This is a genomic window from Sphingobacterium sp. MYb382 (assembly GCF_037572665.1).
Lineage (GTDB): Bacteria > Bacteroidota > Bacteroidia > Sphingobacteriales > Sphingobacteriaceae > Sphingobacterium.
Window position 1 is genome coordinate 1 of the sequence record NZ_JBBGZT010000011.1, and the last position, 115,343, is coordinate 115,343.

At 39.2% G+C, this 115,343-nt stretch carries 98 protein-coding genes, 2 tRNA genes and 1 riboswitch (1 of these 101 running past the window's edge); of the genes, 56 read left to right on the plus strand and 44 right to left on the minus strand.

Translation table 11 applies throughout. The features are described 5' to 3' along the window. Window positions 1-207: 207 nt before the first annotated feature. Window positions 208-474 carry a transposase gene (locus WH223_RS04295; RefSeq protein WP_340046301.1) on the minus strand — a complete coding sequence of 89 codons (267 nt, stop codon included), beginning with the start codon at window positions 472-474 and terminating at the stop codon, window positions 208-210. Window positions 475-771: 297 nt separating this feature from the next. Between WH223_RS04295 and WH223_RS04300 the strand changes: the two genes are divergently transcribed. Continuing rightward, window positions 772-2,166 carry a hypothetical protein gene (locus WH223_RS04300; protein ID WP_340046302.1) on the plus strand — a complete coding sequence of 465 codons (1,395 nt, stop codon included), beginning with the start codon at window positions 772-774 and terminating at the stop codon, window positions 2,164-2,166. A gap of 698 nt (window positions 2,167-2,864) precedes the next feature. Here WH223_RS04300 and WH223_RS04305 read toward each other — a convergent pair. Then, window positions 2,865-3,770 (minus strand): helix-turn-helix domain-containing protein, encoded by a 906-nt coding sequence (locus tag WH223_RS04305; protein WP_340046303.1) that lies wholly within the window; start codon window positions 3,768-3,770, stop codon window positions 2,865-2,867. 54 nt (window positions 3,771-3,824) lie between these two features. Then, the gene (locus tag WH223_RS04310; protein WP_340046304.1) at window positions 3,825-4,862 is read right to left on the minus strand and encodes an NAD(P)-dependent alcohol dehydrogenase; all 1,038 of its coding nucleotides are present in this window, start codon (window positions 4,860-4,862) and stop codon (window positions 3,825-3,827) included. 359 nt (window positions 4,863-5,221) lie between these two features. Here WH223_RS04310 and WH223_RS04315 point away from each other — a divergent pair, with 359 nt between their 5' ends. The 20 genes from WH223_RS04315 to WH223_RS04410 all read left to right on the plus strand — a co-directional run bounded on the left by WH223_RS04315 (window position 5,222) and on the right by WH223_RS04410 (window position 39,253). After that, on the plus strand, window positions 5,222-5,698 hold the full coding sequence (locus tag WH223_RS04315; protein ID WP_340046305.1) for an RNA polymerase sigma factor: 477 nt from the start codon (window positions 5,222-5,224) through the stop codon (window positions 5,696-5,698). Between the two features lies 1 nt (window position 5,699). Next, the gene (locus WH223_RS04320; protein WP_340046306.1) at window positions 5,700-6,299 is read left to right on the plus strand and encodes a hypothetical protein; all 600 of its coding nucleotides are present in this window, start codon (window positions 5,700-5,702) and stop codon (window positions 6,297-6,299) included. A gap of 245 nt (window positions 6,300-6,544) precedes the next feature. Continuing rightward, window positions 6,545-9,100: a kelch repeat-containing protein gene (locus WH223_RS04325; RefSeq protein WP_340046307.1), complete on the plus strand. Its 2,556-nt coding sequence runs from the start codon at window positions 6,545-6,547 to the stop codon at window positions 9,098-9,100. 154 nt (window positions 9,101-9,254) lie between these two features. Continuing rightward, a complete protein-coding gene (locus tag WH223_RS04330) occupies window positions 9,255-10,097 on the plus strand; it encodes a hypothetical protein (protein WP_340046308.1) in 843 nt (280 codons plus the stop codon). Between the two features lie 897 nt (window positions 10,098-10,994). Next, the gene (locus WH223_RS04335; protein ID WP_340046309.1) at window positions 10,995-14,240 is read left to right on the plus strand and encodes a SusC/RagA family TonB-linked outer membrane protein; all 3,246 of its coding nucleotides are present in this window, start codon (window positions 10,995-10,997) and stop codon (window positions 14,238-14,240) included. Window positions 14,241-14,257: 17 nt separating this feature from the next. After that, complete coding sequence (locus WH223_RS04340) at window positions 14,258-16,225, plus strand: RagB/SusD family nutrient uptake outer membrane protein (protein ID WP_340046310.1); 1,968 nt, start codon at window positions 14,258-14,260, stop codon at window positions 16,223-16,225. Window positions 16,226-16,235: 10 nt separating this feature from the next. Then, the gene (locus WH223_RS04345; protein WP_340046311.1) at window positions 16,236-16,970 is read left to right on the plus strand and encodes a DUF3823 domain-containing protein; all 735 of its coding nucleotides are present in this window, start codon (window positions 16,236-16,238) and stop codon (window positions 16,968-16,970) included. 125 nt (window positions 16,971-17,095) lie between these two features. Next, window positions 17,096-18,367, plus strand: a complete 1,272-nt coding sequence (locus WH223_RS04350; RefSeq protein WP_340046312.1) for a glycoside hydrolase family 71/99-like protein — start codon at window positions 17,096-17,098, stop codon at window positions 18,365-18,367. Between the two features lie 394 nt (window positions 18,368-18,761). Beyond that, window positions 18,762-20,066 carry a glycoside hydrolase family 71/99-like protein gene (locus WH223_RS04355; RefSeq protein ID WP_340046313.1) on the plus strand — a complete coding sequence of 435 codons (1,305 nt, stop codon included), beginning with the start codon at window positions 18,762-18,764 and terminating at the stop codon, window positions 20,064-20,066. Between the two features lie 33 nt (window positions 20,067-20,099). Next, window positions 20,100-21,113 carry a family 43 glycosylhydrolase gene (locus WH223_RS04360; RefSeq protein ID WP_340046314.1) on the plus strand — a complete coding sequence of 338 codons (1,014 nt, stop codon included), beginning with the start codon at window positions 20,100-20,102 and terminating at the stop codon, window positions 21,111-21,113. Between the two features lie 398 nt (window positions 21,114-21,511). After that, the gene (locus WH223_RS04365) at window positions 21,512-24,013 is read left to right on the plus strand and encodes a glycoside hydrolase family 95 protein (protein WP_340046315.1); all 2,502 of its coding nucleotides are present in this window, start codon (window positions 21,512-21,514) and stop codon (window positions 24,011-24,013) included. Window positions 24,014-24,172: 159 nt separating this feature from the next. After that, window positions 24,173-26,434 (plus strand): GH92 family glycosyl hydrolase, encoded by a 2,262-nt coding sequence (locus WH223_RS04370; RefSeq protein WP_340046316.1) that lies wholly within the window; start codon window positions 24,173-24,175, stop codon window positions 26,432-26,434. Between the two features lie 66 nt (window positions 26,435-26,500). Further along, on the plus strand, window positions 26,501-27,457 hold the full coding sequence (locus tag WH223_RS04375; protein WP_340046317.1) for an alpha/beta hydrolase: 957 nt from the start codon (window positions 26,501-26,503) through the stop codon (window positions 27,455-27,457). 584 nt (window positions 27,458-28,041) lie between these two features. Beyond that, on the plus strand, window positions 28,042-28,983 hold the full coding sequence (locus WH223_RS04380) for a hypothetical protein (RefSeq protein WP_340046318.1): 942 nt from the start codon (window positions 28,042-28,044) through the stop codon (window positions 28,981-28,983). Between the two features lie 538 nt (window positions 28,984-29,521). Beyond that, window positions 29,522-29,947 (plus strand): VOC family protein, encoded by a 426-nt coding sequence (locus WH223_RS04385; RefSeq protein WP_340046319.1) that lies wholly within the window; start codon window positions 29,522-29,524, stop codon window positions 29,945-29,947. A 1,074-nt stretch (window positions 29,948-31,021) separates the two neighbouring features. Next, window positions 31,022-33,391, plus strand: a complete 2,370-nt coding sequence (locus tag WH223_RS04390; protein WP_340046320.1) for a TonB-dependent receptor — start codon at window positions 31,022-31,024, stop codon at window positions 33,389-33,391. A 32-nt stretch (window positions 33,392-33,423) separates the two neighbouring features. Continuing rightward, on the plus strand, window positions 33,424-34,635 hold the full coding sequence (locus tag WH223_RS04395) for a DUF4374 domain-containing protein (RefSeq protein ID WP_340046321.1): 1,212 nt from the start codon (window positions 33,424-33,426) through the stop codon (window positions 34,633-34,635). A gap of 434 nt (window positions 34,636-35,069) precedes the next feature. Continuing rightward, window positions 35,070-36,398, plus strand: a complete 1,329-nt coding sequence (locus WH223_RS04400) for an amidohydrolase (protein ID WP_340046322.1) — start codon at window positions 35,070-35,072, stop codon at window positions 36,396-36,398. 883 nt (window positions 36,399-37,281) lie between these two features. Then, window positions 37,282-38,763, plus strand: a complete 1,482-nt coding sequence (locus WH223_RS04405) for a phage tail sheath family protein (RefSeq protein ID WP_340046323.1) — start codon at window positions 37,282-37,284, stop codon at window positions 38,761-38,763. Between the two features lie 28 nt (window positions 38,764-38,791). Next, the gene (locus tag WH223_RS04410; RefSeq protein WP_340046324.1) at window positions 38,792-39,253 is read left to right on the plus strand and encodes a phage tail protein; all 462 of its coding nucleotides are present in this window, start codon (window positions 38,792-38,794) and stop codon (window positions 39,251-39,253) included. Between the two features lie 205 nt (window positions 39,254-39,458). Here WH223_RS04410 and WH223_RS04415 read toward each other — a convergent pair whose 3' ends face one another. After that, window positions 39,459-40,388, minus strand: coding sequence for an alpha/beta hydrolase fold domain-containing protein (locus WH223_RS04415; protein ID WP_340046325.1), 930 nt, complete (start codon window positions 40,386-40,388; stop codon window positions 39,459-39,461). A gap of 232 nt (window positions 40,389-40,620) precedes the next feature. Here WH223_RS04415 and WH223_RS04420 point away from each other — a divergent pair, with 232 nt between their 5' ends. The 3 genes from WH223_RS04420 to WH223_RS04430 all read left to right on the plus strand — a co-directional run bounded on the left by WH223_RS04420 (window position 40,621) and on the right by WH223_RS04430 (window position 42,289). Next, window positions 40,621-41,115, plus strand: a complete 495-nt coding sequence (locus WH223_RS04420) for a YybH family protein (protein ID WP_340046326.1) — start codon at window positions 40,621-40,623, stop codon at window positions 41,113-41,115. 224 nt (window positions 41,116-41,339) lie between these two features. Then, on the plus strand, window positions 41,340-41,897 hold the full coding sequence (locus WH223_RS04425) for a Crp/Fnr family transcriptional regulator (protein WP_340046327.1): 558 nt from the start codon (window positions 41,340-41,342) through the stop codon (window positions 41,895-41,897). Window positions 41,898-41,971: 74 nt separating this feature from the next. Beyond that, window positions 41,972-42,289 (plus strand): DMT family transporter, encoded by a 318-nt coding sequence (locus WH223_RS04430; protein ID WP_340046328.1) that lies wholly within the window; start codon window positions 41,972-41,974, stop codon window positions 42,287-42,289. A 189-nt stretch (window positions 42,290-42,478) separates the two neighbouring features. Here the strand turns inward: WH223_RS04430 and WH223_RS04435 are convergent, their stop codons facing one another. Then, window positions 42,479-43,036, minus strand: coding sequence for a hypothetical protein (locus WH223_RS04435; protein ID WP_340046329.1), 558 nt, complete (start codon window positions 43,034-43,036; stop codon window positions 42,479-42,481). A 479-nt stretch (window positions 43,037-43,515) separates the two neighbouring features. Further along, window positions 43,516-44,367, minus strand: a complete 852-nt coding sequence (locus tag WH223_RS04440; RefSeq protein WP_340046330.1) for an AraC family transcriptional regulator — start codon at window positions 44,365-44,367, stop codon at window positions 43,516-43,518. 260 nt (window positions 44,368-44,627) lie between these two features. On the opposite strand from WH223_RS04440, the gene WH223_RS04445 reads away from it, so the two are divergent. Next, complete coding sequence (locus WH223_RS04445; RefSeq protein WP_340046331.1) at window positions 44,628-45,608, plus strand: zinc-dependent alcohol dehydrogenase family protein; 981 nt, start codon at window positions 44,628-44,630, stop codon at window positions 45,606-45,608. Window positions 45,609-46,156: 548 nt separating this feature from the next. Here WH223_RS04445 and WH223_RS04450 read toward each other — a convergent pair. Then, entirely contained in the window at window positions 46,157-46,633 is a 477-nt protein-coding gene (locus WH223_RS04450) for a hypothetical protein (RefSeq protein WP_340046332.1), read from the minus strand. Between the two features lie 199 nt (window positions 46,634-46,832). Further along, window positions 46,833-47,312, minus strand: a complete 480-nt coding sequence (locus WH223_RS04455) for a hypothetical protein (RefSeq protein WP_340046333.1) — start codon at window positions 47,310-47,312, stop codon at window positions 46,833-46,835. Between the two features lie 165 nt (window positions 47,313-47,477). On the opposite strand from WH223_RS04455, the gene WH223_RS04460 reads away from it, so the two are divergent. From WH223_RS04460 to WH223_RS04470, 3 genes are all read left to right on the plus strand, one after another. Beyond that, window positions 47,478-49,439, plus strand: a complete 1,962-nt coding sequence (locus tag WH223_RS04460) for a tetratricopeptide repeat-containing sensor histidine kinase (protein ID WP_340046334.1) — start codon at window positions 47,478-47,480, stop codon at window positions 49,437-49,439. After that, a complete protein-coding gene (locus WH223_RS04465) occupies window positions 49,432-50,067 on the plus strand; it encodes a response regulator transcription factor (protein WP_340046335.1) in 636 nt (211 codons plus the stop codon). Before WH223_RS04460 ends, WH223_RS04465 begins: the two co-directional genes overlap by 8 nt. Window positions 50,068-50,346: 279 nt before the next feature. Next, entirely contained in the window at window positions 50,347-50,700 is a 354-nt protein-coding gene (locus WH223_RS04470; RefSeq protein ID WP_340046336.1) for an antibiotic biosynthesis monooxygenase family protein, read from the plus strand. Window positions 50,701-50,774: 74 nt separating this feature from the next. On the opposite strand, the gene WH223_RS04475 is transcribed toward WH223_RS04470, so the two are convergent. Beyond that, window positions 50,775-51,608 carry a helix-turn-helix domain-containing protein gene (locus WH223_RS04475; protein ID WP_340046337.1) on the minus strand — a complete coding sequence of 278 codons (834 nt, stop codon included), beginning with the start codon at window positions 51,606-51,608 and terminating at the stop codon, window positions 50,775-50,777. Between the two features lie 177 nt (window positions 51,609-51,785). On the opposite strand from WH223_RS04475, the gene hemL reads away from it, so the two are divergent. From hemL to WH223_RS04490, 3 genes are all read left to right on the plus strand, one after another. Further along, window positions 51,786-53,120, plus strand: a complete 1,335-nt coding sequence (gene hemL / locus WH223_RS04480) for a glutamate-1-semialdehyde 2,1-aminomutase (protein WP_340046338.1) — start codon at window positions 51,786-51,788, stop codon at window positions 53,118-53,120. A gap of 47 nt (window positions 53,121-53,167) precedes the next feature. Beyond that, window positions 53,168-53,698 carry an LOG family protein gene (locus WH223_RS04485; RefSeq protein ID WP_340046339.1) on the plus strand — a complete coding sequence of 177 codons (531 nt, stop codon included), beginning with the start codon at window positions 53,168-53,170 and terminating at the stop codon, window positions 53,696-53,698. Window positions 53,699-54,057: 359 nt separating this feature from the next. After that, window positions 54,058-54,960, plus strand: a complete 903-nt coding sequence (locus tag WH223_RS04490; protein ID WP_340046340.1) for a hypothetical protein — start codon at window positions 54,058-54,060, stop codon at window positions 54,958-54,960. Between the two features lie 38 nt (window positions 54,961-54,998). On the opposite strand, the gene WH223_RS04495 is transcribed toward WH223_RS04490, so the two are convergent. After that, window positions 54,999-57,404 (minus strand): ABC transporter permease, encoded by a 2,406-nt coding sequence (locus WH223_RS04495; RefSeq protein ID WP_340046341.1) that lies wholly within the window; start codon window positions 57,402-57,404, stop codon window positions 54,999-55,001. A gap of 369 nt (window positions 57,405-57,773) precedes the next feature. Here WH223_RS04495 and WH223_RS04500 point away from each other — a divergent pair, with 369 nt between their 5' ends. Further along, window positions 57,774-58,271, plus strand: a complete 498-nt coding sequence (locus WH223_RS04500; RefSeq protein ID WP_340046342.1) for a GNAT family N-acetyltransferase — start codon at window positions 57,774-57,776, stop codon at window positions 58,269-58,271. Window positions 58,272-58,365: 94 nt separating this feature from the next. Here the strand turns inward: WH223_RS04500 and WH223_RS04505 are convergent, their stop codons facing one another. Continuing rightward, window positions 58,366-59,241 carry a sensor histidine kinase gene (locus WH223_RS04505; protein WP_340046343.1) on the minus strand — a complete coding sequence of 292 codons (876 nt, stop codon included), beginning with the start codon at window positions 59,239-59,241 and terminating at the stop codon, window positions 58,366-58,368. A gap of 219 nt (window positions 59,242-59,460) precedes the next feature. Between WH223_RS04505 and WH223_RS04510 the strand changes: the two genes are divergently transcribed. From WH223_RS04510 to obgE, 4 genes are all read left to right on the plus strand, one after another. Continuing rightward, entirely contained in the window at window positions 59,461-59,877 is a 417-nt protein-coding gene (locus WH223_RS04510) for a RidA family protein (protein ID WP_340046344.1), read from the plus strand. A gap of 147 nt (window positions 59,878-60,024) precedes the next feature. Beyond that, a tRNA-Arg gene (locus WH223_RS04515) sits at window positions 60,025-60,098 on the plus strand. Between the two features lie 72 nt (window positions 60,099-60,170). Then, the gene (locus tag WH223_RS04520; protein WP_340046345.1) at window positions 60,171-60,740 is read left to right on the plus strand and encodes an adenylate kinase; all 570 of its coding nucleotides are present in this window, start codon (window positions 60,171-60,173) and stop codon (window positions 60,738-60,740) included. Between the two features lie 26 nt (window positions 60,741-60,766). Beyond that, window positions 60,767-61,765, plus strand: a complete 999-nt coding sequence (gene obgE, locus WH223_RS04525) for a GTPase ObgE (protein ID WP_340046346.1) — start codon at window positions 60,767-60,769, stop codon at window positions 61,763-61,765. Window positions 61,766-61,835: 70 nt separating this feature from the next. Here the strand turns inward: obgE and WH223_RS04530 are convergent, their stop codons facing one another. From WH223_RS04530 to WH223_RS04550, 5 genes are all read right to left on the minus strand, one after another. Next, entirely contained in the window at window positions 61,836-62,429 is a 594-nt protein-coding gene (locus WH223_RS04530; RefSeq protein ID WP_340046347.1) for a hypothetical protein, read from the minus strand. Between the two features lie 9 nt (window positions 62,430-62,438). Then, a complete protein-coding gene (locus WH223_RS04535) occupies window positions 62,439-63,191 on the minus strand; it encodes a hypothetical protein (protein ID WP_340046348.1) in 753 nt (250 codons plus the stop codon). 110 nt (window positions 63,192-63,301) lie between these two features. Next, window positions 63,302-64,138, minus strand: a complete 837-nt coding sequence (gene pyrF, locus WH223_RS04540) for an orotidine-5'-phosphate decarboxylase (RefSeq protein WP_340046349.1) — start codon at window positions 64,136-64,138, stop codon at window positions 63,302-63,304. Further along, the gene (locus WH223_RS04545; RefSeq protein WP_340046350.1) at window positions 64,138-64,746 is read right to left on the minus strand and encodes a TlpA family protein disulfide reductase; all 609 of its coding nucleotides are present in this window, start codon (window positions 64,744-64,746) and stop codon (window positions 64,138-64,140) included. The genes pyrF and WH223_RS04545 overlap by 1 nt, the downstream gene beginning before the upstream one ends. 15 nt (window positions 64,747-64,761) lie before the next feature. Continuing rightward, a complete protein-coding gene (locus WH223_RS04550) occupies window positions 64,762-65,505 on the minus strand; it encodes an RluA family pseudouridine synthase (RefSeq protein WP_340046351.1) in 744 nt (247 codons plus the stop codon). A 93-nt stretch (window positions 65,506-65,598) separates the two neighbouring features. On the opposite strand from WH223_RS04550, the gene panB reads away from it, so the two are divergent. Both panB and WH223_RS04560 read left to right on the plus strand, forming a co-directional pair. Beyond that, window positions 65,599-66,414 carry a 3-methyl-2-oxobutanoate hydroxymethyltransferase gene (gene panB, locus WH223_RS04555; RefSeq protein WP_340046352.1) on the plus strand — a complete coding sequence of 272 codons (816 nt, stop codon included), beginning with the start codon at window positions 65,599-65,601 and terminating at the stop codon, window positions 66,412-66,414. Between the two features lie 15 nt (window positions 66,415-66,429). Continuing rightward, the gene (locus tag WH223_RS04560) at window positions 66,430-67,041 is read left to right on the plus strand and encodes a hypothetical protein (RefSeq protein ID WP_340046353.1); all 612 of its coding nucleotides are present in this window, start codon (window positions 66,430-66,432) and stop codon (window positions 67,039-67,041) included. An 84-nt stretch (window positions 67,042-67,125) separates the two neighbouring features. Here WH223_RS04560 and WH223_RS04565 read toward each other — a convergent pair whose 3' ends face one another. Together WH223_RS04565 and WH223_RS04570 are read right to left on the minus strand one after the other, a co-directional pair. Continuing rightward, the gene (locus tag WH223_RS04565; protein WP_340046354.1) at window positions 67,126-67,758 is read right to left on the minus strand and encodes a nitroreductase family protein; all 633 of its coding nucleotides are present in this window, start codon (window positions 67,756-67,758) and stop codon (window positions 67,126-67,128) included. A 1-nt stretch (window position 67,759) separates the two neighbouring features. Beyond that, window positions 67,760-68,365 (minus strand): TetR/AcrR family transcriptional regulator, encoded by a 606-nt coding sequence (locus tag WH223_RS04570; RefSeq protein ID WP_340046355.1) that lies wholly within the window; start codon window positions 68,363-68,365, stop codon window positions 67,760-67,762. A gap of 310 nt (window positions 68,366-68,675) precedes the next feature. On the opposite strand from WH223_RS04570, the gene WH223_RS04575 reads away from it, so the two are divergent. Beyond that, window positions 68,676-69,488 carry a patatin-like phospholipase family protein gene (locus WH223_RS04575; RefSeq protein WP_340046356.1) on the plus strand — a complete coding sequence of 271 codons (813 nt, stop codon included), beginning with the start codon at window positions 68,676-68,678 and terminating at the stop codon, window positions 69,486-69,488. On the opposite strand, the gene ygiD is transcribed toward WH223_RS04575, so the two are convergent. Next, on the minus strand, window positions 69,485-70,348 hold the full coding sequence (gene ygiD / locus WH223_RS04580; protein ID WP_340046357.1) for a 4,5-DOPA dioxygenase extradiol: 864 nt from the start codon (window positions 70,346-70,348) through the stop codon (window positions 69,485-69,487). The two genes, WH223_RS04575 and ygiD, sit on opposite strands and share 4 nt — an antisense overlap. Before the next feature lie 179 nt (window positions 70,349-70,527). Between ygiD and dinB the strand changes: the two genes are divergently transcribed. Both dinB and dnaE read left to right on the plus strand, forming a co-directional pair. After that, a complete protein-coding gene (gene dinB / locus WH223_RS04585; protein ID WP_340046358.1) occupies window positions 70,528-71,700 on the plus strand; it encodes a DNA polymerase IV in 1,173 nt (390 codons plus the stop codon). Beyond that, complete coding sequence (dnaE, locus tag WH223_RS04590; protein WP_340046359.1) at window positions 71,690-74,626, plus strand: DNA polymerase III subunit alpha; 2,937 nt, start codon at window positions 71,690-71,692, stop codon at window positions 74,624-74,626. Before dinB ends, dnaE begins: the two co-directional genes overlap by 11 nt. A gap of 5 nt (window positions 74,627-74,631) precedes the next feature. Here dnaE and WH223_RS04595 read toward each other — a convergent pair whose 3' ends face one another. The 9 genes from WH223_RS04595 to WH223_RS04635 form a co-directional block, all read right to left on the minus strand. Further along, window positions 74,632-75,345: a HesA/MoeB/ThiF family protein gene (locus tag WH223_RS04595; protein WP_340046360.1), complete on the minus strand. Its 714-nt coding sequence runs from the start codon at window positions 75,343-75,345 to the stop codon at window positions 74,632-74,634. Then, the gene (gene thiH / locus WH223_RS04600; RefSeq protein ID WP_340046361.1) at window positions 75,332-76,477 is read right to left on the minus strand and encodes a 2-iminoacetate synthase ThiH; all 1,146 of its coding nucleotides are present in this window, start codon (window positions 76,475-76,477) and stop codon (window positions 75,332-75,334) included. The genes WH223_RS04595 and thiH overlap by 14 nt, the downstream gene beginning before the upstream one ends. Continuing rightward, a complete protein-coding gene (locus WH223_RS04605; RefSeq protein WP_340046362.1) occupies window positions 76,470-77,255 on the minus strand; it encodes a thiazole synthase in 786 nt (261 codons plus the stop codon). Before WH223_RS04605 ends, thiH begins: the two co-directional genes overlap by 8 nt. Next, a complete protein-coding gene (gene thiE, locus WH223_RS04610; protein ID WP_340046363.1) occupies window positions 77,230-77,871 on the minus strand; it encodes a thiamine phosphate synthase in 642 nt (213 codons plus the stop codon). The genes WH223_RS04605 and thiE overlap by 26 nt, the downstream gene beginning before the upstream one ends. Continuing rightward, on the minus strand, window positions 77,861-78,616 hold the full coding sequence (locus WH223_RS04615; protein ID WP_340046364.1) for a hydroxymethylpyrimidine/phosphomethylpyrimidine kinase: 756 nt from the start codon (window positions 78,614-78,616) through the stop codon (window positions 77,861-77,863). Before WH223_RS04615 ends, thiE begins: the two co-directional genes overlap by 11 nt. Further along, window positions 78,589-79,176: a thiamine phosphate synthase gene (locus tag WH223_RS04620; RefSeq protein WP_340046365.1), complete on the minus strand. Its 588-nt coding sequence runs from the start codon at window positions 79,174-79,176 to the stop codon at window positions 78,589-78,591. Before WH223_RS04620 ends, WH223_RS04615 begins: the two co-directional genes overlap by 28 nt. A gap of 1 nt (window position 79,177) precedes the next feature. Beyond that, entirely contained in the window at window positions 79,178-80,989 is a 1,812-nt protein-coding gene (gene thiC / locus WH223_RS04625) for a phosphomethylpyrimidine synthase ThiC (protein ID WP_340046366.1), read from the minus strand. Between the two features lie 11 nt (window positions 80,990-81,000). After that, window positions 81,001-81,213 (minus strand): sulfur carrier protein ThiS, encoded by a 213-nt coding sequence (gene thiS / locus WH223_RS04630; RefSeq protein ID WP_340046367.1) that lies wholly within the window; start codon window positions 81,211-81,213, stop codon window positions 81,001-81,003. A gap of 79 nt (window positions 81,214-81,292) precedes the next feature. After that, window positions 81,293-81,393: riboswitch (TPP riboswitch) on the minus strand. A 2,830-nt stretch (window positions 81,394-84,223) separates the two neighbouring features. After that, window positions 84,224-85,417 carry a proline dehydrogenase family protein gene (locus tag WH223_RS04635; protein ID WP_340046368.1) on the minus strand — a complete coding sequence of 398 codons (1,194 nt, stop codon included), beginning with the start codon at window positions 85,415-85,417 and terminating at the stop codon, window positions 84,224-84,226. 91 nt (window positions 85,418-85,508) lie between these two features. Here WH223_RS04635 and WH223_RS04640 point away from each other — a divergent pair, with 91 nt between their 5' ends. Both WH223_RS04640 and aroB read left to right on the plus strand, forming a co-directional pair. Beyond that, a complete protein-coding gene (locus WH223_RS04640; protein ID WP_340046369.1) occupies window positions 85,509-85,715 on the plus strand; it encodes an RNA-binding S4 domain-containing protein in 207 nt (68 codons plus the stop codon). 15 nt (window positions 85,716-85,730) lie between these two features. After that, window positions 85,731-86,801, plus strand: a complete 1,071-nt coding sequence (gene aroB, locus WH223_RS04645; RefSeq protein WP_340046478.1) for a 3-dehydroquinate synthase — start codon at window positions 85,731-85,733, stop codon at window positions 86,799-86,801. Window positions 86,802-86,921: 120 nt separating this feature from the next. Here aroB and WH223_RS04650 read toward each other — a convergent pair whose 3' ends face one another. The 5 genes from WH223_RS04650 to WH223_RS04670 are packed head-to-tail and all read right to left on the minus strand — an operon-like array spanning window position 86,922 to window position 91,368. Next, a complete protein-coding gene (locus WH223_RS04650; protein WP_340046370.1) occupies window positions 86,922-88,109 on the minus strand; it encodes a class I SAM-dependent methyltransferase in 1,188 nt (395 codons plus the stop codon). Next, window positions 88,110-89,372 (minus strand): aspartate kinase, encoded by a 1,263-nt coding sequence (locus tag WH223_RS04655; protein ID WP_340046371.1) that lies wholly within the window; start codon window positions 89,370-89,372, stop codon window positions 88,110-88,112. A gap of 22 nt (window positions 89,373-89,394) precedes the next feature. After that, on the minus strand, window positions 89,395-90,228 hold the full coding sequence (locus WH223_RS04660) for a DUF3298 and DUF4163 domain-containing protein (RefSeq protein ID WP_340046372.1): 834 nt from the start codon (window positions 90,226-90,228) through the stop codon (window positions 89,395-89,397). Beyond that, window positions 90,228-90,680: a GNAT family N-acetyltransferase gene (locus WH223_RS04665; protein WP_340046373.1), complete on the minus strand. Its 453-nt coding sequence runs from the start codon at window positions 90,678-90,680 to the stop codon at window positions 90,228-90,230. Before WH223_RS04665 ends, WH223_RS04660 begins: the two co-directional genes overlap by 1 nt. After that, window positions 90,658-91,368 carry a YggS family pyridoxal phosphate-dependent enzyme gene (locus tag WH223_RS04670; protein ID WP_340046374.1) on the minus strand — a complete coding sequence of 237 codons (711 nt, stop codon included), beginning with the start codon at window positions 91,366-91,368 and terminating at the stop codon, window positions 90,658-90,660. Before WH223_RS04670 ends, WH223_RS04665 begins: the two co-directional genes overlap by 23 nt. A 79-nt stretch (window positions 91,369-91,447) precedes the next feature. Between WH223_RS04670 and WH223_RS04675 the strand changes: the two genes are divergently transcribed. Genes WH223_RS04675 through WH223_RS04685 form a run of 3 tightly spaced genes read left to right on the plus strand, consistent with a single transcriptional unit; the run spans window position 91,448 to window position 95,169 of the window. After that, window positions 91,448-92,080 (plus strand): DUF4296 domain-containing protein, encoded by a 633-nt coding sequence (locus WH223_RS04675; protein ID WP_340046375.1) that lies wholly within the window; start codon window positions 91,448-91,450, stop codon window positions 92,078-92,080. A 33-nt stretch (window positions 92,081-92,113) separates the two neighbouring features. Continuing rightward, on the plus strand, window positions 92,114-94,495 hold the full coding sequence (locus WH223_RS04680) for an endonuclease MutS2 (RefSeq protein WP_340046376.1): 2,382 nt from the start codon (window positions 92,114-92,116) through the stop codon (window positions 94,493-94,495). A gap of 14 nt (window positions 94,496-94,509) precedes the next feature. Beyond that, window positions 94,510-95,169 carry an MgtC/SapB family protein gene (locus WH223_RS04685; RefSeq protein ID WP_340046377.1) on the plus strand — a complete coding sequence of 220 codons (660 nt, stop codon included), beginning with the start codon at window positions 94,510-94,512 and terminating at the stop codon, window positions 95,167-95,169. A 168-nt stretch (window positions 95,170-95,337) separates the two neighbouring features. Here the strand turns inward: WH223_RS04685 and WH223_RS04690 are convergent, their stop codons facing one another. Next, on the minus strand, window positions 95,338-96,969 hold the full coding sequence (locus WH223_RS04690; RefSeq protein ID WP_340046378.1) for an ABC-F family ATP-binding cassette domain-containing protein: 1,632 nt from the start codon (window positions 96,967-96,969) through the stop codon (window positions 95,338-95,340). A 384-nt stretch (window positions 96,970-97,353) separates the two neighbouring features. Here WH223_RS04690 and WH223_RS04695 point away from each other — a divergent pair, with 384 nt between their 5' ends. Together WH223_RS04695 and WH223_RS04700 are read left to right on the plus strand one after the other, a co-directional pair. After that, window positions 97,354-97,566 carry a hypothetical protein gene (locus WH223_RS04695; RefSeq protein ID WP_340046379.1) on the plus strand — a complete coding sequence of 71 codons (213 nt, stop codon included), beginning with the start codon at window positions 97,354-97,356 and terminating at the stop codon, window positions 97,564-97,566. A gap of 744 nt (window positions 97,567-98,310) precedes the next feature. Continuing rightward, window positions 98,311-98,835 (plus strand): hypothetical protein, encoded by a 525-nt coding sequence (locus WH223_RS04700; RefSeq protein WP_340046380.1) that lies wholly within the window; start codon window positions 98,311-98,313, stop codon window positions 98,833-98,835. Window positions 98,836-98,912: 77 nt separating this feature from the next. Here the strand turns inward: WH223_RS04700 and WH223_RS04705 are convergent, their stop codons facing one another. After that, entirely contained in the window at window positions 98,913-100,118 is a 1,206-nt protein-coding gene (locus WH223_RS04705) for an NAD(P)/FAD-dependent oxidoreductase (RefSeq protein WP_340046381.1), read from the minus strand. A 237-nt stretch (window positions 100,119-100,355) separates the two neighbouring features. Here WH223_RS04705 and WH223_RS04710 point away from each other — a divergent pair, with 237 nt between their 5' ends. Continuing rightward, a complete protein-coding gene (locus tag WH223_RS04710; protein WP_340046382.1) occupies window positions 100,356-100,820 on the plus strand; it encodes a DsrE family protein in 465 nt (154 codons plus the stop codon). 160 nt (window positions 100,821-100,980) lie between these two features. Next, window positions 100,981-101,814: a phosphatase PAP2 family protein gene (locus tag WH223_RS04715; RefSeq protein ID WP_340046383.1), complete on the plus strand. Its 834-nt coding sequence runs from the start codon at window positions 100,981-100,983 to the stop codon at window positions 101,812-101,814. Window position 101,815: 1 nt separating this feature from the next. Here the strand turns inward: WH223_RS04715 and WH223_RS04720 are convergent, their stop codons facing one another. The 3 genes from WH223_RS04720 to ychF form a co-directional block, all read right to left on the minus strand. Next, complete coding sequence (locus WH223_RS04720; RefSeq protein WP_340046384.1) at window positions 101,816-102,547, minus strand: LytR/AlgR family response regulator transcription factor; 732 nt, start codon at window positions 102,545-102,547, stop codon at window positions 101,816-101,818. Continuing rightward, entirely contained in the window at window positions 102,544-103,605 is a 1,062-nt protein-coding gene (locus WH223_RS04725; protein ID WP_340046385.1) for a sensor histidine kinase, read from the minus strand. The genes WH223_RS04720 and WH223_RS04725 overlap by 4 nt, the downstream gene beginning before the upstream one ends. Window positions 103,606-103,714: 109 nt before the next feature. Then, window positions 103,715-104,815, minus strand: a complete 1,101-nt coding sequence (ychF, locus tag WH223_RS04730) for a redox-regulated ATPase YchF (RefSeq protein WP_340046386.1) — start codon at window positions 104,813-104,815, stop codon at window positions 103,715-103,717. A gap of 415 nt (window positions 104,816-105,230) precedes the next feature. Here ychF and WH223_RS04735 point away from each other — a divergent pair, with 415 nt between their 5' ends. After that, the gene (locus WH223_RS04735; protein ID WP_340046387.1) at window positions 105,231-106,205 is read left to right on the plus strand and encodes a polysaccharide deacetylase family protein; all 975 of its coding nucleotides are present in this window, start codon (window positions 105,231-105,233) and stop codon (window positions 106,203-106,205) included. Between the two features lie 95 nt (window positions 106,206-106,300). On the opposite strand, the gene WH223_RS04740 is transcribed toward WH223_RS04735, so the two are convergent. Continuing rightward, the gene (locus WH223_RS04740; protein WP_340046388.1) at window positions 106,301-107,254 is read right to left on the minus strand and encodes an acetyl-CoA carboxylase carboxyltransferase subunit alpha; all 954 of its coding nucleotides are present in this window, start codon (window positions 107,252-107,254) and stop codon (window positions 106,301-106,303) included. A 302-nt stretch (window positions 107,255-107,556) separates the two neighbouring features. On the opposite strand from WH223_RS04740, the gene WH223_RS04745 reads away from it, so the two are divergent. Then, the gene (locus WH223_RS04745; protein ID WP_340046389.1) at window positions 107,557-108,444 is read left to right on the plus strand and encodes a mechanosensitive ion channel family protein; all 888 of its coding nucleotides are present in this window, start codon (window positions 107,557-107,559) and stop codon (window positions 108,442-108,444) included. Here WH223_RS04745 and coaA read toward each other — a convergent pair. The 5 genes from coaA to WH223_RS04770 are packed head-to-tail and all read right to left on the minus strand — an operon-like array spanning window position 108,431 to window position 112,536. Beyond that, window positions 108,431-109,378, minus strand: a complete 948-nt coding sequence (gene coaA, locus WH223_RS04750) for a type I pantothenate kinase (RefSeq protein ID WP_340046390.1) — start codon at window positions 109,376-109,378, stop codon at window positions 108,431-108,433. The two genes, WH223_RS04745 and coaA, sit on opposite strands and share 14 nt — an antisense overlap. Before the next feature lie 49 nt (window positions 109,379-109,427). Continuing rightward, on the minus strand, window positions 109,428-109,829 hold the full coding sequence (locus WH223_RS04755) for an OsmC family protein (RefSeq protein WP_340046391.1): 402 nt from the start codon (window positions 109,827-109,829) through the stop codon (window positions 109,428-109,430). Window positions 109,830-109,838: 9 nt separating this feature from the next. After that, a complete protein-coding gene (locus tag WH223_RS04760; protein ID WP_340046392.1) occupies window positions 109,839-110,204 on the minus strand; it encodes a methylglyoxal synthase in 366 nt (121 codons plus the stop codon). A 16-nt stretch (window positions 110,205-110,220) separates the two neighbouring features. Then, on the minus strand, window positions 110,221-111,450 hold the full coding sequence (locus WH223_RS04765) for a nucleoside recognition domain-containing protein (RefSeq protein WP_340046393.1): 1,230 nt from the start codon (window positions 111,448-111,450) through the stop codon (window positions 110,221-110,223). Window positions 111,451-111,486: 36 nt separating this feature from the next. Beyond that, a complete protein-coding gene (locus WH223_RS04770; protein ID WP_340046394.1) occupies window positions 111,487-112,536 on the minus strand; it encodes a patatin-like phospholipase family protein in 1,050 nt (349 codons plus the stop codon). Window positions 112,537-112,717: 181 nt separating this feature from the next. Here WH223_RS04770 and WH223_RS04775 point away from each other — a divergent pair. The 4 genes from WH223_RS04775 to WH223_RS04790 all read left to right on the plus strand — a co-directional run. Then, window positions 112,718-112,805 (plus strand) — tRNA-Ser (locus WH223_RS04775). 149 nt (window positions 112,806-112,954) lie between these two features. Continuing rightward, window positions 112,955-113,839, plus strand: coding sequence for a sce7726 family protein (locus tag WH223_RS04780; RefSeq protein WP_340046395.1), 885 nt, complete (start codon window positions 112,955-112,957; stop codon window positions 113,837-113,839). A 10-nt stretch (window positions 113,840-113,849) separates the two neighbouring features. Further along, entirely contained in the window at window positions 113,850-114,788 is a 939-nt protein-coding gene (locus WH223_RS04785) for a sce7725 family protein (protein ID WP_340046397.1), read from the plus strand. Between the two features lie 158 nt (window positions 114,789-114,946). Next, on the plus strand, window positions 114,947-115,343 hold the beginning of the coding sequence (locus WH223_RS04790) for an RES family NAD+ phosphorylase (protein ID WP_340046398.1). It continues 512 nt past the right edge of the window; the window shows 397 of its 909 coding nt (coding positions 1-397); its start codon is at window positions 114,947-114,949; its stop codon lies beyond the right edge, outside the window.

Here is a 115,343-nt window from a genome sequence, read left to right on the forward strand (position 1 = left end):
GCCGTATCTTACCAAAATAGGTTTCAAATCCTCTTGTGGGATATCTGGAGGCCAGATCCATTAATTTTGAAATAACTATTTGATCGTCCTTTCTGTGGTCATAGTAGTACATACTCCGACTCATACAGACAATCTTGCATGCTCTATGAATACTGATTCCTTGCTCATCTATAGCACCGTTCACCAGCTCTTTACGTTCACAAAGCTTTAGAGCTTTTTTTCAATTATATCTTTTAAGATACGGTGATCAAGACTTAAATCTGCAAACATCCGCTTTAGACGGGCGTTCTCTTCTTGAAGAGCCTTCAGCTCTTTAAGGTGCTGAGCATCCATACCTCCGTACTTTTGCTTCCATTGATAGAAGGTAGCTGCTGAGATCCCGTGCTCTCTGCAGATATCCTTTGTGGCCTTTCCTGACTCATATTCCTTGAGAATATTGACAATCTGATATTCGGAAAACTTGCTCTTTTTCATAATATATAACAAACTAATTTAACATTTTTAATTTGTCTGAAAAACAGGTAAGTCTACCATCGCTGCTATGCTTAGCGAGGACAATCCCTTGAATAATTCTCTGTCTATAAGCGCTAAAACCTGGCTAAAATTGTTTACTTTTATCATAGTGGTGTCTGAAATTTTGCTATTCAAATATTGTAACTTTGCTATATCAAAACAACGCCATTTTTTCTAAGGTTTAGGACGCGTCTGAGTCTGATTAATAACCATTGAAGGACAAGCATTTTTTGCTGAATTACTAAAATTATCTCTTTTATGAAGAAAATCATTTTTTCCAGTGTATTCATTTTATCTTTTACTGTTTTATTCGCCCAATCTATCAAAGGAACAATTGAAATCAATATGAAAGAGGGATTGTTTAACTGCAATTTTAACCTTTATAACATTCCACAAAATAAAAACTATAAAATTCTCCTGAACAAAGGGATGAATATTAAGTATTTTAAAGATTCGAATGGAATTTTAGTGAAATATGATGGGCACTATGATGGTCAAACAAAAGGAGAAGCAATCGAATATGCTTTACTGGATGAAGAAGGTAAAACGCTTCCAATACCAACCTCTTTTCAAGTAAACTATAAAGGAGCATTCCCAATATATTTCGAGAATAACGAGGACTATGGACCTTTCGATTACAAGGGAATTATTGCTTTCAACGGTAAAACACTTCGTGCTTCAGACCAGTCAAAATGGTACCCTGTTCTTTTTGATGTGGACAATGACAAATTGATCGATCAATATCCCTATGATCTGACAATTAAGGTTACAAATTCGGAGAATAATAGCATATTTATCAATGGCAATGTTCCTCAAAAGACATTGACAGATAATTTTATATCTACCAAACCGTCTTCCTTATTTCTTTTTATAGGGAATTACGATTTTATTTCACAGCCTGCTGGATATATCCTCAATTTAGATGCTGATAATAAAAGTGTTGCAGATATTTTTAAGAACATTGAGGCAGTAAAAGAAAAACTTGCGAATAATCTGAGTTCAAAATTCACAGATAAAATTTATATCATCAACCACAAAGCTGTAAATAGGAGAAAGCCAGGAAGCAGTTGGGCTTTTAATGACTACCCGTCAATTGCGTTTACTGATTTAGATCCCGCCAAAATGCTAAACGGCAAAGGTCAGTTTGAACCATGGTACACTAAATTCCTGGGACATGAACTTGCCCATAATTATTTTGGAACACATATGCTCTCCGGCAAGCTTTCCTGGTTCTGGCTTGAATCTTTTGCCGAATATCTATCCTTCAATGTGACAGAAGATTTTGGTTTTAATGCATTTTTAAAAGAGTCATTGCTCTCTGGTGCAAAAAATGTGGAAAGTCAGAGTTTTATACCGCTGTCTGAAATTACAGAAATGGCCCAAATTAATGAATCTTACCGCTATATACTGGCCCCCCTCATGTTGAAGTGTTTTGAGGATACCTTCGGAAGAGAAAAAACAAATCTGGTCCTTCAATCATTACTAGAATATGCTAAAAAGGGGACATTAACCCTTGAGCATTTTGACAAGGCAGTTATTGCAAGTGGAATAAAAGCAATAGATTATCAAAGATTTAAACAGACATATATCACGAGCAAGGACTTTAAACAAAATATTATTGCTCAAATAAGAAAAATATATGGTGATGCCTAATTGAGAAATCTTTATCTTCTATAAGCTCTAATTCATTTATAATCTGAAATTATTTTTTGCTGTATTTTGGTATAATGAAAATGGGGCATGGACAATCCATCGATAAAGTCAAGAAGGCTTGATATCTAATTCTTTGGCCAGCGATCACAAATCATTTCTGGTATTACTTAGTTCAACGCTCATCAGCTTGAATTCTTTGGGGGACGTTTTTTCTATTGAGATAAGGCTTTTAGGTTATTAAATTCACTTAACTTATTTTCTGTTCAAATGTAGCATCTCCAAAGTGAAGCCAATAAACACTAAAAAAAGCGACTCTTTTGAAGTCGCTTTTTTTAATACTCCGTAGGGGAATATATCCTATTGGGGTTTAGTTTCTTTATCAGTTGTTTACAAGTGTTTGTTTTTCGAACTCATCGAATAACGCACTGGTATGATGTATGTTTTAGCTGTAATTGTACGCTATTATACATAGTTTTTTTTGAGACCTTTACTAAGCTCAATCAAGGCATAAACATTCAAGTCAAACAGATAATTTTCTTGCATAAAAGACGGAATCAGCTATTTGATTTTTTGACTGCTGCGTCTGTTTATGAGAGACATGGGGATAGTCTGATTGAAGCGTTGGTCGGCATTCTTCCCTAATAACAGGGAAAGGATTACCAGGAGATACGTAAAAGAGATTGGAAACAATTTTATTTTCAATTAAATGATTGCCTAAACTCCAAAGGCGAAATATCGGTTTTCTTTTTGAAAAGCTTGTTAAATGATTGCGGATATTGGAAACCCAACTGATAAGCAATTTCACTTACAGATAACTTGGTTGTAGTTAATAATTCTTTGGCTTTGTCAATAAGTTTGTTGTGTATGTGTTGTTGTGTAGTTTGGCCCGTAATGCTTCGCAGCATATCGCTTAAATAATTAGGAGAAACATTTAGTTGTTCTGAGACAAACTGCACCGTAGGGAATCCTAAACCCAATGATTTTTCATTCATAAAATAATTCGTTAAAAGATTTTCCAACCGAATTAAAATTTCATCGTTGTCGGCTTTCCGTGTAATGAATTGGCGATTATAAAAGCGGTTGCAGTACTGTAAAAGCAATTCGATTTGCGCAATAATGACATCTTGACTGAAGTGGTCGGTATTGAATTTATACTCCTGCTCGATGTTCAGTAGGATGTTTTCTATAATGGTTTCTTCTTGTTCCGAAAGGTGTAATGCTTCATTTAATTCGTAAGAAAAAAAGCCGAATTTTTTTATGCTTTTTGCTAATGGATAGCCCGACAGAAAGTCCGGATGAAAATTTAGAGCAATACCACCACCTATAGTTTCAGGTTCGCCCTCTTCGTGTGTTAATACTTGATTTGGTGAGAAGAAAAACATAGAGCCAGAATCATAGTCGTAATATCTTTGTCCGTATTTGAATTTTCCAACACCCCTTTTTATGGCGATACAATATAAATTTATAACCATACTGCCTACATATTTTGGTGCTTTTGTGAATTGGAAAACGGTAACCAAAGGATGCTTAGGTTTTGGTAAGCCTAAGATTTGGTTCAAATGGGAAACAGATTTTACGGTTATGGGGGTATTTTCTTTTTTCATTAATACAAATTAATAAAAAAGAAGAAGTTATTAGCTTCTTCCTTTTGTTTTTAACTATAATGTGGCCATATCAATCACAAAGCGATAACGGACATCGCCTCTTTCTAATCTTTCCAATGCTTCGTTGATATTTTTAATGTCAATTATTTCAATATCAGAAACAATATTGTTTTCTGCACAAAAATCAAGCATTTCTTGTGCCTCATCCAGGCCACCGTGTCCCGAACCTGTAATCACTTTGTTGCCTACAACTACTGAAAAGGATGAAATTTCCCAAGGTTTTGAAGGCAATCCTACATTGATATAAACTCCGTTAGTTCGTAATATTTCGATGTAAGGATTGATATTGTGGTTAGCTGAAACGGTGTCTATTATAAAGTCAAAAGAATGGAAAACGGATTTCATTTGCTCTTGATCCTTGGAGGCTATAAAATGATGTGCCCCAATTTTTTTTGCATCAGCTTCTTTCTCTGGAGAAGTACTAAAAACAGTTACTTCTGCACCCAATGCAACTCCGAATTTAACTGCAATATGTCCTAAGCCACCTAAACCAATCACGCCTAGTTTATGTCCTTTTCCAACTTTCCATTTGCGCAAGGGCGAATAAGTTGTAACTCCTGCACAAAGTAACGGTGCCGTTGCAGCAAGGTTTAGTTTTTCAGAAATACGAAGTGTATAATCTTCATCTACTACAATGTAATTGGAATAACCTCCATAAGTGGGAAGTCCATTTTTGTCTCTACTGTTATAGGTCTGTACATTTTGTAGACAAAATACTTCATGTCCGTTTTTGCAATCTTCACACTCTCTGCAAGAGTCTACATAAGTTCCAACACCAACAATATCACCAATTTTAAACTTCTTGGCATTGTCACCTACTTTTACTACTCGTCCTACAATTTCATGTCCCGGAATCATTGGGAAAATCCCTGGAAACCATTCGTTTTTTATATTGTGGATGTCTGTGTGGCAAACACCACAATATAAAATTTCAATTTGCACATCGTGATTACCTACTTCTCTTCTTTCAAAATTCCACGGTGCTAATTTTTCGTTGGTATTTAGTGCCGCATATCCTTTCGTTGCTGTCATATTTTTTTGTATAGTGCAAAATTGACCAAAAAAGCATAGGTGAAAGTATCCAAATCTCTGAAATGAGTATCCAAAAAAACAAAATTTTCCATTGCTGTAATTTTTCGCTGCCTTTCTTTACTAACTGTATAAATTAACATATTCAACATGAGTAAGACACAAAAAAAACAAATCAAAACCAGTATCTTAATGATCCTAGGGATGCTCTGTTTAATAATTGGCCAGAGTAAGGTTCCATATTTTATTAAAAACTCGGCATTACTTTTATCGCTTGCATCATTTCTTTTCTTGATTTTTTGTTTTGTTAAAAGTGCAAAAAATCAGATTATTGCATCTAAGGGGAAAACATCAATTAACGAATGACAGAAAAATCCTATCTCAGAAAAATTGAAGAGCATAAAGGTATTATCCTAAAAGTGGTAAACCTTTATGCTGATGATTTGGAAGACAGAAAAGATTTATATCAAGAAATTATACTGCAGAGTTGGAGCGCTTACCCTCGATTTGAAGGAAACTCCAAGTTTTCCACCTGGCTATACAAGATAAGTTTAAACGTCGCTCTTACTTTCTTGAACAAACGAAAGAAGGTTGATAAAATAAAGGAAGGTCCTCATACGGATATTGTATTTGAACCTCAGGAACTATCCGAGAGAGCAGATTTCCTTTATCAGGCTATTAAACAACTAGCAGCAACAGATCGAAGTATAATCATGTTACACCTTGATGGTTTCAGCAATACGGAAATCAGTGAGATAATTGGTATTTCTAAAGGAAATGCGAATGTAAAACTGCATCGCATTAGACAACAATTAACAACTATTCTAAATCGAAAATAAAATGGACTTACAAAAGGAATGGCAAAATATGTCAGTAGAGATGCTGAGCGCAAAGCAAAGTGAAGAAATTTCCATGTTTACGTTTGATGCCCAATCGAAAGACATTTTGCAAAATCTGATTTATAAATTGAAATGGAAATTTAGATGGATAAGGATTATCGACCTTTCTATCTTGGCTATAGCCTTGTTTTCTGAAACAGATTTGAAGATACTACTCGTCACTGTTTTTGCCCTCTACGAGTTGTTTTATTGGATTGGCAAAAAGGAATTTAATAAACTAAGTACTAGCGTTGATTATGCTTCGAATACAAAAGATGTTTTGGATAATAACCTGCAAGCAATTTCTAAAATACTTTACTTGGAGAATGTTTGGAGCTATTTAATAGCCCCTTTAGCAGCTCCCATTGGTTTTCTGTGTTATAAACTATATATACATAAAAGTTTTGAAGCAGTGTTCGCACTCCCTAATATCTATTTACATTTGATGATTTTGATTCCGTTAGGTGTCTTGGTAATTGTTTTAGGAAATATGATGAATCGACGTATTTTTAAAAAACAGATAGAAAGTTTGAACGAGAAAATCACAGAACTTGCTAGCTAAGTTTGTTTATGATTACCGATGGTAGGTATTACTCATTTAAAAATTAAAGGGATCATAGATCCCTTTTTTGTTCGTTTTTTTGGAGTAGAGTTGATGATAAATTGAATAAATTCTACGAAGGATTTCTAAGGAAAAAAACAAAATAGACCTTCGATATAGCATAATTTACTTTAACTTAGGAAACTGATTTCTGAAAGTCACAGGAATTGGTGCCAATTGATATCCTAACATGTTTTATTAAACCAATGAAAAGAAAGTTTTTTCAGCATTGTTTTTTGTTTTTATTGTTTACGTTATTCCTTGTATCTGTTAAGGCACAATCTTATGGATTGGTGTTTGGCGGTAACGAGGTGGTACAAGACAAGCGTACCGGGCTTGATTTAAGTGCGAACGAGCCGCTTTGTTTTGATGGGGATTTTGAGCTTAAATTTGATCTTTCGTTTTTTAAAAGTAAAGCCAATTACTTCGGATATATCTTTCGGATGATTGATCAGAACAAGCGAAATATCGACTTGATATATGATGAGCGCACAATTGATAATAAGCATTTTAAGCTAATCGTTGGTGACAAAATTTCGGATATCACGTTTAACATTGATTTAGAACAGTTGTACCGCAATTGGTATACGATGAGTTTGAGTTTTAATGTTGAAAAGAAGGAAATAACATTAACCGTAGACGGACAGGTCTATACGCATAAAAATGCGGAGATTGGCAATTGCTACAAAATACTCTTTGGCGCCAATAACTATAAAGAATTTAAGGTGACTGATGTTCCTCCGATCAAAATCAAGGATATTGAAATCTATGAGCGGAATAAGAAAAAGTATCAATGGCGGTTGTATGGCAGTTCGGGCACACAAGCCGAAGAAAATGTTAGCAAGACACATGGCCTTATTCATAATCCGGTTTGGATAAGAACCAAACATCATGATTGGGAGTTGCTCCAAACGTTTCGTGTAAATGGACCAGCAAGTACTGCTTTTAATGTACAGAAGGAGGAGCTCTATGTGGTGTCGACTGACTCGTTGATAACCTATTTTGTAGAAACGAATGAACATAACCACACGGCTTATCGCTCGCAACCACAGCATTTATCCGTTGGAAATTATTCCATATATAGTTCGACCGTCCAAAAGCTATTTAATTTTTATATGGATCAAAAGATGGTTAGCACCTACAATTTTGATAACCGTACTTGGGACAAAAACTACCTAAAAACAATCGACCCGACTAATTTTGGACATATTAATAAGTTCTACTCCGCAAAAGATTCATCACTCTATATTCTAGGAGGATATGGACAGTTTAAATATAGCGGAGAGGTGCAACGGTATTCCTTCGGCACTAATGTCTGGACTCCAGTAAAAACGACTGGACATTTTACCCCACGTTATTTGGCCGGTTTAGGCGTTACGGATCGCGGAGCCTATATACTAGGAGGGTATGGCAGTGCCACAGGAGAGCAGATTTTGAATCCTAAGAATATTTACGAGTTCAATTTTTTTGATGTTCAAACGAAAACCTTCAAAACCTTATTTGAATTAAAACCAAAACGAGAAGATTTCGCTTTTGCGAATTCCTTAATAATCGATGAAAAAGAAGGCATTTATTATGCCTTGACTTTCCCGAATCATAAATACAATTCCAGCTTACAGCTAATCAAAGGATCCTTAGATACGGCCAGTTATACCCTTGTAGGCAACGAGATACCTTACCGATTTCATGACATTAGTTCTTTTGCGGATTTGTTTTATAGCCCCATTACTAAAAAGTTTATTGCAGTTACCTTATTTTTCGATGCGAATACCAATACCACTACTGTTCAGTTGTATGGTTTGTCTGGTCCTCCAGAGGCCAGTCTAACGGGCATTTCGTCTATTATTCCTCCTTTTCATACAGGGTATTATATTTTAATTGGGTTGCTTTTACTTTTACCGCTGGTTTTCTTTTTCTACAAAAGAAAGCGAAAAGTTGTTAAAGAAACTGATGCTACTCCTACAGTTATAAAAACAGCTACGGAGGATGTTGTGACAGCGGAGCCTATTATGCAGGCGAAAAACCATATAAAGGAACAGGTAAGCAATAGCATTTATCTTTTTGGCGATTTACAACTCTTTGATCGCAATGGCCAAGACATTACGAAGTTGTTTACGCCTTTGTTGAAGGAATTGTTTCTGGTAGTGTTATTATATACGATTCGCTGGGAGCGGGGAATCAGTTCGGAGAAATTAACCGATATTCTTTGGTTTGATAAGTCTGCGGACAGTGCGCGTAATAATAGATCTGTTAATATTGCGAAGCTGAAATCGATTTTAGAAAAAATTGATGGCTGTCAAATTTCTAAAGAAACGGGATATTGGAAAATTAACGCAAAAGCGGAAAGCATTTGGATTGATTATAGTCAATACCTAGAAATTGTTCATAATAAAGCGAAAATAGACAAAATCAAAATTAAACAACTTACAAAAATCATTCAGCGTGGTAGTTTTCTTTCCAATGTAGACTACGATTGGTTGGATGACTTTAAGTCTACAGTATCTAATGAGATCATTGATACCTATCTGCAATATGCAGCTACTGTTCAGATTGCTGATGATCCTGAATTTTTGGTGGAGCTAACTAACTATATTTTTTATTTCGACGCCGTCAATGAAGAAGCCATGGGGATTAAATGTAAAGCATTGGTGCAGCTAGGGAAGCATTCACTCGCCAAAACAGCCTTCGAGGTCTTCTGTAAAGAATATAAGGTACTTTATGGTGAAGCGTTTCGTAAGTCATTTAATGAAGTACTAAGTTAGTATAGTTCATTTTATACACCTGTTTCAAGTTGTTGTCGACCTTCCTATGAAGAGGCTCCTGTTCGGCTTCTGTATCTATTTTTTGTGGTTCAGAAGCTGTAATATTTAAAAAAGTGGTATTGTTTTTTTAGAAATAATATTAACTTCGCTCTCTATGACTAATACTATTAATAAACTTTTTTTATTTTCTATTTTTATTATTTTCCTGTTAGCGGCCTGTTCCAAAAACAATCAAGAGATTTGTCCTGAGCCTGAACCAGGAGTTCCTGCAGAAGATTATTCACATATTAAGTTATCTCTCCTTAGTAAAGGAGAATTAAATATTTCTGAAAACATAGAATTTGGTTTCACGAAGCAGGAATTGGATTTAAGAATTTTAGATTCTATAAATTGGATGGTAGTGGGTGATAATGAAATAACACCAATATCAAGATATAAATTCGATAATACGTCTGGTTATTATAGCCGATATATCCTGTGGTCTAAGAACTTTGGATTGCCGGGAGAATATATGACATATTTAATTGGATATAAGGGGAATAAACTTGCTTTTACCGACAGTCTGAAAATTACAATTAAGAATAATAAAGACTTCTTAAAATACAATTGGAAAGATATAACGGAATCAGAAGAACAAGTGACTTATACTAATCGTGTTAATAATAACTATAATTTTAGTGTTAAAGTTTTTGTTACTACTAAAAATACGTTCATAGAATTGATTGCCATTGACACAAATTCTAATCCTTGCAATGGAGACTGTTTTGTGTATAGAGATCAGTTGAACTGGTATATTACGACGCTTTATGGCGCTCCTAAGTTTAATGCGTCAATAGATTCAGGAATAAAAGAGTATTATCTAGCACATTTTAAAGAATCATTAAATGCAGCTGAAGTATTGTTCATTTGGGAGACGAATAAAACAAAGATGGCTTTATTAAAATATAAACGCCAAGAAGAGTATCGATATAAAGTGATTGCTGAAGCTAAAAAGTAATCTGTAGAAAGATATTCATAAAAAGCCAGATGATATATATTAAGTCATCTGGCTTTTTTATGCTATTTTTTCCAAAAACTTGTCCTTGTTTTAATTGATATACATCATTTCTCTTGGCTGAGCGATATCTGTGTTTTGATAGAACACGCCTAGAAGATAAGGTGTAGCTATGTACAGCAGTTCAGCTGAACCTTTATAAATCGGCAATCATTAGGTTTGATGCGGCCAAGAGAAATAATCAAAAGAATGCAAACCTCAATTCCATTTGATTAGCAAATCTAGAAAACGAATCCTTGTTTTCTTGAATGTGCAACCAGTTTATAATAAGACGGAATTATGCCAAATAATTTGAGGGATTCAAGACTAGGATATTTAAGAAAATTACTGCCATTATAGTAATTCAATCTATTGACAAAGAAATATTCCAACGAAATAGCAATAATTTGAAAATTAGCAAGCATTAATAATGCACAGCCGCTGAAATCTATATTTTTTTTAGTTGGCTTATTAATTTTGCGATTATAGTTTAATACGCGCGTAAACCGTGTTTTTTAAGGTTGTTAATACGATTTAGCAAAAATTTAATGAAAATTTAATGACTTGATTAATGTTTTGTTAAGCCTTTATTAAGTCTCTTGTCATTACTTTATCACCGTATTATAAACCAAATACGCGATCCGTAAGGAAACAACAATTTTATTCAAGGAAACCAAATAGGCTGCCACCTAGGCATCCTGTATAACGTTGTGAATTTCCCTAAGAGATAGTAAACCAATAAATGAATAAAACCATGAAAGCTAATTCTAGTTAACTCACGTTGCGAAATGTGGAGGATGAAGAGGACCCCTCATAATCTGTTCGAGAAAAAAATAACCTAATCAATTAAAAACTCAAGAAATGAAAAACAAATCTTTACCAAGAGATCGGACATGCACGATACGGAAAATGCCCGTACGTGAAATGATGCTGTCTGTATTGATTTTAGGTTCAGCAAACACCTATGCTGCATCTGGGAGATCAACTATTGGAAATACAGTAGAATCGTTGTCTAAAGTCAATCAATCCGTTTTACGTGGTGTTGTGCGGGATGAGAAAGGAAATACGCTTGCGGGTGTTTCGATTAAGGAAAAAGGAACCAATAACAGCGTTACTTCGGGGGCTAACGGGGAGTTTAGTATCCACCTGAGTACGGCAAATGCGACGCTAGAAGTTTCTTTTGTGGGCTATAGCAAGCAAGAAATTTCAGTCAATAACAGGAGTAATGTACAAGTCGTTTTACAAGCACAGGACGAAGTCTTAGAAGATGTCGTCGTTGTTGGTTACGGCACGCAAAAAAGAGCAACCTTGACCGGTGCTATTTCTACAGTCAGCAACAAAGAGCTTGCGGTGACGAAGAATGAAAATGTGGTCAATATGCTCGCTGGTAAAATGCCAGGCGTGCGGGTAACGCAAGTGTCGGGGCAGCCTGGTGCTTTCGAGGCGAATATCGATATTCGGGGGATGGGCGAGCCGTTAATCGTTGTGGATGGAATGCCTAGGGATAAAGACTATTTCAGTAGAATGAATCCAGAGGAAATCGAAAGTATTTCAGTTTTGAAAGATGCTTCTGCAGCGATTTATGGAGTTCGTTCGGCAAATGGTGTTTTATTGGTAACCACGCGAAGAGGAACAGGGGTAGAGTCGGGCAAGTTTGATATTTCTTTATCTACAAATTTTGCGTGGCAACAGTTTTTATATGTACCCAATACGGTAGATGCAGTCGACTATATGCGTTTGAAAAATGAGCAAATTTGGCGCGAGTTTAGGTCTAATTATTTAAGCCAACAGCCTGCACAATTCAGTGATGCTGACATGGAAGAGTACCTGAGTGGACGTAAGAAAACATCGAATTACTTGGATGCCGCTTTCGATAAAACAAGTCCGCAAAAGCAACATAATTTATCTGTAAATGGTAGCTCGGAGAAAATTAACTATTTCTTCAACTTGGGCTATATGGATCAGATGGGCGCATATAAGAGTAAGGATTTAAATTATGAGAAATATAATTTTAGATCGAATATTGATGCGCAGATTACGCCACGACTGAAAGCGCAGGTGGATTTGAATGGTTACTTAGATGAAACCAATCAACCTAGAACCGATATCTGGGCAATCTACAAACAAGCTTGGCGTCAACGACCAAATGTGCCTATCTACGCAAATGATAACCCGCTATATCCAAACTTTGACATGATTGATAATGAAAATCCTGTTGCAGTAATGAATGGCGATTTGACGGGAAGAAGGACATTTTTACGGCGTCAGTTTAACGGCGCTATTGCTTTGAACTATTCTATTCCCAAGATTGAAGGATTAGTCGCGCGTGCGGTTTACAACTATGACTTTAAGTACAATGATAATAAAGATTATAAAAAAGCATATTATCTATATAGCTATACTCCACCCGTGTACGGCCCAAATGGAACGATTATAACCCCAGAGAAATACGATAGACATGAGCGCAATGCTCCATCTACGGTAAGACGTGAATCTTTCCCGGAGTACAAAACCTTGATGCAGGTGTCTTTAAACTACAATCGTGTGTTCAATAATGCACACAACGTGAGCGCTTTGGTATTGTTGGAGGAAGAGTATTCAAACTGGGATAGCTTTTTCGCGCAGCGTGAACTTTTTGTCAATTCACCCGATTTATTCGCTGGAGAAGATAAAAACCAGTTGGCAAATATGTATGGTATTGGAGAGCTCGCGTCTCGCGGTTTGGTGGGTAAGTTAAACTACAACTATAAAGGAAAATACATTGGGGAGTTCAGCTTCCGTTACGATGGATCATCACGATTTCCAAAAGAATCCAGATGGGGATTTTTCCCTGCCGCGTCTTTGGGATGGCGTATTTCTGAAGAAAGCTTTATTAAAGATCGTTTCGACTTTGTGGATAACCTGAAACTAAGGGCTTCTTACGGTAAACTGGGAGACGACCGTTCGGCAGGTGTTTACCCATCGACACTTGTTGGCTATTCGCTAGCGGCAAATGAAACCGGTTGGATCTATGGGAAGAATGTTGTTAATGGTGTTTTACCAACGGCGATTCCGAATCCTAATTTGACTTGGTATACTTCAAAAACTATGGATTTCGGTTTTGACTTTGATTTTTGGAAGGGCAAATTAGGTGGTACGGTGGATTACTTCCAACGGGATCGTGATGGTTTGTTAGCGAATGGATCAGCGGTGATGCCTGGAACAGTAGGAGCCAATCTCCCGCAAGAAAACCTGGAAAGCGATCGCACACGTGGTATGGAACTCTCCTTATCGCATAGAAATAGAATCAATGATTTCGACTATTTTATTTCAGTACAAATGTCGACTACGCGAAATGAACATAGAACACGTATAGAATCTAAAGCAGGAAACTCCTTTGATCACTGGAGAAACCGCTACGCAAACCGCTATACTGATATTTGGTGGGGCAAGCAATATGCAGGACAGTTTACAAGCTATGACCAAATCTACAACCACCCTAATTTAGTAGGTTCTGGTACTGTTCCAGGTGATTATTACTACGAAGATTGGAACGGTGACGGTGTGGTTGATGGGCGAGATGAGTATCCAATTGCGAACTACAATATGCCTTTGTTTAATTATGGTATTAGCCTTGGTGGATCTTACAAAGGGTTGGATTTGAGTTTGAATTTCCAAGGTGCGGATCGTGTTTTCGTTCAATATGGAGAAGTCTTAGCTCAGCCTCTACAATTTAACGGAGGTGCTTTAACCCAGTTTTTGGATAGGTGGCGTCCACAAGTGCCTGGAGCTGATATTTTTGATCCTAAAACACAGTGGATTCCAGGATACTACCCATCTACAGGTTCAGCGATGGCTGAGGGCACGCGTGCTATCCAAAATGCTTCTTACTTACGTTTAAAAACGATTGAGTTAGGCTACTCTTTTCCAAAAAGATGGATCGAGCGTGTAGGGGTGAAAGGGTTACGTATTTACATGAGTGGTTACAACTTGCTGACGTTTACTTCGTTGAAACACTCTGATCCGGAGCATCCGGGCTCGGCGGGTGGTGCATCTTCATCAGAAATCGATTCGTACAAGTATCCAATCAACAAGACCTACAATGTGGGGGCATCCATTAAATTCTAACAGCAATTTAAAAAGACATGAAAAAATTAATATATATAACCTGTATAGCGCTTTTCACGCTTATGGCCAACTCTTGTCGTAAGCTAGATTTAGATCCCAAAGGTATTTTGGGAGAAGAAGAGCTTTTAGGAAATGCTGCGGGAGCGGAGAAATATTTAGTAGGTCTGTATAGCTATCTGCCTATCGAGGATTTTATTTATCACCCGGAGAAAGGTTTCCGTTGGGATAATTTTTGGAGCAATTCAGAGACTATGGCCGCCATGAATGGAGAAATGAGTGGTCAATTTTGGGGTACAGCTGGTGCTGGTGGGTTTGGCTACTGGCCTTATGACCGTATTCGTATTGTTAACACAATGATTGAGCGCTTGCCTAAGTTTAAAGATAATTATTCGGAAGACTCCTACAATGCAACACTTGGTGAAGCACATTTCATTCGTGCTTTCTACTACTTTGCTTTGGTAAAAAGATATGGTGGTATTCCAATTATTAAAAATGTACAAGACTTATTCGGCGATCCAGAAGCTTTACGCGTACATCGCGATAAAGAAGTAGATGTGTATAAATTTATCCATGAGGATTTAAAATTTGCAGTGGCTAACATGTATAACAGTTCCGATATTGGCCGTGCAAATAAATATACGGCGGCTACCTTATTATCCCGTGCGATGTTGTATGCTGGTTCAATTGCGAAATATGGTGGCGCAAGTAATTTCACAGGTCCTGCGGTAGATGGTGGTTTCGTTGGTATTCCAAGAGACCAAGCGGAATGGTTTTTTAAAGAAGCTTATGATGCAGCAACGGTGGTTATTGCTGGCGGGAAGTACTCGTTGTATAATAAAATCCCAGGCGATAAAGAGCAAAATTATGTGGATCTATTCTTGGATGAAAACAGTCCAGAAGACATCTTTATCAAACAATACAATATCACTGCTCCACATAATAATCGTTTAAAACACAGTTATGATGTGACGCATTTGCCTAATCCCTCTTTTTCAAGTGATAACGAATCGGCCGCTTATCCCGTATTGGATGTCGTAGAATTGTTCGAGAAGTTGCCTATTGTAGAAGCAGATGGTAAACCAAAGCGTTTTGCGAACCGCAAAGATTTGTATGCGAATTTAGAGCCGCGTATGCGTGCAAATTTTTTCTTCTCCGGTATGGAGTTGCGTGAAGGTGCTGAGCGTCGTGCTTTCGATATTCAACGCGGTTTGTATGTTTCTTTCAAAGGTACGGCAGCGGATGCCGAATTGGGCGCCACCAGTGCTCCTATTAATGCGGAATCCAACCGTATTTTGGCGGGGCCTAAAAACTCCCAGTACGAATATAAGGGTACCAAATATAATGTCACAGGAGAGCATGGTATATGGAAAGATGGGCATGCGAACAATACGCGCACCGGTTTTTACGTGCGTAAATACATCAATTATAAGATGAAAAATAACGAGGTGAAACTGTACAACAGTACGCAACCTTGGAAAATTTTTAGATACGCCGAAGTCTTATTAAACCGTGCTGAAGCGGCTTACGAGCTTGGTTTGTTGAAAGCTGATGATGGATTGAAGCAACAAGCTTTTGCAGATATCGCGTTAATTCGTGATCGAGCTGGAGCGGTGCCTCACCCATACAACGGGGCTGCGTTGACAACCAATAAATACGGTTATCAGTTAGATGAGAATTTGCAGTTTATTCGTGACGAGCGCTTACGTGAGTTCTGTTTGGAGAACCAACGTTGGTGGGATATCCGTCGCTGGAGAACAGCAGACGTAGAGCTTAATAATTTTGTGCCTAAATCATTGATGCCTTATTTGGTACTTGATGAGACAACATTTAATGGTAATGTACGTCAAAGTTCATATATCTTCCTGAGGGAAAGAGAACCATGGGGTAAGAGTTTCACCTTTGATAAGCGTTTTTATTACGAGCCTATACCAGGTGGAGAGTTAAATAAAAATGAAAATTTATATCCTCAAAATCCGATCTACTAATCTGATGATTATGAAAAATATACTGTATACGCTAGGTTGTGCAGCTGTAATGCTCGCTACTTCTTGTAAAAAAATAGATAATTACCCTGGGCCCAATGCTTCTTTATCGGGAAAGATAATGGATGCCACGGATGGGAAACCTTTCCTCACGGGGCAAGGTGAATTTAGTATTCGCTTGTGGGAAACCTCCTGGAGTGACAACCCGACTCCGCAGGATTTAAGTGTGAAACAGGACGGTTCATATACAAATTCGAAACTTTTCCAAGCCACCTATGCCATGCAACCTTATGGCGGAGCCTTCTGGCCGACGGACAAAATAGAAGGATTTAAACTAGGGAGCGATGGTAAACAAGATTTTGAAGTAGTACCTTATTTAAAGGTAATTGATGTGAAGGCAACCGTAAGTGCCGATCATAAACTGCACATCTCGTGCCGTCTTCAAGCGCCATTGCTCGCAGGATTGCCTGATTTGAAGGATGTAAGACCCTTTATCAGTTTGACGCCTTATGTCGGCAATGGAAACCGCATTGACGAATATTACAAAGATGAATACAGACTGGAGTTTAATCGCAATTTTAGTGAGTTAGCAAACCCTGCTACGGGGATTAGCTTACAGGAATTCGTGATGCCGAATGATATTCCTTTGCTTTCAGGTCGCACCTATTATGTGCGTATGGGAGCGCGCGTGCGTGATACCTTTGAAAAGTATAACTATTCAGAAGTCATCACCATCAAAGTACCTTAATCATAAAGCTAGGGTATCGTCTTTTCATACCCTAGCTTTTTTAGCTAAACCTCAATTGGTCTTTTTTGACAGGTCTCCTAAGGTCCTGTTGCTAAAAGATAAATGATACATTAAATTAAAAATTTATGAATAGAATACATCGTACTAAAATGTTATTTGTGCTATGCTGTGTGGCTATTTTGGGTTGTTCGAAAAGCAAAAATGCGGTTGAGGAGGAAGGCTTAAAAGAAACAACAGCCTACAGTTCGGCTATCGGTGATGTCGTAGGGCAGATCACAACGGGTTATCAAGGTTGGTTTGCTGCCGCTGGTGATCAATCGCCCATGCAGTCGCATTGGTGGCACTGGACTGAACATTGGCAACAAACGCCATCACTGGAGAATAAAAGTTTTATATCCTGGCCTGATGTTCGGGAATATGAAAAAACATATCCTACAAATTTTGCAGCGCTAGGCAATGGAAAACCGGCATCCTTGTTTTCTTCCTACGATGACCAAACGGTAGATGTGCATTTTAAATGGATGAAAGATTATGGTATACATACCGCAGCCCTGCAGCGTTTTAATCCGAATGGGGTAGAGGGGGCAATACGAGATGCGGTGACGGCGAAAGTAAAGAAGTCGGCCGAGAAGTATGGCGTTAAATTCTACATCATGTATGACGTTTCGGGGTGGAAAGATAATATGTCCACACAGGTGAAGGATGACTGGTTAAAAAAGATGAAACAGTATACGCAATCACCGCAGTATGCAAAGCAAAATGGTAAACCCGTTGTCGGAATTTGGGGATTTGGTTTTAACGATGATAATCACCCTTGGTCGGCGGCTGAATGTAAGGCGGTTATTGACTGGTTTAAAGAGCAAGGCTGTTATGTGATGGGCGGTACACCTACACATTGGCGTACGCAAACGAGCGACTCACGTGCAAACTTTATCGAGGTTTATAAATCGTATGATATGATTTCTCCATGGATGGTTGGACGTATTGCGAATGTGTTTGAGTCTGATCAATTTGCACGTACGACCAATAAGGAAGATCTTAAATTCTGCCAAGAAAATAAAATCGATTATCAACCCTGTGTGCTTCCTGGCGATCTGCAGAAAAGACATCGTGTGCATGGTGAGTTTATGTGGCGACAGTTTTACAACTACATCAATCTAGGCGTAAAAAGTATGTATGTATCCATGTATGACGAGTACAATGAAGGAAATCAGATTGCGAAAACGGCCGAGACGGAGGCTGATGTTCCTAAAGGATCGGGCATGTTAGCTTTAGATGAGGATGGCGTGGCTTGTTCTTCGGATTACTATTTACGTCTAACCCATGATGGAGGAAAAATGTTACGTGGTGAAATACCGTTGACCAAGACACGAATTACGACACCAAAATTTAATTAAATGGTTTTGCATGTGAATGCTTCTGTTTTTAAAGCGAAAATAGCAGGACTTAAAATGAAATTGATGGTGTTCTTTGGAAGGCATTTGTAAAATATAATAACTTTTCTGTTACGTTAAATTATGTTGATTATCAGTGTTTTGATATTTTGTTAATGTGTTTTAATCGGTTGATGCGCTCAAATTAATTATTCAATTAGTATTATTTTAAGCTTTTATTAAGCACTGCGATTGAATTTTAGGATTAGATTATAAACCAATTCTTTTAAAAGTCGTTAACAAGAAGGCTGTGCCAAGCATAGCATTTACTCGCGGTAGTGGAAGACACAATTCTACTTAAAATGAATTGCATAACAAGCGTGATAAATTTGTTGTTAAGCATATAAAAAATAGAAAGATGAAAAAACTAAAATGGTGCTGTACGTTTCTGCTGACAATAGGTAGTATCCTATTGATGGCACAGCAAAAGACAGCGTCACAAAATAAAAACGGTGCTTACAATACCGATGGATTAAAATACACGGCTTATACAGGTTTGGTCATGGCCGGTTATCAAGGTTGGTTTGCTGCCGAAGGTGATGGTTCCAACCGCGGTTGGTATCACTATCAAGGACGAAACCGAACCTTTAAACCTGGAGTTACCAACGTCGATTTTTGGCCCGATGTGCGGGAATATAGCAAGATCTATGCTTCGCCTTTTTATTTCGCAGATGGAAGCAATGCACGTTTATATAGTCCTTATGATGAGGAAAGTGTCGATTTACATTTCAAATGGATGAAGGAGTATGGGATAGATGGCGTACATATGCAACGTTTTGTGGGGGAGATTAAGTCGTCTAACCCTTCGGGGAAAAGACATTTTAATAAAGTCTTGGCTAACGCCTTAAAAGCAGCAAAAAAATATGGCAGAGCCATCAGTGTGATGTACGATTTGAGTGGATGTTCGCCCGAGGATGTCGCTTACCTAGAAGAGGACTGGAAAGAGCTTGTAGCGACCTTTAAACTTTATGACAAAGTCGAAAACCCAACCTATCTATGGCATAACAATAAGCCTTTGATGAGTATCTGGGGGGTAGGCTTTAACGATGGAAGACGCTATAGTACGGACGATGTTGATAAACTGGTAGATAGGTTGCAAGCAGGAAATCAAAAAGTAGCTATTATGTTGGGCGTACCATATTACTGGAGTTCCTTTGGTAACGATACGGAGCATAACCCACTTTTGCATAGTTTAATTAAGAAAGTGGATATCGTGATGCCTTGGGCTGTCGGTCGTTATGGAATGGATTCTTTCGATCCAAGCAATGTAAAACGTGATATCGATTGGTGTAAAACGAACAAGGTGGACTACGTGCCTTTGGTGTTTCCTGGATTTACTTGGGGAAATATGCATAAAGATCCGAAAATCTATCATGCTATACCACGTCTGAAAGGCGATTTCCTATGGAAACAGATAAGTACAGTCATTCAAAGTGGTGCTCAATCTTTATATGTGGCCATGTTTGATGAGATTGATGAAGGAACGGCTATCTATAAAACGGCACGTGAAAAGGATACTCCTTTAAATGGAAATACAGGATTGCGATTTGTAGGGATAGAAAATGATTTACCAACGGACCATTATTTATGGTTGACGGGGCAAGCGGCAAATTGGTTACAGGGGAAGCCAGGCTATAATGCCACAAAACCTGTACGTAAATAATAAAGAAATAACCTCTTAATATTAGAACTCAGTATGATGAAAAAGAAAAAAGCGTATATGCTTGCTGCAGCAGTAGGTTTAGCTGTTCTTGGGACGACCTTTAGTTGTTCGGCACAAAAATCGAAAGCTATTGTACACAAGCAAGTAGAAAATCCAATAATTCGACATATGTATACAGCAGATCCCTCGGCCCGTGTTTGGCAGGATGGACGTTTGTATATCTACGCATCGCATGATATAGCACCTCCACAGGGTTGTGATTTGATGGACCAGTACCATGTCTTTTCGACAGATGATATGGTAAACTGGACGGATCACGGCGAAATTCTTCGCGCAAGTGATGTGTCTTGGGGACGTAAAGATGGTGGTTTTATGTGGGCGCCAGACTGTGTTTATAAAAATGGTACGTATTATTTTTACTTTCCACACCCAAGTGGCGATGAGTGGAATACCACATGGAAAATTGGTGTTGCAACCAGTAAACATCCTGCTAAAGATTTCAAAGTACAGGGCTATGTACAAGGTGTAGATGCCTTGATTGACCCACATGTTTTTATTGATGATGATGGACAAGCTTACTTCTACCAAGGTGGAGGCGGCACCTGTAAAGCGGGTAAGCTGAAGGATAACATGATGGAGGTTGATGGTCCGTTGCAGGTGATGGAAGGGCTAGAAGATTTTCATGAGGCGAGCTGGATACACAAAAGAAATGGTATTTATTACCTATCGTATTCCGATAATCACGATGAAAACTGGAACGATGGTGTGAAAGGTGATAACCGCATGCGCTATGCGACAAGTAATAGCCCACTAGGTCCATGGAAACATCAAGGAATTTACATGGATCCAACAAATAGTTATACCAATCATGGATCGATCGTGGAATATAAAGGACAGTGGTATGCTTTTTACCACAACAGTGAGTTATCTAAAAAGAATGGAGAATTTAACGATTGGTTGCGGTCGGTAGCTGTCGATAAATTGTATTACAACGCTGATGGTACCATCAAAAAGGTTGTTCAAACGGGATTGATTAGCAAAGATTAGCGATAGTAAAAGGATGGAGCGCAGGCGAGCATTTGATTCGAATGCTTGTTTGTGCTTCTTATTTAACACCTGCCTAAAGATAGCTAATAACCACTATATTTAGGTTTAGGAGACGCCTAGGTGGGTATGTGAAGCATTTACTATAAAACCAACCTTGTTTAACACCGATATAAACCGTAAAGAAAAACAAATAGATAGTTGTTTCTGCTGATTATAAAAGGCAAAATATTAAGCGTTGTTTGTGATTTTTCACACGTATTAAATGCATCCGTTTTTGTCTTGTTTTAAAGAGAGACAAGCTGCAATCCTTACTTCAGGTTGACCGGAGAAGTAGCTTAAGCATGGATTGGCGTAAGCCGATTGACAAATGAATTACCAAAACGTTAAAGTAGTAAATTATGATAAAGTCACCCTTTTTTTTATGTTTTCACGCCCTCGTTCTCACGCTATTGTTTTGTGCAGACCGAGCACAAGCGCAACAAGCTCCAGATGCGGATACGCCAGCGAGCAAACGTCGGTCTAAAATTACGGCAGATTGGGTGGATCGTGGGCATACAAACCCGCATAACCAAAAGCCGGCGGGCAAGCATAATGTTTGGTTTTTAAAGCCCGCAAAAGTATGGGAAGAGGCTTTGCCTATCGGCAATGGAAAACTGGGAGCCATGATTTTTGGAGGGGTGCAAGATGAGCGTATTCAGCTTAATGAGAGTACGCTGTGGGATGGATTTCCCGTAGATGGAAACAATCCGAATGGACTAGCAGCTTTGCCTACTATACGTCAATTAATTTTTGAAAATAAAAATAAAGAAGCGGTTGCTTTGGGGGAGAAGACCCTTTTAGGTAGTCCTGCAGGCGTTAAGTCCTATCAATCGTTGGGTGAAGTTTGGTTTGACACACCGATAGCAGAGGCCACAAATTATAGACGGAGCTTAGATTTGAGCACGGCTATTGTAGAGACGGTATTTGAAAGTAAAGGCATTCAATATAAACGAGAGTCTTTTTCCGCTGCCGCGGAAAATGTAATCGTCGTGAACTTTACGGCAAATAAAAAGAAAGCGATATCCTTCAATTTGGCATTCCGCAGGGCACAAGATGCGGTCGTAAAAGCCGACAGTAATGACCCAACGGCTATTTTATTGGATGGACAGATCGCTACTAAAAATAAAGAACAACAAGTTGCAGGACTTCAATTTGCCGGTTATGTAAAAGCAAAAGCAGTAGGTGGGACAGTTAGCAATATCGGCGGAATCTTGTCTGTGAAAGACGCCGATGAGGTGACTTTGTATATTACGGGAGCTACCAATTATCCAGGCTTACGCCAAGTAGCTCAAGGTATTTATAAATCGGATAGTAATCCTGCGGCGGAAGCTAAAAAGTTAGCATCAGTTGCCGCACAGAAAAATTATGTGAAACTGCGGGAGGCACATATTGCAAATCATCAGCGTTATTTCAACCGGGTAGACTTAAATCTAGGACAACAATCCGACGAGCTTAGCCTGCTGCCAACAGATATGCAGCTAAAACATAGCCAAGAGCGTGGAGAGATTAACACGAATTTGTTGGAGACCTATTTCCAATTTGGACGTTACCTTTTAATCGCTTCATCTACAGAAAATAATATGCCTGCGAATCTGCAAGGTATGTGGGCATGGCAAATGGATCCACCTTGGAACGCCGATTATCATACGAATATAAATGTGCAGATGAACTATTGGCCAGCAGAAATTACCAATCTTTCGGAATTTCATAAACCACTTTTTGAACTCCAAGAAGCTTTGGTGAAACCCGGGGAGCGCACAGCCAAAACATTGTATGGCGCTAAAGGATGGGTTGTGCATCACCTGACGGATGCTTGGGGATTTACGGCGCCAGCAGATGGTCCACAAGGTATTTGGCCGATGGGAGCTGCTTGGTTAACAAGTCATCTCGTAGAGCATTATAATTTTACACAGAATAAAACCTTCCTTAAGGAAAAGGCATATCCGCTGTTAAAAGGAGCCGCGGAATTTATATTGGACTTTATGGTGGAGGCACCTCAGGGGACTTCCCTTGCGGGAAAATTGGTGACAAATCCATCATACTCGCCAGAGAATGCTTTTTTCTTGCCCGATGGCACGGAGTCGGTATTCACCTATGGGGCAACAATGGATATGCAAATTATCCAGGAGCTTTTAACTAATTGTGTGGAAGTGAGTGGATTATTAGGGATTGATCCAGCTTTTAGAAACCAGTGTCAACAAGCTTTATTTAAATTGCCGGCTACACGTATCAGTACAGAAACCGGTAGAATTTTGGAGTGGGCTGAAGACTACAAAGAAGTTGAGCCACACCATCGTCATACCTCGCACCTGTATGCTTTGTATCCCGGAAATCAGATTACGGTGCATGGAACGCCTGAATTGGCAGAAGCTGCGCGCAAAACGTTGATTGCAAGAGGTGATGATGGTACTGGATGGAGCTTAGCTTGGAAAATAAATATGTGGACACGTTTATTGGATGGTGATCATGCTTACAAACTGCTTAAAGTATTGTTGACCACCAAAACACTGCCTAATTTATTCGACAACCATCCGCCATTTCAGATTGATGGAAATTTTGGGGCGACGGCAGCGATGGCTGAAATGCTGCTGCAAAGTCAGCATAAAAACAAGGACGGAGCTTTCGACATACAGCTGCTGCCTGCTTTACCAACAAACTGGAAAAATGGATCGGTGAAAGGTTTAGTGGCTCGTGGGGGAGTTGAAGTAGCTATGGATTGGGAGAATGGCGAATTGAAACAAGCGAATATTACAGCCAAAAATGGCGGTTTACTTTCGTTGATTTACAAAACGAAAACCGTGACTTTACAAACTCGTAAAGGGGAGGTGGTCAACTTTGATGAAAATTTAAATAGACTATAAAAGATTATATCGTTAATGAATTATTAAGCATTCTATTGATTGAAAATCTGTATTTTAGAGATAACCAAATGGCTTTTGCTTTGCCTTTGTTTTATGATTATAGACAAAGGAAGAAGCGATACCAAATCTGTATAAAACCAGCATTATAAAAAAGGAATTATGTTACAAAAAGGAAACCTAACGCGAATGAAACGCTATTTGTCTTTATTATCTATTCCGATAATTTTATCCATCGGCCAAGGCTGCTCCAGCAATCTGCAGAAGAGCGCAGCGCTTACGCCAGTGGATTATGTGAATCCATATATGGGAAATGTTAGTCATCTTTTGGTGCCTACCTACCCAACAATCCATCTTCCGAATAGTATGTTGCGGGTTTATCCGGAACGTGGCGATTATACGGGCGATCGTTTACAAGGCTTGCCGCTTATCGTGACTAGCCATCGTGGAAGCTCCGCTTTTAACCTGAGTCCTTTCCAAGGAGATATTGCCAATTTAAAGCCTGTTATTGATTATGATTACGATAATGAGGTGATTAAACCCTATGCTTATCAGGTTTATTTAGAAAACCAACAGATAGCGGTTGACTATGGCGTATCGCACCAATCGGCGATTTATGCATTTGACTTTACAAATGATGAAACTCCACGTCTGTTGTTTAATTCCCGAAAAGGTAGTTTAAAATGGGATGGAACAGGTTTGGCTGGAAGTCAAGATATTGGTAATAACACCACCGTATACCTTTACGTCATCCCTGAGGCGAAACCAAGTACCGTACAAGTTTTGCAAAATGATGCTCTTTCCACACAAACAGAAGTAACAGGCGATGATGCGGCTATACTTTTGAATTTTGAGAAGCAGAAAACGTTAAGGTTGAAATACGGTATTTCTTTTATCGATGCACAACAGGCGAAAGCCAATGTAACGCGTGAAATTCAGGATTATGACATTGCCAAGGTGCAAAAAAAAGGACGAGACATATGGAATGAGACACTCGGGAAAATCCAAGTATCAGGTGGTGAAGAAAACGATAGACATGTGTTTTACACTTCGCTGTACCGAACTTTTGAGCGTCCGGTGAATATCTCAGAAGATGGACGATACTTCAGTGGTTTTGATGGTAAAGTGCATAAGGATGAAGGTAGACCTTTTTATACGGACGATTGGATTTGGGATTCTTACCGTGCACATCATCCTTTAAATGTGTTGATTGATGGTAAAAAAGAAGCTGATATCTTAAACTCATTTGTGCGTATGTCGGAACAAATGGAAAACTTTTGGTTGCCAACCTTTCCTGAAATTAATGGAGATAGTAGACGCATGAACTCCAATCATGGGGTAGCTTCTTTATTGGATGCTTACCAAAAAGGAGTTCGCGATTTTGATTTTGAAAAGGCATATCAAGCGGCTAAAGGTGCGTTAACGGAAAAAACATTAGCACCATGGTCGGCAAAACCAGCCGGAAAATTAGATGCCTTCTTTAAAGAGAAAGGTTATATTCCTGCTTTACACCCAGGCGAAAAAGAAACCATTCCAGAGGTGCATCATTTTGAGAAAAGACAGCCTGTGGCGGTGACGCTGGGTACTTCGTATGATTTATGGTGTTTGGCGAATATGGCTAGGCTCTTAGGACATGAGGAAGATTATGTGTTTTTTCTGAAGCAATCTTTTAACTATCGAAACCTATTTAATGAAGAAACAAAGTTCTTTCATCCGAAAGATGATAAAGGCAATTTTATAGCGCCTTTTGATTACGTTTTCTCTGGAGGACAAGGTGCACGGGAGTATTACGGTGAGAATAATGCTTGGATATACCGTTGGGATGTTCAGCATAATATCCCAGACTTAATAAAAATGATGGGAGGCGAGCAGCAATTTGTAAAATTCCTCGACGAGATGTTTAATGTTCCGTTAGGGAAATCGAAATTTGAGTTCTATGCGCAGTTACCAGATCATACTGGAAATGTAGGCCAATTCTCTATGGCGAATGAACCTTCTTTACATATCCCATACTTGTACAACTATGCTGGAGAACCTTGGAAAACGCAAAAGCGAATAAAAACACTTATTCATCAGTGGTTTAGAAATGATCTTATGGGCGTGCCAGGAGATGAAGATGGGGGAGGTTTATCATCCTTTGTTGTGTTCTCACAGTTAGGGTTTTATCCCGTAACGCCTGGCAGTAATGAATATGCGATTGGAAGTCCATTTTTTGAAAAGTCCGTGGTGAAATTAAACAGCGGTAAGGAACTAGTTATCACGGCAAAAGGTTTATCACCAGAAAATAAATATATACAATCTGCAACCATAAACGGAACAGCCCTCAGCAGGCCGTGGTTTAGCCACGATGAGATTGCAAATGGGGGGACCTTAGCTTTTGAAATGGGACCTAAAGCGAATAAAAAATGGGGTGCTGATCAGTAATCTCTCCACTGTACCTGTGTAAAAGATGATGTTGATTATAAACAGACATTAGCTATGAATCGGAACATGAGAAAAGCAAAACACTTTATAAAGCTCTCATTTATATATCTTGTAATCAATGTTTTCCAGAAGCAGGCCCTCGCTAGCCAACTTCACTATACGACAGCTCTAGATCTGCCGTATAGTGAGGTGGATGGCAAAGTATTAACGCTAAATGCTTTTTATCCAAGTCAGTCGAAACAACCTGTCCCTGTTATTATTGATATTCATGGCGGTTGGTTTATTGGTGGAGAACCGATGACCACAATTCCTACTTATTTTAAAGAAAAAGAGATTGCTGTTTTTTCCATTCGTTATCGCTTAGGTGAGGAGGGAGGTTTTCCTGAAAACATACGTGACTGTAGAAATGCTGTACGCTACATTCGGAAAAATGCAGCTAGATTTAATATAGATCCCGACCGTATCGGGTGTATGGGCGGTTCGGCTGGAGGCTATCTCAGTTTGATGTTAGCCATGGCTCCTGATGATTTTCAGGATGGAGGACCAACGCCAGGTTTGGAAAATGTAAGTGCTAAAGTAAATAGCTGTTTTAGTTATATCGCTCCTACAGATATGTATCGTTTTTGGTTGCAAGGACCGTCGGATGAAATTCGAAATCCTGATGGCACAATTTCTTTTAGGTCTGTGGATGCGCGAATTGAAAACGATGTAAGGCCGCGCTTTCGGATGTTGTTTCATTACGTTGTCCCCAACAATACGAAAAACATCGCTTGGTACAAGTACCTCAGTCCTATACATCATATTCGAAAAGATATTTGTCCGATTTTAATTTGTGATGGCGATGTTGATCAGATTGTGCCTGGATTGCACGGTAAGCTATTCTACGAAAAAATGAAACAGCAAGGCAATGATATTACCTATTGGATGACTGAAAATGGCGGACATAGCTATCCTTCAGGAGAAGGATTCGACCAGATTTTTCATGCCTTCATCATGCGAACCTTAGGTCTGCACGTAAAGTAAGCTTTTGGCTTAGTTCCGCTGTTGTTTTAGTCGTTGCTATTTAAAAATCTATAATAAAGGATAGCAACTTGGTTATCACAATTCTTGTAAGGAAATAATCTGAGTGGATTTTCGATATTATTCTTACCAAAGATAATTATCTACCTATTCAGTGCTTTGTAAATTTTCGTAAACTAATTCTTAGAGATTTCATAATAACCCATTCTAACACAGGGAATAATAAAAGTACTCTTGCTGTATGGTTATATAGCAAGATTATTGACGATTTTCTTTTTTTAATAAAATAATTTTCTTTTTTTTACAACATAAACCTAACACCCTAATGTATTTGAAAATAAATCTGCTGTTTTTTTAATGACATTAATCTTTGTTATTCAGGATTTTGGATTACAAATAGTTAATGCCCATAAAGCATAGATGCTACACCTTTAGATTGCATAACCAATCAATCTAAATTTATGTTGCATGGATTGGGAATGGTTGTGTAGCGGTTTTCTCGGTGGTCTTTATGTTGCTAATAGGTTTATCAAACAAAGATCTCGATTTACAACTACAGGATAAAAGAAAATTATATAAACCTAAATATGAAAAGAATAACTTATTTCCTATCTGCTGCAGTGCTTATCATTGTAGCATCAGCTTTTGTGGTTTCTAGGACCAGCTTTAAAAATGAAAAAAAAGCAAAGTATAAATGGACAGGTGTCTGGCAATTTACAAGAACTAGTTCGGGTGATGGCATAACGAATCTCGACATCAAGATTGGTAAAAATGTTATTCTCTTTAATGTAAAAGAATACGCCAATGCTATCTTTAATGTCAACAATCAATTCCCAGAATCCAAACCTTGGTCTACACTCGCTGTTGGTAATTTGGAAAGGCTAATTCCCACGGCACAAAATATGAGCGATGAGCAACAAGTGGCTTACTTGAATGAGATGAATCGTTTAGGGGTGGCTGTTTTCATTGAAATTTTTCCTTTTAAAGGCGAAGATGTTAATGTGTTGATAGACCAATGGTTAGCGAAATTTAAGCACTATCCTAACGTTATCGGTTTGGGTGTGGAGTTAGAGTATTACGGTAAGGCAACTGATGATTTAGCTAAAGCATGGGATACGGCTATTAAAAAACACAATCCAAAATATAGACTATTTTTGAGACATTACGATCCTGAATACATGCCACAAACGTATAGAGGAAAAGGAGATTTAATCTTTGTAGACCATGCTTCTGAGGGTGATATTAAAGATCTGAACCAAGGTTTTGCAAACTGGGCCAATCGTTTCGCACCAACGGCTTGTGCTTTTCATATAGGCTATCCAGCAGATGAAGACGATATGCAAGGAAATAATGCCACCGGTTGGTGGAAATTGTCAAATCCCATTAAAGAATGGGGAGATGGTATACTTCCCTTGATAAAGGACGCAAATCAAGAGTTAGGTTTGATTTGGATTACCACAAAATCAGGTAAGACTTACAATGCGTCTTGGGATTTAACGAAAGGAGCAACCCTTCCAAAAGGCAAATAAGAACAACTCACATACAACACTCGAACGTGAATAAAAAAGATAGCTCGAATGTTGTTCCTGTAGTTTCATAAAAATCTTCAACTTTTGTTGAGGATTTTTATGAAACTCGGCTGTTAAGCTTTTACGTGATTTTGTGGACCGGAGCACTCATCGATATATAAGGAAAATGAAAACCTCCCTTACAGATTTATGATGTTTTAAGGCTTTGTAATTGACGTTTTATACTGATTTTAAGTATAGATGATTAGTCTTAAGGCGTTTCACAATTTAGGTCTATCCAAAAACAATAATAGGGCATATAATTGTTCGATTTCAGTCTGTCCATGCGTAGAGATAATCAGTAATAGATGACTTTTTTATTTCAGCATTAGCTGATTTTTATGTTTTCTAAGGTCAGAAAAGGAGAAAAAGAACGTCGCTTGATTAAGGATATATTTTGTCTTATTGTCTCTTGAAGGACTCTTATTTTTTACTAAATTTAGTATTGACTTTTGAAATACAATGGTGTCTTGATTTTAACCTTTAAAAAATACAAACTTTGGCAACACTAAACCCATACATATACTTCAATGGAAATTGCGAAGAGGCTTTCAATTTTTATAAATCAGTATTTCAAAAGGAGTTTGCATACCTTGGGTACTATAGGGATGTCCCCCAATCAGACAGAGAGGTCTTCAGCGAGACAGACGACAAGGTAATGCACGTTTCTTTACCAATTAGTAAGGAAACAGTATTAATGGGGGCTGACAATAAAGAAGCTTATACCGAATTGTTGACTTACACCAACTTCTCGCTTATCGTTCATGCAGACACAAAAGAAGAAGCAGACAAATTATTTAATGGGCTTTCAGAGAAAGGACAAATAAAAGTGCCAATGAATATGACATTTTGGGGTTCCTATTATGGTATCTGTATGGACAAATTTGGGATTATCTGGAAGATAACAATCGAATCAGAAAAGTAAACCAATTTAGGGAGTGGGATAACCGTTTAAAGGATAAATTAAATGTGTCGGAAGAATTCTCAGTAAAAGAGATAGGTAATGAAAATTACCGTCCAGACTACTGTGCAGACTTTCTAGCCGAACGAATGGAAACGTAATTGGAATGATGTAGTCATTTCCTGCAGGCTACTGAAAAGACCTAGAAAATATTTCCCCTTGGTTGCAAAAATGAAAAATGTATTCGTTCCCAATGGAATTTGAATTGGTACATTAAGTCTTGTTATTGTTGTGCCTGAATGGTTTCTCAAGCCAAAATAGCCTGACGAAAGAACAGCGAGTTTATACGATACTAAAGAGAAGAAAAACAAAGCATAATATAATTCGTGTTTTACTACCTATAGCTCATCCTAAATTTATTTGCTACTTAATATTTTAATAAAAAGACTCCCTATATGCATGATTTTGTGAAAAATTAAAATTTTATATCATGCAAAACAGTAATAGCGGATATAATTGTTTGATTTTAGCCTTTCTGTACGCATAAAAAGCCACCATTAGGTGGCTTTTTATGCGTATATCGCTATTTTTAATATTTTTTTCTGGTGCTTATTGTTGATCAGGAAGTTATGTCTCGCAATAACAAATACTTTCTATAGGCATAAAGTATTATCTCTTCCTTTTAAAAAAAAGAGATTATTGTTGCGTAATAAAGATTTTAATCTATATTTGCTTTTGTTTTTAATCAGTCTAAATAAAAACAAATAAAAGATGTCATGCAAAGACAGCAATCTTTGCATGACAAAAACTACTATCAGCAGCAACTGATAATAGCCGACATAGAATATATGTCAATCCTGACACTTGTGGGTGTGGAATAGGTGCAATATAAGAAAAAATGGGTAACAATAAATTGGATAATTTGCTGTTTACCTCGTTTTTTGTGGGTACACGTAAGATGAATTCCTAATCATCTTAAAATGAATGATGTTGCCGACATGTTCTATGTCGACGTTTCATAAGTGTACACCTATTTTCATTTTTCCTCCCTTCAACATGTCTTTCGCTGGCAAGCAGACTTTATTAATAAAATAATATATGAAAATTATGAAATGTTGGACAATAATATTTTGTGCTTTCTATAGCCAATTTGTTGTCGCTCAGTTGAAAACAACTGAAATAAAAGGGGTGGTAACTTCTCGGGAAAATATTCCTTTGGAAGGCGTTAGTATCTCTATTGGGGGGATTAAAGTCAGTTCAGACAAATATGGAGCCTATAAAATTTCTGGACAGTTCCAGCAGGAGGCAGAGCTGACAGCAAATAGAATTGGGTACCTACCTTACAAAACCAGCGTCAAAATAATAGCACCAAACCAACTATTAAATATACAGCTAAACCCTAAAGAGCATACTATAGAACAAGTACAGGTAACCGGATTGACTAAAGCTCAAGAGGTAAATAGGCAAGCCTATAATGTAACTGCTATCGATGCTACAAAACTACACAATGCATCGATGGATGTTGGACAGGTGTTGAATAGAATAACGGGGGTGAAACTTAGAGAATCTGGAGGAATGGGTTCCCAGATGACATTATATGTCAATGGCTATAGCGGCAATCAATTGAAAATGTTTTTAGATGGTCTTCCTATTGACAATTATGGATCTACTTTTCAACTAAATAATATTGCTATTAATTATGTTTCTCAGGTAGAAGTCTATAAAGGGGTGGTGCCTGTTTGGTTAGGCGGAGATGCCTTGGGAGGGGCTGTAAACCTTGTTAAGAATATAAATAAAGGTGATTTCTTAGATGTTTCCTACTCCTATGGATCGTTTAACACGCATCGTGCAACCGTTAATATGGGACATATAAACAAGAATGGATTTACAGTAGAGTTGAATGCCTATCAAAACTACTCTGATAATAATTATAAAGTTTTTGTGGATTTAGTGCCTGACCCGAGTTCAGGTGTTACCGTTCCCGGTTATGCAACCCGTTTTCATGATACCTACAAAAATAAAATGCTCAATTTTAATATTGGAGTTAGTAATAAAAAATGGGCTGATCAGTTTCTTGTTGGTGTTAATTTAGGAGATAATTATGCTGATATCCAAACTGGAAACCGGATGGAAGAGGTTTTCGGTGCACGATTTAGAGACGGAAATATTATACAACCCACCTTATCTTTTAGAAAGAATAACCTCGGTGTTGAGGGGCTTGACGTAAATCTAAAAGGTAGTTTCAACTTCGGAAAGGAGAGGAGTGTTGATACCGTATATAGAAGATTCTTTTGGTCAGGAGAAAGTATACCAAGAGGTAAGAAAGACTGGGAGCCAGGTGGTGAAAGAACTAAAGAGTTGTATGAGTATAGAAATAACAATGGTAATCTAGCCGCAACCGTTAAGTATACTTTATCCGAAAATCAGATACTTAATTTCAACAATACTTTTACTACTGCGAATAGAAAAGGGGAAAACAAATTACAGCCTGATAATGATTTTTACAAACAACCTAAATTCACACAGAAAAATATTACTGGACTAGGCTATGGAGCAAAACTAGGTGATCATTGGAATTTTAATGTCTTCGGGAAATATTACTATCAATACGTGAAAGCTTATACTGTCTACAATAATGTATATAGCAGTAATGATCATAAAAGGAGTCTTTTTGGGTATGGAGTGGCTAATTCCTATGATTTTTCTGAAAGATCTCAAATTAAACTATCATTCGAGAAAACATACCGTGTACCTGAATTAAATGAATTGTTTGGTGATGTCATCAACCTTGAAGCTAACCCGGATCTTAAGCCAGAAAGTTCATACAATTTGAATCTTGGTTTTAACAAGCATTTTTTAATTAATGATAAAAATGAAATCTATGTAAACACAGGTGCTGTGTATAGGTATGCCAAAGATTTTATTCGCTTTGTTCTTTCGAGTGTGCAATTTGATGGAACTATTAGGCAGACAGCTCAAAATCAAAGAGACATTAGCAACCTTGGATTTGATACAGAGCTGAAATATGTATATGATAAAAAATTATCGATTACAGGGGCCGTTACTTACCAGAATCTGCGTAACCGCACAAAGTATGAGACAAGCTCAACTGATATTAGTATTTTTTATAAAGACCGCATACCCAATATCCCCTATTTATTTGGTAACGCAGATGTGTCTTATTTCTTAGAAAATGTTTTTACTAAAGGAGGACGTTTGTCTGCTACTTATAACCTCCAATACGTTCATGATTATTTTTTAAGATGGCCTTCTGCTGGTAGCAGTAATAAAGATGTTATTCCTCAACAAATATCACATGATTTCAATATTACATACTCATTCGCTAGTGGAAAGTATAATATCGGAATAGATGGAAGAAATCTAGCGGATGCTCTTTTGTATGATAACTATATGTTGCAAAAACCTAGTAGAAATTTTAGTGTAAAACTTAGATATAATATCAAATAATTTTTAAATATATGAATAGAAAAATAAGTTCTATGGCTCTCGTTCTGGGAATTTTAGCCATGTTTATCTCCTCTTGCTCGAAAGATAGCACCCCCGATAACTCAAATACAGGTGGTGACACTGGTAAATCAAAGTACGTATTTGTTGTAACATCTGACGGTACTTCTGGCGAATCTGCAAAATATATTATTACATCGGATGACTTAACAAAAGGTGAATTATCGATTAAAAAAAATGGCGTTGAAACGAATGCCTATTCTTTTGTAACGCAGAATAATACGCTATTCGGTATTACATACGCTACGTCAGGGCCAACACAGGCTTTTAGATTAAATACTGAAGGAGAATTGGTAAAACATAGTAATGTCGTAAATACTGAATTTACAGGGGCTTATACGCCAATTGATTCCAAGTATTATGTTGGTGTTTCAATATCCGGCGGTCTAGCAACACCACAAGCTACTTTATACAAGTTTGATGCAGAGAATATCAAAGTCGATAGTAGAAAAGTATTTAGCACAAAAATGATTGGTAATGACGAAATCGCCAATTACAATGGTATTATGGAGGTCGGTAAAAAACTATACATGCCGTTATTATCAACTCCTGGTGTGAGTGGGCAAGTCACAAAATATATTGATAGCGCTTGGATTGCTGTATTTGATAAAGCTACCCTAGAATATCAAAAAGTAATACGTACAGATAAAATTGGCCCTATTGGAAGTTGGTTTAGCATGCAAGGTGTACAACAAATAAGTACGGGTGATGTTTATGCATGGTCAACCTCTTCAAGCAATTCTGCCCATGTAGCAAAGAATAAATCAGGTATTATTAAAATCAATTCAACTACGGACGAAGTGGACACAAAGTACTTTTTTGATGTAGAAACAAAGACAGGACATAAAATAGCTAGGGGCTCCTATTTGAAAGATGGTAAGTTTTTAATGACTCTTTACCAAACAAGCGCTATAGGTGGTATTACAGGAGGTGTTGTAAATCTGGCAATAGTTGATGTTATCAATCAGACGGTGAAAGATGTCGCCGGCGTTCCAAATCACGCGCAGATGCCTTATGACAACAAAGTACTTGTCGAAAACAATGGTAAGACAGCTTATTATGTAATGAAAAATGATGCCGGTAATCACTATGTATATACCATTGATGTAGATAATGCTACAGCTACACAAGGGGTGAGGTTTGTCGGAATTAAGGATGTCTCCGCCATTTCAAAACTTAAATTCTAATGGGTTAGGCTTGCTTACGTAATTGAAAACAGACCGCTAAATTTCCTATGGATAAATATATCCATAATCGATGCGGACAGATACCAATTTTTATTCAAGTAACAGGCAAACGAATTTTAGAAGATTTTTTGCGACTTATTCGGAATGATAGAAATGCGAAGTTTTAACTTCGCATTTTTTATGAGTTGTACTCTACTAAATGTTTACCAAGCTATTTTGATTTTTTTTGCTGATTACCTGCATGATTTCACACTAAGTCATTCCTAAATGAAGTTTATGATTACATTACCTGGGTAAGGTGCTGAAGAATAGGGTTTAATCTTTGTTTTCTGGTTGAGGAAATAAAATATTCAGAGAGGATTTAAATTAACAAACTGATAATTTTATTTAACTAGTAAAATTATTATATTTATTAATTATTAAACTTATTTTTTATGAAAAAATCTTTGTTATCTCTATTTCTTTTGGGTTTGACACAAGTCTCTTTTAGCCAGGTTAATAAAGAGCTTGTCGATAAGGCTGTGGCAAAAGATAATGCTAAGTTCGTTGAAATTTTTAAAGACATTCATGAAAATCCGGAATTGGGGTTCATGGAATTTCGAACGGCTGGCATTATGGCTAAAGAATTAAAATCTTATGGCTATAAAGTAATAGAAGGCATTGCAAAAACAGGTGTTGCTGGAGTTATTGAAAATGGCAAAGGGCCTATCGTGATGTATCGTGCTGACATGGATTGTAACGCTGTGAAGGAGACAACAGGACTACCTTACGCGAGTAAAAAAGTGGTAAAGCTAGAAGGAGGTACAGAGACTCCCGTTATGCACGCTTGTGGTCACGATGCACACGTAACGTGGTTGTTGGCAGTAGCTAAGTTTTTTGCCGAGAATAAAAATTTGTGGAAGGGTACGGTGATTTTTGTTGGTCAGCCTGCCGAAGAGCCTATAACAGGAGCTGAAGCAATGGTGAATGACGGTTTATATACGAAGCATGGTATACCTGAACCTGATTATTTATTCGGGATACACACCGCTCCAATAGGAGTGGGAATTGTGGCTGCTGCATCGGGTGTGCGTATGGCAGGAACAGACCAGTTTGACGTTACCTTTTACGGAGTCGGAGGCCATGGTTCAACACCAAACCTTTCGAAAGATCCTATTTTAATGGCTGCTTCTGCTATTATGAGCTATCAGTCTATTGTAAGTCGTGGTATTGATCCAAAGAACTCAGCTGTAATCACTGTTGGCTCTGTGCAGGCAGGAAGTGACAATAATGTAATTCCTGAAACGGCTCTTTTGAAAGTTAATCTTCGTTGGTTTACCGAGAAAGATCGTCAAACGATGATTGAAGGAATCAAAAGAATTAATGAGGGTATCGCATATTCGTATGATTTGCCTAAGGAAAAATATCCGACCATCAATTTTAAAGGATGGGCGCACCCTTTAGACAATGAACAAAAGTTGACAAAAGTAGTAAGAGAGTCATTAAAAGGTTTGGTAACGGATCCTCGTTTCTTACTTGATGAAACCATATTACCATCCATTATGGGGTCGGAGGATTTTCATCATTTAATTATTCACAATGAGAAAAAGGATTATTGCTACATAAATGTTGGAATTGCAGAGCCTAAGCGATTTGCAGAATCTTTTAAAGAGGGGAAAGTACCTTTTAATGCGCATAATGGTGATTTCGAAATAGACTTATCCGCAATTCCATTCGGTTCAAAAGTAGGAATTACCTCTATGTTGGCAATTTTTAATCAATAAGCTACGTGAATCCTGAATCGGAGTTAATAATTTAGGCTTAACCTTTCCATAGGTTTAGATTTTCTATATCCAAGAATAGGTTGACCTATATATTTACTTACAACAATCCTTACTTGAGCACTCAAGTAAGGATTGTTTGTTTAGATTGTTCTGTAGCGTCTTTGTAATGTGATGAGCTTGGGAACTACTGCTAAAAGAGCCTTTGAAGTATCTAGTCTACTAAAGACTTCCCATTTTTCTAAGAAGTCAAAATACTTTTTTTTGTAAAACTTCATAAAGCACGACATGTTTTTAGCGCTTAAAATCATTCCTATTCTTAAGGAATATAAATTAAGGTAGGGCTATTCGCTTTTCATAAAAAAACTACAATTTTAGTCCATCCAAAAGCAGTAATAATGGATGTTATTGTTCGATTTTGTCCTTTTCACAAACACAAAAAAAACAGCTAAATACAGCTACTATTTTTTGTGTTTGTAATTTGAAATAATCATGAAAATCCTAATATTTAATAGTTTTCTAGAAACTGGAGACGCATCAAAGGGCAGTTTTATTAGCAGATACTGCTTTTGATTATGAGGCTGACCACGCTAGGGCTTACAATGATGATAGCGAGGTATATTTACTACAAAATATGGAGTAGCGCAAATACAGTAAACCTATCTAGATATCCCCAGATTTAGTATAGAATTAAGAAATAGGATAATAAAACAAATGAAATTATTTTTTATCTGTTTTTAATTGGACGATAATAGGATGTGTATATATTGAAAAGCGTTATTATTGTGTTAATATAACGTTTTATTTATTATATTCGACAGATAATCAATTGTATAAGTTTCCGTACGGCCAAATAGAATAACATTAATAAACATATATGTGTGCAATGAAAACCCCTGGAGTTTATGTAAAAGAACAAAGCGCTTCTCCCAATTTGGTAGTGGAGGCTGCGACAGCTGTTCCTGCGTTTATTGGCTATACGCAGATCGCTAAAATCGGGGATATGTCATTATTAAATAAACCGGTTAAAGTGAACTCCCTTACCGAGTTTAATCATTATTTTGGATATGCCCCATCACCTAAATTTGAGTTGAAGGAAGGGGATGCTCAAGATTTTACTATCTCCTTAGAAGGGGTTGATAACGAGGTGGTATACTGTGTGTTGAAAAGAAAAGATCGTTATAGTCTTTATTATAATCTGAGATTATTTTTTGCAAACGGTGGCGGATACTGTTATATAGTTTCAGTAGGTAACTATGACGATGAGTTATCTAAAGACCAATTTATAAGCGGAATAGATACGTTGTTGGAGGAGCAAGAGCCGACGATGGTTCTCGTACCTGAAGCCGTTAACTTGGAAAATAAGCAAGATTGTTTTGATATACAAACAGCTGTTTTAAAGCATTGTGGTATGATCATGCGTAATCGATTTGCGATTCTAGATATTTATAATGGGTATAAAGATATAAAGGACGAAGATGTTGTTTCAGAATTCAGAGAAGCAATAGGTACTGAGTTTTTAGGCTTTGGTGCGACATATTATCCTTGGTTGTCGACTTCTATCGTTTCTGATGAAGAGATAGATTTCTGTAATATCGACAAGGAAAGTTGGGGAAGGCTGAAGGAATTGTTAAATGCCGGATATCCACATCTTAGCCAATATATTAATGGAATAGATGAAACTAAATATGGAAAACTCGAATTTAATGAGATCAATACAATAAATAAGGTATTGCGCAATCATAGTAAGTTCTATGCTGATATCTTATCAGCGATAAAGTTGCAACTTAATTTATTGCCTCCTGGTGCGGCTATGGCAGGTATTTATACATTGGTAGATAATGCAAAGGAGGTATGGAAAGCACCCGCAAACATAGGGCTTTCAAATGTGATAGGTCCAGTTGTTAATATTTCTCATGCTGCACAAGAAGATTTAAATGTGCCAATTAATGGTAAGGCAGTGAATCCAATTCGTTATTTCGTTGGAGAAGGTGTAAAAGTTTGGGGTGCAAGAACATTAGATGGTAATTCGTTAGATTGGAGGTACATAAATGTTCGTCGTACAATGATTATGTTAGAAGAGTCTATAAAGAATGCTATAAAAACTTATGTTTTTGATGCTAATAATGCTAATACTTGGGGAAGTGTTCGGAGCATGATTAATAATTTTTTAAATAGTATATGGATGAGAGGCGGATTAACAGGAGCCGCTCCGCACGATGCCTTTAGCGTTCATATTGGATTAGGAGAAACAATGACAGCAGAAGATATTTTGGATGGTATTATGCGAGTTAGCGTTTTGGTCGCACTAGTGAGGCCAGCCGAATTTATAGAGATTACTTTCCAACAGCAAATGCAAAAAAGCTAATTATTAATTTATAAAGAACTAAAAAGTTATGGCTGGAGAAGCACAAGATAACCGTTGGCCCTCACCAAAGTTTTATTTTCAAGTAAAATTAGGTGATACTACAGAGGTCGCCTTTCAAGAGGTCTCAGGATTAGAAACAGAAGCGCAAATTATTGAATATCGACATGGCAATAGTCCAGCGTTTTCGACAATTAAAATGCCCGGAAGTAAGAAAGTGGGAACTGTTACTTTGAAGAAAGGCGTTTTTGCAAAAGGTAAGGCATTCTGGGATTGGTTTAATCAGATAAAGATGAATACTATCGAGCGCAAAACATTAACAATCAGTTTGCTTGATGAGTCAGGCACTCCGACAATGGTATGGACACTTAAGAATGCTTGGCCTACAAAAATAACTGGTACAGATATGAAATCTGACGGAAATGAAGTTGCTGTTGAGACTATTGAAGTAGCACATGAAGGCTTAATGATTGAAAATAGTTCATTAAATTAACCAGAAAATAAAGAGAATGAAGATTTTTAATTGGGACCTACAACTGGCTTTTACTTTGACCTAAAAATTCAAGGAGGTGATTTTGCCCTCAAAGAAGTTTCGAGACTATAATCCGAATTAAAGAATTAGGCTATTATCGAAGAAGTCAGTACTGATTATGTATATGTAGTTTCCAATCAAAGGATTAAGAGATTAGATATCTCTTTTATAGTGATTTTCGAATGAAATCTGTCGCTCTTTCAAGCGCCCTTTGACTTGTTGCAAGCTTTTCATAATCATTTTGAAATACATGGTACATAGCTTCCCAAATTTCTAAATTCACTTTTACGCGATGTTCAGCGGCAGCGTATGCGAAATTTACAGCATCATCCAATAAATACTCATTTGTTCCCACCTGAATTAATAGCGGAGGAAGGCTTTCCATTTTACCAAATAGAGGTGAAACTTGCGGATTTTTAGGGTTTGCGTTATTTATATAATGCTTAGCAGATGTTTCAAGTGCGGCACGGCTGATTAAAAGATCTTTTATTGTACTATCTTTCCAAGAATCTCCCGAGAAAGTAAGGTCCGTCCACGGAGAGAAAACTACGCCAGCAACAGGTTTTATCGTGCTAAGGGTCGTTTGTTGCAATGTTGTCAACGCTAATCCACCTCCTGCCGAATCTCCCATGATAATAATTTTTTCAAAACCTTCATCAATGAGCCATTGATAGGCTAAGATTGCTGATTCTGGTGCTGCCGGAAAAGGTGCTTGCTCGGAAAGGGGGTATTCTAAAAGGAAAACGGGGACTTGCGTTAATTCAGCGATTTTTGTACCCATGCCTCTAAAAGCTTTTGCTGACCCCATAATGTAAGCACCACCATGAATGTATAAGATAACTGACTTTTGTTTAGCTTCTTTTGGTGTGCACCAATATCCGTTTACATTATCGCTCGCCACCATGGTCGTTTCTACGGTTGCCGATAGCGGTGCTTGCGCAATAAAGGCATCATAGGATGCTATAGCTGTTCCTTGGTATTGTCCAAAGAATGCTAAGATGTCACCTAGTACGTTTTCTGCTTTTATTTTTTCTTGTTTATTGATCTCGAAATATTGAACGTTTAAGTTTGGAATATCTTGCTGCTGTTTTTTCATTTTAAAAGTTCTAAATTATAAAACAAAGGTACGCGGTTGTGTTGACAGCTATATGTCAGTATATTTTTTTAGTTGGGACTCATGTCGTATGAAAATTTCTAGTATTATGTCGTGCCTCTAAAATTTAAATACAAGTGTCAGCATAATATTATTGATAAAAAGCCGAAAATTAAAGGCTGTAAGCAGCGATTTGTTTTTTCTGTGCTGGATTAAGTAATATTCTTCCATACATTTGCGACGTAATCATAAGGTACATGTTATGAAAGAGGAAATTGAAGATGTTAGTATTAGTCAGCTGATTCTTGAAAAAGAAGCAATGGCGAATGAACGTTTCAAACAAGGTGACTACATGGGCTTTTTGGAACTTCATCGTGATGATGTCACTTATGTAAATCCCATGACTCCAGGGATTCTTAGTGGTAAAATTAATATAAGACGTTATTTTGAAAAGTCTTTTCCTTTAATTACTATCGAGAAGTCTACATGGACAAATGTAAACCTCGTGATTAATGAAGAGAAAAACTTGGTTATACTAACATATAATCAGCAAAATTACATACGTAGTAAAGTTGATGGAACACTCTATAAGGTTCCTCTTTGGAATTGTACAAATATTTATCGACTAACCGATGGAGAATGGAAAATTGCACATAATACTTGGTCAATTGCGCAAGATCCTGCATTGATTTTAGGCTTACAAGAGTTGTTTGCCAAATTAGGCTACTAGCCTTTTTACCAATATCAGTAGTTCTGAGAACTGTTAAGTCTATATAGAAGGACGAAAGCTCTAGTGATGTTATACCTTGTTTATTCCGTATTCTTATTAAAAATGGGTGTTTAACAGGTTATGCTATTTTGACTTAAACTAAGGTTCCTATTTTTTGTTAAGATATAGTATCTTGTATTGCGCTGAAAATTAAATTTATCAATAACCCATAATTTTCTAAAAGAATGAATCCTTTGATTGAACAGCTAAAGAAGTATGGTTACCTAAGTGAAAAGTTGCAGGAGGAAATTGCCAAAAGAACCCAGTTTTTCTCTAAAAACAAATATGAACATTTGCTTAGGGAAGGGCAGATTATGTCTAGTTACTTTGTAATCAGTAAAGGAATCATACGTTCGTATTTTCATGCTAATGGGAAGGAAGTTAACAGCTGGTTTGGCGAAGAAAATGAAATCTTCTGTTCTGTTTTACCGCTCTATAAAAGACGACCATCCTTCGAAAACATACAGTTTCTGGAAGATTCTGAATTATATATACTTTCGGTGGAAGATTTAGATGCTATCTACCAGCAGTTCCCCGAGTTTAATCTTATAGGTCGATTGTTAGCCGAGGAAGTATGTATCATTATGGAGGAGCGTATTACTTCCCTACATACCGAATTCGCGATTGAGCGTTATCATTCTTTAATCAAAAAGCAGCCCAAATTATTAAATCGGATTAATCTTGGACATATTGCCTCTTATCTAGGCATTACAGCCGAAACGTTGAGCCGAATTAGGCGGTAGCGCATATTTTGATGTACATCAAAAAAACGCCTTGATACCGATCTTATCTTTGAACCAAATAAAAAAGATAGGATATGAACTGGATTGCATTAATTATTGCTGGAATTTTTGAGATTGGTTGGCCTGTAGGTCTGAAGATGGCTCAGCAGGCTACTACTGGAAAGGTTAGCTGGGCACTGTTTGGTATTGCATCGATGGCTGTAAGTGGGGCGCTGCTCTTTTATGCGCAGAAGACCATTCCTATTGGTACCGCCTATGCGATATGGACAGGAATTGGAGCACTAGGAACCCTTATTGTAGGCGTTATTTTCTTTAATGATTCTGCAAGTATATTTAGATTACTATCTGCAGGACTTATTGTCGCAGGAATCATTGGGTTGAAAATATTCTAATTAAAGAAGTTTGCCCTTAACTATATCTCTCATGAATGCTTGAGGCAAGTGTCCCCTTGGATAACTAGCCTCAAGCATTTTTAATATAAATGCTTGAGTTGACTCTTCTGTAAAAATAATTTACAGATGGTTGGACAGAATTTTACAATTTAAACTTTTCAAGATTTAGTTATTTCCTACTTGTCTCATCTAAAATGCCGTATTTAAATCATAAAAAACTGGTCTTTTAATCTCGTCTGGTATATTTAAAAGATTGGGCCTTCCTCCTCCATGATTATTTGTTCTTTCTATGATAAAATTTAAACTACAATAGCCAAGTTTGGCTAATATAGCTTCATAGTATCGTTGAAATGGGAGCTTTCTACCTTGATACCTATCCATAGGATAGTTTAAGTCTTCTTGAAGAGTTAGCCAAAATAATAAATTCTTACATTCAGAACTAAAAAAAGTGTTTTGAGAGTTTAGTCCATTTAAAAAAAGGCATTCAAAACCATTAATTATATTTAATGCATTTTCTGGCGTAGTGTTTTTATATATAGAGTTTACTATATCAGCATGGCTATAGGCTACAAGATTTTCTTCTCCCTCTATTTTAAGAAGTACTTTGTAATCGCCATTTTTTTTATAGCCAGGAGTTTCTATTCTAATGTTTCCTATACTTAAATTGGTTTTAATATTTCCTATATCGGAAGCTTTATGCAATTCAAATAAGCTTTTAATAAAAACTAAACCCTCATTATATGTCATACCAAAATCGTTTTATAATAAACTACACTGATTAATGTTTTATAAGATGTGCTTACACATTATAGTTCCTGTCGACTATATTATCTTTTAATCTTGTAAAATATACGTATACCATTTTACAAATTTTCTAAAATATAGCTATTTAATAACTACATTCCTTCGTTCCTTCCATTTTTTAGCTTAATTTTTATTATCCCACCAGGAGTTTCGCTGTCATCATCGTGACAGGGTTTGCCTACGCAAGTAACGTGACGGATATGAATAATCCAGTAGAAACAGTTTTAATAAATATCCAATATGCAGATTTCAATTTTTCATAGAATGTGTCTTTGCCGAATCTCAGGAGGAGATTATAAAAGCCGCGACCATTGAGATTATTGAAATCCTGTATGAGTTCATACTGCTGCACCAAACTAGTCGGAAAAGTAAATTGTAAAGATGTGTTTTGCCTCTAGTTAACAATCAGGTGTTAAAGGTTTTTATTGGTTTTTGACTTTGCCCGTTGTGCGATAAGCCATCAAGCTCATATTTTTATTCTTTTTGAAGAATTTATTCAAATGGCTTTTGTCCGTAAAGCCAAATTCATCTGCAATTTCTTTTATCCGCATATTACTATGCAAAAGCCTGTTTTCAATCAACTTCAATTTGTAATTTGATATATATTGTTGTAATGATTCTCCTGTGTGTTTTTTGAAATAACGACCTAGGTATGAAGTTGATATGCCAAAGCAGTTACTAATTGTTTCTGCTTTTAATTGTTCCGGATAATAAATGTTAGCTTGGATGTGCTGAAGAATACGAATCACTTTTTCTTCACTACTTTGATTTATAGGTTCAGGAAATACCGAGGATATGTTTCTGGCGATATAAATTAACAATGTGTTAACCAGTTGTGCTAAAAGGTGATGATGATATAGGTCTTGGTGAAGATGTTCTTGAATAAGCATATCCATTAGCTGTTTTACAGCATGGTTATCATTTTCATTTTTTATGATGCTTCCAGGCTCGTGCTTTGCATTTTTTAAGATTACCTCAAGCTGCTGTATCAAGTCCTGGTCTTTCTTAGATGATTGTACAAAAACATTATTAAAACGGACAAAGAAGAATTGTGATGTTGTCTCGATTCTAAAAATATGAGAATCATTGGGCGCAACAAGAAATAAATTACCGGGTTGGTAATCAATACTTGCATCATTAATACATTGTTTACCTGTGCCTGAAACAATATAAATCAATTCAAAGAAGGTATGCGTATGCTGCCCTCTCGGACAAACATCCATATACTCTTTAAGTACTAATTCAAAAGGCTCTCGCAAGTGATCTTTAATCATGCGTAAATATACCCTGAAAAGGTGTATAAAAACATTTTTTTAAATGTTGATTGTAGCCTTTAGCTTAAATTTTAAAATGTATATGCATGTGAAGGATTTGGAATGATTGGCTTTAATAAAGGAAAGTCATGGAGAAAGTTGGCTATCTGTGAAATATTTTACAGTTGTAATATTACCCCATAATGGTGTATTATTACAACTGTAATGGTTAAACGATGCTGAAATTTGTTGTATGAATTAATCTTAAAAAAAGACGTAGAATGAAAGCACTTGTTTTGAAAGCATTTAATGCTCCTTATGAATTAATCGAAGTAGAAAAACCCATAGCAGAGAAAGGCCAGGTATTGGTAAAGGTAAAAGCCAGTGGTGTAAACCCTTTAGATTTGAAAATTATGCGTGAACAGGCAGCGCATGCTCAGATTAAATTGCCCGCAATTTTAGGTGTGGACCTTGCTGGTGTGGTGGAGGCTATTGGTGTTGGTGTATCGCAATTTAAGGTGGGCGATGAGGTATATGGAATGGTAGGAGGCGTGTCTGATTTACAAGGTTCACTAGCTGAATATGTTGCTGTGGATGAGGATTTGCTAGCTTTAAAACCTTTAAACCTCACGTTTCGCGAAGCGGCAACTATTCCTTTGGTATTTATCACCGCATGGGAAGCCTTAGTCGAGAAAGCAAATGTGCAGTCTGGAAAAACCGTTCTCATACACGGTGGTGCAGGAGGGGTGGGGCATATGGCCGTACAAATTGCTTTGGCTAAAGGAGCATTGGTTTATACAACCGTTGAGCCTGGTAGAGATCAGTTGATAGCGCAGTATGGTGCTATCGCCATTGATTATAAAAGCCTTTCTGCCGAGGCTTACATAGAAGCGTATAGCAATGGAGAAGGTTTTGATATCGTGTTGGATACTGTGGGGGGCAGTGTTTTGGATGACTCATTTAAAGCATCAAGAAGAGATACTGGGCATGTGGTAAGCATTCTTGGATGGGGCACGCATAGTCTTGCACCTTTATCCTTTCGGGGAGCGACCTATTCTGGCGTATTCACTTTGTACCCTTTGTTATCCGGCAATAACAAAGCTCATCATGGAAGAGTTTTACAGCAAGCTAAACAGCTTGTAGAAGCGGGAAAACTAAAGACATGGGTTGATTCAGAATTATATAGTTTCACCTCCACAGATCGTGCATACGAAGCAATTGATATGCGTAAGAATAATGGAAAGGTGGTCATCGATATTTAATAGACTTCTTTGAACTGTTTATAATCTTTGGCAAGTGCAATAAGTTCATTTTGTAATTCTAAACCTAAGCTTAGATTAATCCACTCATGAAGTTTGTCTTGTACTTTTTGAAAGTAAAATTCTTAATGCTTAGAAAATTCGGTGTTTTTAGTAGATTTTCAATTTTTTCTGAATTGATAATGCTCCTTCTGGTTTCGTTATTCAATTTTATATAAAAATTATAGACTCTACGTTGAATTATAGACGTTTAATCACTAATAGTCGATGTAATTTTTAGTTTTGTTTCGTTCTTCCTTCTAAAGCTACCCGTAGTAAACCTTTGTGGTTATTTAAATTTTTGAAATAAGACGTATTACATCCAAAAGTTGGGCTAGAAAAAAATGGGAGGGGAGCTGAATGGCTCAATGCTATAGGTTAAATTTAATTTTGGGACACACTATGTTGTATGTCCCAAAATTATACTACGCAGTATAGTAGGCAGCGTATCATTTACTTTTGTGCGTCTAACTTTGAAACCTTTCAATTTAATAGTGGAAGACGCTACTATTTTACTTCGATGTATTACAATCTTCTCTTTTGTAAATTATTGTGAAGTCAGCTGATTGATCTGTCTGTAGTCTTTGATTTTTCTCGTTATAGATAAAAGGTTTCTGCTCTAAGTGTTCAGGTGATACCTTAAATGCTATATTAACCGTGTCTTGCACACCTTCTTGCATATAGGTCCATAGGGCATTAACGACATTGTTATTTATCGTTCCTTTTATGGAACCTTTTTTTGAATCTTTTTCAAATGGAATCCAATTCATTTCTCCTACTACTTGATTACTTGTGATGGTAAACACTAATCTAGTCGTATCACGATTTTCACTAGAAATAAAACAATAGCGTTGGTTGTCAGTCATGGTAATCTCCTTGGCAGACTCCGTCGTACTATCTTTTTCGATAGGCGTGTTTTTTGAAGCGCGCTCTTGCGTACAAGAAGCTAAAGCTAAAATGCAAACGATTGTGTAATTTCCTAACATCATAATTAAATACTAACAAAGCTAGTACCAAAAAATGAATATTTTAGAGAAGTTTATCAAAAAAAATATTTCTGCCGACGAGAATCTTTAAAAGTGTTATGGAGAGGTATGTTCTTTTATGGAATGGGGATAAAATAATACCCCTCTCTATTTTAACGTTAAAACAGAGAGGGGTATCGTGCTCCAAAGCAATCCTTAATATTTAAAAAGAATAGCGTTTTGTAAAGTCGGTGCCATCACCCGATAAAGTTACATTCTCATCAACTACTACTTTTCCACCTTTTTCAATTTTCAAACTTATTGGTAATGGTGCACCAGCGTTGATAATCTGAATACCACCAGAGAATGCCATTATAGGTTCTGTTGATTCGATAACATAGGTTTTTTTGCCTGGACCAAAGTTGTTTTTATTTAAGCTTATTGCCGATTCACCAGTTTTAACGACTCCATCTACTTTCCAAACATCTGTTTTTCCTGTTCCTGTTCCACCAGCTATTGCTACGGATACAAAGTCCCGTGCAGGATCTACGTCGGTAAGCGATACTGTTATTTTATAGTTGTTCTTATCCGGCGTGATTTCCTCGTTTTTATCATCACTTTTGCTACATCCTACGGTAAAAATTCCTAAGGTCATAGCAGCTACAACAGTAAAGAAAATGGTCTTTAGTTTAAAATTTTTCATGCTTTTAGTTTTTGAGATTGTTTTACCTACAAATATCCGTAGCTTGCTTTTTTGGCACAATCATTGAAAACAAGGATTCTTTTTCTACGGGTTTACCCGTATATTTTAATCTTTATACACCGTATTCTCTTTTATCCAGGTATTTGTGCTTTAATTTGTTGCTATATGTGTAAGAACCTTTATATATGTTTACTATTTCTCTTTTGTGGTGTGCAGGCCTATGCGCAGCAAATACTGCCGCTAGATGAAAAAGCCTACTTAAGTGGGATTAACCAGCAGATACAAACCGCTAAAAATGAAAAGCTACGTTTGGAAAATTATCTCTTGCTATCTGAGTTTTATGCCGCTACAGATAGTGTGCGGAGTAAAGAAGCTTTAGATAAGGTGCTTGCTTCACCACAAAACAAGCAGTTCAATAGAGGCGTGCTAGATTATTATCAAGGAGTATATTATAGTAATCGAGGAAAGAAAGGAAAAGCAAAGGAATACTTTGGCTCAGCTGTAAAAGAACTTGCGGAAGATAGTGCCAATAAGGAACTATATATCAAAAGCTGGTATAACTATGGCTATGTACAAGTAGAAGAAAAAGGCTATCAATTTTTAATAAAAACCTTAACAGAGCAATGTATACCATTGAGTGAAAGCAGTAAGGACGAGTTGATGTTGGCCTATTCGTATACCCAGATGGGACTAACTTTTATGTCCGTCGGAGATACCGATAAGGCTCAAAAATATCATTTTAAATCTCTAGATATTTTAGATAAGCTACCTCAGGAGGGAACTATCCATTTGATAACCTATTGCAATCTGGTGAGTAATTATTGTTACAAGGCAAAAGGTGATTCTGCAAAAATATACCTTGATAAAGCTGCCGCATTGCTGCGTCCTTATCCTGATTCGCGTCAATTTCCAAATTATTTTTATCAGCAGGCTATGTATTACACCACAAAGCAGGTGTATCCTGCGGCGTTGGAGGCATTACGAAAAGGCATAGATGCTGCAGGTCTCCATGGGCAGACTTTACTGAAGCAAATGATGTATTTCCGGATGTATAATGTATACCTAATGCAGAAGGATTATGCTGCGGCAAAAGCCGTTTTGGAACAAATCTTAGCAGATAAAATTCTTGGTGAAGAAGCAAATAACCGAAAGATAACCTTTACGCAGCTGGCCGCAGTAAATGAAGTAATGGGGGATTATAAGGAGGCTTATCAATGGATGAAAAAAGCAAGCGCTTTAAGTGATAGCTTGCAGCAGAAGAAGCTAGTAGAGAAAATGCACGAATTGGAGGTAGTACACGATACCCATCAGAAGGAGCAAACCATTGATCAGTTGGTAAGGGAGAAAAAGGTAGAAGCTCAGCTAACTAAAGAAAGGAATATGCGTATGCTATTTTTAGTGGTAGCTTTGATTTTAACGGTCATAATTGCAGGATTGATCTGGTTAAATTATCGAAATCAACAGCGCTTAAACAAGCAGATCCGTAATAGCCATCAGCAGGAGCTACAGCATTTAGAAAATGAAAAACTGTATGCGGCATCTAAAGCAGTGCTACTCGGGGAGGAGCAGGAACGGCAGCGTATTGCACAAGATCTTCACGACAGTATGGGCGGCATGTTAGCCAATATACGCCTATCTATTTCGTCTTTAAAAATGGATGATAATCAACTGTTGCTCCAGAAAATTGATAAATCTATTTCGGAGATGCGCCGTATATCCCGAAATTTAATGCCGGAGACGCTAAAGAACCTCGGGCTAGAAATCGCGCTTAAAGAACTTTGCGAGTCTATGAGTAATACGCATTTTGTAGTTCAATTTGAAGCTTTTAATTTGAAGGCTGATATTCCTTTTCCTATACAGCTGTCTTTATACCGCATTACACAGGAGGGGTTGAGTAATGTTATTAAATATGCGCAGGCAACCAATGTTATTGTTCAGATTAGTCAGCACGAACAGTTTTTGAGCCTTACCATTGAAGATAATGGTATAGGTTTCAACCCTCAGGAGGTTGTTTATGGCTTAGGAATTCGTAACATAGAAAATAGAGTCCAGCTTATTGCGGGTTCGCTAGAGGTTATCTCTCAAAAAGGACAAGGTACCACGTTAAATATAGGATGCAATGTTTGATAACGAGAAAATAACATTAGCGATAGTCGATGATCATCCGATGATTTTGGAGGGTTTAAAGTCTTTGTTTCAGGCGGAGGGGAGTCGCTATCAGCTTTTCTGCTTTACCAAAGGGGAGGCTATGCTGGATTTTATTCAGGAGAATAGGGTGGATGTCGTCTTATTGGATATTGTTTTAAATGATGGTAGTGGGCTCGATTTCTGTAAGGCTATAAAGCAAAAGTCTATCCATACGCATGTATTAGGAATTAGTAACCAAGAGGAAAGAAGTATTATATTCCGTTTTTTGGAAAACGGGGGGAGTGGATATATTCTTAAAAATGCAGATGCTATGGAGATTGTTTCCTGTGTGGAAAAAGCGCTAGTTGGAGAGCTTGCATTGAGTAAAAAGGTGTCAGAGATTATGTTGAGTCCCGTATTTGCACCAGTGGAGCTGCCTAGGTTGACCAAAAGAGAAAAGCAGGTGCTGGAAGCAATCTCGAATGGGATGACCTCGGCAGAAATTGCGGAACAGTTGTTTATCTCGGTGATAACGGTCGAAACACATCGGCGCAATCTGCTACAGAAGTTTAAGGCTAAGAATATGTTTGAATTGATTAAGATTGCGACCACCAATAAATTGATTTAGCCGCTATAGCTATTGGTTTTATTGCTACGGCAAATAACAAATCCCCATTTAAATATAAATGGGGATTTGTTATTTGATGAAAAAAATGAGAAGAGATCTGTGCTGGACTATTTCCCTTTACAGAAACTGGACTAGCCAAATCTTTTTATCAAATCATATTTTTGCCTAAATAACCGAAATAAGTCAGTTTAGGCATGGGTTGTTAAGTCAGCTTTTTTAGTAGAAGAAAAAGTGTTAAATTGATTAAAGTGTAGTTTGTTGGATTTATTTTGATAAAAGATGATAGCCGTAATATTTGAAGTTATTCCCAAAGAGGAAGAGAAAGATGAATACCTTAATATAGCCAAAATGCTCTTCGTAGAGCTGGAGAAATTCGACGGATTTATTTCTATAGAACGATTTCAAAGTTTAAGCAATCCGCATAAGCTATTATCTCTTTCATTTTGGCGTGATGAACAGAGTCTAATGCAGTGGCGTAATTATGCTATGCATAGGGAAGCGCAGCAAGCCGGTCGAAGTACAATATTTGACCATTATCGCCTACGTGTTGCATCGGTAGTCAGAGATTACGGTATGGACCAAAGAGGTGAAGCCCCGGCAGATAATATATTTCCCACGCATACAACACAATAATTTGCAGGTTTAATTTCCACGGACTTGGCGCTGAAATTAGCGGTATTAGCATTTTAAGGAGCCAAGTTAATAAGTTACCTACGCTTTTGATTATTTTTAAAGTCGCGAACGCTTACACCGCTATTATTTTTAAAATACCGATTTAAATGGCTTATATCGGTGAATCCAAACTCCTCTGCCAGCTCGCGCATGCGCTTGTCTCCAAATAAAAGGCGATGTTTAATGAGTTTAATTCTGTAGGAAGCAATGTATTCTTTGAAACTTGTCCCACAATTAATCTTGAAATAGTTGCTGAAATAGTTTGTCGAAATCCCAAAAATGGAACATATCAGTTTAGCTTTAAGTAAGTCGGGATTGTGTATGTTGGATTCGATGTAAGAAAGGATACCTTCAATTTTGTTGTCTACTTGTTCCGAAAAATATTGTGGCTTGTTAATCGAAAGGTTTCTTGCTGCTATAACGATAAGTGTATTGGTAAAATGGAGGTTAACATCATGGGAATATAATTCATTGGCCTGCACATTCATTAACATGGCTTTTGTGATATTGCCAACAAGCTCCCTATCCGATTCTATCTGTAAAAAAATGCCCGATGTCTGAGATGCTAGGGAAAGTAGGTTTTCAATTTTAGGAATAGTTTTCCATCGATATCCTGTAAGGAATTTTAGATGAAACTGAATAACTAGAAATTCGGATTCTTTTTTTATTTGGAAATCAAAACCATCATTAGGGGTAATTAATACTAAGGTACCTTTTTGGTAATTGATTGTATTATCGAAGGATGTATAAGTTCCATTGCCTTTTATAACATATAAGAAACGGAAATAATATTTTTCCTTTTTAAGCTTAAGTTCATTCGATTTGAGATAGAATACTTCTACAGACTGAAATTCACTATTATTTATCATGTAATAAATATACTTATTTTCATATTATTTGTACCTAAAAATAAGTGTTGATTTAGAATATCTTTGCCGCAGTAAAAGTTGATTGTTAATTGGTTTTTTTGTGTAGCACATTGATTATCAGTCGTGGGTTTTGTGTTTGGGTTAGAAATGGAAGTAATGTTTTTGAAAAGAATAAGTATGAAAGGAATTATAGTGCGTGAGCGGCTTAATCGTGAAAAATCAGAAGAACTTTTTGAGAAAGCCAAAGGTCTTTTTCCAGGAGGAGTGAACTCGCCTGTCAGAGCCTTCAAAGCGGTAGATGGATGTCCTTTATTTATAGCTTGTGGCGATAAAGCCTATTTATGGGATGAGGATGGCAACAAATTTATTGATTTCTGCTGTTCATGGGGACCTCTAATTTTAGGCCATAATAATAGAGGAATACGCTTAGCTGTAGCTGCTCAGTTAGGCAAAGGATTAAGCTATGGTGCTCCAACAGTATTGGAGAATACACTTGCCGAACTTATAATAAACAATGTAGAGCATATAGAGAAACTACGTTTCGTTAGTTCAGGAACGGAAGCTTTAATGTCGGCTATTAGGCTGGCACGAGCGTATACAGGTAGAGACAAAATTGTGAAATTTGAAGGCTGTTATCATGGACATTCCGATTCGCTACTTGTCAAAGCTGGATCTGGATTAGTCACCTTGGGAAAAACTTCGTCGGCTGGAGTGCCTGATTCTTTTGCGCAGCAGACGATCGTGATTGGATTGGGGGATAGCGCTGCGATAGAATACGTTTTTAGTCAGTTTGCAGACCAGATAGCGGCAGTGATAATTGAAGGTATACCGGCAAACAATGGTCTTTTAATTCAAGAGAAGGGGTATATTAAATTTCTTCGGGAAATTACAGAACAGCATAAAGCTATGCTCATTTTTGATGAGGTAATAACAGGATTTAGGTTGGGTATTGGTGGTGCAGCAGCATATTACGGCGTGAGGCCTGATATTGTAACTTTTGGAAAAATAATCGGAGGAGGGATGCCTGTTGGTGCGTATGGAGGATCTAAAGCGTTAATGTCTATGATATCGCCAGATGGCCCTGTATACCAAGCTGGGACATTATCGGGCAATCCTGTAGCCATGTCTGCTGGAATCGCGGCTTTAAAGCAATTGCTCAAACCTATGTTTTATGAGAAATTAGAACGTAAAACACGTGGTATGGTGACGGCCGTCCAGCAGCATATAACTCAGCAAGGATATGAAGTCGTATTGTTTTCGATAGGTTCTATGTTTTGGTTTTCATTTTCAACGCAGGAGGTAATGCGTAAAGCTGAGGATATAGATCCGTCATCGATGCATAGGCATAAGTTGATGCATAAAATACTTCTTCGCTGCGGTGTGTATTTTGGTCCTTCAGGCTATGAAGTTGGCTTTGTTTCTAGTGCACATACAGCTGCAGATTTGAGGTATACGGTAGAAGTGATTAAGTATGCACTCGGTCAGGTTTTTCAAGAAGATATAGTTCAGTAAAGTATAACAAAGTAAATAGATTGGCTTTGTGATTAACATAAGTAATAATGAAAAGTACAGTAGTATTTTGTGGAGCTAGTTTTGGCTCATCGGAAATTTTTAAAACTCAAGCAGAATTAGTTGGTAGAACCCTAGCTAAAAAAGATATACAATTGATATATGGAGGAGCGGTTACAGGGCTTATGGGAGCTGTTGCTAACGGCGCATTGCAGGAAGGGGGGACTGTTGTCGGTGTGCTTCCCTATTTTTTAAAAACAAGGGAAATTGCACATGAAGGACTTACAGAGCTTGTATTTGTAGATACAATGCATGAGAGAAAAACCAAAATGAACGATTTGTGTGATAGTATAATTGTATTGCCGGGAGGATTCGGAACACTAGAAGAGTTCTTTGAGATGATTACATGGTCTACCTTGGGTTTACATAAAAAACCTATAGGTATATTAAACGTGGACGGTTTTTACGATGAATTACTTTTATTTATTAATAAAATGGTTCAGAAAGGTTTCGTACAACAAGTCTATTTAGAGCTTGTCCTCATCAGTTATAATATTGAAGAGTTGCTTGATAAGATGTAAAATTATCAAAGTCAGTAATAGGATGAGGCAAGCGCCGTCAAAAAAAACTACGACTGTATGTAGGGGCTTGCATACTGGTTAGGACATCTCTTGTAACGAATTTTTTTACAAAAAATATTAATCAAGCATAGCTTAAAGTTACTTAACTTTAATCCTGAAATCATTAGCTATGCTAAAGACGGTGCGTGTTAATTATGTATTTATTCGTAAAAAGGTTTTCTTGTAAATCTTATGAAGCTATTAATAGCTAAGTAGCGCGGAATTCTTGTTATAGCGAATTCGTCGTAAGTCTAGTTTTTAATTTTAGTTGTTGCCTTGAAGAAGAAAAAGGAATATTTATTTTTTGTACCCTGTTTTTGATGAATAGATTAGTCAGTGTTTTATTTGTATTGTTCTTTATAGGTGTGGAGACTGCCATCGGACAACACATTAATGAAGAAGATTTCCGTATTGCTGCAACCCCAGAAAAAGTGATGCATTCCTTTAAGGAAGCGGGCATGGACCCTGTAGAACACCGGCTAACTAAAGAAGAGCTCAAGAAGGTGGAAAGTGCTTTTTTGATTCTACCTCCTTTGCACCAGAAAATATTGCAGAAGCATCTGAAGAGCATAAGCTTTCTGGATGGAATGCCCAATACGGCTTTGACATCTCCTGTTGAATCCAAAGATTCTTTAGCTCAATTTAATATTACTTTTCGGGCAGGTATCTTGAACGAAACTGTGACCGACTGGCTTAATAAAAAGGAGAATACTTGTTTTAAAACTGGCGTAAATGACTCATTATCGGTTTGGTTGGATGGCGGTGAACTAGATGCTATACAATATGTATTTTTGCATGAAGCCACGCATGTCGTGGATGCTGTTTTGAAGTTAACACCAAAGGTAACCCAAGTAAGCGATGTGCCTGTTCATACCGATTTCACAAAAGGTATTTGGACCAAAATGAATATGCCGAGTGATACGTATTTGTTTCCTGCTTTAGAAGGCACTCGCTTCAGAAGCGGTAAAGTTGTTTCTAAAGACCAGATTTCAGCCATTTATGAAGCATTGAATAGTACGCCTTTTGTTTCGCTGTACGGTATGGCGAGTTGGCACGAAGATATAGCGGAGTTTTTAACGGTATATCATCTTACCCAAAAGTTGAATCAGCCTTTCCGAATACTAGTTAAAAAAGATAACAAACTTATACAGATTTACGAGCCAATTAATAAAAAACTAGCAAAGGAAAGATTCAGTTTTATGGATGTTTTTTATCGTAGTTAACCGCAATCAAGAAATATTTAAATGCTATAAGTCTGTTATTATTCCGTTCTAAGTGATTTTGTAGGGTTCTGTCTTGCCGCTTGATATACCTGCCAGCTTACTGCTAGCAATGCAATGATGAGCACAAAAAGTCCGACACAGATAAAAACCAACCCATTTAAATTTATCCGATAGGCGAAGTCATTTAACCATTGCTTGGTAATCCACCAGCTTAATGGCGCCGCGATGAAGAAAGCTATCAGGATAAGCTTCACAAAGCTATTGACGATAAGCTGCATAATATTGAAAATATTTGCGCCTAATATTTTCCGGATACCAATCTCCTTAGTCTTGGCCGATACGGCAAATGTAGTCAAGCCTAAGAGGCCTAAGCAAGCAACAAATATGGTGAGGGCTGAGAAAGTGATGAGCAGGTAGCTTGTTCTCCGCTCTGTAGCATACGTATTTTCCAACCGTTGGTCGATAAAAGAATAAGAAAAAGGAACTTCAGGATTATAGCTCTCATATTTACCCTTTATCGCTTGAATAAGAGATTCAATATCTGCAGATTTTGTTTTAATAATAATATCGCCAGCAATAGGCTGAAGAACCATTACCAAAGGGGTAATAGGTTCATAGAGCGATTTAAAATTGAAGTCTTTGACAACACCGATAATCTGTAGCGATTTGTTCTGTCCATCAACAATTGTTTTTCCTAGAATATCATTTCCCCAGCCAAATGATTTTACGGCCGATTCATTCACAATAGCAGTTAAAGAGTCTGCACCATAGGCCTTGGAAAAATTACGCCCAGCTATGAGCTGCATGCCCATCGTAGTGATGTAGTTTTCATCAACATCATAGCGGAGGGTTTTTATCCAGTTTTTAGGCGTTTGTTTGTCGTGAATTAGAAAGTTATTGTTGTAAGAGGAGCCTGCAGGTATATATCCCGACCTTGTTAAATTTGAAACGCGAGAATCGTCTTTTAGTTGCTGAATGAATACATCCTGGTTATCGCCAAGAGGCCACGTTTGAACAACGATTAAATTGTCTTTATTATAGCCTAAATCCTTTTGCTGAATGAAGGTCAACTGTTGATAGATAACAGTGGTGCCAATCACAAAGCTAATAGCGATAAAGAACTGAAAAGTCACTAGAATATTGCGTAGACCAAAATTTTTATCGGTCATATTGGTGGCACTTCTAAATATTTTTAAGGGTTTAAAATTTGATAAAAACAGGGCAGGATATAAGCCGGCCAAGATCCCTACAAATAGATTTATTCCCAAAAAGAATGGAAGTGCGTAGATATTCGATAAAAAGTTAAGATTCAAGTCTTTTTCTACAACCTTATTAAAAACAGGAAGAGCAAGCCAAGTAATGACGCAAGCCATAAGAAGCGATAACGACGTCGTTAATATGGCTTCACACAGAAACTGTATTACCATCGTTTTGCGGCTTGAGCCGAGCACTTTTCTGACAGCTACCTCTTTGGCTCTTTTTGAAGCGGAAGCTGTCGATAAGTTTATGAAATTAATCGTCGCAATGCAGAGGATGAAAATAGCAATGCAAACAAAAATATAAATGTATTGACTATTGCCCGCAGGGCTCAAATCACTAACAAAGTTAGAGTGTAAATGTATATCCTTAAGGGGTTGTATCTCTAGTCCAATATGGTTACCTGAATTTCGGAAAGATTTATAGTCCATCCCAAAGGCGGCAGGGAATTGTGGGCCTGCATGTTTCTCAAATAAATCAGGAAGCCTTTTTGCGAGTATACGATAATCAAAATCAGGCTTTAAAAGTAAATAAGTATAATATCCCGAAGTCATCCATGAAGTGGAGTTTGCGTCGGGCTGATTGCTCATCGAAGCAAAGAGGTCGAATTGTATATGTGAGTTTTTAGGGATATCTGCCAAAACCCCTGTTATTTTTAAGCGTCCCTTTTTATCACTCGTTTGAATGTCTTTGCCAATTACGGCTGTCGTTCCAAAGAATTTCTTCGCTAGTCGTTCTGTGATAACGACAGTATTGGGTTGTTTGAGTACGTTGTTGGCATCTCCTTGGGTAAGGGGAAAGCTAAACAGGTTGAAGAATGTGCTATCCACAAAAGCAAGTTGTTCTTGAGAAAACAGTTTTCCATTTACCTCAAAGACTGGTGCGCCCGCCACCATCAGTCGCGTAGCCAATTCTACTTCTGGATTTTCCTGTTTAAGGGTTTCCGCCACAGGAGGCATCACGTTGGCTTCATTGATTTTACCTCCCGGAACGGTGCCTTGAAACACCACACGCACGATACGATTAGCATTCGTATGGAAACGGTCGAAGCTGAGCTCGTCAAATACGTATAAACAAATTAAAAAACACGTCGCTAACCCTATGGCCAGCCCAGTAATATTTATAAAACTGAACGATGGATTTTTCGTTAGGTTCCGCCAAGCTATCTTAATATATGTTTTTAACATTCGCTATGTTCTTTAAACAATGAATTTAACTATTTATTTTCTTTCTAGCATTTCTTTTGCCATTGTTTTAATTTATTGTTTATTAGTTGTTTACGTGTTGTTTGTTCTCTTTCGTTTGTACGGTAATGAACAAGGACTGTTCGAAAATGAACAGATTAATTGTATTTGTCTATTAAGTAAAAGCATGTTTAAAATTTATACATTAAAATATTGCTCATTTTGAGTGTGCTAAAATAATTCTACGTCAACGTGTCGCTATATTGAAATGATTTATACAATCTTGCTCGTTTAGATTGTTAATTCAGATAGACTTTGATTTTCTAATAACCTTTTTGTTTTATCTTTAAAATCGAATAGTAAATAATTAAAATGAGTCAACTGATACAACTTAAACCATTTACACCGGAAGATTTCAAAACTTTGATTGCGTGGATAGCTGATGAAGGATTGCTAACGCAGTTCGCGGGGCCTGTATTTACTTTTCCACTGACGGAAGAACAACTTCATCATTATCTTGAAGATGCGCATCGTTCTGTCTTTAAAGTTGTGGATAGTACGACCCAGTGCACGATTGGACATGCTGAAATTTATAATAACCAGCATGGTTCTGTCCGTTTATGTCGTGTACTTATTGGTGATGAAAAATTTAGAGGAAAAGGGTTTGGGCAGGCGATTATTCAGGCCTTAATAAGTTATTCATTAAAAGAACTACATGCAACGGCGATTTCCTTGAACGTTTACGCGTGGAATCTAGGAGCCATAAAATGCTATGAGAAAGTAGGCTTTGTCTTAAATGCAGACAATTTCACCACTGTAAAAGTAGGTGAGGAGGTTTGGCATTCTGTGCAGATGGACTGGCAGGGATAATGTTTGAGAAAGAAGCGTGTAGCTAACCCCTCTGGAATGGCTTAATAGATAAAAAGGCTGCATATTTAATATGCAGCCTTTTTCGTAGCTTTTATTAGTTCAACTGTACATAAAAGATAGCACCTTTTCCGCGGTTACTTTTCACAGAAAAGTCCCAGCCTGTTTTTCTAGCTAAGCTTTGGCAAAGCGAGAGGCCAATACCCATCGCTTGCTCAGGGTCGCCATGTTTAGATCTGCTTGCCTGCCCTGTATTGATATATTTAACCTCTTGCTCATTTAATCCGACACCATTATCTTCGATAAATAGTTTTACACTACCTGTTTTTGAGACTTCTAATACCCCAATTTTGATAATTCCTTTGAGCGGATTGAATTTTATAGCATTCGATATCATATTACGAAGCATAAAATCGAAAATGCTCGTATTGCCTGAGAAGGATAATTTTGGATCTATTGAAACGTCTACATCAATTTCTTTCTCTTTTACTTGGTAGTCAAAGAAACTCATGATGGAGTCTACACGCTCCTTTATACTGAAATGCTCTTTTGTTAAGTCGCCACCACTCAATTGGCCTGAAGCCCAAAGTAAGATGTCATTGACCACTTGTTTACCTTTCGTAACCTGAAGTTCGATATCATGAAAGAACTGGTCTATATTCTGCTCATCTTTAAAACCATCGAGATGTCTGAATTTTAATAACATTTGTAAATTGACAAAAGGAGAACGCAAATCGTGAGACGCTAAGGATAGTATCTTTAATTTGAATTCTTCCGCGCGCGTCAGTTCTTTGTTCTGCTGGCGAACTTCGGAAACATAAGATTCTAATTTCAGACTCAATTCGCTAAGCATTAATTTCTCATCGCGCAATTGTCGGTTTCTTTTTAATAGATGGTATATTAAGAAGCCAATAATAGTCTTACTAATTACGATTCCCGCCACAAGGAGGGTAATAATAGTTTCGTTTGTCATTTCTTATAAGTTAATAATTGTTTCAAATATCGGTAAAAAATCAAATATAGCGATGATTTGTTTTACTTATTTATTGATATTCAATAAATAAAAGGCTTTTTTAGGAAATTAATATACTTTTTGCATATATTCTTTATTACAAGTAAATTGTTACATATGTTTTACAACGCCTCCGTTAAAGCATTGAAATAAGTCTATCGTTAATGATATCTTAGCTAGATGAAGATATATATGTTGGCTCTCGTGGCTTTATTATTTGGATGTGCCCTGCAGGCACTAGAAGTTCCGCAACCGAAGATACCTTTTAGCCCAGCGGTAAAAGCGAGCAACCTTCTTTTTATTTCAGGACAGGTAGGATTAGATTCAAAAACTGGAAAATTGGTTAATCATTCCTTCGAAGCAGAGCTTCGGCAGGTCATGGATAACTTAAAAAAACAACTCGATGAGCATAAATTAAGCTTCGATGACCTTGTTAGCACCACCATTTATCTAAAAGATATGGACCGTTATGACGAGCTGAACAAGATTTATGGAGAATATTTTAAAAATAAATTCCCGAGTAGAACTTGTATTGCAGTCAAAGATTTGCCAGTAAAAGCATCCGTAGAGATCTCAGGCATAGGGCTTATGCCTTAAGTAGGGTGGCCTCTCGACGGGATAAACGAAGTTTTTATTTAATATTATATTGACAAAAAGTAAAAAAAGAATTTGCAGATATCTTAAGAATCCCTATATTTGCATCACCAAAACAGAAAGACGGTTTGTCAAAGTCTGATGGTTAACGCGCTCATAGCTCAATTGGATAGAGCATTTGACTACGAATCAAAAGGTTAGGGGTTCGACTCCCTTTGAGCGCACTTAGAAAACAGCTAAGCCTAATTCTCACAAAGGGATTAGGCTTTTTTTTCGAACATAAAACACGCAAACTTATGCTAAACCTTGTTTTATTTGGGCCTCCCGGTGCTGGTAAAGGCACACAATCTGAGCGATTAATCGAAAAGTACCAACTGGTACATATTTCCACTGGAGATCTTTTTCGCGCCCACATAAAAGACCAAACCAACCTAGGACAGCAGGTAAGCCAAATTATTGCTGATGGCAATTTGGTTCCTGATTCCATTACAATTGCTATGCTTGAAGAAGAGATCAAGAAAAATCCACAGGCGAAAGGATTTATTTTTGATGGTTTTCCAAGAACAGTTGCACAAGCAGAAGCATTAGATACGTTCTTAGCGTCTATCTCGGAGAAAATTACCGGTGTAGTAGCTTTAGATGTAAACGAAGAAGAGCTGACTCAACGTATTGCTAAACGTCAAGAGATTTCTGGACGTGCTGATGATGCAGCAGATAAGTTGAAAAAAAGAATAGAAGAGTACTTTAGTAAAACTATCCATGTGCTTCCTTATTATGAGGCGCAAGGTAAACTAGCGAAGGTAAATGGTATCGGAGAAATTGAAACTATTTTCAATGACTTAACTGCTATCATCGACCAATATTAATATTTTAAAGAGTAAGGAATAAGAAGATGGCCCAAGGTTCAAATTTTGTTGATTATGTGAAGGTATGTTGCCGTTCTGGTCATGGTGGCGGAGGTTCTGCGCATTTACACCGTGATAAATTTACGGCTAAAGGTGGACCTGATGGTGGTGATGGTGGCCGTGGTGGACATATCATCTTAAAAGGATCTACACAACACTGGACCTTGTTACACTTGAAATTCCGTAAGCATATTATCGCTCAGAATGGTGAGCGTGGTGGTAGTTCTTTATGTTCTGGAGCTAACGGAAAAGATGAAATCTTAGAGGTGCCTTTGGGAACCATTGCGCGTGATGCCGAAACCGGAGAAATCTTGTTCGATATCACCGAAGATGGTGAAACAAAAGTATTGACACCAGGTGGAAAAGGTGGTTTAGGAAACTGGCACTTTAAGACGCCAACGCAACAGACACCGCGTTATTCCCAGCCGGGTATGCCAGGGCAGGAGCAATGGATCATCCTTGAGCTTAAAGTGTTGGCTGATGTGGGCTTAGTAGGTTTCCCGAATGCGGGTAAATCAACCTTGCTTTCTGTCGTTTCGGCGGCGAAGCCTGAGATTGCTGATTATCCGTTTACCACGTTGGTGCCAAATTTAGGTATCGTTGCTTATCGCGATAGTAAATCTTTCGTAATGGCTGATATTCCTGGAATTATTGAAGGTGCTTCCGAAGGTAAAGGTTTAGGATACCGCTTTTTACGTCACATCGAGCGTAACGCTGTATTACTTTTTATGGTTCCTGCAGATACGGATCGTTCTATTGAAGAAGAGTATAATATTTTGTTAAACGAGCTAACGGTTTACAATCCTGAGCTAATTGATAAGCCACGTTTGTTGGCAATTACAAAAGCTGATATGTTGGATGAGGAGCTTGAAGCAGAAATGGCTTTGACAGTACCAAAAGGAATTCCATCTATATTTATTTCTTCCGTTGCTGGAAAAAATATACCACAGTTAAAAGATATGATTTGGAAAGCTATTAATGCATAAGCAGTTTTAGTAATCCATAAAAAAACCTGATCAATTATTGATCAGGTTTTTTTATGCTTATTGCTTTAGCTTATTTGGAGATAATTTTACCAATACTTTTTGCTAAATTTTTATCTACTGTAATGTAACCAGGGTAGTAGATGTTCTGACTTCCGATTTTGAAAGAAGGCTTAATTTTCAAAACTAAAAATCCTTCTCCTTTTCTAGTGAAAATTTCATTCATCAAATTATCGATACCATTTTCGTGTGCTGTATTGAAAATATTGGCTTTAAAAGTTAAAGGAACAACCATACTTTGACCTTGTGTCAAATTGATGTTCTCATTTACCGTACCTTCGAAAAGTGGCTTTCCTTGAATTTCAATTAAATATTTAAAAGAGTTGATTGCTGTCTTTTTCGCTGTCGGATTTGATACCTTCATATTGATTTGCGCCTCCAAAGGTAAATCTTTGGTCAACATCGCCATCGCTACAGCAGGTAGCGCCGCTAAGTTTACGCCATTGCCGCCCATGAATGTTTCTGCATTTTTTCCTGCTAATTTAACATTCTGTAATGATTCTACTTGGTAGTCACATTTGGCTAAGGCTGCCACCTGGTCTTTGTTGATGGAACAGCTGCTCACCAAAAAGGTAGCAATAGATAGTACTAAGATTCGTAATTTCATGTGTATATTTTATTTCTTTTTTCTGTAAAAATTGTAGGCCAAGCCTAAGGTGAAAACGGCGTTGCCCGCTTTTAAGTACTCGTTGCTGAGTAAGTTAACGTTAAAACCGTTAGTATATTGCAGCTGTAGTCCCTTGTTGAGCTCCAAGCGGGTAAAGAATAAAGGCTCAGCGAAATATGCCTCTTCCTTCGTTTGCTCAATTTTGTTGATCTTGAAGTCCTGCATCGCTACACGACTAAAACGGATAGCTGTACCATAACTTATCGTACGTTTTTTACCAAATAGCTGCACCCTGTCCTGCTTAGTAGAGGAGTAGTTCACCTGTACAAATATTTTGTCAAAATCCATCTCCCGCAATTCTTGCGTTTCCATTCCTCGTAGTCCCGCCCGCCGGTCGTCTTGGCGAGATCTCCCCAAACCATAGCCGGCATACACCTCAAAAAGTTGCTTTTTTGCTTTACCCACTTTGGTAAAGTAGCCTATTCCTCCTTCAACTATCTTTTGGTCGAAGAGCTCCTGGCGTGCACTTTCTTTAGCATGCTCCCGATAGGAGCCGTTGGCCAGTAAAGCTACATGTGGACTAATTGCCACTGCTGCATTCGCACTGAGGTTTCCTTTCATGGAGCTATGTGCTGCTACGTAAACTTCACCACTTTCGCGCAACATGGGCGTGGCAGGAACATTGGGCATATAGAGGGAGCTGCATCCACTAAAGGAGGCTAGACCGATAAAAAAAGAAGGATATAAGTAGTTTTTACGCATATCCTCCTCTTCGGTAATTATTGTGCCAAAAATGTTACATTTAACTCAAAGAACAATGTTTTTGCTAAGTTTAACTATAGCTTTTCATCCCTTTTGTTTTACTCGTTATTTTACGAAATGATGGTCGCTTTAATTAGCTCTAGTTCCATTTCTTTTTGAAGCTTTATAGCTTCTTCTCGTGCTTTCTCCGCAAAGTCTTTTCCGTTTGAAGCGTAGATAATACCACGCGTGCTGTTCACCAGAAGCCCACAGTCTTTATTCATTCCGTATTGACAAACATCTTGCAAGGAACCTCCTTGAGCACCAACACCTGGCACGAGTAAGAAATGATCCGGAGCATGCTCACGAATTTTTAGAAAAGCCTCACCACGAGTCGCACCAACAACATACATGGTGTTTTCGATACTACCCCAAGTGTTTACTTTATCAATTACATACTCGAATAGTTGTGTGCCATCTTGGTTTTCAAAGTTCTGAAAATCCTTACTTCCTTGGTTGGACGTCAAGGCCAATACAATAGCCCATTTATTATCAAATTCTAGAAATGGCGTAACGGAATCATTGCCCATATAAGGAGCGATAGTAATAGAATCAAAACCTAATCCCGATACCTGCTCATCAAAAAAGGCTGTAGCATACATCTTAGAGGTATTACCAATGTCGCCACGTTTAGCATCAGCAATGCTGAAGCAGTCTTTTGGTAGCGCTTGCCATGTTTTTTGCAAGGATTGCCATCCTTTAACACCATAACATTCGTAGAATGCAATATTAGGTTTGTAGGCAACGCAAAGATCCTCAGTAGCTTCAATAATAGCTTTATTGAAGGAATAAATAGGGTCCTCATCATCCAAAAGATGCGTCGGTATTTTCGTTAAATCGGTATCTAAGCCAACGCATAAAAAGCTTTTCTTCGCTTTTATCTGTGCGACCAACTCACTTCTAGTCATTATTTATTAATTAAATCGGTTATAAACTCAAAAACTTCTTTACGGTCATAATCTGCCATACCTTCATGACGCGCAGCGATACGACCATCTTTATCCAAGATGATGGTTGTCGGAATAGACTGACCTAGCCATTCAGAAGGAATCTCACTCTCTGGATAGTAAATTGGTAGATTCAGCTTGTTCTCTTTTAAAAAAGTATGAGCTTTTTCTTTTTCATGCTCTATCTCTACCAACATGAAAACAACCTTATCATTGCCTTTGAACTTCTTTACCAAATTTTGGATCGAAGGCATCTCCGCTTTACAAGGAGGACACCAAGTAGCCCAGAAATTAAGAAATACAACTTTTCCTTTTAGGTCAAGAATATCAACAGGTTTTCCTTCATCATCCGAAAAAACAGCCGTAACAGGCGCTTTATCTTCTGTTGTCGTTTCTGCCGCTGCCGCAGGCACTTCTGCTGGTTGCTCCAATTTAGGCTTGAAAAGACCTACTTTCATCAAACCTTGCTGAATCCAAACACGACTTGTTGGAACCAACAAAAGTATGATGATAAGACCAAAAATGATGTTGCTCGTTATTTTCCAGAATTTCTTTTTGTCCTTTATCATAATGAATACGGGTTCTTAACTATCAAATTTTTCTAATAGACGTAGTAAAGTAGCAAAATCTTTCGGATAATCAGCCTCAAAAGCATATGCTTTCTCATTTATTGTAAAGCTTACCGCTCTGGCGTGTAGCGCAAAACGCTTGATAATCGGTTGCTCTTCCTCGTTTTTAGCGAGTGTGAAACCACGCTTTTTAATTTGTGATAAAAAGATAGGCTTACCACGGTACATCTCATCGTTCACAATAGCCGCGTGCTGTGTAGCCAAGTGAATACGAATCTGGTGCATACGACCTGTGATTGGTTTACATTCCACTAACGTGTAATGTTTGAAATATTGTAAACTGTTGAATATTGTTTCAGCAGCCTTACCTTTTGCTCTGTCGATAGATACATTCTTCTGTCCTTGGTTGAGGATAGGAAGATTAACATGTAGATCGTCAAAGGTATGTGTACCTCCAATAACAGCATGGTATACTTTATTTACCCGGCGGCGCTCAAACTCGATAGATACTAAACGGTAAGTCTCTGGATTCTTCGCGATAAGAAGGATGCCCGAAGTTTCTTTATCTAAACGGTGACATACCTGCGCATCTGGATGATACTTTTTCGCTAAGCGTAGAATGTTAATTTCACTGCCTGCACGGTCATCCAAAGAGGCTACAAAAGGTGGTTTATTGATGACAATCAAGTTGTCATCTTCATGAATAATTAGATCCTCAAATTTCGGAAACTTAAATAGACGGTTTTCGCTTTCTTGCATCCTGCAAAAGTACAAAAAAGAGCTGAAGTAATAGAATGGCAAGATTTCCATTCTCATATTTATTGACTAGTTTTGTTCACAAAAAAAATAAAGATGTCAGTAAATAAGATCATAAAGCGAATAACGACAAGCAGCATTCTAGCGATGAAGGCCAACGGAGAGAAGATAACGATGTTGACTGCTTACGATTATTCTACTGCGCAAGCCTTAGATGAAGCTGGAATTGATGTTTTATTGGTGGGCGATTCTGCTGCCAATGTGTTTGCCGGTTATGAAACAACTTTGCCTATCACGCTGGACAACATGATTTATCACGCTAGCGCTGTAGCACGTGGTGCTAAACGTGCCTTGGTGTTGGCAGACTTGCCTTTCGGAACTTACCAAGGTTCCGTAGATGAGGCTTACCAAGCCGCAGTGCGCATGATGAAAGAGTCGGGAGCACAAGCCGTTAAATTAGAAGGTGGATTAGAGATAATCGATAATATAAAAAAGATTATAAACGCAGGCATTCCTGTATGTGGTCACTTGGGCTTAACGCCGCAGTCGATCAATAAGTTTGGTACTTTTGGCGTTCGCGCTAAAGAAGAGGCTGAAGCCGAGAAGCTAAAAGCTGACGCGTTAGCGCTGCAAGAGGCTGGATGTTTTGCTGTTGTATTGGAAAAAATTCCAGCGCAGCTGGCAAAAGAGGTTACAGAATCTCTAAATATCCCAACAATTGGTATTGGTGCTGGTGGCGACTGCGACGGTCAGGTATTGGTAGTTAATGATATGTTGGGCTTCACCAAAGACTTTAAGCCTAAATTTTTACGTCAGTATATGCAGCTATATAGCGGTATGGTTGATGCAGCACGTCAGTATGCTGAAGATGTAAAAGGTGGAAGCTTCCCGAACGAAAATGAACAATACTAAGCTTTAATATACGCTATGAAGATACTGTGGATTGTCGCATTGGTAGGTTTGTTGATCTATTATATTGGTCGACGCCTTTTTATGGGGATTTCCCGAGCGACGTCCGTCAGTGTGTCGGGCAGGAGAGGCTTTCAACTGGTGGATACCCATAGCACGTTGATGGGGCGAGTAACCAGAAATACCTTTAGTACGGTGGGTTTTGGTATCGCTTTGCTCTTTGTGATATTGATTTTAGGCTTTAAGATTAAGATCATCTTGATAGCGCTACCCTTGAGCTTTTATCTTATCGGTCAGTTTTTTGTATACAACAACCAATTGCGGTTGACGAAAGATCAAAAGCTTTATTTTGATGCCGTAAACAATGAAGTTTGCTTAGCGCGCTTACATGGTGGTGATTTATATTTCAACCTATTGAACGATGTAGCACATGTGGTAGAGGTTAAATCCGTGCAAATGAATCGTGGTGTTCTGTTTGGCTATTATAAGATTCAGCTGAAAGGCGGACAAATGGTTGCTATTTCACACCTGCTTTCGCAGAATGAAAATAGGGTCAATAGCCAATTTTTTGAACGTCTACAGGAACATTTCAAAGCTAAAGTCGAAACAAAGCTTTTTCCAATGGCTTAGACGCCTTTTTAAGTGGAGTTTATAAAAAAATAAAGGGGTGACCATTGCTGGTTGCCCCTTCACTTTTTGTTTCAATGTATAGTATTAGTTCAATTTAATAAGGAAATCTTCCGTATTGGTACGTACCTTTTTCAAGTTTACCAACCAGTCATTTTCCGTATCACGCTGGCCGATCGCCAAAATAGTAACCGATTTTAAGCCTAATTTGTCTAAGCCTAAAAGCTCATCCAATTGTGGCGCGATAAAGCCTTCCATTGGCGTAGCATCAACTTTCAATTCGGCAGCCGCCGCAATTGCTAGGCCAAAACCAATATAGGCTTGACGTGCTGCATGTTGGAAATGCTCCTCTTTCGTTTGTTGCTCAAAGCGGCTCCATAGCATGTTTTTGTAGTCATCAGCAAAGCCGTCAGGCAATCCTCTTTCTGTTGCTTGTTGTGCAAATACAGCGTCAACACGTTCTTTCGTGTATTCGTCATATGCAGCGAAGATAAGTAGGTGAGAGGCATCAACGATTTGGCTCTGTCCAAAGGCGATAGGCTGAATCTTAGCTTTTAATTCTGGATTCGAAATTTCAATCACTTTAAAAGGTTGTAAGCCTGAAGACGTAGGCGCCAAACGTGCTGCTTCAACGATATCGTCAATTTTTTCTTGTGCAACAGCTGCACCATTCATTTTTTTTGTGGCGTATCTCCACTGTAGATCTTGTAGCAGACTCATGTTATTTTTTATTAATTAAGGTAAATATAAAACTGTCGATCGCATCCCTGAAAGTAGCGGTAGGCGCTTCCTGGATTTGATTGTGTGAAAATAATTCAATAGCCATAAAGCCATGAAGCATAGACCAAAAGGTCTTTACCTTCAAGTAGTGGTCGATGGTGCCATTGCCAGCCTCCTCGCCAACAGCCTGAATGGCTTGCATCATTACGTTGGACATCTGTTTGATCTCCGCAACATTGTTTACCGCCTCACAGGAAGGCATACCCAAGCCATACATAATTTCGTAATGCTTGGTCTGCGATGCCGCAAAGGTCCAATAGGCTTTTGCAAGCTCCTGTACCTGCTCCGTTGCCGGAGCCGATGGATTGAGCACGCTTGCTAAGCGCTCTGCCAATGCCTGAAATCCTGTTTTGATGAAATGCTCCAAAATAGCCTCTTTGTTTTCAAAATGCTTATAAATCATCGGTACGCTGTACTCAATAGCTTCAGCGATGCGCCGAATAGAAAGTGCCTGCCAGCCCGATTCTTCAATTATTGCCCATGACTGTGCAATAATTTCATTTTTAAGAGCGGCATTTTGTTCTGCTTTTTTATCCGTTGCTTTCATTGATGTTTAAACATTTAGTTAACACTGTTAGCAAATGTAAGAAGCTTACCCATTCCTCGGAAATGTTTCTTTCAAAGACTACATTTCTTTGACATTTGTCTATTTTTCACAAAGCTTATTTTCGAACTAAAAGTGACGATTTAGGAGTGATATATGCCTTTAATCTACTATAAAGTACGTTATGTTAACTTTTAATTTTCTGCTTTTAGGTTTGATTATTTCGGCTTACCTTTAGTAGTTATCGATTGTGTCGAGGGAGACTAAAGCGTGTTTTAGGAAAATAATGTTTAGCTAAGGGTAATCAGACAATATGGAAATTGAAAAAAAGACGCGTAAAGTATCTTTAGTTTTAGGCAGTGGTGGAGCGAGAGGATTGACGCAAATTGGCGTTATCCAATATTTGGTGAAGCAAGGCTATGAGATTGATGAAGTAGTAGGTTGCTCTATAGGCTCTTTAATTGGTGGAGCTTTTGCTTGTGGCAAACTGGATGAATTGGGTGCCTGGATGCAAGGGTTAACCAAGACGCAGGTATTCCGGTTGATGGACTTTTCCAACTCGGGCAATGGCTTGCTGAAAGGTAAGCGTGTGCTCAATACGTTGCAAAGTGTCTTTTGTGATGTAGATATTGAGTCGTTACCAATCCGCTATGCGGCTATCGCATCCGATTTGATTGCTGAAGAAGAGAAGCTTTTCGCAACAGGTAGCTTATATGCAGCTATTCGGGCTTCCATCGCTATTCCGGGCGTGTTTACAGGGGTACAACTGTCCAACTCTTTCTTGGTAGACGGTGCTGTCCTTAATCCTTTACCGGTCAATCAGGTTGTGAAGAAAGGGAACTTGATTGTCGCTGTAAACCTCGACGGACGACTCGACAAACCCAAGTTGTCACCGGCCAAGCTTAATGCTATTGCACTGATGGAAGAGTCTTTTTATGCTATGCGTCGTCGACTAGCGACACTTACCCTACGGTTGAATCCACCCGATTATCTTATTGATATACCATTAGATGTGGCCGGGATATGGGATTACCATCGCGCCCAAGATCTTATCGACCAAGGTTATGCGCTTGCTGAAAAAGCTTTTGTGCAACAGGATTTACTATCTGCCAAAGAAAGCGTTTAGCCTATCTTAAGAGACGTCATCGTTAAAGAACCACCAATAGGGCTGTCATTAAACAAAACGAGGTCCTCATTTTTTTCTTGCAAAGCTACGCTATAGAGCATCGGTAAGTAGTGCTCGGGGGTTGGTATAGCCAGCTCGAAGGCGCTACCTTGCTTATCGAAATCAATCAATGCTTGGTGGTTGCCATCTAAGATAAACCCCTTCATTTTGTCACTCGCTTCTAGCGCCCAATCAAAAGCGTAATGGCTGTTTAGATGACCCCATGATATCTTCCGTAAGTTGTGCACCATATTGCCGCTCCCTACAATTAAGACTCCTTTATGGCGTAAAGGGGCTAAAGATTTGGCCAATTCATAATGATAGGATGCCGGCTGCATATAGTCGATACTCATTTGGATAACGGGAACATCGGCATCTGGATATAGGTGCTTAACGACAGACCAAGAGCCGTGGTCTAAGCCCCATTCATGGTCAAGGCCCACGGGCGTTGGCGTTAGCAATTCTTGAACAGCCTCGGCCAAGGCTGGTTGCCCTGGAGCTGGATATTGCACATCAAAAAGTGCCTGTGGAAATCCGCCGAAGTCATGAATCGTGCGCGGATGCTCCATCGCTGTAACATAGGTTCCGCGCGTCTCCCAATGTGCCGAAATCACTAAAATAGCCGTAGGCTTTTCTATTTCCTTTCCCAAAGACCGGAAAGAGGCTACAAATTCATTGTCTTCTATAGCGTTCATCGGGCTTCCATGTCCCAAAAATAGCAAAGGCATCTTCGCGGTATTTTTTGTCTCATCGAGAAAACGATGTAAGTGTTGTAGCTTTTTAGCGATAGGGTCAAACGGTAGGCTGGAACTTGTTGTCATAGTATACTCCTTAGTCTGTGCTTTGATTCAAATGTAGGAATTCTTCTTTCCTTTTTATAACCCCTTAACAAATAATGACGTTAACCTGTTTCGCATTTTTTTCTTAAAAAGAGCAAAGGATAGTTTTATATATTGCTAATATTTTTAGTATTTTTGTTCAATCTATTAAAGAGATTGTTATGGAGCGGAGTATTGTACATTGTGATTTGGATACCTTTTTTGTGTCGGTAGAGCGCTTGGAAAACAGTGGTTTAAAGGGTAAGCCTGTTTTGATTGGTGGTCTTTCCGATCGTTCTGTCGTTTCCTCCTGTTCTTATGAGGCGCGTCGCTTTGGCGTGCATAGTGCAATGCCTATGCGTATGGCCTTGCGTATGTGTCCTGAGGCTATTGTAGTACGTGGCGATCATGACCGCTATAGCTATTATTCCAGTATGGTGACCGATATCCTTGAGGCGCGAAGTCCCTTACTCGAAAAAGCGAGCATCGATGAGCACTATCTCGATGTGACGGGAATGGATCGATTCTATGGAAGCTGGAAGTGGACCCAAGAGCTGCGTCAATACATCATTAAGGAAACAGGCTTGCCCATCTCTTTTGGCTTCTCTGTAAACAAGACCGTCAGTAAAATTGCAACTGGGCAAGCGAAGCCCTGTGGCGAGCTACAGGTGGAAGGCGGGGTGGAGCGTGAATTTTTAGCGCCTTTATCGATTCGTAAAATACCAATGGTAGGCCAGCAATCCTATACGTTGCTGCGCAATATGGGTATCCATAAGATTAGTAGCTTGCAAGCGATGGAGGTGTTTACGCTACAGCGTGTGTTGGGCGAAAATGGTGTCACCATTTGGCGTAAGGCAAATGGTCTTGATGATAGCCCAGTTGTTCCTTTTCGTGAACAAAAATCAATGAGCAAGGAGACTACCTTTCTGCAAGATACCATTGACGTCAACCAATTGCGCAAAGAGCTTATAGGCATGGTGAGCGCCTTGGCCTTTGATCTCCGTAAGGATAAAAAGCTCACCAGCTGCTTGACGGTCAAGATTCGCTATAGCAACTTTGATACGCATACCAAACAAATACAATTAGGCTATACCAATTCGGATGCTGTATTGACCGAACGTGTCTTGGAGCTGTTCAAACTGTTGTATAACCGGCGTATGCTGATTCGCCTTATTGGAATCAAGTTTTCGAAGCTTATTTATGGCGCCTATCAGACCGACCTCTTTAGCGACCGTGCTACAGATATGAACCTGCTGCAAGCGATGGATAAGATGCGTCTGCGCTATGGTACAGGTGCCGTTATGAAGGCTATTCTTGCGCCTGATCTTCCTCAAAAAGAAAAAGATGCTACTTAATCTGCATAGTTACTACAGCCTGCGTTATGGTACGCTGAGCTTGAAGCAGCTGATTCAAGGAATGAAAGAAAATGGCTATAAGCGTGCCGTGTTGACGGATATAAACAACAGTTCGGCCTCCTTAGATTTGGTGCGCGATGCGCGTGAAGAAGGGGTAGATATCCTTACGGGAATGGAGTTTCGGGCCGAGGGTAAGCTTTGCTACATCGCTATCGCGATGAATGCGCAGGGTTTTCAGCAGATTAACGCCTACCGCAGTATGTTCAATCGGGAAGAACGCTCGCCAGCGGAAAGAGCGCCTGATTTTAGCGACGTTTTTGTGATCTATCCTTTCCATCAACTCGGGTGTTTTACCCTCCGGGAATATGAATATATCGGCGTACGACCTGCTGAACGCTTTAAAGCGCAGCGCTTAGCGGAAGATTTACTTGCTCGATGTGTAATTCTGGCGCCCGTGAGCTTTCTTCCCGAAGACTATATACTACATCAGCAATTGCGTGCTATAGATCAAAATCTGCTTATCTCACAGCTGCAGGCAGCAGATTGTGCATCGGCCGATGAGGTGTTTATGCCACAAGCGGCGTTAATAGCCTTATTTCGGGAGCTTCCTGTACTTCTTCATAATACGGAGCGGCTACTATCTGCCTGTTCCTTTACCTTCGATTTTAAGCAGCCGAAAAATAAAAAACACTTTACAGGCGATGCACAGGAAGATATGAAACTCTTGTCAGCGCTTACGTATGCTGGTTTTGAGCGACGCTATGCGTCGGATGATGAAATAGCGCGTCAGCGTATCGCTCGAGAGCTCGAGAGCATTCAAACCTTACATTTTTCGAGTTATTTCTTAATCACGGATGATATTTGTCGCTATGCTCAGTCGCGCGGTTTTCATTATGTAGGGCGGGGTAGTGGTGCCAATTCGGCGGTAGCCTATTGTTTGGGAATCACCGATGTCGATCCCATTGCCTTGAAGCTTCCTTTTGAGCGTTTCCTCAATCCTAAGCGTAAAAGTCCTCCAGATTTCGATATTGACTTTAGTTGGGATGAACGCGACACCATGTATACTTATATTTTTGAGAAGTACCCCGAAGGGCATGTGGCGCTCATGGGCGCCGTGAGTACCTTCCGTTCCCGTAGCATTTTGAGGGAGCTCGGTAAGGTGTATGGCTTACCCAAAGGTGATATTGACAGGCTGGTGCATGAGCCAGAGCATATGCTCAATAAGAATGAGGTAACAGCTTTGATTTTAGGTGTCTATAATCGGATGACAGACCTGCCTAATCAGCGTACGATTCATGCTAGTGGCGTCTTAATTTCGGAGCTTCCTTTAACCTGTTACTCGGCGCTTGATTATCCCCCGAAGGGGCTGCCTACGATGCAGATTGATATGTATGTGTCTGAAGATATCGGTTTCGAGAAGTTTGATATCCTCTCGCAGCGCGGTATTGGTCACATTAAAGATTGTCGCCGCATCGTGCAGCAAAATAGAGGACTCACCATCGATACGCAGCAGCCTAAGCGTTTCTTTGAAGACCCACATATTGCCAAGCAGCTGCGGTCGGCCAATACCATTGGTTGTTTTTATATCGAGAGCCCTGCCATGCGCCAGCTGCTCACCAAGCTGCGTTGCGATGATTACCTTACTTTGGTGGCTGCTTCGTCCATCATACGGCCTGGTGTGGCTAGCAGCGGCATGATGGGCGAATTTATTCGGCGCCACCATGCGCCGGATAAGGTGGTTTATCCGCATCCCGTCTTTGAAGAGCAACTTAAGGAAACCTATGGCGTGATGGTCTATCAGGAAGACGTGATGAAAATAGGAAATGCCTATGGCGGCTTAGATATGGCTGATGCCGATGTGTTGCGTCGCATGATGTCGGGCAAGTACCGTAATAAAAAGCATCTTATAGAGATTGAAGATAAGTTCTTTGCCCACTGTCGTGCGATGGACTATCCGGAGCAGACGAGTCGGGAAATTTGGCGGCAGATGGAAAGCTTTGCAGGCTATTCCTTCAATAAGGCACACTCGGCATCCTATGCTGTGGAGAGCTATCAGAGCCTCTATCTGAAAACATATTTCCCTTTGGAGTTTATGGTCAGTGTATTAAATAATTATGGGGGGTTTTATAATCGAAAGGTTTATGTAAATGAGGCGCGTGTTGCAGGTGGTAATATCTGCTTGCCCTGTGTCAATCATAGTGAATTTGTAGCCTGTATTTACGATAAAGATATTTACCTCGGCTTTGATTGTTTGCTGAATTTAGAAGGACGGCTGGCGCAGCGTATTGCGAAAGAACGACAACAGGGAGGTGCTTATCTGAGTCTACAAGATTTTATTCAACGCACCTCCGTCGCTATTGAGCAACTCGTTATTCTGATTCGTGTGGGCGCATTTCGTTTCCTCGGGCAAAGTAAGAAAAGCCTCTTGTGGGAAGCCCATCTGTATCTGAGTAAGCATAAGCAAAAACACCAAGCGCCCGTGTTGTTTGCCTCCGTGTTGCGCAAGCCTGTATTGCCTCCGTTGGAAGACGATATCTTGGAAGACTATTATGACGAGATGGAGCTGATTGGCTTTGGGGTGTCAGGCACCTTGTTTGATTTGGCGAGAAGCGACTTTAGAGGGGCTGTTATGGCGCAGGAGCTGCTAAGTGTGGTTGGGCAGACAGTGCGCATGGTCGGCGATTATGTGGCGGAGAAAACCGTACGCACCAAGCGTGGCGAGCTGATGAAGTTTGGAACTTTCTTCGATGTCAAGGGAACCTTCTTTGATACGGTGCATTTTCCGCCTTCCCTGCAAGGGTTTCCACTGCGCGGACCTGGACTATACCTTATCGAAGGAAAGGTGACTGAGGAGTTCGGCTGCGCCGCGATAGAGGTTCTGCGCTGCGGTAAGATGCCCCTTAAGGCTGACCCGCGTAGTGTATAGCCGGCTTAAAAGCCGACTATACGTAGTTGCCAAGTACGGCTATCCATCCATAACCACTGGTTGCGCAGGCAGGAGTGCCCCAAGATAATCTTTAGTGTTTCCTGCGCCATCATCAACCCGAGGATTCCCGGAACAGTACCCATCACGCCGTTGAGGTCGCAGCTAGGCACGTCCTCTGGGTTCGGTGGTTCGGGGAAGATGTCGCGTAGGTTTTTGGATCCTTGGTGATTAAATACGGCTAGCTGAAGCTCGAAATTCAGTACGCTGCCATACACTAAAGGCTTTCCATGGCGCACGCAGGCATCATTAACCGCGTAGCGTGTCGCGAAGTTATCGCTACCATCAATGATAATGTCGTAGTCGGCAATATGCTTGTCGATATTTGTTTCACTTAGTTTTTCTATGATGGGCAGATAGGTTACGTGGCTGTTTAAAGCCTGTAGGCGCTCGGCGGCGCTGTCTACCTTCGCTTGACCAATATTACATTCGCTATGGACAATTTGTCGATGCAAGTTGTGCTCCTCCAAAAGGTCAAAATCTATGCAGGCAATGGTGCCAACACCTGCGCCAGCTAAGTAGAGCAGAATGGGGGAGCCTAAGCCCCCTGCACCGATAACGAGCACCTTGCTTTCTATAATACGGGATTGCCCCTCGATACCGATATCCTCCAAAGAAATCTGTTTCTTATAGCGGAGTATTTGTGCTTTATTGAGTTTCATAAATTGCGGTAGCTGTACTGTTATATTCTTGTTGCCAATCTTTCCATACCGGCTGGTAGCCGGCTTCTTGTATTTTGCGGGCGACCGTTTCGGGCGACCGCTCATCAGAAATTTCAAACTGCTCTAATGATTGAGGTTCGACTACGTAACCGCCTGGATTTGTTTTAGAACCAGCGCTCATGGAAGTGATGCCTAATGGAATCACATGATCCCGGAAGAAGGCATGCTCGCGTGTGGAAAGGGAAATCTCTAAATCTGGATTCCATAGCCTATAGGCACAAATAAGCTGTAGGAGCTCGCGATCTTCCATCAAGAAGTTGGGCTCAATAACGCCTGTCGCTGGACGTAGGCGCGGAAAAGAAACAGCGTATTTGCTGCGCCAATATTTCTGTTGTAAATAGTCAATATGAAGCGCATTGAAAAAGCTGTCAACACGCCAGTCTTCCAAGCCAAGAAGCACCCCGAGGCCTATTTTATGCATGCCTGCTTCGCCAATGCGGTCGGGTGTTTCCAAGCGGTAGTTGAAGTTCGATTTTTTTCCCTTCGGGTGATAATTTTTGTAGGTCTCCTGATGATAGCTTTCTTGGTATACTAAAACGGCATTAACTTTTGCTTGATGTAGTCTTTGGTAACATTCAGTTTCTAAGGGTTGTACTTCAATAGATATTTGTGCAAATGTGTTTTCGAGCAACTTCGCCGCCTGCAAAAAATAATCCGTGTTTACACTGTTGTTGGCTTCGCCAGATACCAAAAGGACATGCTGGTAGCCCATAGCTTTCAGGGCTTGTGCTTCCAGCATAATCTCTGTGGAGCTCAAGGTGCGACGTCGAATTTTATTGTCCATACTGAACCCACAGTAGGTGCAAATATTATGGCATTCATTGCTGAGGTACAGCGGTGCATAGAGCTGTATATTTTTGCCGAAGCGCTGCACTGTCAACTGATGTGAGAGTGAAGCCATCTCCTCCAAATAGGGCGCTGCTGCAGGAGATATCAAGGCCATAAAGTCGTCAATATTGCGTCTTGTTTTGGCAAGACTACGCTCCACCTGTGCAGCGGAGGTTTGGTATAGCTGTGCTTTGATCGCCTCCCAGCTATACTGCTCAAAGCGGTCACGAAAGGTATTAGCCATGTGGATATGCTTGCGTTAAAAAATCGGTGAGCGGACTGCTATGTTGTGCCTTGCGGCTTTTAGCGCCTAGCTTGGCGGCATAGGCCATGCGGCCGCTTTGTACGGCTAAGGCGAAGGCCTGTGCCATGAGTTGTGGATCATCTGAAGCTGCAATTGCGGTATTTACCAATACAGCATCAGCACCAAGCTCCATCGCCTTGGCTGCATCCGAAGGAGCGCCAATACCAGCGTCAACAATAACAGGCACTTGACTTTGCTCGATGATAATCTCTAGAAACTCTATAGTGCGCAAGCCTAGATTGCTGCCAATAGGGGCGCCTAAGGGCATAACGGCAGCGGTGCCTACATCTTCTAGACGCTTACATAAAACGGGGTCGGCGTGGATATAGGGTAATACCACGAAGCCTTGCTTAGCCAATTGCTCACAGGCTTTCAAGGTTTCTATAGGGTCGGGAAGCAGGTATTTAGGGTCTGGATGAATTTCTAGCTTAATCCAGTTTGTCTCTAAAGCATCTTGCGCTAGCTGTGCCGCTAATACGGCTTCTTGTGCTGTGCGTGCGCCAGACGTGTTTGGTAGGAGGTGGATATGGGGCAATTGCAGATGAGATAGCATATCATCTGCTGGTGCTTGTAAATCTATACGTTTTAGCGCAACGGTCACGAGTTCGCTTCCCGATGCTTGTATGGCTTCCGCCATCTGTTGGCTGCTGCCAAACTTGCCCGTTCCTACAAATAGACGGGAGTTAAATGTTTTATCGCGTAGCTGTAAAGGTTCCATGGAGTGAAGATTGAAGGTGTTGAATGCAATGTTTTTTGTCCGTAGCCTCGTTAATCAAGCTAGATACAGCGATGCCATGTAGGCCTATTGTGCGTAAGGCACCAATGTCTGCCGGTCCAACGGCGCCAATGGCATAGATTGGTGGATGAGGTTGCTCTTGTAATTGTTGGAAGATGCTTTCATAGCCTGAAAAACCTAAAATAGGGCTCAGCTTGGCTTTGCTCGTCGTGAAGCGTAAAGGGCCTAATCCTATGTATTGACAACCCTCGGCTATGCGCTGTTGCACATCCGTAATCGTGTTGGCTGTGCCTCCAATAATTTTGTGTGCACCGAGCAATTTACGCGCTTCGGCGATGTCCTGATCTTCCAAGCCTAGATGTACACCGTTGGCATCGACGGCTGCTGCAATAGCTGGATGGTCGTTGATGATGTATATGAAGTTATACTGCTCTTGAAGTTTTTTAACCTGCTGAGCTGTTTGTGTAAATGTTTTTTTATCGAGCTGCTTTCCGCGTAGCTGAATCCAGTCGGCGCCTGCATCTAGCGCTTGCCAGATACGGTCTATTTGTTGGTCGCTCGTGTCGCCCGATGATATATAGTGTAGTCTACTGTACATGATGATAACCTAGTAAAGTTGGGTTTGATGCTAAAAATTGTACGGTATATTGCTTGGCCGCTTTGCAGGCGGAAAATAGCGTATGGCCGCGGCTCTTATAGGCACAAATAGCGCTCGATAAAACGCAACCGGAGCCATGCTTGTCCTGAATAGCTATGTTGGCATCCGGTGTAAGTAAGCGTACTTCGCCACGTTGGTAAAGACTGTCAAAGCCCGGTTGATTTGGGTTATGACCTCCCTTTAGTAATACGGCGCAGGTATAGCTAAGGCGAATGCAACAAGCCTCAACGGATTCATTCGTTGCTCGGAAAAAATCTATCTCCTGGTAGTTGGGTGTAATCAAATCGATACATGCCAACTGTTCGGCTGTAGGTCTTTCTCCTGCAAAGAAATCTTGCCCCGTTGTTGAGCGCAGCACAGGATCCCAGCAGATGAAGAGATGCTCCCGATAGCTACGTGCTATTTTCACAAGCGACGCGAGCTGGGATATATCTTTAAGAACGCCAATTTTCAGCGCCTCTATAGGATATTGTGCACAGAGTAATTCTACATTTTCAAGGAGCTGGTACTCCGGAATCCAATCTAGTTGGTAAAAATGATACTCTGTTTGTAGCGTCAGACAGCTTAAAGCACCCAGCCCATAGCTTCCTAGCTGCTCAAAAGTCTTGATGTCAGCAAGCATGCCGGCTCCTGCAGAAGGGTCGAAGCCCGCTATTGTTAAGACGAATGGATGAGTTTGTAGCATCGTATTAATTCTTTTGTAGGCGTTTGACTATGCCAGATGGCTCCACATAAGGCATAGTCTGCAAAGCCTTTATCTTTTATGATAGCCAGTTTTGTAGCATCGATTCCCCCAAGCGCAATAGCTTCCGTATGTTGGTTTACACGCTTAATAGGACTTTCAATTTGTTGCTCGCAGCCATAGCCTTCCTTGGAAATGCTTGGAAAAAGTGGACTGATAAAAGCAAACTTAAAAAGGCTGCTTAAAGCATTAAATTCATCCCAGCTATGGGTAGATGTACTCATGATAATGCCTTCAATCTTTTCCTGCGGATAGTTGCCCGCTTCTCGTATTGGTGTCGGAATATGGAGGCTTTGTATACCCATCACGAGGGCTACTTGCTGCTGTTGGTGCAAGACAATACGACTCCGCTCTTGCTCCGAAAACTGGAGCAAGTAGGTGAGCATTTCCATAAAAGAAGCCCCCGGCCTCCTGACGTGTACCCACATCTGGGGTAGGCGTAAGGCTTCTTTTAGGAGCTCAATTTCCTTAGGATGCTGATGCGGTAGGGTAATCAAGCGCATATTAACTGTATATCTCTTTTCCTTGTTCGATAAATTCGGTAGATTTCTCTTCCATACCTTCTTGAACGCTATCACGAATCTCCTGTGTAATCTTCATAGAGCAGAACTTCGGTCCACACATGGAGCAGAAATGTGCCACCTTTGCGGCATCCGCTGGAAGTGTTTCATCATGAAACTCGCGTGCTGTATCTGGATCTAAAGCAAGGTTAAACTGGTCTTCCCAGCGGAACTCGAAGCGTGCTTTGCTCAATACATTATCGCGGTGTTGCGCTCCAGGATGTCCTTTTGCTAAGTCGGCCGCATGGGCAGCAATTTTGTAAGTTATTACTCCGTCTTTGACATCTTTACGGTTTGGTAAGCCTAAATGCTCTTTGGGCGTTACATAGCAGAGCATGGCACAGCCATACCAGCCAATCATAGCAGCACCAATGGCCGAGGTGATGTGGTCATAACCGGGAGCAATATCTGTTGTTAATGGACCTAATGTATAAAAAGGAGCTTCTTTGCAGGTTTCTAGCTGCTTGTCCATATTCTCTTTAATCAGCTGCATCGGTACATGTCCAGGGCCTTCAATCATCACCTGCACATCATGCTTCCAAGCGATATCCGTTAATTCCCCTAAGGTTTCTAGCTCCGCAAATTGTGCCGCATCATTGGCATCTGCAATAGAACCTGGGCGTAGACCATCGCCTAAAGAAAAGGCCACATCGTATTGCTTCATGATTTCGCATATATCCTCAAAGTGGGTGTATAGGAAGTTTTCTTTGTGGTGGAAGAGGCACCATTTAGCCATGATGGATCCTCCGCGGGATACAATACCTGTCACACGTTTCGCTGTCAGGTGGATATAGCGTAAGAGTACACCAGCATGGATGGTGAAGTAGGATACGCCTTGTTCGGCTTGCTCTATCAGTGTGTCACGGAATATCTCCCAAGTAAGATCTTCGGCTACGCCCTTAACTTTTTCCAGTGCTTGATAAATAGGGACAGTACCGATAGGAACAGGGGAGTTGCGGATGATCCATTCACGGGTTTCATGGATATGCTTGCCTGTTGATAGGTCCATAATCGTGTCGGCACCCCATCGGCATGCCCATACTGCTTTTTCCACCTCTTCTTCAATGCTTGAGCTTACCGCACTATTGCCAATATTAGCATTTATCTTCACTAAGAAATTGCGCCCGATAATCATTGGCTCACTTTCGGGATGGTTGATGTTGTTTGGGATGATGGCGCGTCCAGCTGCAATCTCACTACGCACAAATTCTGGCGTTACTGCTTGAAGTGGTGTGTTGGCACCAAAGCTATGCCCTGGGTGCTGCTGGCTCATGTCGGCCGTTGCTTCTGCCAGCTGCTCGATACGTTGGTTCTCACGTATCGCTATGTATTCCATCTCGGCAGTGATTATGCCTTGCTTAGCATAATAAAGCTGGGTTACATTTTGTCCTTCTTTAGCCTTTTTAGGCTGATGTTGGTAATCGAAGCGCAGTTCTTTTAAGTTGGGGTCATGAAGACGCTCTAGTCCGTAGTTGGAGGTGATGCTCGGTAGTATCTCTACATCGTTACGCTGCAGGATCCATGACTCTCGTATACGCTCAATACCTTGGCGTACATCGATGGTTAGGTTGCTATCGGTGTATGGACCCGAAGTATCGTAAACGGTAATTGGCGGATTTTCCTCAATCTTTCCATTGCTCAAGCGTGTTGGATTAAGGCTGATTTCGCGCATAGCTACCTTAATCGGGTGTAGCGTGCCTGGAATATATACTTTTCTAGAATTTGGAAGTGGTTGGGTTGTGATTTGCTCTTTCATATATGTAGGATTTAGCCACCTTGGGTAGCGGTAATGATGAGGATGTCGGCTTGGGTAGGAACAGCTGTCTGTTCCCATTGAGGGCGTGGAATAACCTGATTGTTGAGGGCCACGGCAATGCCTTTGGCTTTCAATTCGGGTACACAGCGATGTAATAATTCCTGTAGGTGTACCGGGAAAGGGGCCGTTAAATGATGTGTTTGATGATTGATTGTTACTTGCATAAGCTAAAGTTTTATTAAACAATAAATACTTTAGGGATGCTCGCAACAAAGGCTATGGATATAGCCTATTTATGTACGAAGTGGTTCTCCTACTTTTCCCTACGCTAGTATGAACTAGATCAGGTTCCAAGGGTAAAATCTCAGCCTGTACGAATAGTACAGACACCCCTAAAGTATTTTAGTATGGCACAAGTATAAGTATATATTTTAGTTTAGCAAAATTAAATGGATGTATAAATATCACCGATAATGCGAATTTGGTGAGCTTTTTTTGTGATTATTGGTGAAAAAAGCCTCTTATCCGACCTTTTTCGTAATTCTACGGTTTTTGAAATTTCTTTTATAGGTATTCGCTGATTATCATAAAAAAACTCCTAGAGTTGGGAGCTCTAGGAGTTTACTACTAACCAATTATTAACCTTTATTATGAAATTACTACTATAACGGAACCATAGTTTGTTTAGTACAGCATTTTTATGCTTTAACATTATTTTAACAAATTGTATTGTGCTTATAGGGAAACCAAGTTTTAAATAGGAAATCGGTATACAAACAAATATTATCTATTTTTTGCTGCAATAAAAAAACTCCTAGAGTTGGGAGCTCTAGGAGTTTACTACTAACCAATTATTAACCTTTTTATGAAATTACTACTATAACGGCATGTACTTACGCTTTAGTACACGGATATTCTGCTTTAACATTATTTTAACAATTTAACGCCATATTACGGATGATTGCCTTTCCTTTTGAGGCTTAAAAGTGTTTTTGAATGTGGGCGGTGAAGGCTTTTTGATACTGGTGCATAAAAAAACTCCTAGAGTTGGGAGCTCTAGGAGTTTACTACTAACCAATTATTAACCTTTATTATGAAATTACTACTATAACGGCATGTGCTCACGCTTTAGTACACGGATATTTGTCTTTAACATTATTTTAACAATTTGAGCGATAGGAAGTGAAGATTGGGGATTTAAGTGTGCTTAAATGGTGTTTTGGGTATTTGTATTTTTACGTTTAGCTATTGATATAAAAAAACTCCTAGAGTTGGGAGCTCTAGGAGTTTACTACTAACCAATTATTAACCTTTTTATGAAATTACTATTATAACGGTATGTTGAAGCTGTATAGTATATTCGTTTTTTGCTTTGACATTATTATTACAAACGTTCAGGTATTCGTAAAATAAATGGGCCCCAGCTATCGTCCTCGTTTGCAACGAGGATGCGAGAGAGGAGCGTTTGCAACGCTCATAAAGACTTTTTGTTAAGGGAGTACGTGTCCTTAGCCAGGACTTGGCCTTCAAAATTTTCTTGATAAAAAGTTTTACAAAAATCAAGGCTGTGCCTATGCTGCTATCTACGCTTGAAAATTCCTAAACGAAATAAACTCGCTTCGCTCAAACAGTATTTCGCTTTTACGGAATTTACGTCGCTACGCTTTACGCAGCACACGGCAAGGCCGTCTTTTTGTTTTGTGTAGGTTTTGATTTATTGGTTTCTATTTAATGTAGAGTCTATCCAAATTGTCATGCTGACCCTTCGACAGGCTCAGGGTGACATGTCGAAGCATCGTTTGGAAATATACCTTGAAATCACTGTTTATACGACTCCGCCGGAGTCGATTTTATAAATCATCTATTTTCTATACATATATTACCCCTCCGGGGTAATGATTTGTATTTGTTGGTTGTTATTTTATTTATTTATAGGGTGTTAAGGGGTTAAATCCGAAGGATTGACATATTTATAGCTAAGCATAACCAAGAGAAAAGACGACCCCTGCGGGGTCGAATATTATTATCGTCCTCGTTTGCAACGAGGATGCGGGAGAGGAGCGTTTGCAACGCTCATAAAGACTTTTTGTTAAGGCAGTACGTGTCCTTAGCCAGGACTTGGCTTTCAAAATTTTCTTGATAAAAAGTTTTACAAAAATCAAGGCTGTGCCTATGCTGCTATCTACGCTTGAAAATTCCTAAACGAAATAAACTCGCTTCGCTCAAACAGTATTTCGCTTTTACGGAATTTACGTCGCTACGCTTTACGCAGCACACGGCAAGGCCGTCTTTTTCCTTTCTGTCGGCTTTGATATATTGGTTTCTATTTAATGTAGAGTCTATCCAAATTGTCATGCTGACCCTTCGACAGGCTCAGGGTGACATGTCGAAGCATCGTTTGGAAATATACCTTGAAATCTCTATTTATTATAGGCCCCTCCGGGGTAATTATTTGTATTTGTTGATTGTTATCTTATTTAGGTATGGGATGTTACGGGATTCAATCCGGAGGATTGACATATTTATAGCCTAGTTTGGACGGAGGCACGACCCTGGCAGGGTCGCATGTTTATGTGTGCCAATGCTGCTATCTACACAGCATATGGTAAGGTCTTCTTTTTCTTTTAATTACCATTTCAAGTTTAGGTATAAAAAAACTCCTGGCTTATGGGTAAACCAGGAGTTTTTACTATGAACCAATTATTAACCTATACTATGAAAATATACTCTTATAACGGCTTATTGTTTTTTTTGGTATTTATATTAATCTTCTTTAACGTTATTTAACAGGTTGGTGCTCATCTAGTGGCGAGAGGTTTACGAGATGTTTTTTCTTGATCTTATTTGCCCTACTATTTTAAATTTGGTCTTAAATAGGGTGTAATAAAAAACTCCTGAAGTAATGGGCTTCAGGAGTTTTGTGAAAATAAATTTTAACTTATTATATGAATACTACTATAACGTGTTGTTGTCCCAGTTCGTACAATTGGATATGGGCTTTAACTCTTTTTAACGTGTGGTCTGAAAATTAGCTTATAAATCAATAACAAAGATTGAAAGGTGATGGCTAAGCATAAAAAAACTCCTAGAGTTGGGAGCTCTAGGAGTTTACTACTAACCAATTATTAACCTTTATTATGAAATTACAATTATAACGCCCTGTTAATCGTTTTATTTTAACAGCCTTTGCCGTTTAACAATAATTAACAATTAAAAGTCTTTAGCTGGTTCGTATTATTTCTTTGCGTTTTTTCTTCTTGTTTTCTCCTTAATGATTAAGCCCAATTCACGACTCGTCTGTCCACCTACCGAAGTATTCTCTTGTGCACGACGGAAAAGGTAAGGCATAACCGCTTTTACAGGGCCATATGGCATATATTTAGCCACGTTGAAACCCGCTGCTGCCAAGTTGAAGGATAAGTTCTCCGACATACCTAATAACTGAGCGAAATATATATGGTCATTTTTAGGAGAGATATTACGCTTCAATAGCTCTTCAGCCAATAAACGGGAGCTTTCTTCATTGTGCGTGCCCGCCATAAAACCAATACGGTTTACATGGTCTAGACAGAAGGAGATAGCCTCATTGTAATCGGTGTCGGAAGCTGGTTTGTTAGGCTGAATAGGGGATGCATACCCTTTTTCTGCTGCACGTTGGCGTTCGATTTCCATATATGCACCGCGCACAATCTTAGCTCCTAAGTAGAAGTTTTGTGTTTGCGCGTAGGCGAAGTCAGCTTTTAAAGAAGCTAATTTATCACTACGGTACAGTTGGTAGGTATTATAAACGATAGCCGCTTCTTTATTGTATTTCTCCATCATGTCGCGTGCTAAATCATCAATGGTATCTTGAATCCAGGAGTGCTCTGCATCTACCAATACTTTGATGCTTGCTTCATGACAAGCTTTACAGATACGGTCTACACGGTCGTATACTTTAGCAAATTCTGCTTGCTCGGCTTCTGTCAATGTTTGTTTAGCATCTACTTTCGCAAATAAATCGAAACGACCTAGGCCAGTAGGCTTAAATACACAGAAAGAAATTAATGGGTTTGCTTTAGCATATGCTACAGTACGTAGAATCTCGGCACAAGTTTCATCGAAGCTAGCTTCCGACTCTTCGCCTTCTACAGAGTAATCTAAAATCGTTGTTACTTGACCTTTTCCAAGATCTTGAATGGCTTGCGCACAGCCTTCGATGGATTCACCACCACAAAATTGTTTGTAGATCGTATTCCTGATAATTCCTTGGATAGGAAGACCTATATTTAGGGCAAAATTGGTTAAAGGTGTACCAATTTTGATTAAGGAATTACTGGCAACCATCTTGAATAACCAGTACGCTTTTTCTAAATCCTTATCACTTTTATTACGAAACGCAATCTCTGTATTATTAAAATCTAGTTTCATTTGGCTATTTTGACTCATATAGTACCGTAAAAAAAAATTAATTATCAAAAGTAAGTAATTATTTTGATTAGCCTTATATTTACAGACCCGACAGCGGGAAGATTAGACGATGAAAACATTTACTTTAAAGGGCGAATATATCCAGTTAATTCAGCTGCTAAAAGCGTTAAACTGGGTAGAACATGGTGCGATGGCGCAGTATGTGGTGGAAGAAGGAATGGTGCTATACAATGGTGAAGTGGACTTCCGCAAGCGCTTGAAAGTGCGTGTTGGTGATGTCATTTCCTTTGATGGGCAAGAGGTGAAAATCATATAGGTATTCGATTAGATGATGAAAAATATTGAAAGTATAGGCTATGCTGTTTTCTTTGAGAACAGTTTGGCTGCTTTACAGCAATTTATAGATGCTGGTAGCTATTCGCAGGTTATTATACTAGTGGATAGAAATACCAACGACCACTGCTTGCCTGTGTTGCAGGCGGCTCTTCCTGATCTTGTCGATTACGACGTGATAGAGGTCGATCCAGGTGAGGAGAACAAGAATATAGATTTCTGTATTGGCGTTTGGAACACGATGCTAGACTTCGGCGTAGATCGCAAAGCCTTGATGATAAATCTAGGTGGCGGTGTGGTTACCGATATGGGCGGATTCGCAGCATCAACTTTCAAACGTGGTATTGACTTCGTGCAGGTGCCGACAACGCTCTTAGCGCAAGTGGATGCTTCCGTTGGAGGTAAGACAGGTATTGACTTGGGTAACCTAAAAAATATAATCGGTACGTTCACACAGCCACAGGCGGTGTTTGTAAGCGCCGAGTTTTTGAAAACATTAGACGGGCGTCAGCTGCGTTCTGGTTTTGCAGAGGTCATCAAGCATGGATTAATCTTTGACCGCGACTTGTTTGCGCTTACCAAGACGGTAGATGAGCAGCAAGATGCCCTAGATGCTATTGTTCACCGCTCGGTGGAAATAAAAAATGCTGTTATTACACAAGATCCTACAGAGAAAGGGGTGCGTAAAATCTTAAACTTTGGGCATACCATTGGGCATGCCGTAGAAGGGTATTCCTTGGAGCATGATGAAAATCCTTTATTGCATGGGGAGGCTATCGCGGTCGGTATGATTTGTGAAGCGTACTTGTCGCATAAGGTTAACGGATTGACTGCAGAAGGCTTGCAAGAAATTACTGATTTATTTATCGCGAAATATGAACCAGTAGCCTTGGCTCCAGCTAGCTATCCAGATTTAATAGCGTTGATGCGTAACGATAAGAAAAACGAACAAAATAAAGTAGGCTTTGCTTTATTAAGTGAAATCGGCAAATGTGATTTCGACCTGTATGTGAGCGAAGATTTGATTTTGGAAAGTTTAGACTACTACAATAGCTTATTGCAGTCTTAGTCCTATAATTAATTTATATATGGCCTCTTCTATTTTGGTTTCCGGTTGGGAAAACATAAAATAGAAGAGGCTTTTCTATATTCCCGGAGGGAAGAAAAACTGCTTTTTAGGAATGCTAGGTTAAAAAATTAGACGTTCCGCTTGGATAACAATCAAGCTGCCATCTGCCTGGGTGGTGAAGAATAGGTAAACGACTCCACCATCTTTAATTTTCATTTTTTTACGTACCTCATCCACTTTTAAGGGAAAGTTTTTGCTAATGACATTGGCTTTGGTAATCTTATTTTCCTTCTTGAAAGTCGAAAATGGACTAACATGGATGATGGTGAAAACTTTACCAAGGAAGTCCTCATGCAGCATCGTTGCTGTGTAGAGGTGGCTATGTTGGTGCAATTTTGTTAATCCGTAGTGAAGCGCCGTCGTTTTGAAGGCGCCAGCTTTCGTCAGTGCCACATCGGGCTCGTAGAGGTAGCGTGAAGGGGCGCCCAATAACGGTTCCGCCTGTTTTTCTGTGGCGAGGGTGAAGGTTAAGGTTTTTGGCGACTTACCTTTGCTTAGCGCAACACTATGGAGGTTTACCTCGCCCGTGTAGCCCTGCTCTTGTATGAATAAAAGCTCCTTGCAGTCATTATCCATACTGATGATATACACGTCGCGTACCTCTTCTAAATCTTGCAGCGCGAGGCTGATATCAAGGAGTGGGGCAAGCTTGGTTATGACGATAGGTGCCTTGCTAAAAAACAAAGGCTGTAGCGCCACCACATTGGGCTCGCAATCGCTAAGCTTAAATACTTTCTGTTGGTTGACTCTGCGTGAAGGATCGGTGTATATATAGTCGTATTGTTCCTGACTTTGACTCAGATAGCTGATGCCATCGCCGCTGTGGAATTGTACATTCTCAACACCTAAAGCTCCAAAATTGTATTGTACAATTTCCGAGAGCCCTTCATTACGCTCGCAATGGGTAACTTGCTTGCTTACCGATGCAAAGTAATAGCTATCGATACCGAAGCCTCCCGTGAGGTCGATTAGCGTTTTGTTGGGTACTAAAAGGGCTGCCTTATAAAGAGCTGTTTCCGTAGATGAACTCTGCTCTAGGTTGAGCTTATCCGGGTAGTATAAATCGGCTTGCGCCACAAGGGTAGGTATTTTCTTGCAGGCGCGTTGTCTGCCATCCACCTGGCGGGCCAAGTCCGTCGCGCTGAGCTCCGGAAAAGGGCTTTTGCTCAAAGCCAAGGAAGCAGGATCTGCATCCTGCTTCGACTTGATATAGCTTTGTACTGCCTCAGAAAGGATTGCAGTATTCATTTAGATGTTTTTAACCAACAATTGACAGGTGTAGCTGTCCTTAAGTTCACGAATAATCTTTTTGTTAACCAATACACGGTCTATTGTCGCTTGATTAAAGTAACGAATGGTAATAAGTTCGAGTCCTTTTTCAAAAGAAACGGTATAGCGCTGCTTTAACTCATCAAGTAGATTGTCTATATTTTTACCCGTATCGTCAATGCTCACCGAGAAGCTAATGGCACTGTTGTGCATCATATTGTTCTTGATACGGTGTTTATGGAACAAGTTGAAGATATGACTTAAGTTGTCCTCTAAGATGAAAGAGAAGTCGCGTGGCTGAATATTAATCAACACTTGATTGACCTTGAAAATAAAGGAGGGAACAGGTAAGCCTTGATTTAGCGCATGAATAACGGTGCCTGTCGCTTCCGGATTGAGGAAGGAGCGTACATTCAAGGCTATATTTTTATTCTGTAGTGGTTTTATTGTTTTTGGGTGGATCACGGTAGCTCCATAATAGGTAAGCTCGATAGCATCCGTATAGGAAAGCTCTGGAATAAGCTCCGTGCGGTCAAACCATTTTGGGTCGGCATTCAAAACGCCGGGTACATCTTTCCAAATTGTCAAATCTTGTGCATCAAGACCCGAAGCAAAGATGGCAGCCGAATAATCGGAGCCTTCACGACCAAGGGTAGTGCTGAAATTTTCGGAGGTAGAACCTATGAAACCTTGGGTAACGACAATGTAGTTTTCCAATACAGCAGGTAGCTCTCTCTTAATTTTTTCGGCAGTCTTATCCCAGTCTACGATAGCCTCTCTGTAGGTGTTGTCCGTGAATATATAATCACGCGCATCAACCCATTTAACGGCTAGTCCAGTATGTGCTGCATAGGTAGCTAATATTTTGGAAGATATCAGTTCTCCTAGAGACACAATTTGGTCGTATAGGTAGTCGTAGGAATCTTGAGGTTCTTCTTCAAGAATCCATTCGATTTCCACAAAGCTATTGGCTATTTCATCAAAAATAGGATGCGCAGGATCTTCGAAAAGGTCAGCCAAGAGCTGACGGTGGTTTTCTTTAACTTTTTCAAGTGCTTCGAATGCTTTTCCTGTTTCTTCTACAAATTGAAGAGCTACTTGTTCCAGCTGATCGGTCGTTTTTCCCGTTGCCGAAACAACCACCAAAAGCGGCGCTTTAGGCTGACTAGCGATGATTGCTGTTACATTTTTTATATTATCTGCATCTTTTACGGATGCACCACCAAATTTGAATACCTGCATGTGTCCTATTAATGGAAAATTACTATTTTTTGAAAAGGCTGCTCACCAATTGATTGCCTGTTTCTGTCAGTAGGCCTTTAAGATCTTTATAAGGAACAACAACGGTTGTTGAACCTTCAGAATAGGCTTTTATTTCGTATACATTGTAATGAAAAACAAGTCCTTCACGTGTCATACCGAAGTTATCGGCCATCGTGAATTTGTTGTCGTCAAAGAAGTAGCCTGAACCAAAAGAGTCATTCTCCTGGAGGCTTTCCACTTTGCGAAAATGCTGCTCGACTATTTTCTTAAGACTAACCGTATCTTGTATAAAATCTGTTAAGGCTAGTTGTTTTTTATTTTTAATATCATAGTTAAACCAAAGCTCAACCTCCATGCCATGTGCTCCTCCCGTATATTCACTTAATGAGTTGGCAATGGTTAGGAAGCGCCCTGTGTTGAGTAGAACACGTGCATCTTGGTTTTTAAACCAACAATGGAAAGCGCTGTTGCCCGATGCTATTTCATCTTCAGCATACTCGTTGAATCCACCCAAGAAGCTTTCAGCAACTTGATTTACGGAATCTTCACCATCGATGAATAATGCATTTTTTACTAATTGCTGTATTTCCGCATTAAAAAGGGGATAGGTAGCCGTAAAGGTTGTGCTATCCATTTCATTCGCTTGACCAGAAAAGTAAGGACTAAACTCTTGGAATTGTTTAACCGTATAGGGTAGTGAATCTTGAAAAATTCTATTTGCCTGCTCTTCGTTTGCTAAAATTTTGTTCCAACCAGCATCAGGTCCGCAAGCGATGAAGCTTGTGGCTGTAGCTGCCGCTACGGCCAATGCGATATATAAGCTTTTTATTTGCATTAGTCCCTAAAGTTTAAGGCTACATTCACCCATCCATTATCAAAGCTCGCCCCATACTTCTTGTAAAAGTTTATTGCCGGTTCATTCCAATCCAATACCTGCCACAGCATACCGCTGTAGTTTTTCTCTTTGGCGTAGGCAATGGTTTGGTCGAGTAGTAGCTTGCCTATGCCGCTACCACGCTCGCTATCCGTAACAATTAAATCTTCGAGGTAAAGGCGTTGACCTTTCCAGGTTGAATAGCGTATATAATAAAGTGCCATCCCGACGATGACGTCATTTTTCTCTGCTACAAAAGCACCCCATACCGGATTTTCACCAAAACCAGAGGATACAAACTCCTCCATGGAAACGGTGACCGCATTGGGTTCTTTTTCATAAACGGCTAGCTCCTGAATCAAGTCCATAAGGGACTTGCAATCTGATTCTTTAGCTTTCCTTATTGTTATCATCTTTTAGTTTAAAATGTTTAGTAACGCGTTTTCCAAAAACAGTGCTGCCTAAGCGCACCATATTACTACCTTGCTCTACAGCTAGCTTGTAGTCTGCCGACATTCCCATCGATAGGATGCTGAACGCATCGTCTTTACGGAAATAGCTCGCCTTGACCCCGTCGAATAGCATCTTAAGCTCGTAGAACTCTTCTTTAACAATCTTCGGATTCGGACTATTTGTCGCAATACCCATCAATCCGCAGATGCGGATGTTTTTCAACTCAGCAAGCTCCTCGTCGCGCAGTAGCTCGATAAGCTCCGCATGGTCAAGACCGAACTTAGTATCCTCGTCTGCAATATGGATTTGTAACAAACAATCGATGACACGCTTGTTGCGCTCGGCATGTTTATTAATCTCTTTGAGTACTTTTAGCGAGTCTATAGAATGAATCATTTTTACAAAAGGAGCGATATACTTCACCTTGTTGGTTTGTAAATGACCGATTAAATGCCATTCAATATCCTTTGGCAGTTGCTCATGTTTGTCAACAAGTTCCTGCACCATATTCTCGCCGAAGATGCGCTGACCAGCCTCATAGGCCTCCATTATCTCTTCGTTGGGTTTTGTTTTAGATACAGCAACCAAGGTAACTGCAATGGGAGCAAGCTCCGCTTGTAAAGACGCTATGTTTGTTGTGATACTCATTTCAGTGTAAAATCAAAGTTCAAGGACTTAAAAAGAGGTTATTCAGATGCCTTTTTGTAATTTTGTACAAACTTACAAAATGCAACGCTTATTACTCATTATATTCGCATCGTTTTTTTTAGGAATTTCCTGTAAAAAAGGGGCTCCAGCAGGATTATTATCCGAAGCTAAGATGGTGGACATGTTGGTCGAGGTACACCTTATCGATGGCTATCTGAATAGTATTCAAATCGACAGCTCTCGCCGGATAATTGATGGGCTATATGGTCAGGTTTTTCAGCGCTATGGTATTGACTCCGTTCAGTTTAAGAAAAATATGGATTATTATTTGAGTAACCCAGATGCTGGCGAGGCTATTTACAAGGAAGTGACTGATCGATTGATGAGCTATGAAAATGTGTATCGTGCTGAAGATTCGGTACGTAATGTTTTTGTGAGCGATAGTCTGCGCAGACAGCAGCGTTATATCAGGATGCGTGATGACGCTATAAAACTGATTATGGATGTGCCTAAGAAACCACTTCCTTTGGATTATAAAGCTTACCGCGATCATTTTGTGCAAGAGTTGGGCTTAGGTATTAATGTCTACGGACTGACGATTCCTTTGCAGGCTACGCCTGATAAATTGCCGGAGCCTACTTTGCAGAAGGCCGGAGATGCACAGCAAACAGAGCCAGCGGCTCTAGATACCAGTGCTCGTAGTGACTTTTAATTGCCACACGAGACGTAAAAGAAGTTAACAGATATGATTTTTCCCCAGAATGCGAGCGATAAGTTAGGCTTCGCAGAAATAAAAACATTAATAACATTAAAGTGCCTGACGGAGCCAGGGCGGGAGATGGTCGCTAAGATCCAACCGCAAGTAAAGCTCGATCAGATTGATAAATTTTTACGACAGACGCATGAGTTTAAAGATTTACTCTTAAACGATGCTCCACTGCCAGTAGACCATCTATACCCGATAAAGCCATTGGCCGAGAAAGTACGCGTAGAAGGAGCTTTCCTGTCGGAAGAGGAGTTTCACCGTATTCTATTGTCCTTACGCACCGTCTTTGCGGTGATTCGTTATTTCAATGAGCGTGAAGGGTTATACACACACTTAGTGATGCTGTTTGAGCACTTACCTATTGAAACGCAAATTGTACGCGCCATTGAACAGGTGATTGACGACCGCGGTCGGATGAAAGAAAATGCGTCTCGTTTGTTGTTGGATTTGTCACAGCAGATTTTAAAGAGCGAGCAGGAAGCACGCAAACGTATCGACCAAGTTTTTAAACAAGCGCAAAGTAGTGGATGGACAGCTGATGGTAATTTAACCATTCGTGATGGGCGTTTGTGTATTCCGATTTTAGCAGAAAACAAGCGTAAGCTAAAAGGGTTGATTCATGATGAGTCGGCAACTGGACAAACCGCTTATATTGAGCCTGAAGAGGTGTTTCACCTAAATAATAAGATTCGTGATTTGGAGTTCGAAAAGCGTCGCGAGATCATTCGGATTTTGATAGACTTAACGAGCCAATTACGCCCGCATATTCCTTTGTTGATGTCCTACCATGGTCTATTAACGAAGCTTGATTTCGTGCGTGCTAAAGCGTTGTTTGCCATCGATATGGAGGCCGAGATGCCAGAGCTTTCTAAAGAGCCCGAAATTTCTTTAGTGAATGCTCGTCATCCGCTATTGCTATTGGGGGCTGGTACGGAAGGACGGTCGACGGTTGTTCCTTTGAATATTAAGATTGACAGTGAAGACCGCGTAATCTTGGTGTCGGGACCCAATGCAGGGGGTAAGTCGGTATGTATGAAAACCGTCGGTTTGCTACAGATGATGGTGCAAGCAGGCTTATTGATTCCTGCCGAAGATACCTCTAAGGTTGGTGTCTTTAGACAGATTTTTGCCGATATCGGTGATGACCAGTCTATCGAGAGCGACTTGAGTACCTATAGTGCTCACCTTTCGAAAATGAAGCACTTCACAAGCTTTGCCGATGCACGCACCTTAGTACTGATCGATGAGTTCGGTACGGGAACAGATCCGCTATTTGGTGGCCCTATTGCAGAGGCCGTGTTGGAGGCTTTGCACAAGAAAAATATCCGAGGTGTAATCACTACGCACTATTCCAACCTTAAAGTTTTTGCAAGCAATACCCCGGGTATTGAAAATGCTTCTATGCTGTTTGATAATGTGGCTATGCGCCCATTATATATCTTGCAGGTTGGTAAGCCAGGTAGCTCTTATGCCTTTGAGATTGCGCAAAAAATCGGTTTAAGTAAAGATATATTAGAAGCTGCAAAACAGAAAGTTGGCACGCAGCAGAAGAAAGTAGATACCTTATTGGTAGACTTGGAGCGTGACAAGCGTTTGGTACACGACACGAAGGTGGCCGTGACAAAACGGGAGCGTGAGCTGATCAGTCTACAGGCGGAAGTAGAGAAGCTGCAAGCGCACCTTGATGAGAATAAAAGACTCATCTTAAAGGAAGCTAAAATTGAAGCGAAGCAGATATTGAAAGATGCGAATAAGCTCGTAGAGAATACGATTTCGGAGATTAAATCGGCGCAAGCCGATAAGGAGCGTACGAAGTCTATTCGTAAAAATCTACATCAGGCTATCGATCAGCATACAGAGGCGAAGGCTACATCCGCGCCAGCGAAGAGCTTAACGAATCCTGTAAATGAGGAAATCGTTGTTGGCGACTGGGTTAAAATATTGGATAGCGATACGCAAGGGCAGGTGCTGGAGGTCTCGAAAGGGAATAACCTGATTTTGGCCTTGGGTGAGCTGCGTACAGTCGTGAAGAAAAATAAAGTCGAGAAACTGACGGGTGTTGAGAAGAAGAAGGTGACGCGTAAGTTACGCTCTTCATCGACAACTTCGGCGGCCGACTTTAGTCCGGAAGTTGATGTGCGCGGTATGCGTACCGAAGATGCGCTACGACAAATGGAGTTGGTGTTAGACCGTGCGGTGATGATCGGTTATCCGAGTTTGAAAATTGTACATGGAAAGGGTGATGGTATCTTACGTAAGTTCGTGCGTGACTACCTTCGTAAATATAGCCATGTTTCTCATTTTGAAGATGAACATGCTGACCGTGGTGGAGATGGAATAACTTATGCTTATATTAGCTAAACTAACGCATAACCATGACGGGCTTCACCTTAGATTTTGAAAGTCAGATTCTTCCTATTCTTGTTTCCATTCTTTGTGGAGCAGCAGTAGGCTTTGAGCGGGAGTTCAAGAATAAATCTGCTGGATTTCGAACGTTAATTTTGATTTGTTTCGGGTCGAGTGTTTTTACGTTGCTATCGCAAATAGGGCTCCGTTCTGACGACCGTATCGCCGCAAATATCGTAACAGGTATCGGTTTCCTTGGTGCTGGCGTAATCTTTCATGGCAAGTTTTCCGTACAAGGGTTGACCACAGCAGCCGTGATTTGGACCATGGCGGCTATTGGCATGATGATTGGCTTTGGGAATTATGGCTTCGGCATCTTATTGACCTGCTGCATGGTTATTATCTTGTCGCTATTTCAGCGCATGGAGCTTTTGCTGGCTAATATCTATTTTGTACGTAGCATACGCATCACCTTTGTCGATGTTCAGCTGTCGCATCTACGCGAGTTTGAAGTATTCATGGCCGACCATCATGTACGCTTGACGCGACGTGGATTGGAGAAGGAAGGGAATCACCTTTCTGTACTTTATGAGGTTTCGGGAAAGCAAAAGAATATACGAGAGGCCAATGAGAAGATTGTAGGTTTAGATTATGTATATGCATTTAGCAGTTTATCAACCAATAATTAACGAAGAAAAATAACCTGCTGCCGCAGGAATGTATAACGGAAAACCGCACAGCAAACAATGCCTGTGCGGTTTTTTTGTAACTTTTATTTTCGCGCTCTTCTTTTTTTTAGGGCCTAAAAAAGCCGTATCATTTGCATGATACGGCTTTTACTATCTTTAGGCTAGGCCTTATTTTTTGGCATACAATTCAGCACGTTGCGCTTGAACAACTTCCGAACTGATGTACTCATCATATGTCATTAACTTGTCGATGATACCGTTTGGCGTCAACTCGATAATACGGTTTGCTACAGTTTCTGTCAACTCGTGGTCACGAGATGTGAACAACATAGAGCCACGGAAATCTGTCATACCATTGTTTAATGCAGTAATCGATTCTAAGTCTAAGTGGTTGGTAGGCTCATCAAAGATTAAGAAGTTAGCTCCTTGTAGCATCATTTTAGAGAACATACAACGCATTTTCTCTCCTCCGGATAATACAGATACTTTTTTCAATACCTCTTCACCAGAGAATAACATCTTACCTAAGAAGCCACGGATGAATTGCTCATCAGCCTCTGGTTTCGATGTGTAGTTACGCAACCAGTCTACTAAGTTTTCACTTACACCGTCGAAATATTCCGCATTTTCAATAGGCATATCTGTTGGAGTGATGGTGATACCCCATTTGAAGTCTCCTTTGAAATCTTTATCTCTACCCGAGATGATTTCGTAGAATGCTGAAGTAATTAATGAGTTGTCACCCAAAATCGCAATCTTATCGCCTTTATTCATCATGAAGGTGATGTCTTTGAAGAATACCTCATCGTTAACGGTTTTGCTTAGGCCTTCAACGTGCAAAATTTGATCTCCAGGCTCACGGTCCATTTGGTTGAACATGATAGCTGGATATTTACGGTTTGAAGGTTTGATATCATCAATATTGATTTTATCTAACGCTTTCTTACGTGAAGTAGCTTGTTTAGATTTAGAAGCGTTGGCAGAGAAACGACGAATAAATTCTTGTAGCTCTTTAACTTTATCTTCCATTTTCTTGTTCTGATCCGAACGTTGTTTCAACGCTAATTGTGAAGACTCATACCAGAAACTGTAGTTACCAGAGTAAATCGTCATTCTGCTGAAGTCGATATCTACGATGTGCGTACACACGTGATCTAAGAAGTGACGATCGTGAGATACCACCAATACAATCGCTTCATAGCTCGCTAAGAAATCTTCTAACCAAGCAATGGTTTTGATGTCCAAGTCGTTGGTAGGCTCATCGAGAATAAGGATATCTGGTTTGCCGAAAAGCGCTTGTCCTAATAACACACGTACTTTTTCGTTACCGTCTAATTCTTTTACCAATTTGTAGTGTTGCTCTTCTTTGATGCCTAAGTTGCTCAATAGGGTAGCAGCATTGCTCTCCGCATTCCAGCCATCCATTTCCGCAAAAAGACTCTCTAGCTCACCAGCACGCTCACCATCGGCATCAGAGAAATCTTCTTTCATGTAGATAGCGTCTTTCTCTTTCATTACCTTGTAAAGCTCTTGGTTACCCATCATGATGGTTTCCAATACCGTGAACTCGTCAAATTCGTAGTGATTTTGTTTCAAAACCGACATACGCTCGCCTGGTGTAAACGCGACCGATCCGGTGGATGGATCTACTTCTCCCGATATAATCTTTAAAAAGGTAGATTTACCTGCACCGTTAGCACCGATAATACCATAACAGTTTCCTGTAGTGAACTTTAAATTTACATCTTCGAATAGCACACGCTTGCCAAATCGAAGCGATAAGTTTGAAATATTAATCATAGCGGCAAAGATACGCTTTTTTATTGGATTTGTGCTGTTTGAAATGCAAGTAGACAGTCATTTAGTGGTCTAAATTAAGATGGGAAAAGAACGGTTCCGACTCCTGTGATACCTTGTGCGTAAAGGGATGATAGATGGCTGGTTCTGCTTTTTTATAGTGTTTGCTTTTAAATTTATTGAGAGGGAAGGAATAGAAAAATGAAGGAGGCAAAGTGTTGAATATATTTTTACGGAAGCTTCTTCGATAAAGGAGATGGTTCGCGTTACTCGGAAATAATTTTTTGGAATTTGTATTTTTTAGTTTGTTGTAAAGGTTTAGTATAATTAGGTTTTTGTAGTGATTTTAGTTAATTTTAATACATTATAAACTAAAAAAATAATTTTATGAGAAAAATTGCATTAGGCTTAACGATTTTAGCGGGAGCACTATTTACACAGAGTGTAAATGGTAATGGACAAGAGGAAAAAATGAATAGATGCTTAGTTGTGTACAACTCTGTTTTAATGAGAGGAGGTAGTGAGGCCGAGGCCAAGTACCTATTTGACGCATGTATGATAAATGCTCCTGTTAATGAAGATTTTCATCCACCACAATAACAATATGTATTTAGATTTAAGTTGAAGTTATTTTTTCATTTTCCGAATTAGGTAATATTTATATATAGGAGAACGTAAAAAACTTCTAGTAAAAGGATGATAATAAAAGAACAAAGCTGCATTAGCTTTTTGATCAAAAGTCGCAAAATTACATTAAGAAAAAAGGAGCGAGAAGCCCTTGACGCTTACGTTAAAAGAATGATTTATTTGATTAATTATAAGTCCTAATAGAAGCCCCTTATTTGGGGCTTCTATGCTGTTTCTTTGAAAAAATCTGCTAGGGCTTTATTTTTCACTTCTGAGTACAACCAATTTTATCTGTATATATAATTATGCTGTGATTCACCTAAAAAGTCCTTAATAAAAATCAGGGTTTAGAACAGTGTACGAAATCTGTAGGTAGAGGATTTACATTGCAAAGTTTCAAAATGATAATCTAAGCTTTGGTAGTGATTGTGGTCTATTTAAAATATTCAAATAATGTGTTAGATTTCGTATAGATGATTTTGGTACAGCCCCACGTAAAATTTGAAAATAAAGCCTGTTTGAATCAATATTTAATGGATTTTATAGAAAACTAATGTTTTTTAATCAACAGATATTTAAATATATATTGATTAACAAATATTCTTGTGATTATATGATGTGACCCTTGGTTGGTAAGGTTTGATAGGAACACGCATTCAAATAATTAGCTTTGAACTAGCAAACGTTTATTATATTTAGAAGGCAAAATAGAGCCATATGGAATTACAGCGATTAGTATTAAATAAAAAGAAACTAAATTGGTTTTTTAAACTATTCTTTATTGTACCAATTTTAATAGCTTCTTGTACAACGTTGAAAAACCAAAAAAATGAAGTTTCTGGTGGATATAAAGTATTAGCAAGTGATGAGACTAAGGATAGTCTTTATATTCCATTGCATGTATCCTATTATAAAAATCAAAAAATAAAAAGTTTAAATGTTCAACTGCTAGATAAAGACGATAAAGTACTTGAATCCATAAAATACGGTAATATTTCCGATGTAAAGATACCTAGAGTGGATAATTTAGAGTCAATTTATATATACGATATTTATGGACATATCAAAATAGCAGGTTTATCCTATTTTACTAAAGAATATGAATTTATAAAAATTAAAGCTTATTTATTTAAATATAAATATCTTATTATGGATGACGATTATAGTAAATCGGAACTTAAAATACTAAACAGGCAACTAAAAAAAATGAAAAGAGATGAGGCTAAGAAATTAAAGCCTTAGTGTAAAGTAAGTTATTCTGCTTATAAAATCTTACTCTATTTTTCTAATTATAAAAATAAATTATCTCTTCCGTTTCGTCACCTTCCAAAAGCAAAATACGGGCTAAGCTTATGCTTTTTGTTTTGTAGCCAGCAGGATACCATTTCCATACCTGTGACGGAGAAAGTGATGCCGTTGCCCCCAAAGCCTAAGACGAAATAGGCATTTTTAAAGTCGGGATGTGTGCCGATGTAAGGTAAGCCATCTTTAGTTTCGCCGAAGGTGCCACACCACGCGAAATCTTCATAAAAAGGTGCTGCAGGGATAAGCTTTTTAAAATCCTTCTGTAGCGACTTGGACTTTTGCTTGAGTAAAGCATCTCTTTTTATGGGGTTGCTAAAGTCTTCATCTCCACCACCAATTAAAATACGATGGTCATCCGTGGTACGTAAGTAATTATACGGTTTAGCGGTGTTCCATAGCAATAGATCCTTATATTTTTCGGCTGTTATCTCATCAACTTCCGAAACGATGGCGTAAGTGCTGAGTAGGTTCACAAAATGCTCCTTTATCATTGTACTACTCTCATAGCCCGTACAATAGATTATTTTCTTAGCTTTTAGTTGTAGGCCAGTAGCTAGCTGTACTATGGAATAGCTTTTATGGGTAGATACCTCCGTCAGTTCCGTTTTATCAAATACCTTTAAGCCCTTACTAATATTATAGTTCAGCAATTCATGGACAAGCTTAAAAGCATCAACACTAGCACCCTGTTTCGAGAAAATGCCACCATAGTTTTGATATATTCCTAATTTTTGTTCTACATGTTCTTGTTCTATCCATGCTACGTCAAAACCAGCATCTTTACGGGCTTCAAGTTCTTTTTTTAGGGCGTCTACATCCTTCTTAAAGGAAGCCAAATAAAGTGAGTTTTTCTTTCGGAATCCCGCTTTAGATTTAATTTTCTTGCATAGGGCAGCCAAGGTATCGATAGCTTCGGAACATGCTTTATAGCTGGCAATAGCACCTTCTTCACCAATCATGTCGATCAATTGGTGCAGCGGCGTATCGATTTCATACTGGAGCATGGATGTGGTCGCCGATGAGCTTCCATTGGCGATTTCACGTTTATCAATTAAGATGGTTTTATAGCCATCGGCAATACACTGATGCGCTATTAAACTGCCCGTAATGCCTCCGCCAACGATTAGAATATCGCAGTCTTCATTTTCCTTTAATGAAGGATAGGAAGTTAATATTCCATTTTTTACTAACCAGAAAGGTTCATTCGACTTTAAATCCATATGCTTATGTTGCTCTATAAGTTTAACAAGTTTGTAGCGCTGTTGTTTGGCAACAATGGGAGGAACTCAGCTTGAAGTAAAGGTTATGTTTCGCTCACTATCTTTACTTGGCTTTGTAATTTTGTGGTGATGTCAACATGTATTAAGGTCTTACAAGTATAATTTTTTACCTTTAGGTATTAGGTTCGGGATTGCGCTAAAGTCGTTCTAAACCATTTGAATTTATCAATTGCCTTTATGAAAAGATTATTTTTTGCCACCTGTTTTTTATGTAGTACCCTATGCTTACAAGCGCAAGATAAAGCGGCTATACTTCAGCATAATGCTTCTTTTGAAGGAGCTGAGTCACACTTACCAACCTATAAAGTTATCTATCAGCTGGATAGTAACCAACCCGATGTAGTGAAGAAAGCTTTCCGTAATATCCGTAATCTTTTGGGCGACCCACGCTTGATAGGAAAGCTTAACGTAGAGCTTATCACCTTTTCAGGAGGAACGGAAGTGATGCTGAAAACGTCGCCATACCATGACGAACTTGTTGACCTTATCGAGCGCGGCGTGCAAGTGGCGCAGTGCACAAATTCATTACAAGAGCGGAAGCTTCAAAAAGAAGATATCTATCCTTTCATTGCTTTTGTACCTAGCGGTAATGGTGAGCTCGTCATTCGTGGTGCTGAAGGTTGGGTGATTATAAAGCCATAACTTTTCTTTTGATGAAAATGTATATGCTTCATTAGCTAAGCCTGTACCTTTTCCTGTGGTGCTTGTTTACCATTCGTCAATAGGATTGGCCCATTGGTCAAAGTATTTTTCGTAGAACCCACTATAGCTGCATTTTCGCCTTCGAAAAAAGAAGACGATTATGTGGAAATTAGCTTTGTTGATTGCATTATGGGTTTTGTCGTGGGGTAAGTCATTGGCAAGTACGGGTTTAAAAATGGATAACTTGCCTGATACTTTGGCTGTTGGTACAGCTACTGCTGACCGGAATTTGCCAGTCACTGCGGATTCGATACAGAAGCCTTTGGTCGCCATTAGAGAAACTAAATCCTCGTTTAGCCCTTATGTATTGCCTGTTGGCCTCATTAGCTACGGTGTTGTGCGTCAGTTTACACCGAGTTTGAAAAGATTTGATGATTATACGCGTGCTGGTGTTCAGTCACGGGTAAAGAAAGGGACACGAATTGACGATTATCTACAGTATGCGCCAACGGCGGCAGTCTTTGGTTTGGATTGGCTAGGTGTTCCTGCCAAGCATGATCTGAAGGGGCGTTCCCTTGTATTAGCCACATCTTCCTTATTGGCGATAGCTATCGTGCGTGGTACGAAGTCAAGCTTCCGCTGTGTTCGTCCCGATGGTTCCAATTACAAAACATTTCCTTCTGGACATACGGCTACCGCATTTATTGGCGCTCATATGTTGTATAAAGAATATGGTGAAGACTATCCATGGCTCGCTGTAGCAGGCTATGGTTTAGCGACAACTACAGGAGCACTACGCGTGGTGAACAATAAACATTGGGTGAGTGATGTCGTTGCTGGCGCAGGGGTTGGCATTTTGAGCGTTGAGCTTGCCTACCGCTTATTGCCTACCATCGACCAATGGGTGAGCAAAGCTACAATTGATGGGCTGCATGTGCAACCAGTACAGTATCAGCAGGGTGGTGGAGGCCTGGCGCTGAGCTACCGCTTTTAGTTTATTTATTAAAGAGCCTTTTGTCGACGACAAGCTCAAAAAGCTCCTCTCTGCGGTGCTTTGATAACGGTACTTCATGTCCTTTTATAGTGATGGTATTTCCACGGATGCTATCAATGTGGGCAATGTTAATCAAGTAGGACCGATGTGTACGAAAAAAGGGTAATCCTACTAAAAGTTCTTCGGCCGCACTCATTGTTTGGTGTATGGTATTTTTCTTATCTGCCTGGTGTATGATGATATAATTTTGCATCGCTTCTATAAACAATATTTTTCCTGTGCATACACGAATAAATTCATTATCCTGCTTAAGGTATACTTCTTTGCTTGTCGGAATTGGCAGGGAAGGTGATGGCTGTTGGATAGCCAATTGTGCCTTTGCCTTTTCTACAGCCTGCACGAAGCGGGCAAATGAAATAGGTTTTAAAATATAATCTACAGCATTTAAGCGAAAGCCATCAATTGCAAACTCTGAATAAGCCGTTGTGAAGATTGTCAACGGTGGATTTTTTAGCTGCTCCAAAAATTCAATGCCTGTAAGATCAGGCATATTAACGTCCAAGAAGATTAGGTCTATTTCTTTATTGTTTAAAATTGCTAAGGCTTCAACGGCTGAATAGCATACGGCTTCAATGGTCAAGTACTCCAGCTTATCGGCGTATATTTTGATGCCTTCTGCTGCTAAGGGTTCATCATCAATAATAAGGCATTTTATTTTATGGGCTACAATCATGATTTGTTGGGCGTAATATCAATGTTTAAAGTCACACTAAAGCGATGCTTATTTTTTTCTATATGTAACTTGTGGGTTGTGGGGAAAAGAAGCGCTAGTCTTTTCTGAATCAGGGGTAAGCCTAGATTTGCACTAGCTTTGCCCATTGAGGCGAGGCTGTTGGTAGAATTTTCTATATGGAAAATAAGTGATTCTTCTTGCTGTAGGAGCTGAATATGAATGTATCCTGCTTGTTCTTTAGAACGCGATACATGCTTAAATGCATTTTCAATGAATATAATAAAAAGCAAAGGAGGCACTTGCTGCTGCCCGTTGTGAATTTGCCAATCTGTTTTTACCTGTAATGTGTTTTGCCAACGTAGTTTCTCTACTTCAATATAGTTTTTCATGAAGTTAACCTCTTCTTGGAGAGGGATGCTTTCCGACTCTATTTTTTCCAGTTGATAACGTAAAATGTCCGCATACTGCAGAAGTACTGTTGATGCCAAGGTCGTATCTTTTTGTATTAAGATATGGATATGGTTCAGCACGTTGAACATGAAATGTGGATTTATCTGCGCCTGTAGCGACGATAGTTTGTTCTCTAAATGCACCTGCTGTAGGGCCATGTGTTGCTCTTTCAGCAGGGTGTGTTCAAAGTAGAACTTTAATCCGGCGAAGCCGAGATTAAGCATAAGGGATACAGGCATAGCGTTGGCAATAAGCAGTCCGAAAGGCTCCTTCTCTGCGGGGTCTAAGGAAAAGCTTAGCATATTATAGGACTCCATATAGTAGAGTATCTCTTGGAAGAGCCACATAGAGAAACCTTGCAGTAAGGTTACTCCTAATACACGAACGATAATTTTCCCTAAATTACTTTGGGCGATTATACGCGGTAGGAGGTAATTACAAAGGAAATAGGTGCTGCTAATGAAGATTATAAGGAGCAGGATTCCTGATAGACGCTTCTGCTCCGTATACATGGTTTCAGTGTCGTCGATATAGGTGATTAAGCTGGCTAAAATTACCCAGAGAATAAAAAAGACACTATTGAAACTATTGATTTTTAGGTTCCTCATCTTGCGAAAATACTGCTTTCTGCGGATATTTCGTCCTCAAGGAGGGGCGAGGCTTATAAAAAAACAGGGCCAATCATTGATTGGCCCTGTTTTTTGTTTATTATTTTATTTACACGTTGAAACGGAAGTGCATGATATCACCATCCTCTACGATGTATGTTTTTCCTTCAACAGAAAGTTTACCAGCCTCTTTCACAGCAGCCTCAGAGCCAAACTGCACGAAGTCAGCATACTTGATAACCTCAGCACGGATAAATCCTTTTTCAAAATCAGTATGGATAACACCAGCAGCCTGAGGTGCTGTAAATCCAATTTGAATAGTCCAAGCACGTACCTCTTGAACACCTGCCGTGAAGTATGTCGCTAAGTCTAATAAAGAATAAGCAGAACGGATAAGTTTGTAAACACCAGATTCATCTAAACCTAAGTCATCCAAAAACATTTGACGCTCATCATACGACTCTAACTGTGCAATTTCAGACTCAATTTGAGCAGAGATGATTAATACCTGTGCTTTTTCATCTTTCACAGCTTCTTTAACGCGCTCAACATAAGCATTTCCTGTATTTACAGAAGCTTCGTCTACGTTACACACGTAAAGAACAGGTTTTACCGTTAATAAAGCTAAGTCTTCGATAAATTCAAAGTCTTCAGCCTCAATAGCTGCAGTTCTTGCAGATTTGCCAGATTCTAAGTGTTCTTTAACGATAGAAAGGATGTCGAAAGTGCGCTTAGCATCTTTGTCGCCACCTGTTTTAGCCATCTTTTCTACCTTTTGAATACGTTTTACAACAGTATCCAAATCTTTAAGCTGAAGCTCGGTGTCGATAATTTCTTTATCACGAATAGGGTCTACGGAACCATCAACGTGAATAACGTTTCCATCATCAAAACAACGTAAAACGTGAATGATCGCATTTGTAGTACGGATATTTCCTAAAAACTGGTTACCTAAACCTTCACCTTTAGAAGCTCCTTTTACTAAACCTGCAATATCCACAATCTCGATAGTATTCGGAACAATACGTTGTGGGTTTACTAGATCCGCTAATTTATTTAATCGTTCATCAGGAACGGTGATTACCCCAACATTAGGTTCAATCGTACAGAATGGGAAATTTGCCGCCTGCGCTTTTGCATTCGACAAACAGTTGAATAAAGTGGATTTACCAACGTTTGGTAAACCTACGATGCCACATTGTAAAGCCATGTAATTTGTAGATTTTTTTAAATTCGCACAAAGATAGCATAAAATAGTCAGATTATGAGTGCCCCTTTACTGCGAGTTTTTGTCGATAAATATTTACATTTTTTCATAAATTTTCAGCCCTTCATTTTCCTTCAGGATAGGGGTTTAAACCTTTGTAAGCAAGGGGGACGAAACCTTAGTCAAGCTGAAGTTGCTGGTTAATGACGCTTAAACAGGTCTTTAAGGCTTGTTTTGTCCCTGCTTTTCTGAGTAGCCTTCCATGTCAATCATGACACGCAATAAAAAACTTTCTTTAAAAAGAAGAAATCTTTATTCCGTATCGATAAATCCTAGTTTTTTTCCTATTAATTATCTTGTGTTTGGTTGCTTAATATTTTACTTTTGCATGGAAAGTAATAATTATAGAATACACAGTATGATGTTAAAGGGGGTAAGGGGTTTATCTAAGTTAGGGATAATATTAGTTGCTGCAAATTTATTGGTCTCCTGTGGTGGTGGAACCACTTCAAAAGCCGCTCATAGTGCTGATGATACTATTGGTAAGGAGCAGACTGTTAAACAGGACACTTTAGCAAAAGGAAAGTTGTTGACGCGCTTGAAAGATTCGGCGAAGCAGCAGGTAGATACAGTAGGTCTGGTAAAAGTGAAGAAGGATTCGGTGCTGCGTGTTGTTAAAGCAGAGAAACGCCGTGTTAAAGATTCTGTACGCCAGGAGCTGGATAAGCTACCTAAGCATATTTTCTTTACGTTTGATGATGGTCCTCTTCGTGGTAGTGCGGCTATCGATTCTATTGCTAAAGCGAAAAACATTAATATTTCTGTTTTCTTAATAGGTAAACACGCCAACATGTCTAAAGGCTTGAAACGTGATTACCAACGTTATTACAACAACCCTTTGGTAGAGTGCTATAACCACAGCTATACCCACGCTAACAATAAGTTTACAACTTTTTACAGTAACCCAGTTGCAGCTTTCGCTGATTTTGAAAAAAATGAGAAAGACCTACAGCTGAAACATAAAATCATCCGCCTTCCAGGTCGTAATATTTCCATGTATGACGATGTACGTCGCATTGACTTGCAAAGTGGCGTGAGCACAGCAGATTTACTTTTTGCTGACGGCTACAAAATCTATGGATGGGATGTGGAGTGGAAGATTCACGGATTGACAGGGAAACCTTTGCAGTCGGTAGGAGAGATTTACAACCGTATACGCAATTATATGAATAACAAAAGCTCGATGGAGCCTAATAATGTTATTCTTTTAATGCACGACGATATGTTCCAGAATAAAAAAGGACAGGATTTACTTTCTGCACTAATTGATACCATACAGCGTAATACAGATTATAAATTTGAATTTATGCGTAACTATCCATTCCGCTACTAAGTCGGCGGAATGCGAAACAAAGGCAAAAAGAAAGAGCAATAAATTTAATTTATCGCTCTTTCTTTTTATAATTATTTTTAATAGAAGGTGGTTATTTATTCAATAACTACACCCATATTACTGAACTTCTCAATACGTTCGTTTACTAAAGTCTCTTCGTCTTTTAAGCTTAGCTCGATAATGTCAGCAATAATTCTTGCTTTCAAATTCTCAGCCGTTGCTTGTGGGTCTTGATGTGCACCACCAATTGGCTCTTGAATGATACCGTCAATCAATTTATTGCCTAACATGTCTTCTGCTGTCAATTTCAAGGCGTCAGCAGCTTTTTCTTTGTGATCCCAACTTCTGTATAAGATAGAAGAACATGACTCAGGAGAGATTACTGAATACCATGTGTTTTGCAGCATGTAAACACGGTCACCTACACCAATACCAATAGCACCACCAGAAGCACCTTCACCGATAACGATACAGATAACAGGAACTTTCAATACAGACATTTCCAGTAGATTACGTGCAATAGCCTCTGCTTGGCCTCTTTCTTCAGCCTCTAAACCTGGGTATGCACCCATCGTGTCGATTAAGGTAACAACAGGTTTGCCAAATTTTTCTGCCATTTTCATCAAGCGTAAAGCTTTACGATAGCCTTCTGGATTCGCCATACCGAAATTGCGGTACTGACGCTCTTTTGTATTTTTACCTTTCTGATGACCAATTACCATGACCGACTGACCACCAATAGAAGCGATACCGCCAATAATAGCTTTATCATCTGCTACAGTACGATCACCGTGAAGCTCAATAAACTCATCACAGATTAAATCGATATAATCAAATGTTTGTGGACGCTCAGCGTGACGAGACATCTGTACCTTTTGCCAACCTGTTAAGTTGCCGTAAATATCCGTTTTTGTTTGCTCAAGCTTGCCTTTCAGTTCGTTAACAGTAGCACTCATGTCTACTTTTGTTTTCTCCTGAACCTGCAATACTTTCTCTATCTGTGTTTGCAAATCTGCAATCGGTTTTTCAAAATCAAATGTTGTTTCCATATTGTTATGTATCTAGCACATTTAAGCCCGCTAAGTTAACTAATTTTGGCGATTTTCGAATTGTAGAACGTATTTTGTTCGCTATTTTTTTTCATATAATGCTACCATAGGTGTTTTAAAATAGGCTTTAGTTCTCAAAATGAAGGATTCAGCAGCCTAAGGTCTGGATGATATTCCTTTAAGTAGATGCTTCATTTAACTGTGGGTTACACATAGGTCTTGTTTTGTTGGATTATTCTTCTTATATTATAGTCTTGCTGGTGCTAGATAAAATTGATATTTTAGGTTATTAAAAAGGGATAATGGAGGAGAAAAACTTTAAATGGGAGGCTGCTATACAGTTTGCGGCAAAGGTCGTTGCTTTACTTGGTCTTTATGCTAGCTTTTGGTATGCTGATGATTTTTACCTCAAATATCCACGCTTTGACAAGGTGACGGATGCCGCGGCTCTATTTTTGGCTTCGAGTATTATTTTCTCCCTCGGGCGTTATATTCTTATCTCTTTGTATCGTACGCGTCATGGTACGAAGAATGTGCGTGGTAATTTCGTGTTGGGTATTAGCCGATTAACAGCAGTACTGAATACAATCATGTTTATTATAGCTATGATGCTCGCCTTAGGGATTAAACCGCTAGAGTTCTTGACGAGTTTAACTTTTGTAGCGATGGCTATTGCTGTTACCTTCCGGGAGTACCTAACGAATATGATATCTGGCCTTTTCATCATGTTCTCCGAGGATTTCTCCGTAGGTGACCGCGTGAAAATAGGAGAGGTGAAGGGACGTATTCTTGATATTACCTTTTCGAGCCTTATCATTCAGGATGAAGATGAGGATCTTATCACCGTACCCAATAATTTAATCTTTACGACACCCGTAACCAACTTATCGGCGCATCCTTCGCGTTTCTTTTCCGTACGCTTTGAGCTGCCTCTACAGACAGCTATGCAGGTTGAGAAATTGGAAGAGCGTATTCGGGAGACTATGCGTAATCATCCGCAATTGACCGGAGAAGATAACATGGACCTAAAAGTGATGGATATCGGCAAAGACTTTGTCAAATATCAGCTTGACCTGCACGCCACGAGCAACAGCAGCAAGCTACACCGTAGCTTGATGAATGAAGTGTTTCGGGAGGTCCTTAAATTTAAGCGGGAGCATGATTACATGCTAACGGCTAAACCTTCTTAACTTTTACCTTTTTCACAAAGTGATGCGATCCTTTTTCAAGGATAAGATCGGCTCTATAACGTGTAGGCAAGATATTACGGTCTAGATTGGGCTTATTGATTTCATTCCAGATGTTCGTGGCCATTGCTTTACTTTCGTCAGGATTCATATCCGCGAAGCGATGGAAATAAGAGTCCGGCTTCTGGAAAGATGTTGCGCGTAGTGATTCAAACCTGTCGATATACCAATTGCGGATATCATGCTCGGCAGCATCCACATAGATGGAGTAATTGAAATAGTCTGAAACGAACACATTATTTCCGACCACCGAGTTTACCTGCAATACGTTTATACCTTCCACAATAAGGATGTCAGGCTTGGCCACTAGCTGCGTTTTATCGCGCATAATATCATACTCTACATGGGAGTATACAGGCACTTCGTAGCTCTCTTCTCCAGACTTCATGGCCGAAAGGAAGCTCAATAGGCGTTTGGTGTCGTAGCTCTCCGGGAATCCTTTACGGTTCAGCATGCCGCGGTCAATCAATACTTGATTTGGGTATAGAAAACCATCTGTCGTAACCAAATCAACTTTCGGCTTGCCCGGCAGCATAGATAGTACTTTTTGAAGTACACGCGCTGTGGTGCTTTTACCTACGGCTACAGAGCCAGCAATCCCGATAATGAAGGGAAGCTTTTGGGTATGCTTGTTTAAGAAGCCATTTACATTTACATGCACGTCTTGTGTCTCTTGAATCATGATATTCAAGAGGTGAGCTAGCGGGAAGTAAACATCCGCTATCTCTTCAATCGTCAAAGGTTCGTTTAAGGCATGAAGATGGTCTAGGTCGCTCTGAATCAAATCATAAGAGAATTGTCCATTTAAGCTTTTCCATTCTTCACGATTAAACGCTTGAAAGAGGTTGTTTACCTCATCTTTTATGTTTGAAGACATACCTTGCAAATTAAAATGTCGGCAAATATACAATTATATCGCTTAAGCACTAGCTAAAATTGCTTTCGACAACAATTGGATTGCTGAGTATCTTGTGAACAGGACACTTGTCGGCTATCAAAGCTAAGCGCTTACGTTGCTCAGCATCAAGGTCTCCAATAAGCTTAATTTCACAATGTATGTAGTTTGTGTTGGGCTCGCCATCACTTTTATCAAGGTATGTTAAATCAATAGATAGCCCCTCGAGCGGCCATCCTTTACGGTCGGCATACATGCGAACCGTGATGGCCTTGCATGTACCTAGTGAGGATAACAATAGCTCTTTTGGTGAAGGCCCTAAGTCGGTGCCTCCAGCATCTAGCGGCTCATCAGCTACAATTACATGCTGTTGAACCTTGATTGTTGTTTCGTATCGTTCGCGTCCTATGCTTACGCTTACTTGATTTGCCATATTTACGTTTTATAATAAACCACTGATGATTAATGCACCTGTAGCAGGGTTGGTTGCTAAAGGTACATTATATAAGTCTGAAATGCGCATTAGCATTTGAATATCGGGTTCATGAACATGTTTCCCTAGCGGATCGCGGAAGAAAATAATACCATCTACTTTCCCTTCTGCTGTTAAGGCTGCAATCTGTGCATCACCACCTTTAGGCCCGCTTAATTTTAATTCTACTTCTAATCCTGTCTTTTGAACATAGGTGCCAGTAGTGCCTGTCGCGATAATATTTGCTTGTTTTAATTCTTCTAAGTGATCTTTAACAAAGGCGACCATGTCTGCCTTTTTTCCGTCGTGGGCAATTAATGCAATTGTTTTTTTCATCTTTTAAAATGTTGAATTAACCAAAGAAAATATAAGAAACGATAATAGCAGCGATAACACCAACCAATTCAGCAAGCAAGGCACACGGTAGGGCATGTCTTGTTTTTTTGATAGCTACAGACCCAAAGTATACCGCTAGCACATAAAAAGTGGTCTCTGTTGATCCTTGGATAACACAAGCTACACGCGATGCGAAGTCGTCAGGTCCTTTTGTTGCCATCAGCTCCACCATCAATCCACGTGCACCAGAACCACTTAATGGTTTCATAAAGGCTACAGGTAGTGCTTCCACAAAGCCTGTATCTATACCCATCAATTTTATAAGATAAGCAATACCATTTACGATATAGTCCATCGTGCCCGAAGCACGAAACACAGCGATACCAACTAAGATAGCTACTAAATAGGGGATGATTTTCACAGCCACGTCAAAACCTTCTTTTGCTCCCTCAATAAAAGCATCATAAACATTTATCTTTCGAATTAAGGCTAGTCCTATGAAAGATGTGAAGAGGGTGAAGAGTACAAGGTTCCCAAACACACGCGAAATAACACCGATTTCCTCTTGGTTTAAGGTCGTGAAGTAATATAAAGCACAGCCTACCAATACGACTAATCCGCCTAAGTAGGCTAAGATTGTTTTATTGAAAAGGTTGATTTTTTGGTATATGGATACTAAGATTAATGCCGCTAGGGTAGAGAAGAAGGTCGCAATCAGAATTGGTAAAAAGATATCTGATGGTTGTGCTGCTCCGGCTTCTTGGCGATAGGCCATGATGGAGATTGGCAGAAGCGTCAAGCTTGAAGCGTTCAAAACGATGAACATAATCTGCGCGTTGGAGGCTGTGTCCTTCTGCGGGTTAAGTTCCTGTAGCTCTTTCATTGCTTTCAGCCCTAATGGCGTAGCAGCGTTGTCTAGGCCTAATGCATTTGCGGAGAAGTTCATCAAGATGGAACCCAATGCAGGGTGGTTCTTAGGAATCTCTGGAAACAGCTTGTTGAAGAATGGGCCTACTGCTTTGGCAAATATATTAATCATGCCTCCTTTTTCACCAATTTTCATAATACCTAAGGCGAAGGTCATCATCCCTATTAGCCCTAAGGAGATCGTGGCACCATTGGCAGCTCCTTCAAAAAGGGAGTTCACAATATTTTGGAAAACTTCCGTATCGCCACCAATAAGCTTGACTAGCGCAACGAAAAATGTGATTAGGAAAAAGGAAACCCAGACGTAATTTAGTGCCATATAATTATAATTTGTCGGTAAATGTAAGATTTAAGATTAATTCTTCAAAAAGTTCCATACCGAGCGTTCACGACTATTTTTTTTATCGTGAATCAGGTCGTCTACAATCTGGTTTAACTGATTTTCGTTATCGCTTATAAGTCTGTCTGTTAAGGCGACTATTTTTTGGATGTTGTGCGGGCTCGCTGCGTCCATCGACGGATTGATAGAGGCTAAATTTCCGGGCTCAATACGGATATAATTGTTGGATTTACCTACCGAACGGAATAACTGCTTCAAGTAATAGTCGATGCTCTCTGCCGAGCTGCTTCCCATAATGTCGACCAAGGCTGGGCCAATTGATATGGCCCATTTTTTCTTAAAGTCTTCATAATTGTAGGATATTTTGGATATACCTGTCCCTAAAGAAAGTATCCATATGTCATGTATCTTATAGGTATTGAATGTTTTTATGACCTCTAGTAGGGCTGATAATGCCGGATTGTGAGCAAACACGCCTCCATCGACCAATGGGTATCGCGTACCGGAGAGCGAGAAAATTTCTGCTACAGAAAAATAGGTTGGTGCGGCAGCGGTAGCTCGACATACATCGCGCAGTAGGAAGTCACGCTGTGCGCCATGGGATATTGCTTTCTGTTGCCTAAAGAGGTGGTTTTTACGAAGCTCTATGTTGTAGGCAGTGATGATGCATGGCTTACGCAACTCGCTTAGTTTGCGTTCGCCTAGATAATCGTTGAGGACTTGGTTGATGGCGCTTTCGTTATAAAGCTCGCTGACTAGACCAAAGCGGCTGAAAAAACGACGCATAGCACTAGCTGAAAAGATGGACACACCGTGCTCCAAATATATGTTTAACGCCTCCTTGGCCGTATACTTAGGCTTCTTCGGGTCGTTATCATCGGGACACAAGAGGAGGGATACCAATATTCCACCAGTACTTGTACCCGCAAAGAAATCAAAGTAATCTGATATATGGGCTTCAGGATTTTTGGTCGCTTGCTGTATTTTTTCTTCCAATGCGGTTAAAAACATAGCTGGTATAATGCCCCGAATACCGCCACCATCTATAGAAAGGACTCTTTTCATGCCGTAAAAACCTTGTTTTAGTACCTAAATGTAAGTAAAAAATAAGTTAGTTGGTACAGTACTTTTATTCTTTTGCGCAGGGAATAAAGAACTTACATTTTTCTTCTTTCTTTTTGTCTTAAAAAGTGAAAAAACACTGTTGATTTTGTTGATAAATCTACTATCTTTGCCCCACAGCAACGGAGAGGTGTCAGAGTGGTTGAATGAGCAGACCTGGAAAGTCTGTGTACGGGATGACCGTACCGAGGGTTCGAATCCCTCCCTCTCCGCGAACATTGATTCTCATCAGTGTTTAATTAGGGATTTAGATGCTTCCATTATCTAGATCCCTTTTTTTATGCCTTATATTTTAAAAAGTGATAAAGAATTTCACTTAATCTGTTTTCGTTAAGTCCTGATAAGTTTCTAAATTTGTCTTATGCAATCTAGCGCTACATATGGCAAACCACAACTGCGTGAATTAGCTTCCATGGTTTCCCATGCTGCATTCAAAAAGTTGGGCAATACCTCTAATCAATCGGCATATATACGTCGAATGAAAAAATATGTAGATTGGGATAAATTGGAGGAAACTAAGCCTAAAAGTCTAGCTGATTTGATTTCATTCGCGTATCAAATTCTAGAACAGCAATATCGTCACGAATACATTTATAAAAATAAGCTGCTAAACGATTATGTTCTAAAGAATTATGCTTTAGACGATGCAATTTTGCTTAATGAGTTTCGAGTTGGTCAATCTATTGCTGATGCTGTATTAGTGAATGGTACAAACAAAGTATTCGAAATTAAAACCGAATTAGATAATCCAGAGCGCTTGCTGAACCAATTGAATGATTATTACAAGGCTTTTACTGAAGTTTATCTGTTTACGCATAGTTCTTTAGTCGCAAAGTATTTAAACATTCTACCTGAATATGTTGGTGTTTTAACATATACCGAAGATGGAGCTGTAATAGAGTCTCGTGAGGCTAAAATAATGAGATCGAATTTAGATGTTACTTTTATGATAGCATCGTTACGGAAGCCTGAATACACTAAATTAGTGCAGCAGTTGGTTGGATTTTTACCTGACGTTAATCCCGTAAATTATTATAGAGCCTGTTTAGAAATTCTACAAGCATTAGTTCCTAGCGATGTGCAAAATATCTATTGCCAAGTTCTTAAGAATCGTATTGATTTAGCTACTAACATATACCTTGGAGAAGCAGTTCTACCGAGTTATTTAAATTTTTCATTCTATCAATCTCAATTCAATAAAAAATCGTATCTTACTCTTATTAACAACCTGAATAAGAACCTTTAGTAAGTAGATTATGTATTTCCCTTACCTTCGTGGTAAGCAGTTTGAACTAATTGCGTTACGTGAGTTGGCTGCATTATCTTTACTCTCTGATAAAATAATCCCGATTATAGAACCCGTTAAACAGGGGCTAAAGACGATAGCTACTGCACTCAGCATACTTTATCCAAGAAATGTTAAAATACAACTGATAATTAATCCTCAAGTCGGTGAATTAATAGGGAAGTTTGAGGAAATAATTTATTTTATCAAGGAACAAGATAAGTTGGGAATTGATAATATTATTCCCACTTTTTTAATCAATGGAGATAGTGATGTAGCACTTCTGCAAAAGATAGCCGCTCGAGAAGGATTTAATGATACGGGATACTCCTTAGTTCATATGTCTCCTGTGAGGAAGATAGAGGAGTTAAGTACCTATACAAAAGAAACGAATTGTTTGTACAGTACAATTCATATCAATCATGTATTTGCTTTAAGACGAAAGTTTAACAGTATTAGCGTCGGTATTTTAGGTGATTATTTTCTGAAGCAACGCGTTAACGCAGATTACGCTAATGAAATAGATGAATCTTTTTCTAGTGATGCTTTCTTTTTTCAAGAAGATGGATTCTCTGCTTTTTCAGATTATCAGACTATAGGAGATAGTTGGGTTGAAGGGGGAATGCTACCTAAAGCTGTTGTTATTCATCTGACTTATTGCGAAAAGGGGCAAGATGAAATACGAATTCGCCATTTTGTGTCTGATACAAATGATGATAGATTAGATGTTGCAGGTAAATTTGCAGAGGCTTTGACGAAGTTGGTTCAATTTGCAGATCAGTTAAGGTTAAATAGTCTAGCACTTGATTCTTTTAGGCTACTCCATCAAAAAGGTTCATTTCCCGGGTTAGGTAGTGTAAAAAAACTTTCTATTATGCATCATATTGAACTTGTACAAGGCCTTATTTAAGGAATTTAATTATGAGGTGCTGTGTCAATTGCTTTTCGAGTAGTTATCTAGGTGAAATTATTATCAATGGAAGGTCAATAGGTAATTGTGATTACTGTAATTCGGTTGAGATTAGTGTTTATGATCCATCTGAATTAGCTATATTTTTTAGATCTATATTGGATTTATACATAGTAGATTTTAAGCAAGGTAATGACTTAACGGTTTGTATTGTTGAAGATTTTCCTAATAAAGTTTTTTCTTCTCTTGTTATTCAAATTGACGCCATTAAACAGTTGATTGAAGATATTGTTGTTGATGATGTCTTTGATTATGAATTGATTCTGAATAATCCTGTATCCCTTAAGTTTTTGAATGATGATTTAACTAAAGTCATAATTGAGCCTTTAAACACTACTTGGGATAAGTTTTCTGCCGAAATTAAAACCATAAATAGATTCCATTTCGTCAATGCCCCTGATTTAGATAGGCTGAAAACCTTATTTGGTTATTTTATAAAGGAAGTGCCTAGAGGTAAGAAGTTTTACCGTGCTAGAATTAGTACTGATAAATCTG

Coding starts and splice junctions, on each gene's coding strand:
- WH223_RS04430 (WP_340046328.1), top strand. CDS start 41,972: ATGAACTGGATTGCATTAATTATTGCTGGAATTTTTGAGATTGGTTGG.
- WH223_RS04735 (WP_340046387.1), top strand. CDS start 105,231: ATGATGTTAAAGGGGGTAAGGGGTTTATCTAAGTTAGGGATAATATTA.
- WH223_RS04375 (WP_340046317.1), top strand. CDS start 26,501: ATGAGAAAAGCAAAACACTTTATAAAGCTCTCATTTATATATCTTGTA.
- WH223_RS04380 (WP_340046318.1), top strand. CDS start 28,042: ATGAAAAGAATAACTTATTTCCTATCTGCTGCAGTGCTTATCATTGTA.
- WH223_RS04310 (WP_340046304.1), bottom strand. CDS start 4,862: ATGACAGCAACGAAAGGATATGCGGCACTAAATACCAACGAAAAATTA.
- WH223_RS04700 (WP_340046380.1), top strand. CDS start 98,311: ATGGAATTACAGCGATTAGTATTAAATAAAAAGAAACTAAATTGGTTT.
- WH223_RS04715 (WP_340046383.1), top strand. CDS start 100,981: ATGTGGAAATTAGCTTTGTTGATTGCATTATGGGTTTTGTCGTGGGGT.
- WH223_RS04510 (WP_340046344.1), top strand. CDS start 59,461: ATGAAGATATATATGTTGGCTCTCGTGGCTTTATTATTTGGATGTGCC.
- WH223_RS04765 (WP_340046393.1), bottom strand. CDS start 111,450: ATGGCACTAAATTACGTCTGGGTTTCCTTTTTCCTAATCACATTTTTC.
- WH223_RS04365 (WP_340046315.1), top strand. CDS start 21,512: ATGATAAAGTCACCCTTTTTTTTATGTTTTCACGCCCTCGTTCTCACG.
- WH223_RS04440 (WP_340046330.1), bottom strand. CDS start 44,367: ATGATTAAAGATCACTTGCGAGAGCCTTTTGAATTAGTACTTAAAGAG.
- WH223_RS04300 (WP_340046302.1), top strand. CDS start 772: ATGAAGAAAATCATTTTTTCCAGTGTATTCATTTTATCTTTTACTGTT.
- WH223_RS04530 (WP_340046347.1), bottom strand. CDS start 62,429: ATGAAATTACGAATCTTAGTACTATCTATTGCTACCTTTTTGGTGAGC.
- panB (WP_340046352.1), top strand. CDS start 65,599: ATGTCAGTAAATAAGATCATAAAGCGAATAACGACAAGCAGCATTCTA.
- WH223_RS04755 (WP_340046391.1), bottom strand. CDS start 109,829: ATGGCAAATCAAGTAAGCGTAAGCATAGGACGCGAACGATACGAAACA.
- obgE (WP_340046346.1), top strand. CDS start 60,767: ATGGCCCAAGGTTCAAATTTTGTTGATTATGTGAAGGTATGTTGCCGT.
- WH223_RS04545 (WP_340046350.1), bottom strand. CDS start 64,746: ATGATAAAGGACAAAAAGAAATTCTGGAAAATAACGAGCAACATCATT.
- WH223_RS04460 (WP_340046334.1), top strand. CDS start 47,478: ATGTGTAAGAACCTTTATATATGTTTACTATTTCTCTTTTGTGGTGTG.
- ychF (WP_340046386.1), bottom strand. CDS start 104,815: ATGGCTTTACAATGTGGCATCGTAGGTTTACCAAACGTTGGTAAATCC.
- WH223_RS04605 (WP_340046362.1), bottom strand. CDS start 77,255: ATGGAACCTTTACAGCTACGCGATAAAACATTTAACTCCCGTCTATTT.
- WH223_RS04455 (WP_340046333.1), bottom strand. CDS start 47,312: ATGAAAAATTTTAAACTAAAGACCATTTTCTTTACTGTTGTAGCTGCT.
- WH223_RS04400 (WP_340046322.1), top strand. CDS start 35,070: ATGAAAAAATCTTTGTTATCTCTATTTCTTTTGGGTTTGACACAAGTC.
- WH223_RS04520 (WP_340046345.1), top strand. CDS start 60,171: ATGCTAAACCTTGTTTTATTTGGGCCTCCCGGTGCTGGTAAAGGCACA.
- WH223_RS04785 (WP_340046397.1), top strand. CDS start 113,850: ATGTATTTCCCTTACCTTCGTGGTAAGCAGTTTGAACTAATTGCGTTA.
- WH223_RS04725 (WP_340046385.1), bottom strand. CDS start 103,605: ATGAGGAACCTAAAAATCAATAGTTTCAATAGTGTCTTTTTTATTCTC.
- WH223_RS04780 (WP_340046395.1), top strand. CDS start 112,955: ATGCAATCTAGCGCTACATATGGCAAACCACAACTGCGTGAATTAGCT.
- WH223_RS04355 (WP_340046313.1), top strand. CDS start 18,762: ATGAAAAAACTAAAATGGTGCTGTACGTTTCTGCTGACAATAGGTAGT.
- WH223_RS04495 (WP_340046341.1), bottom strand. CDS start 57,404: ATGTTAAAAACATATATTAAGATAGCTTGGCGGAACCTAACGAAAAAT.
- WH223_RS04640 (WP_340046369.1), top strand. CDS start 85,509: ATGAAAACATTTACTTTAAAGGGCGAATATATCCAGTTAATTCAGCTG.
- thiE (WP_340046363.1), bottom strand. CDS start 77,871: ATGTACAGTAGACTACACTATATATCATCGGGCGACACGAGCGACCAA.
- WH223_RS04745 (WP_340046389.1), top strand. CDS start 107,557: ATGGAGGAGAAAAACTTTAAATGGGAGGCTGCTATACAGTTTGCGGCA.
- thiS (WP_340046367.1), bottom strand. CDS start 81,213: ATGCAAGTAACAATCAATCATCAAACACATCATTTAACGGCCCCTTTC.
- WH223_RS04665 (WP_340046373.1), bottom strand. CDS start 90,680: ATGATAACAATAAGGAAAGCTAAAGAATCAGATTGCAAGTCCCTTATG.
- WH223_RS04415 (WP_340046325.1), bottom strand. CDS start 40,388: ATGAAAAAACAGCAGCAAGATATTCCAAACTTAAACGTTCAATATTTC.
- thiC (WP_340046366.1), bottom strand. CDS start 80,989: ATGAAAGAGCAAATCACAACCCAACCACTTCCAAATTCTAGAAAAGTA.
- WH223_RS04595 (WP_340046360.1), bottom strand. CDS start 75,345: ATGAAACTCAATAAAGCACAAATACTCCGCTATAAGAAACAGATTTCT.
- dnaE (WP_340046359.1), top strand. CDS start 71,690: ATGCTACTTAATCTGCATAGTTACTACAGCCTGCGTTATGGTACGCTG.
- WH223_RS04395 (WP_340046321.1), top strand. CDS start 33,424: ATGGCTCTCGTTCTGGGAATTTTAGCCATGTTTATCTCCTCTTGCTCG.
- WH223_RS04345 (WP_340046311.1), top strand. CDS start 16,236: ATGAAAAATATACTGTATACGCTAGGTTGTGCAGCTGTAATGCTCGCT.
- coaA (WP_340046390.1), bottom strand. CDS start 109,378: ATGTCTTCAAACATAAAAGATGAGGTAAACAACCTCTTTCAAGCGTTT.
- WH223_RS04360 (WP_340046314.1), top strand. CDS start 20,100: ATGATGAAAAAGAAAAAAGCGTATATGCTTGCTGCAGCAGTAGGTTTA.
- WH223_RS04680 (WP_340046376.1), top strand. CDS start 92,114: ATGATTTTTCCCCAGAATGCGAGCGATAAGTTAGGCTTCGCAGAAATA.
- WH223_RS04465 (WP_340046335.1), top strand. CDS start 49,432: ATGTTTGATAACGAGAAAATAACATTAGCGATAGTCGATGATCATCCG.
- WH223_RS04535 (WP_340046348.1), bottom strand. CDS start 63,191: ATGCGTAAAAACTACTTATATCCTTCTTTTTTTATCGGTCTAGCCTCC.
- dinB (WP_340046358.1), top strand. CDS start 70,528: ATGGAGCGGAGTATTGTACATTGTGATTTGGATACCTTTTTTGTGTCG.
- thiH (WP_340046361.1), bottom strand. CDS start 76,477: ATGGCTAATACCTTTCGTGACCGCTTTGAGCAGTATAGCTGGGAGGCG.
- hemL (WP_340046338.1), top strand. CDS start 51,786: ATGAAAGGAATTATAGTGCGTGAGCGGCTTAATCGTGAAAAATCAGAA.
- WH223_RS04770 (WP_340046394.1), bottom strand. CDS start 112,536: ATGAAAAGAGTCCTTTCTATAGATGGTGGCGGTATTCGGGGCATTATA.
- WH223_RS04370 (WP_340046316.1), top strand. CDS start 24,173: ATGTTACAAAAAGGAAACCTAACGCGAATGAAACGCTATTTGTCTTTA.
- aroB (WP_340046478.1), top strand. CDS start 85,731: ATGAAAAATATTGAAAGTATAGGCTATGCTGTTTTCTTTGAGAACAGT.
- WH223_RS04720 (WP_340046384.1), bottom strand. CDS start 102,547: ATGATTGTAGCCCATAAAATAAAATGCCTTATTATTGATGATGAACCC.
- WH223_RS04500 (WP_340046342.1), top strand. CDS start 57,774: ATGAGTCAACTGATACAACTTAAACCATTTACACCGGAAGATTTCAAA.
- WH223_RS04560 (WP_340046353.1), top strand. CDS start 66,430: ATGAAGATACTGTGGATTGTCGCATTGGTAGGTTTGTTGATCTATTAT.
- WH223_RS04485 (WP_340046339.1), top strand. CDS start 53,168: ATGAAAAGTACAGTAGTATTTTGTGGAGCTAGTTTTGGCTCATCGGAA.
- WH223_RS04335 (WP_340046309.1), top strand. CDS start 10,995: ATGAAAAACAAATCTTTACCAAGAGATCGGACATGCACGATACGGAAA.
- WH223_RS04445 (WP_340046331.1), top strand. CDS start 44,628: ATGAAAGCACTTGTTTTGAAAGCATTTAATGCTCCTTATGAATTAATC.
- WH223_RS04325 (WP_340046307.1), top strand. CDS start 6,545: ATGAAAAGAAAGTTTTTTCAGCATTGTTTTTTGTTTTTATTGTTTACG.
- WH223_RS04450 (WP_340046332.1), bottom strand. CDS start 46,633: ATGATGTTAGGAAATTACACAATCGTTTGCATTTTAGCTTTAGCTTCT.
- WH223_RS04670 (WP_340046374.1), bottom strand. CDS start 91,368: ATGAGTATCACAACAAACATAGCGTCTTTACAAGCGGAGCTTGCTCCC.
- WH223_RS04320 (WP_340046306.1), top strand. CDS start 5,700: ATGGACTTACAAAAGGAATGGCAAAATATGTCAGTAGAGATGCTGAGC.
- WH223_RS04650 (WP_340046370.1), bottom strand. CDS start 88,109: ATGAATACTGCAATCCTTTCTGAGGCAGTACAAAGCTATATCAAGTCG.
- WH223_RS04390 (WP_340046320.1), top strand. CDS start 31,022: ATGAAAATTATGAAATGTTGGACAATAATATTTTGTGCTTTCTATAGC.
- WH223_RS04305 (WP_340046303.1), bottom strand. CDS start 3,770: ATGAAAAAAGAAAATACCCCCATAACCGTAAAATCTGTTTCCCATTTG.
- WH223_RS04740 (WP_340046388.1), bottom strand. CDS start 107,254: ATGGAAACAACATTTGATTTTGAAAAACCGATTGCAGATTTGCAAACA.
- WH223_RS04760 (WP_340046392.1), bottom strand. CDS start 110,204: ATGAAAAAAACAATTGCATTAATTGCCCACGACGGAAAAAAGGCAGAC.
- WH223_RS04405 (WP_340046323.1), top strand. CDS start 37,282: ATGAAAACCCCTGGAGTTTATGTAAAAGAACAAAGCGCTTCTCCCAAT.
- ygiD (WP_340046357.1), bottom strand. CDS start 70,348: ATGACAACAAGTTCCAGCCTACCGTTTGACCCTATCGCTAAAAAGCTA.
- WH223_RS04490 (WP_340046340.1), top strand. CDS start 54,058: ATGAATAGATTAGTCAGTGTTTTATTTGTATTGTTCTTTATAGGTGTG.
- WH223_RS04505 (WP_340046343.1), bottom strand. CDS start 59,241: ATGACAAACGAAACTATTATTACCCTCCTTGTGGCGGGAATCGTAATT.
- WH223_RS04655 (WP_340046371.1), bottom strand. CDS start 89,372: ATGCAGGTATTCAAATTTGGTGGTGCATCCGTAAAAGATGCAGATAAT.
- WH223_RS04565 (WP_340046354.1), bottom strand. CDS start 67,758: ATGAGTCTGCTACAAGATCTACAGTGGAGATACGCCACAAAAAAAATG.
- WH223_RS04685 (WP_340046377.1), top strand. CDS start 94,510: ATGACGGGCTTCACCTTAGATTTTGAAAGTCAGATTCTTCCTATTCTT.
- WH223_RS04705 (WP_340046381.1), bottom strand. CDS start 100,118: ATGGATTTAAAGTCGAATGAACCTTTCTGGTTAGTAAAAAATGGAATA.
- pyrF (WP_340046349.1), bottom strand. CDS start 64,138: ATGACTAGAAGTGAGTTGGTCGCACAGATAAAAGCGAAGAAAAGCTTT.
- WH223_RS04340 (WP_340046310.1), top strand. CDS start 14,258: ATGAAAAAATTAATATATATAACCTGTATAGCGCTTTTCACGCTTATG.
- WH223_RS04660 (WP_340046372.1), bottom strand. CDS start 90,228: ATGCAAATAAAAAGCTTATATATCGCATTGGCCGTAGCGGCAGCTACA.
- WH223_RS04690 (WP_340046378.1), bottom strand. CDS start 96,969: ATGATTAATATTTCAAACTTATCGCTTCGATTTGGCAAGCGTGTGCTA.
- WH223_RS04330 (WP_340046308.1), top strand. CDS start 9,255: ATGACTAATACTATTAATAAACTTTTTTTATTTTCTATTTTTATTATT.
- WH223_RS04550 (WP_340046351.1), bottom strand. CDS start 65,505: ATGCAAGAAAGCGAAAACCGTCTATTTAAGTTTCCGAAATTTGAGGAT.
- WH223_RS04675 (WP_340046375.1), top strand. CDS start 91,448: ATGCAACGCTTATTACTCATTATATTCGCATCGTTTTTTTTAGGAATT.
- WH223_RS04695 (WP_340046379.1), top strand. CDS start 97,354: ATGAGAAAAATTGCATTAGGCTTAACGATTTTAGCGGGAGCACTATTT.
- WH223_RS04350 (WP_340046312.1), top strand. CDS start 17,096: ATGAATAGAATACATCGTACTAAAATGTTATTTGTGCTATGCTGTGTG.
- WH223_RS04435 (WP_340046329.1), bottom strand. CDS start 43,036: ATGACATATAATGAGGGTTTAGTTTTTATTAAAAGCTTATTTGAATTG.
- WH223_RS04295 (WP_340046301.1), bottom strand. CDS start 474: ATGAAAAAGAGCAAGTTTTCCGAATATCAGATTGTCAATATTCTCAAG.
- WH223_RS04470 (WP_340046336.1), top strand. CDS start 50,347: ATGATAGCCGTAATATTTGAAGTTATTCCCAAAGAGGAAGAGAAAGAT.
- WH223_RS04620 (WP_340046365.1), bottom strand. CDS start 79,176: ATGCGCTTGATTACCCTACCGCATCAGCATCCTAAGGAAATTGAGCTC.
- WH223_RS04425 (WP_340046327.1), top strand. CDS start 41,340: ATGAATCCTTTGATTGAACAGCTAAAGAAGTATGGTTACCTAAGTGAA.
- WH223_RS04635 (WP_340046368.1), bottom strand. CDS start 85,417: ATGAGTCAAAATAGCCAAATGAAACTAGATTTTAATAATACAGAGATT.
- WH223_RS04315 (WP_340046305.1), top strand. CDS start 5,222: ATGACAGAAAAATCCTATCTCAGAAAAATTGAAGAGCATAAAGGTATT.
- WH223_RS04410 (WP_340046324.1), top strand. CDS start 38,792: ATGGCTGGAGAAGCACAAGATAACCGTTGGCCCTCACCAAAGTTTTAT.
- WH223_RS04710 (WP_340046382.1), top strand. CDS start 100,356: ATGAAAAGATTATTTTTTGCCACCTGTTTTTTATGTAGTACCCTATGC.
- WH223_RS04475 (WP_340046337.1), bottom strand. CDS start 51,608: ATGATAAATAATAGTGAATTTCAGTCTGTAGAAGTATTCTATCTCAAA.
- WH223_RS04570 (WP_340046355.1), bottom strand. CDS start 68,365: ATGAAAGCAACGGATAAAAAAGCAGAACAAAATGCCGCTCTTAAAAAT.
- WH223_RS04615 (WP_340046364.1), bottom strand. CDS start 78,616: ATGCTACAAACTCATCCATTCGTCTTAACAATAGCGGGCTTCGACCCT.
- WH223_RS04575 (WP_340046356.1), top strand. CDS start 68,676: ATGGAAATTGAAAAAAAGACGCGTAAAGTATCTTTAGTTTTAGGCAGT.